Annotated in this window: 100 protein-coding genes and 3 pseudogenes (1 of these 103 running past the window's edge); 70 read left to right on the top strand and 33 right to left on the bottom strand. The window is 68.0% G+C overall.

Annotation, left to right across the window (positions count from 1 at the left end; genetic code table 11):
- Positions 1-163: 163 nt before the first annotated feature.
- The 9 genes and pseudogenes from ROA7023_RS07335 to iolB all read left to right on the top strand — a co-directional run.
- A pseudogene (locus ROA7023_RS07335) lies at positions 164-526 on the top strand (integrase core domain-containing protein); the annotation flags it as partial.
- 963 nt (positions 527-1,489) lie between these two features.
- Complete coding sequence (locus ROA7023_RS07340) at positions 1,490-2,521, top strand: CheB methylesterase domain-containing protein (protein ID WP_143535465.1); 1,032 nt, start codon at positions 1,490-1,492, stop codon at positions 2,519-2,521.
- An 11-nt stretch (positions 2,522-2,532) separates the two neighbouring features.
- On the top strand, positions 2,533-3,102 hold the full coding sequence (locus ROA7023_RS07345; protein WP_234992073.1) for a chemotaxis protein CheD: 570 nt from the start codon (positions 2,533-2,535) through the stop codon (positions 3,100-3,102).
- A 74-nt stretch (positions 3,103-3,176) separates the two neighbouring features.
- Positions 3,177-4,211 (top strand): LacI family DNA-binding transcriptional regulator, encoded by a 1,035-nt coding sequence (locus ROA7023_RS07350; protein WP_234992074.1) that lies wholly within the window; start codon positions 3,177-3,179, stop codon positions 4,209-4,211.
- A 251-nt stretch (positions 4,212-4,462) separates the two neighbouring features.
- Entirely contained in the window at positions 4,463-6,370 is a 1,908-nt protein-coding gene (locus ROA7023_RS07355; protein ID WP_085878377.1) for a bifunctional 5-dehydro-2-deoxygluconokinase/5-dehydro-2-deoxyphosphogluconate aldolase, read from the top strand.
- On the top strand, positions 6,367-8,196 hold the full coding sequence (gene iolD, locus ROA7023_RS07360; protein WP_085878378.1) for a 3D-(3,5/4)-trihydroxycyclohexane-1,2-dione acylhydrolase (decyclizing): 1,830 nt from the start codon (positions 6,367-6,369) through the stop codon (positions 8,194-8,196). Before ROA7023_RS07355 ends, iolD begins: the two co-directional genes overlap by 4 nt.
- Positions 8,193-9,086 (top strand): myo-inosose-2 dehydratase, encoded by an 894-nt coding sequence (iolE, locus tag ROA7023_RS07365; protein ID WP_085878379.1) that lies wholly within the window; start codon positions 8,193-8,195, stop codon positions 9,084-9,086. The genes iolD and iolE overlap by 4 nt, the downstream gene beginning before the upstream one ends.
- On the top strand, positions 9,083-9,301 hold the full coding sequence (locus ROA7023_RS07370; protein WP_085878380.1) for a hypothetical protein: 219 nt from the start codon (positions 9,083-9,085) through the stop codon (positions 9,299-9,301). The genes iolE and ROA7023_RS07370 overlap by 4 nt, the downstream gene beginning before the upstream one ends.
- Positions 9,298-10,104, top strand: a complete 807-nt coding sequence (gene iolB, locus ROA7023_RS07375) for a 5-deoxy-glucuronate isomerase (protein WP_085878381.1) — start codon at positions 9,298-9,300, stop codon at positions 10,102-10,104. The genes ROA7023_RS07370 and iolB overlap by 4 nt, the downstream gene beginning before the upstream one ends.
- Before the next feature lie 7 nt (positions 10,105-10,111).
- On the opposite strand, the gene ROA7023_RS07380 is transcribed toward iolB, so the two are convergent.
- The 7 genes from ROA7023_RS07380 to ROA7023_RS07410 all read right to left on the bottom strand — a co-directional run bounded on the left by ROA7023_RS07380 (position 10,112) and on the right by ROA7023_RS07410 (position 19,726).
- Complete coding sequence (locus tag ROA7023_RS07380) at positions 10,112-10,318, bottom strand: hypothetical protein (RefSeq protein ID WP_085878382.1); 207 nt, start codon at positions 10,316-10,318, stop codon at positions 10,112-10,114.
- A 122-nt stretch (positions 10,319-10,440) separates the two neighbouring features.
- Entirely contained in the window at positions 10,441-12,072 is a 1,632-nt protein-coding gene (locus tag ROA7023_RS07385) for an alpha-D-glucose phosphate-specific phosphoglucomutase (RefSeq protein WP_085878383.1), read from the bottom strand.
- A 10-nt stretch (positions 12,073-12,082) separates the two neighbouring features.
- Positions 12,083-14,170: a glycogen debranching protein GlgX gene (gene glgX, locus ROA7023_RS07390; protein ID WP_268807981.1), complete on the bottom strand. Its 2,088-nt coding sequence runs from the start codon at positions 14,168-14,170 to the stop codon at positions 12,083-12,085.
- A gap of 3 nt (positions 14,171-14,173) precedes the next feature.
- Positions 14,174-15,577 carry a glycogen synthase GlgA gene (gene glgA / locus ROA7023_RS07395; RefSeq protein WP_085878385.1) on the bottom strand — a complete coding sequence of 468 codons (1,404 nt, stop codon included), beginning with the start codon at positions 15,575-15,577 and terminating at the stop codon, positions 14,174-14,176.
- Positions 15,574-16,833, bottom strand: coding sequence for a glucose-1-phosphate adenylyltransferase (gene glgC / locus ROA7023_RS07400; protein ID WP_085878386.1), 1,260 nt, complete (start codon positions 16,831-16,833; stop codon positions 15,574-15,576). The genes glgA and glgC overlap by 4 nt, the downstream gene beginning before the upstream one ends.
- A 25-nt stretch (positions 16,834-16,858) precedes the next feature.
- A complete protein-coding gene (gene glgB / locus ROA7023_RS07405) occupies positions 16,859-19,045 on the bottom strand; it encodes a 1,4-alpha-glucan branching protein GlgB (RefSeq protein WP_085878387.1) in 2,187 nt (728 codons plus the stop codon).
- Between the two features lie 57 nt (positions 19,046-19,102).
- Positions 19,103-19,726: a nucleoside/nucleotide kinase family protein gene (locus ROA7023_RS07410; protein WP_085878388.1), complete on the bottom strand. Its 624-nt coding sequence runs from the start codon at positions 19,724-19,726 to the stop codon at positions 19,103-19,105.
- Positions 19,727-20,109: 383 nt separating this feature from the next.
- On the opposite strand from ROA7023_RS07410, the gene otsB reads away from it, so the two are divergent.
- The 7 genes from otsB (at position 20,110) to ROA7023_RS07440 (ending at position 27,008) form a co-directional block, all read left to right on the top strand.
- Positions 20,110-20,904, top strand: a complete 795-nt coding sequence (otsB, locus tag ROA7023_RS07415) for a trehalose-phosphatase (protein WP_234992076.1) — start codon at positions 20,110-20,112, stop codon at positions 20,902-20,904.
- Positions 20,905-20,907: 3 nt separating this feature from the next.
- A complete protein-coding gene (locus ROA7023_RS07420; RefSeq protein ID WP_085878389.1) occupies positions 20,908-22,275 on the top strand; it encodes an alpha,alpha-trehalose-phosphate synthase (UDP-forming) in 1,368 nt (455 codons plus the stop codon).
- 385 nt (positions 22,276-22,660) lie between these two features.
- Positions 22,661-23,512 carry a YihY/virulence factor BrkB family protein gene (locus tag ROA7023_RS07425; RefSeq protein WP_085878390.1) on the top strand — a complete coding sequence of 284 codons (852 nt, stop codon included), beginning with the start codon at positions 22,661-22,663 and terminating at the stop codon, positions 23,510-23,512.
- 369 nt (positions 23,513-23,881) lie between these two features.
- Entirely contained in the window at positions 23,882-24,505 is a 624-nt protein-coding gene (locus ROA7023_RS23720) for a hypothetical protein (protein WP_143535467.1), read from the top strand.
- A gap of 46 nt (positions 24,506-24,551) precedes the next feature.
- Positions 24,552-24,674 carry a hypothetical protein gene (locus ROA7023_RS25465; protein WP_268807982.1) on the top strand — a complete coding sequence of 41 codons (123 nt, stop codon included), beginning with the start codon at positions 24,552-24,554 and terminating at the stop codon, positions 24,672-24,674.
- 221 nt (positions 24,675-24,895) lie between these two features.
- Positions 24,896-25,585 (top strand): hypothetical protein, encoded by a 690-nt coding sequence (locus ROA7023_RS23725; RefSeq protein WP_143535468.1) that lies wholly within the window; start codon positions 24,896-24,898, stop codon positions 25,583-25,585.
- A 64-nt stretch (positions 25,586-25,649) separates the two neighbouring features.
- The gene (locus tag ROA7023_RS07440) at positions 25,650-27,008 is read left to right on the top strand and encodes a hypothetical protein (RefSeq protein WP_085878393.1); all 1,359 of its coding nucleotides are present in this window, start codon (positions 25,650-25,652) and stop codon (positions 27,006-27,008) included.
- A gap of 94 nt (positions 27,009-27,102) precedes the next feature.
- On the opposite strand, the gene ROA7023_RS07445 is transcribed toward ROA7023_RS07440, so the two are convergent.
- The 3 genes from ROA7023_RS07445 to ROA7023_RS07455 form a co-directional block, all read right to left on the bottom strand.
- On the bottom strand, positions 27,103-27,444 hold the full coding sequence (locus ROA7023_RS07445; protein WP_085878394.1) for a hypothetical protein: 342 nt from the start codon (positions 27,442-27,444) through the stop codon (positions 27,103-27,105).
- Entirely contained in the window at positions 27,441-27,791 is a 351-nt protein-coding gene (locus ROA7023_RS23730; protein WP_159458456.1) for an ElaB/YgaM/YqjD family protein, read from the bottom strand. The genes ROA7023_RS07445 and ROA7023_RS23730 overlap by 4 nt, the downstream gene beginning before the upstream one ends.
- A 149-nt stretch (positions 27,792-27,940) precedes the next feature.
- Entirely contained in the window at positions 27,941-28,753 is an 813-nt protein-coding gene (locus ROA7023_RS07455) for a response regulator (RefSeq protein WP_085878395.1), read from the bottom strand.
- Between the two features lie 133 nt (positions 28,754-28,886).
- Between ROA7023_RS07455 and ROA7023_RS24375 the strand changes: the two genes are divergently transcribed.
- The 9 genes from ROA7023_RS24375 to ROA7023_RS07500 all read left to right on the top strand — a co-directional run bounded on the left by ROA7023_RS24375 (position 28,887) and on the right by ROA7023_RS07500 (position 43,226).
- Positions 28,887-29,057, top strand: a complete 171-nt coding sequence (locus ROA7023_RS24375; protein WP_159458457.1) for a NepR family anti-sigma factor — start codon at positions 28,887-28,889, stop codon at positions 29,055-29,057.
- A 5-nt stretch (positions 29,058-29,062) separates the two neighbouring features.
- Entirely contained in the window at positions 29,063-29,629 is a 567-nt protein-coding gene (locus ROA7023_RS07460) for an RNA polymerase sigma factor (protein WP_085878396.1), read from the top strand.
- The gene (locus ROA7023_RS07465; RefSeq protein ID WP_143535470.1) at positions 29,626-31,362 is read left to right on the top strand and encodes a sensor histidine kinase; all 1,737 of its coding nucleotides are present in this window, start codon (positions 29,626-29,628) and stop codon (positions 31,360-31,362) included. The genes ROA7023_RS07460 and ROA7023_RS07465 overlap by 4 nt, the downstream gene beginning before the upstream one ends.
- A gap of 165 nt (positions 31,363-31,527) precedes the next feature.
- The gene (locus ROA7023_RS07470) at positions 31,528-34,593 is read left to right on the top strand and encodes a BapA prefix-like domain-containing protein (RefSeq protein WP_085878398.1); all 3,066 of its coding nucleotides are present in this window, start codon (positions 31,528-31,530) and stop codon (positions 34,591-34,593) included.
- Between the two features lie 76 nt (positions 34,594-34,669).
- Positions 34,670-36,100: a TolC family protein gene (locus ROA7023_RS07475; protein ID WP_085878399.1), complete on the top strand. Its 1,431-nt coding sequence runs from the start codon at positions 34,670-34,672 to the stop codon at positions 36,098-36,100.
- Positions 36,097-38,343 (top strand): ATP-binding cassette domain-containing protein, encoded by a 2,247-nt coding sequence (locus tag ROA7023_RS07485; protein ID WP_234992078.1) that lies wholly within the window; start codon positions 36,097-36,099, stop codon positions 38,341-38,343. Before ROA7023_RS07475 ends, ROA7023_RS07485 begins: the two co-directional genes overlap by 4 nt.
- Entirely contained in the window at positions 38,343-39,512 is a 1,170-nt protein-coding gene (locus tag ROA7023_RS07490; RefSeq protein ID WP_085878402.1) for a beta-barrel domain-containing protein, read from the top strand. The genes ROA7023_RS07485 and ROA7023_RS07490 overlap by 1 nt, the downstream gene beginning before the upstream one ends.
- 148 nt (positions 39,513-39,660) lie before the next feature.
- Positions 39,661-41,757 (top strand): hypothetical protein, encoded by a 2,097-nt coding sequence (locus ROA7023_RS07495; protein ID WP_085878403.1) that lies wholly within the window; start codon positions 39,661-39,663, stop codon positions 41,755-41,757.
- Between the two features lie 134 nt (positions 41,758-41,891).
- Entirely contained in the window at positions 41,892-43,226 is a 1,335-nt protein-coding gene (locus ROA7023_RS07500; protein ID WP_085878404.1) for a hypothetical protein, read from the top strand.
- Between the two features lie 16 nt (positions 43,227-43,242).
- Here ROA7023_RS07500 and pyrG read toward each other — a convergent pair whose 3' ends face one another.
- The 3 genes from pyrG to ROA7023_RS07515 form a co-directional block, all read right to left on the bottom strand.
- On the bottom strand, positions 43,243-44,886 hold the full coding sequence (pyrG, locus tag ROA7023_RS07505) for a CTP synthase (RefSeq protein WP_085878405.1): 1,644 nt from the start codon (positions 44,884-44,886) through the stop codon (positions 43,243-43,245).
- Positions 44,887-45,084: 198 nt separating this feature from the next.
- Positions 45,085-45,450 carry a preprotein translocase subunit SecG gene (gene secG, locus ROA7023_RS07510; RefSeq protein ID WP_085878406.1) on the bottom strand — a complete coding sequence of 122 codons (366 nt, stop codon included), beginning with the start codon at positions 45,448-45,450 and terminating at the stop codon, positions 45,085-45,087.
- A 75-nt stretch (positions 45,451-45,525) separates the two neighbouring features.
- Complete coding sequence (locus tag ROA7023_RS07515; protein WP_085878407.1) at positions 45,526-45,921, bottom strand: DUF6524 family protein; 396 nt, start codon at positions 45,919-45,921, stop codon at positions 45,526-45,528.
- A 139-nt stretch (positions 45,922-46,060) separates the two neighbouring features.
- On the opposite strand from ROA7023_RS07515, the gene ROA7023_RS07520 reads away from it, so the two are divergent.
- Positions 46,061-47,353 carry an adenylosuccinate synthase gene (locus ROA7023_RS07520; RefSeq protein WP_085878408.1) on the top strand — a complete coding sequence of 431 codons (1,293 nt, stop codon included), beginning with the start codon at positions 46,061-46,063 and terminating at the stop codon, positions 47,351-47,353.
- A gap of 7 nt (positions 47,354-47,360) precedes the next feature.
- Positions 47,361-47,594: a DUF2842 domain-containing protein gene (locus ROA7023_RS07525; protein WP_085878409.1), complete on the top strand. Its 234-nt coding sequence runs from the start codon at positions 47,361-47,363 to the stop codon at positions 47,592-47,594.
- A gap of 240 nt (positions 47,595-47,834) precedes the next feature.
- Here the strand turns inward: ROA7023_RS07525 and ROA7023_RS07530 are convergent, their stop codons facing one another.
- On the bottom strand, positions 47,835-50,453 hold the full coding sequence (locus ROA7023_RS07530; RefSeq protein ID WP_143535472.1) for a hypothetical protein: 2,619 nt from the start codon (positions 50,451-50,453) through the stop codon (positions 47,835-47,837).
- 140 nt (positions 50,454-50,593) lie between these two features.
- On the opposite strand from ROA7023_RS07530, the gene ROA7023_RS07535 reads away from it, so the two are divergent.
- Entirely contained in the window at positions 50,594-51,271 is a 678-nt protein-coding gene (locus tag ROA7023_RS07535) for a thiamine diphosphokinase (protein WP_234992080.1), read from the top strand.
- A 48-nt stretch (positions 51,272-51,319) separates the two neighbouring features.
- Here ROA7023_RS07535 and ROA7023_RS07540 read toward each other — a convergent pair.
- Positions 51,320-52,494: pseudogene (locus ROA7023_RS07540) on the bottom strand (BaiN/RdsA family NAD(P)/FAD-dependent oxidoreductase).
- Positions 52,495-52,789: 295 nt separating this feature from the next.
- Between ROA7023_RS07540 and ftsW the strand changes: the two are divergent.
- The 16 genes from ftsW (at position 52,790) to recN (ending at position 68,938) form a co-directional block, all read left to right on the top strand.
- Complete coding sequence (gene ftsW / locus ROA7023_RS07545) at positions 52,790-53,956, top strand: putative lipid II flippase FtsW (RefSeq protein ID WP_085878412.1); 1,167 nt, start codon at positions 52,790-52,792, stop codon at positions 53,954-53,956.
- Complete coding sequence (murG, locus tag ROA7023_RS07550; RefSeq protein WP_085878413.1) at positions 53,957-55,054, top strand: undecaprenyldiphospho-muramoylpentapeptide beta-N-acetylglucosaminyltransferase; 1,098 nt, start codon at positions 53,957-53,959, stop codon at positions 55,052-55,054.
- A gap of 1 nt (position 55,055) precedes the next feature.
- Positions 55,056-56,471 (top strand): UDP-N-acetylmuramate--L-alanine ligase, encoded by a 1,416-nt coding sequence (gene murC / locus ROA7023_RS07555; RefSeq protein ID WP_085878414.1) that lies wholly within the window; start codon positions 55,056-55,058, stop codon positions 56,469-56,471.
- A complete protein-coding gene (locus tag ROA7023_RS07560; RefSeq protein WP_085878415.1) occupies positions 56,468-56,695 on the top strand; it encodes a hypothetical protein in 228 nt (75 codons plus the stop codon). Before murC ends, ROA7023_RS07560 begins: the two co-directional genes overlap by 4 nt.
- Before the next feature lie 97 nt (positions 56,696-56,792).
- The gene (locus tag ROA7023_RS07565; protein ID WP_085878416.1) at positions 56,793-57,050 is read left to right on the top strand and encodes a DUF2484 family protein; all 258 of its coding nucleotides are present in this window, start codon (positions 56,793-56,795) and stop codon (positions 57,048-57,050) included.
- Entirely contained in the window at positions 57,047-57,304 is a 258-nt protein-coding gene (locus ROA7023_RS07570) for a DUF2484 family protein (protein ID WP_085878417.1), read from the top strand. Before ROA7023_RS07565 ends, ROA7023_RS07570 begins: the two co-directional genes overlap by 4 nt.
- A gap of 51 nt (positions 57,305-57,355) precedes the next feature.
- On the top strand, positions 57,356-58,582 hold the full coding sequence (locus ROA7023_RS24380) for a hypothetical protein (protein WP_159458458.1): 1,227 nt from the start codon (positions 57,356-57,358) through the stop codon (positions 58,580-58,582).
- Positions 58,583-58,594: 12 nt separating this feature from the next.
- Positions 58,595-58,888, top strand: a complete 294-nt coding sequence (locus ROA7023_RS07585; RefSeq protein ID WP_085878419.1) for a hypothetical protein — start codon at positions 58,595-58,597, stop codon at positions 58,886-58,888.
- Positions 58,872-59,831 (top strand): UDP-N-acetylmuramate dehydrogenase, encoded by a 960-nt coding sequence (gene murB / locus ROA7023_RS07590; RefSeq protein ID WP_085878420.1) that lies wholly within the window; start codon positions 58,872-58,874, stop codon positions 59,829-59,831. The genes ROA7023_RS07585 and murB overlap by 17 nt, the downstream gene beginning before the upstream one ends.
- Before the next feature lie 94 nt (positions 59,832-59,925).
- A complete protein-coding gene (locus ROA7023_RS07595; RefSeq protein WP_085878421.1) occupies positions 59,926-60,840 on the top strand; it encodes a D-alanine--D-alanine ligase in 915 nt (304 codons plus the stop codon).
- The gene (locus ROA7023_RS07600; protein WP_234992082.1) at positions 60,828-61,709 is read left to right on the top strand and encodes a cell division protein FtsQ/DivIB; all 882 of its coding nucleotides are present in this window, start codon (positions 60,828-60,830) and stop codon (positions 61,707-61,709) included. The genes ROA7023_RS07595 and ROA7023_RS07600 overlap by 13 nt, the downstream gene beginning before the upstream one ends.
- 25 nt (positions 61,710-61,734) lie before the next feature.
- Entirely contained in the window at positions 61,735-63,069 is a 1,335-nt protein-coding gene (gene ftsA, locus ROA7023_RS07605; RefSeq protein WP_085878422.1) for a cell division protein FtsA, read from the top strand.
- Between the two features lie 392 nt (positions 63,070-63,461).
- The gene (ftsZ, locus tag ROA7023_RS07610) at positions 63,462-65,042 is read left to right on the top strand and encodes a cell division protein FtsZ (protein ID WP_085878423.1); all 1,581 of its coding nucleotides are present in this window, start codon (positions 63,462-63,464) and stop codon (positions 65,040-65,042) included.
- Between the two features lie 280 nt (positions 65,043-65,322).
- Positions 65,323-66,237, top strand: coding sequence for a UDP-3-O-acyl-N-acetylglucosamine deacetylase (gene lpxC / locus ROA7023_RS07615; RefSeq protein WP_085878424.1), 915 nt, complete (start codon positions 65,323-65,325; stop codon positions 66,235-66,237).
- Positions 66,238-66,389: 152 nt separating this feature from the next.
- Positions 66,390-67,208: an outer membrane protein assembly factor BamD gene (locus tag ROA7023_RS07620; protein WP_234992084.1), complete on the top strand. Its 819-nt coding sequence runs from the start codon at positions 66,390-66,392 to the stop codon at positions 67,206-67,208.
- Positions 67,209-67,291: 83 nt separating this feature from the next.
- Positions 67,292-68,938 carry a DNA repair protein RecN gene (gene recN / locus ROA7023_RS07625; protein WP_085878426.1) on the top strand — a complete coding sequence of 549 codons (1,647 nt, stop codon included), beginning with the start codon at positions 67,292-67,294 and terminating at the stop codon, positions 68,936-68,938.
- Between the two features lie 9 nt (positions 68,939-68,947).
- Here the strand turns inward: recN and ROA7023_RS24385 are convergent, their stop codons facing one another.
- Together ROA7023_RS24385 and ROA7023_RS07630 are read right to left on the bottom strand one after the other, a co-directional pair.
- On the bottom strand, positions 68,948-69,106 hold the full coding sequence (locus ROA7023_RS24385) for a hypothetical protein (protein WP_159458459.1): 159 nt from the start codon (positions 69,104-69,106) through the stop codon (positions 68,948-68,950).
- A 185-nt stretch (positions 69,107-69,291) separates the two neighbouring features.
- Positions 69,292-70,665 (bottom strand): FAD-binding oxidoreductase, encoded by a 1,374-nt coding sequence (locus tag ROA7023_RS07630; protein WP_085878427.1) that lies wholly within the window; start codon positions 70,663-70,665, stop codon positions 69,292-69,294.
- Between the two features lie 75 nt (positions 70,666-70,740).
- On the opposite strand from ROA7023_RS07630, the gene ROA7023_RS07635 reads away from it, so the two are divergent.
- On the top strand, positions 70,741-72,429 hold the full coding sequence (locus ROA7023_RS07635) for a chloride channel protein (RefSeq protein WP_085878428.1): 1,689 nt from the start codon (positions 70,741-70,743) through the stop codon (positions 72,427-72,429).
- A gap of 114 nt (positions 72,430-72,543) precedes the next feature.
- Here ROA7023_RS07635 and ROA7023_RS07640 read toward each other — a convergent pair whose 3' ends face one another.
- The 4 genes from ROA7023_RS07640 to ROA7023_RS07655 all read right to left on the bottom strand — a co-directional run bounded on the left by ROA7023_RS07640 (position 72,544) and on the right by ROA7023_RS07655 (position 77,346).
- Complete coding sequence (locus tag ROA7023_RS07640; protein ID WP_085878429.1) at positions 72,544-72,885, bottom strand: DUF427 domain-containing protein; 342 nt, start codon at positions 72,883-72,885, stop codon at positions 72,544-72,546.
- Between the two features lie 103 nt (positions 72,886-72,988).
- Positions 72,989-74,788 (bottom strand): aminopeptidase P family protein, encoded by a 1,800-nt coding sequence (locus ROA7023_RS07645; protein WP_085878430.1) that lies wholly within the window; start codon positions 74,786-74,788, stop codon positions 72,989-72,991.
- A 118-nt stretch (positions 74,789-74,906) separates the two neighbouring features.
- Positions 74,907-76,787, bottom strand: coding sequence for a cobaltochelatase subunit CobT (cobT, locus tag ROA7023_RS07650; RefSeq protein WP_085878431.1), 1,881 nt, complete (start codon positions 76,785-76,787; stop codon positions 74,907-74,909).
- Between the two features lie 175 nt (positions 76,788-76,962).
- Complete coding sequence (locus tag ROA7023_RS07655) at positions 76,963-77,346, bottom strand: winged helix-turn-helix transcriptional regulator (RefSeq protein WP_085878432.1); 384 nt, start codon at positions 77,344-77,346, stop codon at positions 76,963-76,965.
- Positions 77,347-77,429: 83 nt separating this feature from the next.
- On the opposite strand from ROA7023_RS07655, the gene ROA7023_RS07660 reads away from it, so the two are divergent.
- Positions 77,430-78,032 (top strand): NADPH-dependent FMN reductase, encoded by a 603-nt coding sequence (locus ROA7023_RS07660; protein ID WP_085878433.1) that lies wholly within the window; start codon positions 77,430-77,432, stop codon positions 78,030-78,032.
- 191 nt (positions 78,033-78,223) lie between these two features.
- On the opposite strand, the gene cobS (ROA7023_RS07665) is transcribed toward ROA7023_RS07660, so the two are convergent.
- Positions 78,224-79,210, bottom strand: a complete 987-nt coding sequence (gene cobS / locus ROA7023_RS07665) for a cobaltochelatase subunit CobS (RefSeq protein WP_085878434.1) — start codon at positions 79,208-79,210, stop codon at positions 78,224-78,226.
- Between the two features lie 179 nt (positions 79,211-79,389).
- On the opposite strand from cobS (ROA7023_RS07665), the gene ROA7023_RS07670 reads away from it, so the two are divergent.
- The 5 genes from ROA7023_RS07670 (at position 79,390) to ROA7023_RS07690 (ending at position 82,818) form a co-directional block, all read left to right on the top strand.
- Positions 79,390-79,938 carry a sigma-70 family RNA polymerase sigma factor gene (locus tag ROA7023_RS07670; protein ID WP_085878435.1) on the top strand — a complete coding sequence of 183 codons (549 nt, stop codon included), beginning with the start codon at positions 79,390-79,392 and terminating at the stop codon, positions 79,936-79,938.
- Complete coding sequence (locus ROA7023_RS07675; protein WP_159458460.1) at positions 79,935-80,621, top strand: anti-sigma factor; 687 nt, start codon at positions 79,935-79,937, stop codon at positions 80,619-80,621. Before ROA7023_RS07670 ends, ROA7023_RS07675 begins: the two co-directional genes overlap by 4 nt.
- 91 nt (positions 80,622-80,712) lie before the next feature.
- Positions 80,713-81,186, top strand: a complete 474-nt coding sequence (gene msrB / locus ROA7023_RS07680) for a peptide-methionine (R)-S-oxide reductase MsrB (RefSeq protein WP_085878437.1) — start codon at positions 80,713-80,715, stop codon at positions 81,184-81,186.
- 280 nt (positions 81,187-81,466) lie between these two features.
- Positions 81,467-82,276 carry a hypothetical protein gene (locus ROA7023_RS07685; protein WP_143535474.1) on the top strand — a complete coding sequence of 270 codons (810 nt, stop codon included), beginning with the start codon at positions 81,467-81,469 and terminating at the stop codon, positions 82,274-82,276.
- A 65-nt stretch (positions 82,277-82,341) separates the two neighbouring features.
- Complete coding sequence (locus ROA7023_RS07690; protein WP_085878439.1) at positions 82,342-82,818, top strand: hypothetical protein; 477 nt, start codon at positions 82,342-82,344, stop codon at positions 82,816-82,818.
- Positions 82,819-82,926: 108 nt separating this feature from the next.
- Here the strand turns inward: ROA7023_RS07690 and ROA7023_RS07695 are convergent, their stop codons facing one another.
- Positions 82,927-83,562 carry a DnaJ domain-containing protein gene (locus tag ROA7023_RS07695; protein WP_085878440.1) on the bottom strand — a complete coding sequence of 212 codons (636 nt, stop codon included), beginning with the start codon at positions 83,560-83,562 and terminating at the stop codon, positions 82,927-82,929.
- A gap of 73 nt (positions 83,563-83,635) precedes the next feature.
- On the opposite strand from ROA7023_RS07695, the gene ROA7023_RS07700 reads away from it, so the two are divergent.
- Positions 83,636-83,890, top strand: a complete 255-nt coding sequence (locus ROA7023_RS07700; protein ID WP_085878441.1) for a BolA family protein — start codon at positions 83,636-83,638, stop codon at positions 83,888-83,890.
- A gap of 118 nt (positions 83,891-84,008) precedes the next feature.
- Here the strand turns inward: ROA7023_RS07700 and gatB are convergent, their stop codons facing one another.
- Positions 84,009-85,523 carry an Asp-tRNA(Asn)/Glu-tRNA(Gln) amidotransferase subunit GatB gene (gatB, locus tag ROA7023_RS07705; RefSeq protein WP_085878442.1) on the bottom strand — a complete coding sequence of 505 codons (1,515 nt, stop codon included), beginning with the start codon at positions 85,521-85,523 and terminating at the stop codon, positions 84,009-84,011.
- Positions 85,524-86,214: 691 nt separating this feature from the next.
- Here gatB and ROA7023_RS07710 point away from each other — a divergent pair.
- Both ROA7023_RS07710 and ROA7023_RS07715 read left to right on the top strand, forming a co-directional pair.
- Positions 86,215-86,796 carry a transglycosylase SLT domain-containing protein gene (locus ROA7023_RS07710; protein WP_085878443.1) on the top strand — a complete coding sequence of 194 codons (582 nt, stop codon included), beginning with the start codon at positions 86,215-86,217 and terminating at the stop codon, positions 86,794-86,796.
- A 155-nt stretch (positions 86,797-86,951) separates the two neighbouring features.
- The gene (locus ROA7023_RS07715) at positions 86,952-87,707 is read left to right on the top strand and encodes a transglycosylase SLT domain-containing protein (protein WP_234992086.1); all 756 of its coding nucleotides are present in this window, start codon (positions 86,952-86,954) and stop codon (positions 87,705-87,707) included.
- A 26-nt stretch (positions 87,708-87,733) separates the two neighbouring features.
- On the opposite strand, the gene ROA7023_RS07720 is transcribed toward ROA7023_RS07715, so the two are convergent.
- Both ROA7023_RS07720 and pepN read right to left on the bottom strand, forming a co-directional pair.
- Complete coding sequence (locus ROA7023_RS07720; protein ID WP_085878445.1) at positions 87,734-88,594, bottom strand: lysophospholipid acyltransferase family protein; 861 nt, start codon at positions 88,592-88,594, stop codon at positions 87,734-87,736.
- Between the two features lie 180 nt (positions 88,595-88,774).
- On the bottom strand, positions 88,775-91,354 hold the full coding sequence (gene pepN, locus ROA7023_RS07725; protein WP_085878446.1) for an aminopeptidase N: 2,580 nt from the start codon (positions 91,352-91,354) through the stop codon (positions 88,775-88,777).
- A gap of 104 nt (positions 91,355-91,458) precedes the next feature.
- On the opposite strand from pepN, the gene ROA7023_RS07730 reads away from it, so the two are divergent.
- The 4 genes and pseudogenes from ROA7023_RS07730 (at position 91,459) to ROA7023_RS07745 (ending at position 94,531) form a co-directional block, all read left to right on the top strand.
- Positions 91,459-91,659: a hypothetical protein gene (locus ROA7023_RS07730; protein WP_085878447.1), complete on the top strand. Its 201-nt coding sequence runs from the start codon at positions 91,459-91,461 to the stop codon at positions 91,657-91,659.
- A 17-nt stretch (positions 91,660-91,676) separates the two neighbouring features.
- Positions 91,677-91,835: a DUF2256 domain-containing protein gene (locus tag ROA7023_RS07735; protein ID WP_200812475.1), complete on the top strand. Its 159-nt coding sequence runs from the start codon at positions 91,677-91,679 to the stop codon at positions 91,833-91,835.
- 110 nt (positions 91,836-91,945) lie between these two features.
- Positions 91,946-94,090, top strand: coding sequence for a malate synthase G (locus ROA7023_RS07740; RefSeq protein ID WP_085878448.1), 2,145 nt, complete (start codon positions 91,946-91,948; stop codon positions 94,088-94,090).
- Between the two features lie 11 nt (positions 94,091-94,101).
- Positions 94,102-94,531 (top strand): annotated as a pseudogene (locus ROA7023_RS07745) (GlcG/HbpS family heme-binding protein).
- Between the two features lie 172 nt (positions 94,532-94,703).
- Here ROA7023_RS07745 and ROA7023_RS07750 read toward each other — a convergent pair.
- Positions 94,704-95,936 carry a YbiU family protein gene (locus ROA7023_RS07750; protein ID WP_085878449.1) on the bottom strand — a complete coding sequence of 411 codons (1,233 nt, stop codon included), beginning with the start codon at positions 95,934-95,936 and terminating at the stop codon, positions 94,704-94,706.
- A gap of 181 nt (positions 95,937-96,117) precedes the next feature.
- Between ROA7023_RS07750 and ROA7023_RS07755 the strand changes: the two genes are divergently transcribed.
- Complete coding sequence (locus ROA7023_RS07755) at positions 96,118-96,894, top strand: gamma-glutamyl-gamma-aminobutyrate hydrolase family protein (RefSeq protein ID WP_085878543.1); 777 nt, start codon at positions 96,118-96,120, stop codon at positions 96,892-96,894.
- 7 nt (positions 96,895-96,901) lie between these two features.
- Here ROA7023_RS07755 and ROA7023_RS07760 read toward each other — a convergent pair whose 3' ends face one another.
- Both ROA7023_RS07760 and ROA7023_RS07765 read right to left on the bottom strand, forming a co-directional pair.
- Positions 96,902-97,840 (bottom strand): aminotransferase class IV, encoded by a 939-nt coding sequence (locus tag ROA7023_RS07760; protein WP_085878450.1) that lies wholly within the window; start codon positions 97,838-97,840, stop codon positions 96,902-96,904.
- Positions 97,841-97,983: 143 nt separating this feature from the next.
- A complete protein-coding gene (locus ROA7023_RS07765) occupies positions 97,984-98,487 on the bottom strand; it encodes a hypothetical protein (protein WP_085878451.1) in 504 nt (167 codons plus the stop codon).
- A gap of 45 nt (positions 98,488-98,532) precedes the next feature.
- Between ROA7023_RS07765 and ROA7023_RS07770 the strand changes: the two genes are divergently transcribed.
- Together ROA7023_RS07770 and ROA7023_RS07775 are read left to right on the top strand one after the other, a co-directional pair.
- Positions 98,533-99,219, top strand: a complete 687-nt coding sequence (locus ROA7023_RS07770; protein WP_085878452.1) for a D-lyxose/D-mannose family sugar isomerase — start codon at positions 98,533-98,535, stop codon at positions 99,217-99,219.
- Between the two features lie 13 nt (positions 99,220-99,232).
- Positions 99,233-99,631 (top strand): VOC family protein, encoded by a 399-nt coding sequence (locus ROA7023_RS07775; protein ID WP_085878453.1) that lies wholly within the window; start codon positions 99,233-99,235, stop codon positions 99,629-99,631.
- Between the two features lie 5 nt (positions 99,632-99,636).
- Here ROA7023_RS07775 and kynU read toward each other — a convergent pair whose 3' ends face one another.
- The gene (kynU, locus tag ROA7023_RS07780; RefSeq protein ID WP_085878454.1) at positions 99,637-100,830 is read right to left on the bottom strand and encodes a kynureninase; all 1,194 of its coding nucleotides are present in this window, start codon (positions 100,828-100,830) and stop codon (positions 99,637-99,639) included.
- Between the two features lie 134 nt (positions 100,831-100,964).
- Here kynU and ROA7023_RS07785 point away from each other — a divergent pair, with 134 nt between their 5' ends.
- The 5 genes from ROA7023_RS07785 to ROA7023_RS07805 all read left to right on the top strand — a co-directional run bounded on the left by ROA7023_RS07785 (position 100,965) and on the right by ROA7023_RS07805 (position 105,679).
- Positions 100,965-101,426 (top strand): methyltransferase family protein, encoded by a 462-nt coding sequence (locus ROA7023_RS07785; RefSeq protein ID WP_234992087.1) that lies wholly within the window; start codon positions 100,965-100,967, stop codon positions 101,424-101,426.
- Between the two features lie 119 nt (positions 101,427-101,545).
- Entirely contained in the window at positions 101,546-103,120 is a 1,575-nt protein-coding gene (locus ROA7023_RS07790) for a Re/Si-specific NAD(P)(+) transhydrogenase subunit alpha (protein ID WP_085878545.1), read from the top strand.
- Between the two features lie 12 nt (positions 103,121-103,132).
- Positions 103,133-104,575, top strand: coding sequence for an NAD(P)(+) transhydrogenase (Re/Si-specific) subunit beta (locus tag ROA7023_RS07795; protein ID WP_085878455.1), 1,443 nt, complete (start codon positions 103,133-103,135; stop codon positions 104,573-104,575).
- A 171-nt stretch (positions 104,576-104,746) separates the two neighbouring features.
- The gene (locus tag ROA7023_RS07800) at positions 104,747-105,268 is read left to right on the top strand and encodes a hypothetical protein (protein ID WP_085878456.1); all 522 of its coding nucleotides are present in this window, start codon (positions 104,747-104,749) and stop codon (positions 105,266-105,268) included.
- A gap of 36 nt (positions 105,269-105,304) precedes the next feature.
- Positions 105,305-105,679, top strand: a complete 375-nt coding sequence (locus ROA7023_RS07805; protein ID WP_085878457.1) for a VOC family protein — start codon at positions 105,305-105,307, stop codon at positions 105,677-105,679.
- Between the two features lie 31 nt (positions 105,680-105,710).
- Here ROA7023_RS07805 and ROA7023_RS07810 read toward each other — a convergent pair whose 3' ends face one another.
- On the bottom strand, positions 105,711-107,249 hold the full coding sequence (locus ROA7023_RS07810; RefSeq protein WP_085878458.1) for a bifunctional GNAT family N-acetyltransferase/carbon-nitrogen hydrolase family protein: 1,539 nt from the start codon (positions 107,247-107,249) through the stop codon (positions 105,711-105,713).
- Positions 107,250-107,452: 203 nt separating this feature from the next.
- Between ROA7023_RS07810 and ROA7023_RS07815 the strand changes: the two genes are divergently transcribed.
- Complete coding sequence (locus ROA7023_RS07815) at positions 107,453-108,961, top strand: Do family serine endopeptidase (protein WP_234992089.1); 1,509 nt, start codon at positions 107,453-107,455, stop codon at positions 108,959-108,961.
- 127 nt (positions 108,962-109,088) lie between these two features.
- On the opposite strand, the gene ROA7023_RS07820 is transcribed toward ROA7023_RS07815, so the two are convergent.
- A complete protein-coding gene (locus ROA7023_RS07820) occupies positions 109,089-109,634 on the bottom strand; it encodes a peptidoglycan-binding protein (RefSeq protein ID WP_234992090.1) in 546 nt (181 codons plus the stop codon).
- Between the two features lie 191 nt (positions 109,635-109,825).
- On the opposite strand from ROA7023_RS07820, the gene ROA7023_RS07825 reads away from it, so the two are divergent.
- Both ROA7023_RS07825 and ROA7023_RS07830 read left to right on the top strand, forming a co-directional pair.
- Positions 109,826-110,149: a 2Fe-2S iron-sulfur cluster-binding protein gene (locus ROA7023_RS07825; RefSeq protein WP_085878460.1), complete on the top strand. Its 324-nt coding sequence runs from the start codon at positions 109,826-109,828 to the stop codon at positions 110,147-110,149.
- Positions 110,150-110,208: 59 nt separating this feature from the next.
- On the top strand, positions 110,209-110,907 hold the full coding sequence (locus ROA7023_RS07830) for an FG-GAP repeat domain-containing protein (RefSeq protein WP_306372478.1): 699 nt from the start codon (positions 110,209-110,211) through the stop codon (positions 110,905-110,907).
- 124 nt (positions 110,908-111,031) lie between these two features.
- On the opposite strand, the gene cobS (ROA7023_RS07835) is transcribed toward ROA7023_RS07830, so the two are convergent.
- Positions 111,032-111,790, bottom strand: a complete 759-nt coding sequence (gene cobS / locus ROA7023_RS07835) for an adenosylcobinamide-GDP ribazoletransferase (RefSeq protein ID WP_085878461.1) — start codon at positions 111,788-111,790, stop codon at positions 111,032-111,034.
- An 83-nt stretch (positions 111,791-111,873) separates the two neighbouring features.
- On the opposite strand from cobS (ROA7023_RS07835), the gene cobT (ROA7023_RS07840) reads away from it, so the two are divergent.
- A protein-coding gene (gene cobT, locus ROA7023_RS07840) for a nicotinate-nucleotide--dimethylbenzimidazole phosphoribosyltransferase (protein ID WP_085878462.1) crosses the window boundary here: on the top strand, positions 111,874-112,511 show its 5' portion. 379 nt of this gene lie beyond the right edge of the window; only the first 638 of its 1,017 coding nucleotides appear in the window; it begins with the start codon at positions 111,874-111,876; the stop codon falls past the right edge of the window.

Genomic DNA, 112,511 nt, shown 5'->3' on the forward strand with positions numbered 1-112,511 from the left:
AGACCAACGACGAGTGGACCGTGGCGCGGCGCTACATGTCGCTTGAAACCCTCGCCCGCGTCACAGACAATCCCACCGTCAGGCTGCCCGCCGTGGCCACCTGATCAAGCTCGAACCTCTCCGAGGGGCGGCGCTCCTACACCACCACCGGGGACACTATCACCAGGCTGTTCACGATCGCCGACCGGTCAAGGGGGCGGGGCCCGTCCACCACTCTGATCGCGGGTCGCAATTCTTGTCCATCCGCTACACCGAACGGCTGGGCGAGGCCGGCATTGAACCGTCCGTGGGCAGTGTCGGCGACAGCTCCGACAATGTCCTCGCCGAGACGATCAACGGTCCCTTCAGGGCAGAGGTCGGCCATCGGCGCGGGCCGTGGCGCACTTTCGAAGCCGTCGAACATGCCACCCTCGAATGGCTGGACTGGTTCAACAATCGCCGGCTGCCCGAGCCGATCGGAAACATCCCGCCTTCGGAAGCCGAGGCAAACTTCTACGTCGCTCTGGGAACTGAAGACATGGCTGCACAACCAACAAGAATCAGCCTCCGGCAAACCCGGTGCGGTTCAGAGGCGCAAGGATCGGAAATCCGTCAAGGCGGCATGAACTGCCCGAGTGCGGTCGGGATTTCTGGAAGCGTGTTCACAAATTGTCAGGCAGTCCGTGCGATCCCATTGGAGGATCCATGTTCTACTGCGTCAGTCCGGTCCCGTCCGTGTTGGCGCGAGCCGGGGATTATCAGGGCTGCGCGATCTTCCATCGGGGAACACGTCAAGAGATGAAACCGGAAAACCAGAAGTTTGAAACGCCGCGTATGTCGGGTCCGTCATCGACGGGCATCAATCTGGCCGCACATGGCGGCCCTGCGGCGGTCTCGCAAACCTGGGCCGGACCACGACTGCGGAGCTGTCTGATTTGAGAGTTTTCTCGATGTGCTGGAGACAAGTCGCCATGCTCTGGAGCTGCTGCAGAGGGGTCGGGTTCGGCCTGTGTACCGCGACGGACCATCCGGAAGGGGCCAGGCGGTGCCAGTCTCCGTGGCCGTTGCTCCAGTGTCTGCCAGATCGGATGATGAGAGGAGCCGCTTGCTTGGGCAAGGTGCGTCGGGTGTTGCGTGGCGATGCTTTGGGGCGGCCATCTTGCGATGGCTCCACAGGTCCGGCAGCCAAACAACAGCTGGCCACACTGCTCCGGAAGTACCCGGAGGCAGCCTTCGTCGCGCGAGGTTTGCCCGAAACAGATCGGACCAGGCGGTTCTTTCGTCCGTGGCAAGGCCATGGAATGCGGACCGGAGCGCTATGTCGGAGGTCTTGCGTCTCCGGCCAGAAACCATGGATACGCCGGCAGGCCATGACCACTCACGACGTGACGCGTGGACGTGGAGAGACAGGCAAGCAGCTGCACCAAAGCAAGCGTGACTGGCCCGACCGGATCAAGACATGTGCCCAGACAGTCGGCCATCATATCTCTGCTGATCTGGGGAGCTTCGCGTGAGACTTGTCCTTGCCCATACCTATCCTCTCCGCCGCACCCGTCGCGCCGCGGCGATGACGAAGGGCCGGGGCGTCGATCTGCTTGGCGTGGCCGCCGACCTGACCGAACTCTACACGGCCGCCGAACACCTCGTCCCCGAGACGGTGCTTTTGTCTGAAGACATGACTACCGTGCCGGAATTCGAGGTCATGCGAGCCCTGTTCTCGGCCCTCAATATCTCCTGTGTCCTGTTGCGGGAGCGTCCGGCGAACGGCGACAACCCCATGAGCCGGGGCTTGCCCGTGGTCTCACCGGTGGATGATCCGGACCGGTTCATCTCGCACGTCCGACAGGCGGCGGCGACCAAGGTCGGGCGCATGCCCGGCAAGGCAGCCGCCCCGACCGCAAAGGCCACGACACGCCCGCAGGTCGTGCGGCCGGCTGTCCGCGGACAGGTTTTCCGCGACAAGAGCCTGATCATGGTCGGGGCCTCGACGGGCGGGGTTGATGCGCTGATCTCGGTCCTCGGCGCATTTCCGAAGGATTGCCCGCCGACCCTCGTGGTCCAGCATACCGGGGGCAAATTCGCCGCCAGCCTGATCCGGCTCCTCGCCGGGCGATGTGCGGCGCAGGTCGTCGCGGCCGAAGACGGCGCGGTGCCCGACCGGGGTCATATCTACCTGATGCCGGATGGCGACGCGCATCTTGCGCTTGCGGCAGGTGCATCGCCGCGCATGACACGCGACACGGCTCCGGCGGTCGGCGGCCACCGCCCCGCGATCGACGTGCTCTTCAGATCGGGGCGACCGTTCGCGGCGCATGTCGCGGCCGCAATCCTGACCGGCATGGGGCGGGACGGGGCGGCCGGCATGCTGGAACTTTCAAGGGCCGGGGCGACGACCATCGCACAGGACGAGGCGACCTCCATCGTCTACGGCATGCCGCGCGTCGCCTGGGAAATCGGGGCCGCCGGCAAGCGGCTGCCCGTCGACAGGATCGGGCATGCCTTGCTGGCGGCCTGCACGGCCCTTCCGGCCGGGTCGCGGTAGAAGGATAAGTCATGAGGCCATTTGAAGAGACGTCCGATCGCGCGGCGGATCGTTCGATGCCCCCCGATGCCGGGGGGCGAACCATCACGGTCATCCAAGGCGATCTGGCCATTTCGGCCGACCCGAAGGTGACCATTTCGACGGTTCTCGGCTCCTGCGTGGCGGTCTGCATGTTCGAGGAAAACGTCCGGATCGGCGGCATGAACCATTTCCTGCTTCCGGGGGAGGGCGGCGGAAACGGGACCCAACGCTATGGCGTCCACCTGATGGAACTCTTGATCAACGGTTTGCTGAAGGCCGGCGCATCGCGGGCACGCCTGCGGGCCAAGATCTTCGGCGGGGCCCGCATGTCCGACAACCTGCGCGATATCGGACGCGGCAACGTGGATTTCGCGCAGAGCTTCCTGTTGCGCGAGGGAATCCCGATCCTGTCCGAACATGTCGGCGGCCGGCAGGCCCGCCGGCTGAAATTCAACCCGACGACCGGCGCAGTGCAGCAATTGCTGGTCAGCGGGATCGAGGATGTGGCGGCAGCCCCTCCGCCAAGGCCGGTCCCCAAACCCGACATCACGTTGTTCTAGGCGCTTGCCCGAAGACGGGCAGCCCTTGGCAATCGCGACAGAATAGGCATTGTTCGGATCTGCCCGGTCAGGAGGTGCCCTTGGCGAAACGGCCAACCATCGCGGACGTTGCCCGCGCCGCGGGTGTCAGCCCGGCGACGGTGGACCGTGTGCTCAACGGACGCGAGCGCGTGCGCGAAGAGACCGCCCGCCGTGTCTATGACACGGCCGTGGCCATCGGCTACCACGCATCGGGGCTGATCGCGCAGCGGATGGGGGAGGATCTGCCACGGATGCGCTTCGGCTTCGTGCTCAGCAAGGCGCGTCAGTCCTTCTATCGCACCCTGGCGGCAGAGCTGGAGGCGGTCGTCGCCCAGGCCGACGGCATCCGGGGGCAGTGCGAGATCGCCTATGCCCCCTCGCAATCGCCCGCCGACATCGCGGCAGAGATCGTCCGGATGCGGGGACGGGTGGACGCCATCGCGGCCTGCTCGGTGGCACATCCCGATTTGACCGAGCTTGTCGGCGATCTGAAACGCGACGGCATTCCCACCTTCGCGTTGATGAACGATTTCGCGCAGGGCGTCCGCCATGCCTATGTGGGTCTCAACAATCTCAAGGTAGGCCGGATCGCGGCCCAGATGTTGTCGCTGGCCAGCCGGCCGGGAAAGATCGGCATCTTCGTCGGCGGGTTCCGCTGGCACGGGCATGAGCTGCGCGAAACTGGACTTCGGTCCTATTTCCGCGAAAACGCGCCTGCCTTCAACGTGCTGGACACGTTCGTCAACCTCGAGACCCGACAGCTGACCTATGAGGCGACGCTCGATCTGTTGAACCGGCACCCGGGCATCGTAGGGATCTACTGCGCCGGCGGCGGAATGGAAGGCGCGATCGCGGCCCTGCGCGAGGCGCGAAAACCCAAGGAAGTGGCCCTCGTCGTCAACGAACTCACACCCGAAAGCCGGGCAGGGCTGACGGACGGATATGTGACCCTCGTGATCTCGACACCTGTCCCGACGCTGTGCCGGGATCTGGTGAAATTGATGCGCGAAGCCGTGCAAGAGGGCCCCTCGGACCTGACACGCCAGGTCTTCCTGCGTCCGGACCTGATCCTCGCCGAGGTCATATGATGATGGAATTTCGTCAGAGACCTTGATTGGTTTTCGGCACGGATGAGACAGTCCCGGCGCGGCCGGATTGACAACGCGGTCTCCGCCCAGCAACGCTCCTGCCCATGCGGCGCGAGCTGCTGCGAGGGTCGCCCTGGCGACCCGAGGGAGGAAATCGCAAAGAGTGCGGCCGCCGCAGGCCGGGCCCGACCGGGCCCTGGGACTGTCGATGCGGGGCTGCGACCTGGGCCCGGCAATGCGGGAAAGTTGAGATGAAGTCTCTTGATGCAATCACGATTGGCCGCTCCTCGGTCGATCTTTACGGCGGCCAGGTCGGCGGGCGGCTCGAGGACATGCGCGGTTTCGACAAGTATATCGGCGGCTCGCCCACCAATATCGCCTGCGGCACGGCGCGGCTCGGGCTGAAATCGGGGCTGATCACCCGGGTCGGCAACGAGCATATGGGTCGTTTCATCCGCGAGCAGCTCGCCCGCGAGGGGGTCGATACGCGGGGAGTGATCACGGATCCCGAGCGGCTGACCGCGCTGGTCCTGCTGGGGATCCGCGACGAAGAGCAGTTTCCGCTGATCTTCTACCGCGAGAATTGCGCCGACATGGCCCTGAGCGAGGCCGACATTGACGAGGGTCTGCTTTCGGACACTCGTTCGGTTGTCGCGACGGGCACCCATCTCAGCCATCCCCGGACCGAGGCCGCGGTGGTCAAGGCCCTGCGACTGGCGCGGGCGCACGGGGCGCTGACGGCGCTCGACATCGACTATCGCCCGAACCTTTGGGGGCTTGCCGGGCACGACGCTGGCGAGAGCCGCTTCATCGAGAGCGCGGCCGTGACCGCCAAGCTGCAATCCCACCTGCATTTCTTCGACCTCATCGTCGGCACCGAAGAGGAATTCCACATCGCCGGTGGCACCACCGACACCGTCGCGGCGCTGCGCAATGTGCGCGAGGTCTCGGGCGCGACGCTCGTCTGCAAGCGGGGGCCGATGGGAGCGGTGGCGTTCGCCGGACCGATCCCCGACAGCCTTGACGACGGCGAGGCGGGGCCCGGCTTTCCGATCGAGGTCTTCAATGTCCTGGGCGCGGGCGACGGGTTCATGTCCGGCCTGCTCAAGGGCTGGCTTGACGGTGCCGCCTGGCCGGTCGCGCTGAAATATGCCAATGCCTGCGGGGCCTTGGCGGTGTCGCGTCATGGCTGCACGCCGGCCTACCCGTCCTGGGACGAGCTGCAGTTCCTGCTGGAGCGCGGCGTCAAGGTCCCGGCGCTTCGCAAGGACGAGGCGCTTGAACAGGTGCATTGGTCAACCAATCGCAAGCCGGAGTGGGAAACCTTGCGCGTTTTCGCCTTCGATCACCGCGCTCAGCTTGAGGAAATGCCAGGAGCCGACGCCGAAAAGATCGGACGTTTCAAGGAGATGTGCCTGACCGCGCTGAACCGCGTGGCGCAGGGGCGGCCGGGATACGGGCTCTTGTGCGATGGCCGCTACGGTCGGCGGGCGCTCTACCGGGCAGCGGGGACGGGCCTCTGGATCGGGCGCCCGGTGGAATTGCCCGGCTCCCGCCCGTTGCGGTTCGAGCCGGAGATCGGGCCGGACCTCGGCGGGCTGGCGGAATGGCCGTCCGAGCATGTGGTCAAGGTCCTGTGCTTTTGTCACCCCGACGACGACGCCGAAACCTGGGCCGAGCAGGAGGCGGCGATCCTGCGGCTTTTCCGCGCCAGCCGTCGCAACCGGCTAGAACTGCTGCTGGAGGTCATCCCTTCGCAAGTCGGACAGGTGTCCGAGGGCACCGTGGCCGCCATCGTCGAGCGGATCTACGCCCTCGGCGTCCATCCCGATTGGTGGAAGCTGGAGCCGATGACCTCCGAGGCGGCCTGGCAGGCGACCTGCGCGGCGATCTCGCGCCACGATCCCCATTGCCGGGGGATCGTGCTGCTGGGGCTAGCGGCCAGCGAGGAGGCTCTTGGGGCGTCGTTCGACGCGGCCGTGTGCCATCCGATGGTCAAGGGGTTCGCCGTCGGCCGCACGATCTTCGCGGAGGCGGCAGGGGGCTACATGGCCGGAACTCTGGATGAAGCCGACGCAATCACGCAAATGTCCGAAATCTATCAGCGCCTCTGTCTCCGCTGGGACAGGGCCTGCGCAAAGGCGAGGGAAGCCGCATGACCAAAACCATTCGATTGACCGCAGCGCAGGCGATGGTCCGCTACCTTGCCGCGCAGAAGACCCCTGAAGGCGACACCTTCATCGCCGGCTGCTGGGCGATTTTCGGGCACGGCAATGTCGCGGCCCTGGGCGAGGCGCTGCACGGCGTGCGCGACGTGCTGCCGACCTACCGGGGCCACAACGAGCAAAGCATGACCCACGCGGCCATCGCGTATGGCAAGCAATTGCAGCGGCGCCGCGCCATGATGGTGACAAGCTCGATCGGCCCCGGGGCGACCAACATGGTCACCGCCGCCGCGCTGGCCCATGTGAACCGCCTGCCAGTCCTGCTGGTGCCGGGCGATGTTTTCGCCAACCGCGCCCCCGACCCCGTGCTGCAGCAGGTCGAGAGCTTCGGCGACGGTACGGTCAGCGCCAATGATTGCTTTCGCCCGGTAAGCCGTTATTTCGACAGGATTTCCCGACCCGAGCACCTGTTGACCGCGCTGCCGCGCGCGATGCGGGTGATGACCGATCCGGCGGATTGCGGGCCGGTGACGCTGGCCTTCTGCCAGGACGTGCAGGCCGAGGCCCATGACTGGCCGGTCGCGTTCTTCGCCGAACGGACCTGGACCATGCGCCGCCCCCAGCCCGACCCGGACGAGCTGGCGCAGGTGGCCGAGACCCTGCTGGCCGCGGCCCGCCCGGTGATCCTGGCCGGTGGCGGGGTGCATTATTCGGATGCGACCGACGCGCTGAAGACGTTCGCCGAGACCCACGGCATCCCCGTGGTCGAGACCCAGGCGGGCAAATCCTCGCTGCCGTGGGACCATCCGCTGAACCTCGGGCCCGTGGGTGTCACGGGCGCGAGCTCGGCCAACGACACCTGCGCCGAGGCGGATCTGGTGTTGGGCGTGGGCTCGCGGTTCCAGGATTTCACCACCGGAAGCTGGGCGCTGTTCCAGTCCGCCAAGACGCTGGTTTCGTTGAATGTGAACGCCTATGACGCGATGAAACACGGGGCGCTGCCGCTGATGGCGGACGCCAGGGCCGGGTTGACGGCGCTGTCCGCCGAACTCGGGTCCAGAAAGTGGCAGATGTCCGTTTCCGACCGAAAAGCGGCCTGGTTCGAGAAGGTTGACCCACTCACCGCCGCGCCCGGGGACGGCAACGCACTGCCCTCCGACATGCAGGTCGTGGGCGCCGTGCAGCGGTCGGCCGGCCCGGATACGGTCGTCATGTCGGCGGCCGGCACCATGCCGGGCGAATTGCACAAGCTCTGGAAGGCCGGGCGGCCCCGGTCCTATCACATGGAATACGGCTTCAGCTGCATGGGCTACGAGATCGCCGGCGCCATCGGCATCAAGCTCGCCGAGCCTGAGAGCGACGTGGTCTGCATGATCGGTGACGGCTCCTACATGATGATGAACAGCGAGCTGGCGACGGCGGCGATGATGGGCGTCAAGATCACGCTGGTCATCTCGGACAACCGCGGCTTCGGCTGCATCAACCGCCTGCAGGTCGGCACCGGCGGCGCCGAGTTCAACAACCTGCTCGACCATGCCACCCACAAGAACCCGAGCCAAATCGACTTCGTCCAGCATGCGGCCTCCATGGGGGCGGTCGCGGTCAAGGCGGGCAACATCGCCGAGCTCGAGGACGCGCTGCGCGAGGCGCGGGATGCGACCGGGCCCTTCGTCGTGGTGATCGACACCGACCCCTATCCCTCCACCCCGCACGGCGGCCATTGGTGGGAGGTCGCGGTGCCCGAGGTCTCTGTCCGGGAAGAGGTGAAAGCCGCCCGGCAAGAGTATGAAACAGCGAAGAAAAACCAGGTGACCGCATGATCCGCTATGGCACGAACCCGATCGCCTGGTCGAACGACGACGACCCCAAGCTCGGCGGCCATATCCCGCTGGAGCAATGCCTCGACGAGACCGCGCAGATCGGCTTTGACGGGATCGAGAACGGCAACAAGTTTCCGCGGGACCCTGCTGAGCTGAAGGCGGTGCTGAAGCCGCGCGGGCTGCAGTTCGTCTCCGGCTGGACCTCGCTCGACCTGCTGGAGCTGAGCGTGGATGAGCAGAAGGCCAGGATCCAGGGCGATATCGACCGGCTCAAGGCGATGGGCTGCAGCGTGGCGATCGCCTGCGAGACCTCGAACACGGTCCACGGCGCGGCCACCCCGCTCAGCCGCAAGCCGGTGCTGGCAGAGGATCAATGGGCGGAGTTTGGGGCCAAGGTCGAGGCGATCGCCGAATGGACCGGCGCCCAGGGCCTGCCGCTGGTCTACCATCCCCACATGGGCACCGTCGTCGAGACCCCGGAAGAGATCGACCGCTTCCTGCAGGTCACCGGCCCGGCCACCAGATACCTGTTCGATAGCGGACACGTGTATTTCGGCGGCGGCGATCCGGTGGCCATCCTGGACCGTCATATCGACCGTGTGGGCCATTTCCACGCCAAGAACGTCCGCCGTGAGATCATGGATCAGGTCCGGTCGGAGGATCTGTGCTTTCTCGACGGGGTGCGCCGCGGGGTCTTTACCGTGCCGGGCGATCCAGAGGGGTCGATCGACTTTGCCCCGCTGATCGCGATCCTCGCCCGCGCCCGCTATGACGGCTGGATCGTCATCGAAGCCGAGCAGGATCCGGACCTGCGGAACCCGCTGGAATACCAGACCCTTGGACTTGGAACCCTCAAGAACCTGGCTGCCGACGCGGGGCTCGCGGCATGAAGCTGATCGAGCTGCGCCACCCGTTCTTTCGGCCTCGCTGGCGACGGGTGGCGGTGACGGTGGTCTGCCTGGGCTGGTCCGTGGTGGAGTTCTCTGGCGACAACACGTTCTGGGGCATGCTGTTCGGGGCCATCGGGCTCTTGTGCCTCTACGAATTCTTCATCGTGTATGATGAGGCAAATTACACCGAGCCCGACAAGGAGGACGATCCATGACCGATCTTTTGCGCCGCCCCCGGGGCACGAGTGGCAAGGTTCACGACATCACCGCCGAGGATGCGGGCTGGGGCTATGTCGGCTTCGGCCTCCACCGTCTGGCGCCGGGCGAGACGGCGGCCGAGGCCACGGGCGACCGCGAGGTGATCCTTGTGCTGGTCGAGGGCAAGGCCCGGATCGCCGCGAACGGGCAGTCCTACGGCGAGCTCGGTGAGCGCATGAGCGTCTGGGAGGCGACCTTGCCGGCGGCGGTCTACGTCCCGGGTGGCGGCGAGTGGAGTGCGGAGGCGACCACCGACTGCACCCTGGCCGTCTGCACGGCGCCCGCGACCGGGGACCTGCCGGCCCAGGTGATCGGGCCCGAGGGCATCGACCAGGTGGTGCGCGGCAAGGGCGCCAACACCCGTTTCATCCACCCGATCGCCATGGAGGAGCGCGACGTCGCGGGCTCTCTGCTCGTGACCGAGGTCTATACGCCTGCGGGCAATTGGTCGTCCTACCCGCCGCACCGCCATGACGAGGACGATTTTCCCGACATGACCTACCTGGAAGAGACCTATTACCACCGTCTGAACCCGTCACAGGGCTATGGCCACCAGCGGGTCTTTACCGAGGACGGCAGCCTGGACGAGACGATGTCGGTGCACGATCACGACGTGGTGCTTGTGCCGAAGGGCCATCACCCCTGCGGCGCCCCCTACGGCTACGAGATGTATTACCTCAACGTCATGGCGGGGCCGCTGCGCAAATGGCGGTTCCGCAACCATCCCGACCACGACTGGATCGCCAGGCGAGACGCCTGAGCCAGAGCTAGAGAAAGCCCATGTGCCGCAGCGCCTGTTCCGCGGCGGCCTTGCGGCGCGGATCGTCGCTCAGCATGTCGGCATTCAGCGCCTGGATGATCGGTGTCAAGGTCTTTTCGGCGATCGACGTCCGCACGAAACGCGGGACCCTCTCTGCCGGAATGCGTGTTACGATGTCGGCGGCATCGTGCGCGGATGAAAGCGCGTCGTACATGGTCGCCATCCTGTCGATCTGATTCCCCACACCGAAAGCGTAGCGCCGCCCGCGCCTTTCGTCGTCAGAAAAGAATCCGGTCGCTTGAGGGCGTTGGCCGAAGGGCAGAGGCGCGGGGCCGCTCAGGTGATGACGTCGGGCCCTTCGCGGCCGGTTTCCGACCGGACGCGCGACAGCTCTTCGGCGGCGGCGATGATCGGGCCAAGCGCCTCTTGCGGGTCTCGGTCCATCCCGGCCGGGTCGATCTCCAGCCGTTCGAGGTAGACGCGGATCGTGGCGCCCTCCGTGCCCGTGCCCGACAGGCGGAACACGGCGCGGCCGCCGCCCTCGAAATAGATCCGGATGCCCTGGTTCTTCGACACGGAGCCGTCGACCGGATCGGTGTAGGAGAATTCGTCGGCCCCGGTGATCTTCAGCCCGCCGGCCGTCTGCCCGGCCATGTCGCCGAGCCGGGCGCGCATGCTGTCCACCAGGCCGTTGGCCATGTCGCTGTCCACCGCCTCGTAATCGTGGCGGGAATAGTAATTGCGCCCGTAGCGCGCCCAGTGATCGGACATCAGCCGCGCGACGGATTGCTTCGTCTCGGCCAGGACGTTGAGCCACAAAAGCACCGCCCAGAGGCCGTCCTTCTCGCGGACATGGTTGGAGCCGGTCCCCGCACTCTCTTCACCGCAGAGGGTGGCGCGGCCCGCATCCAGCAGGGTGCCGAAGAATTTCCAGCCGGTGGGCGTCTCGAAGACGTCGATGCCCATCTTCTCGGCCACGCGGTCGACGGCGGCCGAGGTCGGCATCGACCGGGCGACCCCGGCCAGCCCGTCCTTGTAGGCGGGCGCGAGATGGGCGTTGGCGGCGAGCACGGCGAGGCTGTCCGAGGGCGTGATGTAGCAGCCCTTGCCGACGATCATGTTGCGGTCGCCGTCCCCGTCCGAGGCCGCGCCGAAATCGGGCGCGTCGGGGCTCATCATCAGGTCCATCAGATCCTTGGCCCAGATCGGGTTCGGGTCGGGGTGGCCGCCGCCGAAATCGGGCAGGGGGGTCCCGTTGACGACCGATCCGGGCGCCGCGCCCAGGGTCTCTTCGAGGATCGCCTTGGCATAGGGGCCGGTCACCGCGTGCATCGCGTCGAACCGCAGGCTGAAGCCCGAGGAGAGCAGCGCCTTGATGGCGTCGAAATCGAAAAGCTCCTCCATCAGGGCCGCGTAATCCGTCACCGGGTCGATCACCTCGATGGTCATGTGGCCCAGGGTTTCGGTCCCGATGGTGCCGAGGTCGATGTCCTGTGCCTCCGAGATCATGTAGGACGTGATCTCGGTCGTGCGGGCATAGATCCGGTTGGTCACGCCCTCGGAGGCCGGCCCGCCGTTCGGACCGTTGTATTTCAGGCCGAAATCCTCGTCGGGGCCGCCGGGATTGTGGCTCGCCGACAGGATCAGCCCGCCGTCGGTGCCGCGCTTGCGGATCAGATGCGAGGCGGCCGGGGTCGACAGGATACCACTCTGGCCGACGATGGCGCGCGCCGCGCCGTTGGCTGCCATCATCCGCAGGATCACCTGGATCGCGCGCTCGTTGAAATAGCGCCCGTCGCCGCCGACCACGAGGGTCTTGCCGACCACGCCGCCGATGCCGTCGAAGATGGATTGCACATAGTTTTCAAGGAAATGCGGCCCCATGAAGACATGCGTCTTCTTGCGCAGCCCCGATGTCCCCGGCTTCTGCCCCGGGATCGGGCTGGTCTCCACCTTGATCGTGCTCATGGGGTCCTCCTCAGGCCTTCGTCAGTATCAGGGCCACGACGGAATTCGCGTGGACCTCGAGCGGTTCGGTGACCGCGAACGGCCCCAACGAAGGGTCCGCCGTATCCAGTTCGCGCATCCAGATCCAGCCGTCGCGCGGCGAGGGCAGGTTGACCGTCAGCGCGTCGCCGACATTGAAGACCGACATGATGGCGTATTCAAGCGTCGCGTATTCGGGCGTGCCCGAGGCGGTACGCATTTCGGCGATGAGATGGCGGAGGTTCGGGTCGAGCCAGTCGGCCTCGGTCATCTCCGAGCCGTCGGACTTGCGCCAGAACAGGTCCGGCACCCCGTCCACCAGCCGTTCATGGGCATGCAGGAACCGCTTTTGCCGCAGGATCGGGTGGTTCTTGCGGAAGTGTATGATCTGACGGGCGAACTTGAGGAAATTCTCGTCGTGCCCCTCCCAGTTGACCCAGCCGATCTCGTTGTCCTGGCAATAGGCGTTGTTGTTGCCGCCCTGGCTGTTGCCCAGCTCGTCCCCCGCCAGCAGCATCGGCGTGCCCTGGCTGAGCATCAGCGTGGCCAGCATGTTGCGCCGGCGCCGGGTGCGCATGTCGTTGATCGCCGGGTCCTTGGTCGGCCCTTCGATCCCGCAATTGTCGCTCGCGTTGTGGCTGTGGCCGTCGGAATTGTTCTCGGCGTTGGCCTCGTTGTGCTTGTGATTGTAGCTGACGGTGTCCATCAGCGTGAACCCGTCGTGACAGGTCAGGAAGTTGACCGAGGCCGTCGCCGCCCGCCGGTCCTGGTCGAATTTCAGCGACGAGCCCGAGATCCGCGCGGCGAGCTCCGCCACCATGCCGGCGTCGCCGCGCCAATAGCTGCGCACCTGGTCGCGGTACTTGTCGTTGTGCTCGCCCCAGGGGTTCGGGAAAGCGCCCAGCTGATAGCCGCCGGGCCCCACGTCCCACGGCTCGCCCATCAGCTTGACCCGCGACAGGACCGGGTCCTGCCGCAGCGCCTGGAAGAACGGCGCGTCCCGGTCGAAGCCCTCCGACGTCCGCCCCATCGAGGCGCCGAGATCGAAGCGGAACCCGTCGACATGGTAGGTCTCCACCCAGTGCCGCAGCGAATCCATCACCATCCGCAGCACCATCGGGTGCTCGATATTGAGCGAATTGCCGGTGCCGCTGTCGTTGATGTAGTAGCGCGCACTCTCGGCCAGCCGGTAATAGCAGAAGTTGTCGAGGCCCCGGAAGCTGAGCGTCGGGCCCAGCTGGTTGCCCTCGCCGGTGTGGTTGTAGACCACGTCGAGGATCACCTCGATGCCCGCGGCGTGGAACCGGCGGACCATCTCCTTGATCTCGGAGGTCTGCCCATTGGTCATGTACCGCGGCTCGGGCGCGAAAAAGCCGATGCTCTGATAGCCCCAGTAATTGGTGAGCCCCTTGGAGATCAGGTGCTCGTCATTCAGAAACGCGTGGATCGGCAGGATCTGGATCGCGGTGACCCCCAGACAGGTCAGGTGCTCCAGCATCGGATCCGAGGCCAGGGCCATGTAATTCCCGGGGTTTTCGACCTTCGGATGCTGCATCGTCAGGCCCTTGACGTGGGCCTCGTAGAGGATGGTCTGCTCCATCGGCGTGTCGGGCGGGGTGTCGCCCTGCCAGTCGAAATCGTCCTGGTCCACGGTCACCACGCAGCGCGGCATGTGCGGGGCGCTGTTGCGGGTGTCGAAGGTCAGGTCGCCGTGCTTGGCGCTGACGTCATAACCGAAGACCGCGCCGGTCCATTTGGGATGCCCCGTCAGGCGCCGCGCATAGGGATCGAGCAGCAGCTTGTGCGGGTTGAACCGGTGCCCCTCGTCCGGCCGGTAGGGCCCATGCGCCCGGTAGCCGTAGTGCTGGCCGGGCTGCAACCCCTCGACATAGCCGTGCCAGATATGCCCGTCGCATTCGGGAAGGACGATGTTCAGCGTCTCTTCGCCGGTTTCGTCGAAGAGGCAGAGGGTCATCTTTGTTGCGTGCTGCGAGAACACCGCAAAATTGACCCCGCCACCATCGAAGGTGGCCCCCATTGGATAGGGCCTTCCGGCCTGGACGCTGACATTTCCGCTCATGAGTCAGCCTTTTAGGCTGTCGTAGAGCGCTGCATAGGCCTTTGCGGAATTCTCCCAGCCCACGGGCTGAGACATGGCGTTTTTTTGCATTTGTGCCCATATCTTGGGCGCTTCCCACAGGTCGCAAAGTCTATCCAGGGCTCCCGACAGCGCCTCGGTCGTGGTCGGGCTGAATTGCAGGCCGGTGGCCACGCCCTTGTCCAGTGCCGCGGGCGAGGCGTTGATGACCGTATCGGCAAGCCCGCCGGTCAGCGCGACCACCGGAATCGTGCCGTAGCGCAGGCCGTAAAGCTGGGTCAGGCCGCAGGGCTCGAACCGCGAGGGCACGAGGATGGCATCCCCGCCGGCGATCAGCCGGTGGGCCAGCGCCTCGTCATAGCCGATGCGGACGGCGACGTTGCGGTCGCCCGCCGCGGCGTGGAACGCATATTCCAGCCCCGCATCGCCGGAGCCCAGCAGCGCCAGCTGCCCGCCGCGCCCCAGCAGGGTGCCCAGGGCGCCCTGCAGCAGGTCGAACCCCTTCTGCTCGGTCAGGCGGCTGACCACGACACAAAGCGGCCCGTCGGACTCGGGCAGGCCCATGGCCTTGCGCAACGCAGTCTTGTTGCGCCCCTTGCCCTTGGCGGTCTTGTAGGGCGCGATCAGCGGATCGGTCGCGGGGTTCCAGGTGTCCTTGTCGATCCCGTTCAGGACGCCGGACAGGTCCGACCGCCGCGCCCGCATCACGCCGTCGAGCCCCATGCCGAACTCGGGGCGCATCAACTCCGCCGCGTAAGTCGGTGAGACGGTTGTCAGTTTCGTGGCCCAGACCAGCCCGGCCTTCAGGGCGCTGACCTGGCCCCAGAACTCGAATCCGTCCGGTGTGAAATCGTCGAGGTCAAGCCGCATGGCCGGGACCTTGGTTGGCGGCGCGAGGCCGTGGAAGGCGATATTGTGGATCGTCAGGATCGTCGGGATGCCGCTGTCGCGCAGGTAATAGGGGACCAGCCCGGCCTGCCAGTCGTGGCAATGCACGAGATCGGGCCGCCAGCTGCCGGTCTGCGCCAGCGTGGCCGCGACCCAGGAGAGCGCCGCGAAGCGTTCGGGATTGTCCGGCCAGTCGCGCCCGTCGTGGCCCAGATAGATCGAGCCCGCCCGGTCGAACAGATGCGGCGCGTCCAGCACCAGCAGGTCGAGCGCCCCGAGCTTGCCGGCCAGCACCCGCGCGGGCCCGCCCATGAGGTCGGGCTCCTTCAGGACGGTCCGGGTCTTTCCCAGCGCCTTGATGACGGCGGGATAGCCGGGCAGCAGGGTCTTCACCTCGATCCCGAGGTCGCCAAGCGCCCCGGGAAGGGCCCCCGCCACATCCGCCAGCCCGCCGGTCTTGACCAGCGGGGCGCATTCGGAGGTGACGGAGAGGATCTTCATTGTGCGGCCGTCCACTTGTCCACCATCGGCTGGGTGATGAGGGTGACGCCGCTGTCGGAGACGCGGAAGAACTTGCCGTCCTCGGCGGGATCCTCGCCGACCACCATCCGTTCGGGGATGACGACGCCGCTGTCGATGACCACCTTGCGCAGGCGCGCGGAGCGGTTGACCACCACCCGCGGCAGCACCACCGCCTGGTCGAGCACCGCGAAGGAATTGGTGTGCACATTGGTGAACATCAACGAATTGCGAACCTCGGTGCCCGAGATGATGCAGCCGCCCGACACCATGGACGAAATCGCGATGCCGCGGCGGTCACGCTCGTCATGGATGAACTTCGCGGGCGGGACGCTCTCGGAATAGGTCCAGATCGGCCACCTGCGGTCCCAGAGGTCGAGCTCGGGGGTGAAATCGGTCAGGTCGATGTTGGCCTGCCAGAAGGCGTCGACGGTGCCCACGTCCTTCCAGTAGGCCGGGGCGCCCTCGTCGCGCACGCAGCTGTCGTCGAAGCGGTGGGCCATGGCCTTGCCGTTCTTGACGATGCCGGGGATCAGGTCGTTGCCGAAATCGTGGCTGGAATTCGGGTCCTCGCTGTCCTTCAGCAGCAGCTCGCGCAGGAATTTCCACGAGAAGACATAGATGCCCATGGACGCCAGGGCGACGCTCGGATCGTCCGGGGTTCCGGGCGGATCGGCGGGCTTTTCCAGGAAATCGGTAATCTGGCCGTTGGCATCGGTCGCCATGACGCCGAAGGCGGTCGCCTCCATCCGCGGCACCGTGAGACACCCGATGGTGACATCGGCCTTGGTCTCGACGTGCTGACGGATCATGATCTCGTAATCCATCTTGTAGATGTGGTCGCCGGCCAGGATGATGACATAGTCGACGTCATAATCGTCAACGATATCAAAGTTTTGCGTGACGGCGTCGGCGGTGCCGCGATACCATTCCTCGCCGCCCATGCGCTGTGATGCGGGCAGGATGTCAAGAAATTCGTTGCGCTCGGCCCGGAAGAAGTTCCAGCCGCGCTGACAATGGCGGATCAGGCTGTGCGCCTTGTATTGTGTCGCCAGCGCCATCTTGCGAATGCCGGAGTTCATCGCGTTCGACAGCGCGAAGTCGATGATCCGCGCCTTGCCGCCGAAATAGACCGCCGGCTTGACCCGCCGGTCCGTCAGCTCCTTGAGACGGGATCCGCGCCCTCCCGCCAGAACGAATGCCATCGAGCGCTGGGTGAGTCGTCTGCTGTCTTCCATCGTATCCTCCCTTAGTTGCCCCGTCTCAGGCGAGGCTGAACATCACCGTCGCCAGACCAGGCAGGGTGATGGAAATCGAGTGATCGCGGCCATGGGCGGGGGTGGCCGTGGCCTCGACGCCCCCGAGGTTGCCGCGATTGCCGCCACCGTAGGCCTCGGCGTCGGTGTTGAGTGTCTCGGCCCAGTGCCCGGCCGACGGCACGCCCACGCGGAAGCCCGTCCGCTCCATCGGGGTGAAGTTGCACACCACGAGGACCGGCGGATCGCCGTCCGCGCCCTTGCGCAGGAAGCTGAGCACGGATTGATCCGCATTGGCATGGTCGACCCATTCGAACCCCTCGGGCTCGCAATCCTTGGCATGCAGCGCCGGCGTCTCGCGGTAGACCCGGTTGAGATCGCGCACCAGCGACTGGACCCCCTTGTGCGGCGCCGTGTGGGCCGCCTCCCAATCCAGCTGCCGGTCATGGTTCCATTCGGCGGGCTGGCCGAACTCCGTGCCCATGAATAGCAGTTTCTTGCCCGGGTGCCCCCACATGAAGCCGTAATACGCCCGCAGATTTGCAAATTTCTGCCATTCGTCCCCGGGCATCTTTTCCAGCATGGAGCCTTTGCCATGCACCACCTCGTCATGGCTGATCGGCAGGATGAAGTTTTCGGAAAAAGCCCAGCTGATCGTGTTCGTCATCTGGTGATGGTGATACTTGCGGTGGATCGGCTCGCGGCTGATGTAGTCGAGCGTGTCGTTCATCCAGCCCATGTTCCACTTGAACCCGAAGCCCAGCCCGCCGGCATCGACCGGGGCCGAGACCCCGGGGTAGGAGGTCGATTCCTCGGCCACCGTCATGATGCCGGGCTGATCGCCGTAGACCAGCGTGTTCATCCGCTTGAACAGCTCGATCGCTTCGAGGTTCTCGCGGCCGCCGTACTTGTTGGGCACCCACTCGCCCTCGTTGCGCGAGTAATCGCGGTAGAGCATCGAGGCCACCGCATCCACGCGCAGCCCGTCCACGTGGTATTCGTCCAGCCAATAGAGGGCGTTGGCCACCAGGTAATTCGCCACCTCGCGGCGGCCGTAATTGTAGATCAGGGTGTTCCAGTCCTGGTGGAAGCCTTCGCGGGGGTCGGCATGTTCATAGAGTGCCGTGCCGTCGAACCGGCCGAGCCCGTGGGCGTCGGTGGGGAAATGTCCCGGCACCCAGTCCAGCAGAATGCCGAGCCCGGCCTTGTGCGCCGCTTCCACGAGATCGCGGAATTCATGCGGCGGGCCGAACCGGATGGTCGGGGCGAACATGCCCACCGGCTGATAGCCCCAGGACCCGTCGAAGGGGAATTCGCTGACCGGCAGGAACTCCATGTGGGTAAAGCCCATGTCCTTGACATAGGCCACCAGATCCGTCGCCAGCTCCTTGTAGGAAAACGGGCGTCCGCCCTGATCGAAGCGGCGATTCCACGAGCCCAGGTGCACTTCGTAGATCGAGATCGGCGCGGCGCGGTTGTTGGCCGCCGCCCGTGTCTCCATCCAGTCGCTGTCGTCCCAGCCATAGCCGCGGATGTCGCGGACGACGCTGGCGGTCTCGGGCGGGTGCTGTGCGCCGAAGCCGACCGGGTCGGCCTTCAGAAGGCGCTCGCCGTGGCGGGTGATGACCTCGTATTTGTAGGCCGCCGTCTCAGCCACGCCGGGCACGAAGATCTCCCAGACGCCGGTGCCGCCGCGGCGGCGCATCACGTGACGCCGGCCGTCCCAGACATTGAAGTCGCCGATGACCGACACCCGCGCCGCGTTGGGCGCCCAGACCGCGAAATGCGTGCCCTCGGCGCCCTCATGGGTCATCACATGCGCACCGAGCGCTTCCCAGATGCGGTGGTGAGAGCCTTCGCCCAGGAGGTATTCATCGAAATCCGACATCACCGGGCCGAAGCTGTAGGCATCCCGGTAGGACCATTCGGCGCCCTTGCCGTCCTCTGCGTGCAGGACGTAGGGCTCGCCCGCCGGGACCTTGCCGGCGAAGACCGGGCCGTCGACCCGTTCCAGCGGGCAGGATTTCGATCCGACCCGCGCCTCGAGCGTTGCCGCGCCGGGGTCCAGGGCGACAACCCAGGTGGCGCGGCCGTGCTTGTGGGGTCCCAGGACGGAAAACGGATCGGGGTGCCGCGCTTCTGCAAGCGCCTGGGCCGTCTCGATCGTGATCGGCAGCGAATTTGATGCGGCCATGAGCAGCGATGTCCTCCTTGGGCAATTGCCCTCATGGGAACATGTATCAACGGGGTGTCAAAGAGTAAAATCGGCCTTCAGCGGTTTCTCGATGACTCGCAGGGCGTTGGGGATGTCGTTCCGCTCGGCCCGCTGGGTCGCCGCGGTGCGGGACAGGCCGTGGCTGAGCCAGCGCTGAATGAGCCGGGCGCGCAGTTCGGGCACCGGCACGTCGATCCGCACGGCGATGTCCCACAGCGCCTCGAGCTGGGACCAGGGCCGTTCGTTGAACAGCACGTAGTTGCCTTCGACCACGATCACCTGGCATTCGGCGGGCACCACGAGGGCGCCGGCGACCGACAGGTCGCGGGCCCGGTCGAAGGTCGGCAGCACGACCTCCTGCCCGTCGCTCAGCCGGCGCATGGCGTTCAGGAAGCCCATGCCGTCGAAGGTCTCGGGCGCCCCCTTGCGCAGGCGCAGTCCCCGGGTGTCGAGCACGCCGTTGTCGAGGTGAAAGCCGTCCATCGGCACCACTTCGCAGCGCACCTTCTGCTGGCGCAGACGCCGGCCGATCTCGCCGGCGAGGGTGGATTTGCCGCTGGCCGGGGCCCCGGCAATGGCCACGAGCAGACGTGCGCGGTCCTGTCTCGCGGTGTGGATCGCCTCGGCGACCGTGTTCACGTGTGAGGTTATGTCGATCATGGTGGAAGACTCTTCTGCCCGGCCTGCCTTGCCTCCACCATAGCCCGCGACCGGGGCCGGGTGCGAGGGCAAAGCCGCCATTTCGCGGCAATTCGCCGATCCGCGGCCCCGGGGTGGCGGGGGCGCCGCGGCGGTGCGCCGCCGTTTCCTTTGCCGGCAAATTGTGGAAGCGACGCGACAGGTGGTTTAAAATCTGCGCACAATGCATAACTAATAAGGGTCGTATCGCGACCCGGGAAACCGGGCTTCGGAGGAGATGCCCTGCTTTTGGGCAGAATGCCCTCAAGGCGGTCATGTCAGATCACGATCGCCCCGGGAGCGGAACAAGCGGTATTGTCGCCGGCTTGGGTTGATGCAGACTGATGCTGCGAGGAGAGCTAGAGATGTATTACGAGATGATCGGCTTCATGGCGGAACCACATGGCGATGGTCCCTGCGAGGTGGAGCTTCCGCAGATCGACCTGGCCAACTCCGCGCTGTTTCTGGATTTCGACGGGACCCTGGTCGACATCGCGGACACGCCCGACAGCGTGTCTGTGCCCTCCGACCTGCCGGACCTTCTCAAGACGCTGAACGAGGCGACCGGCGGCAAGCTGGTCATCGTCACCGGCCGCCCGGTGGCGGATGTCTCGCGCTTTCTGGGCGGGTTCGAGGGTCACGTGATCGGGTGCCACGGCGCCGAGGATCGGGTCGATGGCGAGGTGCGGAGGCATCCGCTGGCCTATTCGGACGTGGTCAAGCGCCTTGGCGACATGGTCGAGGCCTTCGCGGCGACCCATGACGGGCTGCTGGCGGAACGAAAGCCCACAGGGGTGGTGATCCATTTCCGCCAGGTCCCCGAGCAGGAGCCCGACGCCTACACCTTCCTGCATGCGCTCGAGCAGAGCCATGAGGGTTTTGACCTGCACCATTCCAAGATGGCCTACGAGCTGCGCCCCGCCGGGATCAGCAAGGACGCCTCGATCCAGCGCGTGATGGAAAGCGAAGGCTTTGCCGGCCGCCGTCCGATCTTCTTCGGCGACGACGTCACCGACGAGCCGGCGCTGGCCTGGGTCTCGGCCCGGACCGACGGCATCGCGGTCAAGGTCGGCACCGGCGACACCTCCGCCGGATTTCGGGTCCATGACACGGCGTCCGCCCGCCAGGCGCTCAAGATCTGGGCCGGTCTCGGGAGCTGACCAATGTCTGACGGTCGCCTGGTCGTCGTCTCGAATCGCATCCCGACGGACGCGCAGCCTTCGGGGGGCCTCGTGGTCGCGTTGCACGAGGCGCTCGAAAGCCGCGGCGGGGTGTGGATCGGGTCCTCCGGAGAGATCGCCGAGGCTCCGGGGCCCCTGCACGAGATCCCGCACGACAGCTACACCAAGCTCGCCTATGACCTGACCGAGGCCGAGCACAAGGGCTTCTACCTCGGCCATGCCAATTCGGTGATCTGGCCGCTGTTTCATCACCGCGCCGACCTGATCGACGTTGATGAAGAGAACCGCTGGAAATACATGTCGGTCAACGCCCGCGTGGCCAAGCTGGTCGCCGAGGTGCTGGAGCCCGACGACGTGCTGTGGATCCACGACTACCATTTCCTGCCGCTGGCGTTCGAGTTGCGCAAGCTGGGGGTGCGCAACCGGATCGGCTTCTTCCTGCACATCACCTTCCCGAACCCCTCCGATATCGCCGCACTGCCCGACCGCAAGCAGCTGGGCACCTGGATTTCCTCCTGCGATCTCGTGGGCTTGCAGACCAAGCGCGACGTCTCCGCCTGCCTGGAATGGCTGCGGTCGGACACGGATGCCGAGTTCACCCTGCGCGGTCGGATGAAGCTCGACGACCGGCTCTTCGAGGTCCGCAGCTTTCCCATCGGGATCGACGTGGATTCCTTCGCCCGCGCGGCGGAGGCGGCCGATATCACCATCGCCGACCTGCCGGTGGACCAGAAACTGGTGCTGGGCGTCGATCGGCTGGATTATTCCAAGGGCCTGCCCAACCGGTTCGAGGCCTTCGGCAAGTATCTCAGCCAGCGCCAGCCCGACGCGCCGCGCGCGACCATGCTGCAGATCGCCCCGCCCAGCCGCGAGGACGTGGAAGCCTACCGCGACATCCGCGCCGAGCTCGAGAGCATGGCCGGCTCCGTCAACGGCGAACATGCCGAGATCGACTGGACCCCGATCCGCTATTTGCGGCGCCCGATCCCGCGCGAAATCCTCGCCGGGCTCTACCGGCGAGCGGACCTGTGCCTGGTCACGCCGCTCGCCGACGGGATGAACCTGGTGGCCAAGGAATTCGTCGCGGCCCAGGACGGCAACAACCCCGGCGTGCTGATCTTGTCGCATTTCGCAGGCGCGGCCGAACAGCTGGACGAGGCGCTGATGGTCAATCCCTATGACATCGCGGGCATGGCCAAGGCGATCGACCAGGCGCTGGCCATGTCCCTTCACGAACGCCATGCGCGGTGGCTCTCGATGATGCGGGTGATCCGCGAGACCGATATCTCGTGGTGGACGGACAGCTACCTGCGCGCCCTGCGGGGCCAGCCGGAGCTGCAAGAGGCCTGAGCGGCCCGGACCTGCACCGCGGCCGGCTCCAGGCCGGTCCGCTCGCGGCAAGTGCCTGGAATAATTGGCCAAAGCAGCGATCCACAAAATTGTCGGAAAAAAGGTCGGGGGCCGGGAACCGAAGCAGTCTTGAACCGTTATCCTCACGACACGCGCATGCGCCTCTGTCCAGATCAGCCGGCCGCGACGGATCCCTGTCCCCCGAGTCCCCTCGAACGTCGCGGCCGGCCTGGTCCATCCCCCTGACAGTCTTTCCAGAAATACAACAGCTTGCGCCCTTTCCACGGGAGAGGGTCCTGCGGCGGTTGCACCTCGTGGCCCGGGCGGCGATGAAGGGGCATTCTCCGGCGCCCTTGCGCGGCCCCGTCAGGACGAAGGCGACCTTATGGATATCATGGCCCCGTGGCGGTTTTTCACCTCTGTCAGCCACGAGATCGAACGCACCAACCTCGGCCTGATCTCGGCGGGCTGCGCGTTCTTCGGGATGGTGGCGATCTTTCCCGCGATCGCGGCGATCATCGCCATCTTCGGCCTGGTGGCCGATGTCGACGTGGTGCGCGACCAGCTGGGATTGCTGCGCGACATCATGCCAGAGCAGGCCTACCTGCTGCTGGCGCGCCAAGTGAACTCGCTTCTGAACACGCGCAGCCACACGCTGGGCTGGGCCTCGGCCGTGTCGATCCTGTTCGCCCTCTGGTCCGCCCGCGCCGGGGTCGCAGCGATCATGCGCGGCCTGAACGAGATCCACGGCACCCCCAACCGGGGCGGTCTCCGCCAGGCCCTCGTGGCCCTGCTGCTGACGGTGGCTCTGGTCAGCGTGGCGGTGGTGTCGCTGGTCGCGGTGGTGGTGGCGCCGGTCGTGCTGGCCTTCCTGCCGCTGGGGCCGGCGGCGACCTGGGCGGCGGAGGCGGTGCGCTGGGGGCTGGCGCTGGCGGTGCTGCTGATCGGCCTCGGCATCCTCTACCGATACGGGCCGAACGCGCGGGGCCACCGGCCGAAATGGCTCACCCCGGGCTCGACCTTCGCGGTCGTCACCTGGCTCGCGGCCTCTATCGGCTTTTCGATCTACCTGACGAATTTCGGCAATTACAACAAGGTCTACGGCTCCATCGGGGCCGTGATCGCGCTACTGATGTGGTTCTACATCTCGGCCTATCTGGTGCTGCTGGGGGCCGTCCTCAACGACATGATCCGCCTGCGGTCGGAACGCCGGAAACACGCCACCGCCACACGCTGAAAAAGGGACCGCGTCAGGCTGTCGCATTCCGTCCGGTGGGACCCGCCCAAGCGCCGACCTGTCGCCTACCCGGCGGCAGGTCATCGTTTCCGGGCCATTTTCAAAACGAAAAAAGCCGGCGTTTCCGCCGTTTGTCCGAGCAAGAGTCCTCGGAGTTCGATGCCAGTCGTCTCGAGGCGGATTTCTCCGCTCGCTTCGGACTTTCGTCTTCCGTTTCCCAATACGAGGCCAATCTTCTCACGCCGCAAGCTTGACCGCCCGATCCCGGGCTCGGGGTGCGAATGCCCTCACCTTCAACTGCCGCGTGAAATCTGCTTTGTGGTCGGAAAAACGACCCAAGGCGGACACTGCGGAAATCCCGAGGTGCCGATGACAGGCCTGGCCAAGTTCAATTTCAAGCTCACCCAGCGATATCCAGGCTCGGGTGATCACAGGATCATTTCATGCGGCAATCCGGATTGCCTGAACGTCGGGGTCGAGCCATCGACCGCCGATGAGCGCCGTTCCCACTGGTCTGCACATCGTCCCGAGTTCACGCAGGACCAACTGGATGTTGCCGTCAGGCATGGCGCGGGAGCCTGCAAGCTGGCCGGAGCCGACACGAAGCACCGCCGCGTGTCCCGCGTGTTCGACTATGCCGACGAGCCTCATGTCTGGCACGACCAACGGACGATTTGGTGCCAATCCCTTGCTCCGGGCGACCGCGTTTGCGACAGCGGCTTCTCGATCCTGTCTTTCGATCACCTTGACGAGGAGATCGCTCGCCTCCGAAATCACGACGGGGTTCTGGATGGACCGGCCTGCGGCGCCTGCGGCACCCGGGTCCTCGTCTGCCCCGACGAGTTCTCGCTGAAAGGCGCTTACCAGAGAACAAGGGACAGCATGGGCAGGCCGATAAGGAACATGGGTGCGCCCAAGTCGATCAGGGTCCTACACAAACCGTGCAAACGAAGGCCAGCGCGGCGCCAGGATCACCGTCACGCTTCCACATGAGAGGCAGAAGACCTGCAAGGACACCCTACGCATCCTCAACGCGCTGATGAACAGCGCGGGCCTTCTGGATGTGCGGCGCATAGTCGGAGCGACCGCGACGGGCCAGAAGATCGGCATCAGCCGCATCTACGACCGGATCTGGTGGTTCGAGCAGGTCTTCCTCGCCTAGGAGCGCGAGATGCTGAGGCGATGGCGCAGAATGGTTGAAAGATCGGGACAGAAGGTCGAGCACCGCCCTGGCCACGACGATCAGGTGCTGACGGTGAACTGGGGGACCGCGACAGACCGACGACGAGACCGTCGCGAAGGCGTTCATCGCTGCCAGGAAAGAAGAATGCCAAACAGTTCCCGCATTCGACCTATCAGGTTCCGCTCTTTCCGAAGCTCCGGGTGAAGTCGCCAACACAGGCGAGCGGCGAACTCGACAAGGTCGTCGGTTTTCCCGTGGTTGCAACGGGGCTGCGACGGCGGCAGAAGGAGCTTCCATTCGATACCGCCGATCTCGACGCAGATCTCCGGGAAGAGCTGGCCAAGCTGGTTCACAAGGCGACACTGCAACCCGCCAGCACCTTCATGAACTGGCTTCGCGAGTGCCTGAGTGCAGCGGCGCGAGCTGGCAGCGGTGGCGCCCGGGTGGGCGGCTCCTACATTCAAGGCGCGATCCTTGATCCTCGCACCCGGATCGCGTTGCTGAACATCTTCCGTGTGAGCTACATCTATTTCGAGCTGCGCCCCGGTTCATCGCCCTTTGATCGAGCTCCGAGCGACCGTGCGGATGTGCCCGGGGTCACACGCCGTCCTCTCCGTAACCCAGGGACGGACGAGCGGATAGAGATTGCGCATACGACGTGGCGGGCGCCGGACCGCAAGACATCGGCCGTGCGACACGGTATCGACGCCTTTGTTCGCCGGAAGACCGGCAAGGTCGATGTGCCCGACCGGCATCGAGTGATCTACCGGCCGTGGCTACATGCTGGCACGAAAGTCGGTGCCACGCTGTTAGCAGTTGGCGAGGAGGTGCATCCCGACAGGCGCGCACTCGCTTTTTGGCTCTCCGGGATCTCACCTACCTGCGGATAGACCACGAAGTGTTGTCTCAATCCAATCGCGAGACTACGCTTTTCCGATACCAAGGAGAGATTTCATGACGGATCGGCCGGATTTTATCGTTAGCGGGGATGAGGCAAGACTCTTTCCGATCCTCGCGGAAACCAGCAAGGAAAAACGCGTAGCCTCGATTTTCCTTGCCGTCATGACCCAGATACCCGCCCTTGCAGAAGAGACCCTTTCTACCGTGAGAATGCGCGTCGGGAAGCGCACTCGGTTCCGCGCCTTCACGGAAGTGGTGCTGAAGGAAAAGGTCGAAGACGGCTGTCGCCCGGATGGGTTGCTGCTGGTCGACACCGGACGAACCCAGTGGTCGGCGTTGATAGAGGCCAAGATCGGCCGAAATGAGCTGACAGCCGAGCAGGTCTCCAAGTATGCGGAGCTCGCAAAAGCCAACGGCATCGACGCGGTCATCACCATCTCGAACGAGTTCGTGTCGAGAGCCGACCATTCCCCCGTTTCGATCTCGAAGACGCTTCTTCGGAAAGTCGATCTGTTCCATTGGTCGTGGTCTTGGCTGGCCACCGTTTGCGAGATCCTCGAATACCAAGAGGCGGTGACGGACAGCGAGCAGGGATACCTCCTGCGGCAACTGAACCACTTCCTTGCGCACCCGGCGACCGGCGTCGAGCGGTTCACCCAGATGACGGCGAGCTGGAAGGATGTGACGCAATCGGTGCTGAACGACGAGGCCCTGAAGAAGTCAGCCCCGGAGGTCGAAGCCGTGGCGGCAAGTTGTGTGGCGGAAGAGCGTGATCTCTGCCTGCACATGTCGAGCCATGTGGGTCAGGCGGTCGCCGCCAGGATCGAGCGGAAACTCTCCGAAGATCCCGCCGCCCGGTTGAAGTCGTTGATCGATCACCTCGTTGCGCGACACACGCTGTCGTCTGTTTTCCGCGTGCCGCATTGCGCATCCGATATCGACGTCTGCGTCGATCTTGCCCGGAGGACGATCGCCGTCTCGATGTCGCTCAAGGCGCCCACCGACAAGAAATCCACCAAGGCACGGATCAACTGGCTGTTGCGAATGCTGCCCGAGGACGACGAGAGGCTTCTCGTTCGCGCACATTGGCCCGGCCGTGGCGCCCCCACGACGAAGGACGTCCGGACGCTCCGCGACGACCCGTCCGTGATCCAGAACGACAATGCCGATGCGACGCCACACTCCTTCGAGGTTCTTCTCGTAGAAAATCTCGGCAAGCGTTTCTCGGGGCGACGCACCTTCATCGAGGACATCGAACGCGTTGTTCCCAGCTTCTACGATCTCGTCGGCGTCAACCTGAAAGCATGGCAGATGCCGCCCCCAAAGCCGGTCAAGGCCCGCAACGATCCGGACCCTGGCGAGCTGATGCGGGATGATCTGGAAGAGGCCGGAGCGTTGCCCCGAGACGAATGACAAAAGCCGGACCCAAGGCCGGCTGAGGTGTTCGGGTCCCACTGCACGGAATGCGTCAGCGTCAGGCGGGACCCCATTCGGCATCACTTGGCAATTACTTGCGGGATCGGTCCTGCGCCGCCTTCGTGCCGGCGGTGAGGCCGGCCAGGAACGCCTGGATGACGTCCGGGATCTCGATCTCTTCCATCTTCTTGGCCCACTTCTGGGGCGCCCGCTTGTGCTTTACCGCGGCCGCACCGAGCAGGATGAACCCCACGCCGGTGTAGATACCGCCGATCGACAGCGCCGCCGTCATCGGGTCGGTCGCCGCGACCAGCACGATCCAGCCGGCGGTCGTTAAGAAGCCGCAGCCGACCGTTATCAGAAAGATCCCGGCCAGCCCGAGCGAGGCTTCCTCTATGGCCCGCCGCAGGCTTGCGGCCAGAAACCCCGTCATCGGCGCGACGCGAAGAGGCCCATCAGAAAGCCGAGGCCCGCGGCCGCACCCAGCGCCATGCCGGGTTGGTGCCGGACAAGATCCTCGGCCTGGTGGCCGTAGCGCTCCATATCGGTGCGCAGGTCGGCTGCGCCGTCGCGAATGCGCTCACCGGCCTGATTGGCACGGTCCTGCACGTTGTCACGGGCGTCGCGGGCCCGCGCGGAGCCGTAATTGCCCATCGCTTCGGTGAGGCTTCTGAGGTCTGCCCGCAGGATCTCCATCTCGGCCGAGATGTCCTCCAGCGACGCGTCGCCGCCGGATCCGTTGCGGGACCGTTTCTGAGCCGTACTGGTTTCCGTCGCCATCTTGGATCTCCTTTTGCTGCATTGTGCTGCGTTACGGTTTCCAACGCGGCAGCCCGGCAAATGTTCCATGCCGTCCCTAGTTTGGACGAAAATGGCCCGGCCGCGGCAGGGCGCACCCGGCACCTTGCCGTCGTGTCCGGCGCGGGCGGTCAGGTCAGCAGCGTCTCGGTCGACGAGAAGAACATCGCCTGGCTGACCGCAGAGCGGACCTGGTCCTCGCGATAGGGCTTGGAGATCAGGAACGCGGGCTCGTGCCTCTCGCCGGTCAGCAGCCGCTCGGGGAAGGCGGTGATGAAGATGACGGGCAGGGGACCCAGTTCGCCCAGGATCTCGTTCACCGCATCGATCCCGCTGGAATTGTCCGCCAGCTGGATGTCGGCCAGGATCAGGTCGGGCTGTTCGGTCCGTGCAAGCTCCACCGCGCTGCTGTGGGTGCGGGCCACGCCGGTGATCGCATGACCCATGTCGGCCACGATGGCCTGCAGGTCCATGGCGATGATGGCCTCGTCCTCGATGACCATCACCCGGCCCGAGACGCTGTCGGCCATCTCGCGCTGGGCGACATCCACCAGGTGGCGGACCTCGTCGTCGTCGACCCCCATCACAGTGGCGATCTCGGGAAGGGTCAGGTCTTCGATGGTCTGAAGCAGCAGGGCCTCGCGGGTATTCGGCGTCAGCTTGGACAGGTGCGCCTGGGCGGCCTGGGCAAGACCGGTCTCGCCGTCCTCGACCGGCATCCCGGAGCTGGTCCAGATCCCGTGGAAGACCGCAAAGAGCGCCACGCGCGGCGATGCGTCGGAGGCGAAGACCTCGCGATCCTCCAGGATCGCTTCCAACGTGGCCGCGGCATAGGCATCCCCTGACTGCTGCGAGCCGGTGAGGGCGCGTGCGTAGCGCCGCAGGTAGGGCAACTCTGCCCCGATCATTTGAGCCAGATCGGTTGCCTCGGGGGTCGCGCTCATGAAAATCTTTCCCTTTTTTCGAATTTTTACTGGAACCAAACGCGTTTCGGACAATTTGGGTTCCATAGCTCGTTGACTGTCTCCTAGTGTAGGGCCTGTCGGCGGGACCACAAGGAAGGATGGCTTGAGGTTAATGACAAAGGGACGTGAGGACAGCGGTAACATCGACGCACATCTCAAACGTGCCTTCGAGCAGATCCAGAGCGACCCGTTGCCCGAGCGGCTGCTGGGGCTTCTGGACGACCTGCGCAAACAGGACGCCGAGGGCAGGCAAAAGCCGGTTCACGACGAAAATGACGGATAACCATCATGAGCGCAGATGCGCAGAAGACCCCGAAAGAGGAGTTGGTCGACCATCTCCCCGCCCTTCGGGCATTCGCCCTGAGCCTGACCCGCAACGGGTCGGCCGCGGACGACCTTGTCCAAGACACGGTCGTCAAGGCGTGGAGCAATTTCGACAAGTTCCAGACCGGCACCAACCTGCGGGCCTGGCTTTTCACCATCCTGCGCAACACCTTCTATTCGGGGCGCCGCAAGACCAGGCGTGAGGTCGAGGATGTGGACGGCGTCTTTACCGCGTCGCTCGCAGAGAAGCCCGAGCATGACGGCAAGCTGCAGATGACGGATTTCTTCCGCGCCTTCGCCCAGCTTCCCCGGGACCAGCGCGAGGCGCTGACGCTGGTCGGAGCCCAGGGCTTCACCTATGAGGAGGCGGCAGAGATGTGCGGCGTGGCCGTCGGCACGATAAAGAGCCGGGCCAACCGGGGCCGCATCCGCCTGGCAGAGATCCTGGGCATGTCGTCGGATGAAGAGATGGAAATGACGGACGGCGCCACCATCGCCGTCCTCGGCGCGCATGGATCGAGCCATTTGTGACCGCAAAGACTGAGTCGGCAGAGGAGCAGCGAAGCTGGGGGTTGACGCTCCGGGTAATCGCCCTGCTCTCGCTTGCGCTGCTGCCACTCGGGCTGATCGCGATCATCCAGACCCAGGAATACGCCCGCGAGGCGCTGCGCCGGTCCGAACTGGCGATCCTCGCCTTGACGGAGCGGGCGGCCTCGGCCCAGTCGGAGCTGATCGAGCATGCGCTCGGCGCGACGCGGGCCATTGGCGCCATGGTGCCTGACATGCTGGCCGACGAGGCGGCCTGCAGCGCCCATATGTCCGCCATCATCGAAGCCGAGCCGCGCTTCGCCTTCGCCGGCTTCGTGCCCGCGGGCGGCGTCGTGCGCTGCTCCAGCGCGGGCGGGGTGATCGACCTGCGCGGCCTGGCGGCGTTCGAGCGGTACATGCTCGATCCCGCCAAGGTGGTTACCGCGAGCGCGAACGGGGCGGTCAGCGGCGAATGGGTCATCATCGTGCGCTCGCCGGTGTTCGATGCGGAAGGGGCGCTTCTGGGGGGCATGACGATCTCGATCCCGCACCGGCTGCTGAGCCGCACCGGGAACGAGACGATCCTGCACGACGCGCCCTCGCGGCCGCTGCAACTGCTGACGTTCAATGGCAACGGGGATGTGCTGAGCCGGCTGGCCGGCGACACCTCGGTCCAGGACGCGGAGCTTCCGCCGGGCCCGCTGGTGGACCTGGTCGGCGCCGGGCAGGGGGCCCGCGCCTTCACCACCGAGAACCGCGAGGGCGTGGTGCGCACCTATGCCATCACCCCGATCGTGCCGGGCGAGGTTTTCGGCCTCGGGGTCTGGGAAAGCGATCAGCCGCGGTTCGGCGTCCTGCCCACGGGGCTGGCCGCGGTGCTTTTCCCGGCGCTGATGTGGGGGGCGAGCCTGATCGTGGCCTCCGTCGCCATGCACAGCTTCGTGCTTGTCCACGTCCAGACCCTGCGGTTCAAGATGCGGCGCTTCGGACGCTCGCGCCGGCTGTCGGAGACCTTGCCCGCGATGGGCACGCCCACCGAATTCCGCGATATGGACGCGGAGTTCATGGCCATGGCCGAAAACGTCCTGCGCGACGAGGCGCAGCTGGAAAACGCGGTGCGCGAAAAGAACATCCTCCTGAAGGAGATCCACCACCGGGTGTCGAACAACCTTCAGCTGCTGTCGTCGATCACCTCGATGAAGCGGCGCAAGGCCGACAGCCCCGAGGCCCGCGCCGTGTTGCGCAGCCTGCAGGACCGGATCGGCAGCCTCTCGGCGATCCACCGCAACCTCTACCTCTCCAAGGACATCAGCGCGATCGAGGCCGGCCGCCTGATCGAGGACATCACCACCCAGCATGGCCTCATGTCCGCGCAGGGCACGCTCAGGCTGCAGATGGACGCGGTCCAGCTGGTCCCGCAACAGGCGGTGCCGCTGTCGCTCTTCGTGGCCGAGGCAGTGCCGACCTCGGACGCCGGTCGCACGGCGGGCGATGAGATCCCGGTGCTCATCCTGCTGGAGCAGGCGGCGGACAACATGGTCTCGCTCTCGATCGAGGTGGGGATCCCGCAGCACCAGTCCGACCTGGGCGAATCGGCCATCGGCGAGAACCTCCTCGCGGCCTTCGCCGACCAGCTTGGCGGCTCGCTGAAACGCGAGCGGCTGGACGGCGACCGGCAGCGGCTTTCGGTCCGTTTCCGGGCGATGATCACCGTGCCCGACGCGATGGATTACTGATCCGCCGCCGCCTCGGGGCGCGTGGCACGAATGGCACTGTGATCGCCCCTCGCGAATCGTGGCCAAATTCCGGCTGGATCTGGGCAAGCGAACTGGCTATCGTCCCCGTATCTATAAAGTCCCGACCGAAAAATGATGTCGGGACAATTTGAGGCGGAGCAAGATATGTCGATGATTGATTTCGTCGTTCGCACCAGTGCGGGCGATTTCCAGCGCGGTGTCATGGGTAGCGACGCGGGGCAACCCAATGTGATTCTGGCCGACGGGGCGAGCATTTCCCTGAACGTCTATCCCGGCCAGATCGTCTCTTATGTGCGGCAGGGGCAGGCATTGGTCGTCACACTCGCCAACGGCGAAGTGCTGACCATCGAAGGTTTTTTCGACACCAGCGGCGTGGCGCAAGGGGACCTTCTGGTCTCGGCGGGCGGCGAGCTCTATGCGGTCGAGCTGGTGCCCGGCGAGGGCAACATCCTCTATGCCAGCTACGATGACGCCGGGGATTTCGGCAAGTTCAACCCGGTCGACGATTTCTTCTTCCTGCGCGGGCCCGAACTCTTGGTCGACGAGGCTGCGGTCGCGGCCACCGAGGACGATGGCGGCGTGGGCATGCTGCTCAACCCGCTGATTGGCGGTCTGGGCATGATCGGCCCGCTGGGACTGGGCGCCGGCGCCGTCGGCGCAGCGGTTCTGGCCAGCACGGCCTCGCGCGGTGAAGAGGACAACGGCACCGATGCCGAACCGGAGCCCGCGGTCGAGGGATCCGAGGAAACCCGCGAAGAGGGTGAGGGCGGCACCAGCACCGACAGCAGCAGCACCGGCGGCGGCGGCAGCACCGACGGCGGCGGCAGCACGGGCGGCGGCGGCAGCACCGACGGCGGCGGCAGCACGGGCGGCGGCGGTGGCGGCCAGATCACCGATGCGCCGGTGGTCGAGATCCGCGAAGGCGTGCAAAGCGTCGGCTACGTGGTCAACGGCGAGGATATCTCCGACGGGGTGACGATCTCGGGCACCGGCACGGTCGGCGGCGCGATCACCGTCACGATCCTTGAGGTCACCGAAACGACCACCGTGGACGAGGAGGGCAACTGGACCGTGACCTTCGAGCCCGGCGCCCTTCCCGACGGCGATTACGAGACCGGCGTGGACGTGGTCATCACCAACGAGGGCGGCACCGGCACGGACACCGACGTGGTCGAGATCGACACCGAGGCCTCCGTCACCTTCAGCGAATCCACGACCGAAGGCGACGGCAATGTCAGCGCCGTCGAGGCGTCGGACGGCATCATCCTGACCGGCACGGTGGAGGCGGGCAGCACCGTCATCGTGACCGTCTACGGCAGCGAATACACCGCGACCGTCACCGGCGAGAGCTGGTCCGTCACCGTTCCCGCCAGCGACGTCACCGGCGGCACATACGATCTGGAGGTGACGGTCAACGCGACCGATTCCGTGGGCAATACGGCCAGCACCAGCGGCACCGTCCACGTCGACACCGAGACCTCGGTGACCATCAACACCGCCATCATCGGCGGCGACGGCACCGTCAACGCCGCCGAACATGGCGGAGGCACCGCTGTGACCGGCACCGCCGAGGCCGGCGCCAGCGTCGTCGTGGCCATCGGCTCGGCCAGCCACACCGTGACCGCCGGCGGCGACGGCAGCTGGTCCGCCACTTTCAGCAGCGCCGAGCTTGCCGAGGGCGATTACACCGCGACCGTCACCGCCACCGCGACCGACGCCCTGGGCAACACCGCCAGCACCAGCGGCACCTTCGAGGTCGACACCGAGGTTTCGGTCGCCTTCTCGGACGCGCCGGTCGAGGGCGACGGCATCGTCAACGCCGCCGAGGCGCAGGACGGCGTCGTGCTGTCCGGCACGACCGACCCGGGCGCTTCGGTCGATGTCACGCTGGGCGGGACCACGGTTGCGGCCAATGTCACGGCCTCCGGCGCCTGGACGGCCAGCTTTGCCGCCGGTGCGATCCCCACGGGCGAAACCTCGTTGACGGCAACCGCCACCGCGACCGACGCGGCCGGCAACAGCGCCAGCGACACGATGCCGGTCGAGGTCGACACCGTGACCTCGGTCACCGTCGAGACGGCCACCGTCGAAGGCGACGGCGTCGTCAATTTCGTCGAGCGGTCCGACGGCATCACCCTGACCGGCACCGCCGAGGCGGGGGTGCGCGTGGATGTCACCTTCAACGGGCACACCAACACCGTCACCGCCGCCGGGAACGGCAGCTGGTCCACCGATTTCGGCAGAAGCACGATCCCGCAGGGCGAAAGCGTGCAGACCGTCACGGCCAAGGCGACGGACCTTGCCGGCAACACGGCGACCGCCACCGGGCAGCTTGTGGTGGACACCGTTGTCGAACCGCTGACCGGCGCCGATGACGTGACCGCCGACAACACGCTCAACGCCGCCGAGGCCGCGGCCGGCATCACCCTGACCGGCACGGTCGAGGTCGGGGCCACCGTCGAGGTGGAATTCGAGGGCCTGCGCCGTGACGCGATCGTGGACGGGTCCGGCAACTGGTCGGTCGACTACGGGGCCCCCGAGATCCCGGCGGGCACGTACGATGCCGCCGTCCGGATCCACGCCACGGACCAGGCCGGCAACGAGCGGCTCATCACCGACACGTTCCACGTCGACACCGTCGCCCCCGATGTCCCGTTGGTCAGCTCCACCGACAGGGGCGTGGGCAGTTTGCGCTCCGTGGGCATCTCGGGCACCGACGAGGGCCTCGAGGTGACCGAGCTCGCCTCGGACGGCACGTCGCAGGATCTGGCGATCGACGCGGTCCCCGACACCCGCTTTCCCGAGACCGACCTCTACTTCGACACCGCGGTGCCCGATGGCAGCCAGCTGGTCATCAGCTCGACGGACGAGGCCGGCAACCAGAACGCCACGCTCTTCGTGCTCGACGAGGCCGGGTCCAACCTGGTCGACATCGCGCATCCCGGTCTGGGTGAATTCGACGTGGGCTCGATCGACCTCAACTTCGCGCTCGACAGCGAACTGACGCTGAGCGCGGCCGACCTCGAAGGCCTGTCGGCCAATGACAACAGCCTGACGATCCACGGCGGATCCGACGACACGGTGACCATGTCCGGGGCCGCGGCCACCGGCGACACCGAGGAGATCGGCGGCCGGACCTACGACGTCTACACCCTCGGGGACGAAGGCGGCCGGGTCATCGTCGACGAGGACATCACCATCGTCACCTGAGCGAACCGACGCGGCGTGGGCCGCACCCGGCCCACCCGAAAAAGAAGAAACGACAGGGGCGGATCTCTTGGTGGAAATGGGACAGAAGACGACATTGACGGCGGTGCTCCTCGGGGCGCTGGTCGTGTCGGGCTGCGCCGATTTCCGGGCCGGTCGGCCGGGGCAGGGCGGCGCGGATGCCGTGACCGCCCCGCAGGCCCGGCGCGGGCCGCTGGCCGCCGCGGGCGACGGGCTTGCGGCCATGGGCAGCGGGCTGGTCGAGACCACGCGCGGCGCCTTCGGCTTTCTCGACCGCGACGAGGCGCCGGATGCCGCCCCTCCCGCCCGGACCCTGGATCCGACGATGCAGGACGGCACCGCCTCCGAGATCATCTCGACCCTTCTCACCCGGCGTTCGGTGCTGGAGCCGGGCCCCCTGCGGGACGTGGCCAGCGCCGTGCTGGCCGCAAACAGCCGCACCGCCGAGGCGGAGTTGCGCGCCGCCCGGCTGCGCTCGGCGGCGGCGGAGCGCAACTGGCTGCCCAGTATCGGCCCGCAGATCAGCCTGTCCTCGCTGGGGGATGTGGTCAGCTCGCTGGTGGTCGATGCCGTGCTCTATGACAACGGCGCCAAGATCGCCGAACGCGACTATGCCCGCGCCGATGTCGAGGTCGCCGCCGTGGCGCTGGCCGAGAACACCAACGAGCGGGTGATGACCGCACTCGACCTCTATCTCGATGCCGAGGCCTCGCGCGCCCGGGCCGCCGTGACCCAGGCCGCGCTGGCCCGGATGGAGCGGTTCGACTACGTCATGGCCGAACGGATGCGGGCCGGGGTCGCCGACCGCGCCGACCGGCAGCTGGTCGCGCAGCGGCTGTCGCAGATGCGCTCCGATCTCAGCTCCGACCGCGAGGCGGCCGCGACCGCGCGGGCCGAGCTGGCGGCGATGACGGCCTATCCGATCGACGATGTCAGCGGCGTCTCGGACGTGGCCGCACCTGACCCGGGCGCCGAGCCGCTGTCGGTGATGAAGGCCCGCGCCGAGGCCGACCGCAGCGTGGCCGAGGCCACCGTCGCCCGCGCGGCGCAGCTTCCCGGCCTCAGCGCGACCGGCTCCATCGTCGATGGCGAAAGCTCCGGCGGGCTGGTGGCCGGCGGCACCGGCATCGGCTTCGGCACGCCCGCGGCGCTGCGCGCGATCGAGGCGCAGCGCGAGGCCGCGTCGTTCCAGGTGGCCGACGCCCGCGAGGCCGCGGACCGGCGTCTGCGCCAGCTGTCGGGGCAGCTTGCCTCGGCCCAGCGGCAGGCGCGTGAGGCGCAGGGGATCGCGGCCCAGGCGGCCGAGACCTATGCCCTGCAGGAGGCCCAGCTCAGCACCGGCCGGGTCAGCGTCAACGACGTGGTCGGCGCGTTCGAGACCAAGGTCCGCGCCGAACGCACCGCCGCGACCCTGGTCTATGAGGCGACCGCCCTGCGGCTGCGCCTCGCCGAGGCCGCGGGCCTGCTCGTGAACGGAGACCAGATGTGAGCGGACCAGTCATCGCCTTCGACGTGAACGCCAGCCGGAGCGCCGCCACGGCGCCCGTCGTCGACGCCTCCCGGCCGCCGGAGCCGCGACAGCCGCCGGCCCCCGAAACAGCCGCCCCAGCCCCCGCCGAGGCGCGGCATTCCGAGCGCACCCGCCATCGCGCCGACCTGGGCGCGACCTTCGCCGCCTGGCTCGGCGTGGCTGTCGTTCGCTCGGACCTGCTGGAACGGATGGGCCTCGGCCCCGACCAGGATGCCGGGCCCGCCGATCTGGCGCACGCGCTTTCGGGCGCGGGGCTCACGGCCCGGCTGAAGCGGGGGCAGACCCCCGCGCCCGCGCTCTGGCCCGCGCTGGCCGAGATGACCAGCGGCCAGCTGCTGCTGGTTCTGGCGCAACAGGACGACACGCTGCTGGTCTATGACACGACCTGCAAGGGCAACCAGGCCGAGGTGCCGTTGGCCGACTTTGCGCCGCATTTCACCGGGACGCTGGTCTGTGCCGATCTCGACGCCGCCGAGCTGGCCCGGCGCCACGGCGGCGCACGCAAGGCGCCGCACTGGTTCTGGGGCGAGATGAAGGGCCTTCGGCGGCACCTGGGCGAGGTGGCTCTCGGCTCCTTCGTGGCCAACCTTCTGGCCGTGGCTGTCGCGCTCTTTTCGCTGCAGATCTACGACCGGGTGATCCCGCACCAGTCGATCTCGACGCTTTGGGTGCTGGCCATCGGCGCCGGCCTTGCGCTGATGCTCGAGGCCGCGTTGCGCATCGCGCGCTCGCGGCTGATGGACGGGGCCGGGCGCAAGATAGAGCTGCGCATCCAGTCCCTGCTGATGGAGCGGTTGCTGGGCATGCGGCGGGGGATCGAGGGGCAATCCGCCTCGGGGACCTTCTCGGCGGTGCGCGAGTTCGGCGCGATCCGCGAGTTCTTCACCGCCTCGACCATCGGCAGCCTGACCGACCTGCCGTTCATCTTCCTGTTTCTCGCCCTCGTGGCCTCCATCGGGGGGCCGGTTGTCTGGGTGCTCGTCGCGGGCGGCGTGCTGATGGTGCTGCCGTCGTTCCTGGTGCGGCGCCGGATGATGCGGCTGACCAAGGAGACGCAGGGCGCAAGCTCGCGCACCAACCGGCTGCTGCACGAGGTGATCTACGAGGCCGACACGATCAAGGCCCACCGGGGCGAGGATCGCTTCCGCCAGGTCTGGTCCGAGGTCACCGCGCTCAACACGATCGCCACGTCCGAACAGCGCAAGCTGGCCGCGAACCTGACCTTCTGGGCGCAGGGCGTTCAGCAGGCGACCTATGTCTCGGCGGTGGTGGCGGGGACCTATCTGGTCTTCGCGGGCGACTTCACGGTCGGGACCATCATTGCCGTCGGCATCCTCACCTCGCGCACCCTCGGCCCGCTCACACAGCTTGCCGGGACGCTGGCGCGGTGGTCCAACGTCCGCGCCGCGCTCGAGGCGCTGGACGCGGTCGCGATGGCGCCGCAGGACCACCAGGACGGCCGGGCCTACCTGCGCCGCGAAAGCCTGACCGGCGCCTACGAGCTGCGCGAGGTCGGCTTCCAGTATGACGAGGACAGCGGCCAGTCGCTCGACCTGCCGGGGCTGCGCATCCTGCCCGGTCAGCGGGTCGCGGTGCTGGGGCCCAACGGGTCGGGCAAGTCCACGCTGCTGAAGCTGCTGTCGGGCCTCTATCGGCCCGGGCGGGGGCGGGTGCTGATCGACGGGGTCGACATGGGGCAGGTGATGCCGCGCGACCTGCGCCGGGGTATCGGCTATCTCGGCCAGGACGTGCGCCTGTTCGCCGGCACCCTGCGCGAGAACCTCAACCTGACTCTGCTGGAACGCGACGACGACCGGCTGATGGCCGCGCTCGACTTCGCCGGCCTCGGCGCGTTCGTGCGCACCCACCCCAAGGGGCTCGACCTGATGATCCGCGACGGCGGCGAGGGGCTGTCGAACGGCCAGCGTCAGTCCATCGGCTGGGCGCGTCTGTGGCTGCAGGACCCCGCCGTCTGCCTGCTGGACGAACCGACCGCCGCGCTGGACCAGACGCTGGAGGCGACGCTGGTCGCGCGGCTCGATGCCTGGCTCGAGGGGCGCACCGCGGTGATCGCCACCCACCGCGTGCCGATCCTGTCGCTCTGCGGCCGCACGATCATCCTGCAACAGGGCCGGCTGGCCGTGGACGGCCCGCGCGAAGAGGTGCTGGCCCATCTCAAGGCACGAAAAGGGGGCGCCTGATGGCAACCGTCGAGGCAGAGCTGGAAGGCCGCACCCGTGGCGCGTCGCTGATCATCTGGCTGGTCTGCGCGGCGGTGGTGACCTTTCTTGTCTGGGCCCGCTACGCGCCGCTGGACGAGATCGTGCGCGGCCCCGGAGAGGTCGTCTCTGCCGCCCGCCCGCAGATCGTGCAGAACCTCGAAGGCGGAATCCTGGCAGAGCTTCATGTCCACGAGGGCGATATGGTCGAGGCCGGCCAGATGCTGGCCCGCCTCCGCGGCACCCAGTTTTCCAGCCGCGTGGACGACCTCTCCGACCAGATCACCGCCGCCGACATCCGCCGCCTTCGGCTGGAGGCCGAGATCGCGGGCCAGTTCGACTTTGCCGTGCCGGAGGATTATGCCGAACGCTCGCCCGAGATCGTCGCCTCCGAGCGGGCGCTGCTGAACGCACGGCAATCCGACTACGTCAGCCGGACCGACGGAGCCCGCGCCCTGGTCGAGGAGACGCGCCGCGAGCTCGACGTGCTCGAGGACCTCTACGCCCGCGAGATCGCGGCCCTGTTCGAGGTGACCGATGCCCGCAAGGCGCATGCCGACGCGCAGAACCGCCTCAACGAGGTCGTCACCGCCGCCGAGCTGGAACGCGCCAGCGCCTATTCCGACACGCTGGTCGAGCTGAACGCGCTGCGCCAGGAACAGCGGGCCGCCGAGGATCGCCTCAGCCGGACGATCATCACCTCGCCCATGGCCGGGATCGTCAATTCTGTCGGCGTCAGCACCATTGGCGGCGTGATCCAGCCCGGCCAGGAGATCTTCGAGATCATTCCGGCCGGCGACATGCTGTCGGTCGTGGCGCGGGTCGCGCCCAAGGATATCGCCAATGTCGTGCCGGGCCAGCAGGCCACGATCAAGCTCACGGCCTATGACTACACGATCTACGGGGCGCTGACCGGCCGGGTCGAGGTGGTCTCGGCCGATACCTTCCGCGACGAGCGCCGCCCCGAGAGCGAGGCGCATTACCGCGTGACCGTCGCCATCGACCAATCCTCCTTCACCGAGCGCCAGGCGGGCGTCGAGATGCGGCCGGGCATGATGGCCACGGTCGAGCTGCACACCGGCTCCAAGACGGTGCTGCACTACCTGACCAAGCCGCTCTACCGCTCGCGCGAGGCCCTGCGGGAGCCCTGATCGCCTGCGGCCCCGCGCCTCCGTTTCACGCAGCCTTCATGAAACTGTCAAGCCGCCGTCACCGCCCCGCGTCATGCCCAAGCCTGGGCGCGGCCGGGACACATCCCCCGACGCCCCCGAACAGAGTTTCAACCGGAGGACGTCCCCCATGACGCTGCAAGTCCTGAAAAGCCTGACCGTCGGGTCCGCGCTGCTGCTGAGCACCGCGCTTCCCGTCGCCGCCCAGGTGCGCAACATCGGCGCGGTCGATGCGCTCATCGCCGAGGCCAGCACCGCGACCGCCCCGTCCGAACTGGTCGACGGCCAAAGCGGCAACACCGACTTTCCGTTCCTGTCGGGCGCAAAGCCGCTCGCCACCGTGGGCGAGGTGGACCCCGAGACCGGCCTGGTGCTGACCGGCTATCCCGACGGCCACGCGGGCTGGCTTCTGGACGCGGAGACCGTGCGCCTCGCCTACCAGTCGGAATCCTACGGCCAGCTCTCCTCCGAGACCTATCCCTGGGAAATGGAGAGCGGTGCGACCTTCACCGGCTCTCATATCCATACGATCGACTACGACCGGGCGGGGCTGGCCGCGTTTCTGGACACCGACGGGCCGGCCAGCGAGTTGGTCGAGGGCTCGGGGCTTCTGTTCTCGACCGTCTACAACGTCTTCGGCGACGAGGTCCTGCCCCGTGACCAGGGCGGCGTCTGGGGCAACCAGGCCCTTCCGGACGGCACGCTGGTGGATTTCGCACCCGATTATCGGCTGCAAGGGGCGGACTTCTTCTTTCACTCCTTCTGCGGCGCCTATTACGAGCCGGCCAACAAGTATGGCGAGGGCGTGGGCTTTGCCGACGACATCTGGCTGACCGCCGAGGAATGGAACATCCAGGACGCCTTCGACGTGACCGACGGCGAAGGCACGCTGGTGGAGCGTGTGGTGGATACCGACGACACCATGGGCCTGGCGTCCATCGTCGTCGATATCGCCTCGGGCACCGGCTATACCGTCCCGGCCCTGGGCCAGACCGGGTATGAAAAGATCATGCCGGTCAATCCGCAGAACCCCGACTACGTGGTTCTCGTGCTGGCGGGCTACAACCACGACCTGGAGCCCGCGCCACTGAAGATCTACGTCGGCCTCAAGGGCGCCGATGTCGACGGCACGCCTGTCGCCGAGGACGCCCCCGAGCGGGACCGGTTCCTGGCCCGCAACGGCCTGCTGCACGGCCGGATCTACGGCATGGCCGTCGCGAACGAGACCTTCGCCGAGCTCGGCATCGACAGCATCGACCTGCAGGCCAAGATGCTCGACGCCTACATCACCAACCCCGACGCAGCCCAGAGCTTCGACGTGGCCTTCGTGCCGAGCTCCTACACCTGGGGCGGCTGGGACGCGCCCGTGGCCGTGGGCGAGACCGAGATGACCCTGTGGCAGGACCCGGCCGAGCAGCCCGAGGGCCACACCTACCTGGTCGGCGACAGCAAGACAGAGCATCCGGCCGCCGCCCCCGACATCACCCGCACCCGCTGGGTCCAGAACCTGACCCAGGAGGGCGGCATCCTGTCGGTCGAGCTGGGCGCCATCGCGGCCGAGCTCGACGCGGCCGACGGCGCCCTGCCCGCCATGCTGACCGGGACCGCCGGCCGCACGCTGGGGGCCTACGACGGCGCGCTGACGCTCAACGTGGCGGATGCCGGGATCAAGCACGGCGGCGCGGGCACCCACGCCACCTGGGAAGACGGCACCGCCCGCGCGGTGTCGCCGGACGGGCTGCAGTGGATCCAGGCCTCCGACGCAGCCGTGCTGATCGTGGACGAGGATTCGGGCAATGACTTCGGCGAGCGCAAATACGCCATCGTCATCGACCCGCGGACCCTGCAGCCGACCGAAGCGGGCACCGGCTACTTTCTTGCCATGGCCGGCGGTGCGGACAATCCGCGCGCCGCGGCGGGCGCGTCGGCCTATGGCGGCACGGTGTCCGCGGCGACCTCGTCGGAGTTTTCGGGCACCTGGAACCTGACCGCGCTGCTTGCCCGGAAGGACGACGGCAGCTTCTACACCATGCAGGAGATCGCCGGCACCGGCCAGCAGGAGATCATCGGCACCGTCCCCCTGAACGAGCAAACGCTCATGGGCGTCGTCCAGCACCGTTCCGAAAGCGGCGGCGCGGTCGCGGAGGGCCGGGCCGACAACGGTGGCCAGATCTTCATGTTCTCGCTGCAATTGCCCGAACAGGCCTACAGCACCGCGAGGCGCTAGGCGCACGCCCCCCGAAGGCAGCACAGGGCCGCGGCACCCCCGCGGCCCTTTCGCTGTCACCGGGCCCGCCATGCCGATTGAGCCGCCCGCGCCGCTGGCGTAGTCTGGCCGCATCCCGGCAGAGCGGAGCCCCCATGCCCCACCCGATCCGACGACCGGCCGCCCTGGCCCGCATGTTGACCCTCGCCGCGTGCCTCGCGCTGCCCGCGGCGCCCGCGCCCGCGCAGGGGATCGAGACCGCGCTGAAGCTGGGCAGCTTCATCCTCGACCTGCGCCGGCAATCGCGCGAGGAGGACGCGGCCGAAGAGGCCGCCGACCGGCTCGACGCGCGACTGGGCGAGGTGATCGAGGCTCAGATTTCCCGGCCGGACCTCTCGGGCCTGCTCGACGCGCGGCTCGATGCCTTGGAGCTGCGGCGCCTGCACCGCACCGTGCAGGGGGCCGTGCTGCGGCTGGACAATTGCGCGGCGGCCCCCGCGCTCTGCGCCGACGACCTGCCCGAGATCGACCGCATCCTGCGGCAGGTCGCCTCCGAGATCGCGGCCTCTCCGGCGAGCGACATCACGCTGGGCCTGCTGGAACGTGCGCGCAGCGCCCATCTGCGCCTCGCCCGTCTGCAGGACGCCGACCCCGCGCGGATCGGCTTTCTGCAGGACAGCTACGCGCGCTATTTCGGCACGCTCGCCTCGACGGCCAACCGGTCGGCCTATGATACCGCCCGCCAGGACCTGCTGCGGCCGCTCGCCGCGCTGATCGACGTGCCGCAGACCGCGCTGGAGCTGTCGGCCCAGACCGATCTGCAGACGGCGCTGGCCGAGCTGGTGTCCGAGCAGGGCTCGCCGATCCTGCTCAGCGGCCTGCGGCGGTATTTCGACGGCAACGTCCGGTTCATGGATGCGACGACGGGGGCGGGCAGCCACGTGGTTCGCTTCAACTGCCGGCTGAACCGCAGCCGGCTGGCGTTTCTGGACGGCCGCGTCGCGCCGCGGCTGCACATGGCCAAGCTGCGCGACCTTGTAGAGGACGAGGACGACCGGGTCGTGTCAGGCGCCCCGGCCCCGGGCGACCCCTACGAGCTGATCTGGCTGGCCGTCGGGCTGAGCCTGACCGACGGCGGTGCGCGGATCGAGGCGGCCGAGCAGGCGCTGGTCGACGATGCCGCGGGCACCTTCACGCTGCCCTACGGCGGCGAGTTCTACACCTTCGGCAGCCGCACGGAACCGGCGTCGGTTCCGGTCATGGGGGCGGCCATCGACGCGCAGATCCTCGACCGGCTCGGCGTGTTTCCCTGGACGGGCAGGGGGCCCTGCCTGCTGACCGACGGTCTGGTGCTGGAAGACCCGCGCGACGGTCTGTCGGAGCTGGAGGCCGCGCTGCAGGCGCATTTCGAGAAGGCCGAGACCATCGTCGCCGCGCTGGTGCAGCTGGAAAACCTGCGCCGCCTCGCGGGGGCGCTGGCCGAAGGCTGACCCGGGGGGCGGCCCCTCAGACCAGGCGCGAGGTCTCGACCGCGGCGCGCACGAAATCGGCGAACAGCGGATGCGGCGCGAAGGGTTTCGATTTCAGCTCGGGGTGGAACTGCACGCCGATGAACCAGGGATGATCGGCCCATTCGACGATCTCGGGCAACCGACCATCCGGGCTCATGCCGGAAAACTTCAGCCCGGCATCCTCCAGCTTTTCGCGATACTTGATGTCGACCTCGTAGCGGTGCCGGTGCCGTTCCTCGATGGCCGTCCCGCCGTAGATGCCGGCAACCCGCGATCCCCCGGCGAGCGTCGCGTCATAGGCGCCCAGGCGCATGGTGCCGCCCTTGTCGTCATCGCTCCTGCGCTCGACCCGGTGGTTGCCCTGGATCCATTCCTTGAGGTGATAGACCACCGGCTCGAACCGCTTCTTGCCGGCCTCGTGGTCGAATTCCTCGGACCCGGCGGTGGCGACGCCGGCCACGTTGCGCGCCGCCTCGATCACCGCCATCTGCATCCCCAGGCAGATGCCCAGGTAGGGGATCTTGCGCTCGCGGGCAAAGCGGGCGGCGCTGATCTTGCCTTCGGTGCCGCGCTCGCCGAAGCCGCCGGGGACCAGGATCGCGTGGAAACCTTCCAGGTGCGGCGAGGGGTCCTCGCGCTCGAAAAGCTCGGCATCCACCCATTCCACCGCGACCTTCACGCGGTTGGCCATGCCGCCATGGGTCAGCGCCTCGCGGATCGACTTGTAGGCGTCCTCCAGCTGCACGTATTTGCCGACGATGGCGATCTTGACCTCGCCCTCGGGGTTCTCGATCCGGTCGGCCACGTCATACCAGCGGTCGAGGTTGGGCTTGGGCGCCGGAGAGATGTTGAAGGCGTCGAGCACCGCCTGGTCCAGCCCCTCGCGGTGATAGGCCAGGGGCGCCTCGTAGATCGACTTCAGGTCGTAGGCCGGCACCACGGCGTCCTTGCGCACGTTGCAGAACAGCGCGATCTTCTCGCGCTCCTTCTGCGGGATCGGATGCTCGGACCGGCAGACGAGGATGTCGGGCGCGATCCCGATGCTCTGCAATTCCTTGACCGAGTGCTGCGTCGGCTTGGTCTTCAGCTCGCCCGAGGCGGCAAGGTAGGGCAGCAGGGTCAGGTGCATGAAGATGCACTGCCCGCGCGGCTGGTCGTGGCTGAACTGTCGGATCGCCTCGAAGAAGGGCAAGCCCTCGATGTCGCCCACCGTGCCGCCGATCTCGCAGAGCATGAAATCGACCTCGTCCTCGCCGATCGAGATGAAGTCCTTGATCTCGTTGGTGACGTGCGGAATGACCTGGATCGTCTTGCCGAGGTAGTCGCCGCGGCGCTCCTTCTCCAGCACGTTGGAATAGATCCGCCCGGACGAGACGGAATCGGTCCTGCGGGCGGCCACGCCGGTGAAGCGCTCGTAATGGCCGAGGTCGAGGTCGGTCTCGGCCCCGTCGTCGGTCACGAAGACCTCGCCATGCTCGAACGGCGACATCGTGCCGGGATCGACGTTGAGGTAGGGGTCAAGCTTGCGCAGCCGGACGGTGAAGCCCCGCGCCTGCAACAGCGCCCCCAGCGCCGCGGATGCCAGCCCCTTGCCAAGCGAAGAGACCACACCGCCGGTGATGAAGACGAAACGCGCCATAGAGGGCTTCTCCCGTGAACCTGCCTGCCTGTCGGGCACCGCGAATGCGGGCCGGCCAATAAGAGCGCCGGGCGGGCCCGGTACGCTGTATCACGGGATTAGAGAATAACAGCATTCGTCCCGCCCCCGCAACCGCCGACGCAACATGATGTGAACCTTGCGGCTGGGGCGCCCAGCATCTCGTGGGCGCGAAGACCGTCAGTCGGCCTGCGGCACCAGGCCGCCATCGGCGCCTCCGCCGGGCGGCAGAAGGCCGGTTCCGTCCGAGCCCGGCAGGGCCGGAGCCTCCCCCTCGGTGGGGACCGGCTGCGCCGAGATCCGGTCGAGGACCGAACCGCCCGTGCTGTTGGTGGCCGCGATGATCGTCAGCGCGATCGAGGTGCAGATGAACGCGATCGCCAGCCCCCATGTGACCTTGCCCAGGGCCGTGCCGGCCGAGCGGCCCGACATCGTGCCGCCGCCGCCGCCCATGCCCAGGCCGCCGCCTTCGGAGCGCTGCATCAGCACGACACCGATCAGCGTCAGCGCGAGAAGAAGATGGACGACAAGGACGACGGTTTCCATGGAGGGATCCTGCTCTTTCCGGAACGGGGCGTATCTAGAGCCTGCGCGGCCCCGCTGCAACCCCCAGCGGCCGGGTCATTCGTCCACGTCGTCCATGTCGATCTGGCCCGACAGCCGCTTGCGGATGATCGACCACGACAGCCCGATCCCCAGCACCAGGCTCAGGGCAAAGAGGCCGATCCAGGTGTTGGCGGTCGGGTTCTGGAAACTGATCCAGCCAAGATCCCAGACCACCCAAAGGATCGCGGCCACGAAGGCGATCACCAGCACCATGCCGAACAGGCCGATCGACCGCAGTGTGGCGCGCACATAGATGATGTAGCCCACCATCAGCACAAGCCCCAGCAGCACCGCGATGGAGGCATTCGTCTGCCAGTTCGCCCCCGCCCAGCGGATGAAATTCCACGGCGTGGGGTTGTAGGTCACGGCAAGCAGGACGAAGGCGAAAAGCCAGCGTAGAACGAAACTCATGGGGCAGGCTCCTGTCAGTTGCCCTCGCTTTGGCCGATCCGGGGGCGCCCTGTCCAGACCTGAGGCCGGAAATAGCGGTTTCGCCGGCAAATCCTCTCGGATATAGCGAGCCGCGTTTGACAAGAGCAAAGGACCGGACATGGCCAATGTCGTCGTCGTGGGCGCCCAGTGGGGCGACGAGGGAAAGGGCAAGATCGTCGATTGGCTCTCAGAGCGGGCCGACGTGATCGCGCGGTTTCAGGGCGGGCACAATGCCGGCCACACGCTGGTGATCGACGGCAAGGTCTACAAGCTGCACGCCCTGCCCTCGGGCGTGGTGCGCGGCGGCAAGATGTCGGTGATCGGCAACGGCGTGGTGCTTGACCCCTGGCACCTTGTCCAGGAGATAGAGACCGTGCGGGCGCAGGGCGTCGAGATCAGCCCCGAGACGCTGATGATCGCCGAGAACACGCCCCTGATCCTGCCGTTCCACGGAGAGCTCGACCGCGCCCGCGAGGGGCAGAATTCCGTCGCCAAGATCGGCACCACCGGCCGCGGCATCGGCCCCGCCTACGAGGACAAGGTCGGCCGCCGGGTGATCCGCGTGGCGGACCTGGCCGACGCGGCGACGCTGGAGCTTCGGGTGGACCGCGCACTCGTGCATCACAACGCCCTGCGCGCGGGGCTGGGGCTGGAGCCGGTGGACCGCGCCGACCTGCTGGCCAGGCTGCGGGCGGTGGCGGCCGAGATCCTGCCCTATGCCAAACCCGTCTGGAAGCTGATGAACGAGGCCCGCAAGGCTGGCAAGCGCATCCTCTTCGAAGGCGCGCAGGGGGCGCTGCTCGACATCGATTTCGGCACCTACCCCTACGTGACTTCGTCCAACGTGATCGCCGGCCAGGCCGCGACCGGCACCGGGATCGGACCGGGCAGCATTGATTTCGTGCTGGGCATCGTCAAGGCCTACACCACCCGCGTCGGCGAGGGCCCGTTCCCTACGGAATTGTTCGATGACGACGGCGAGACCCTGGGCCAGCGCGGCCACGAATTCGGCACCACCACGGGCCGCAAGCGCCGCTGTGGCTGGTTCGATGCCTGTCTGGTGCGCCAGACCTGCGCGATCTCGGGCATGTCCGGCATCGCGCTGACAAAGCTCGACGTGCTGGACGGGTTCGAGACGCTCAAGATCTGCGTCGGCTACGACCTCGACGGCGCCCGGCTGGACTACCTGCCCACCGCCGCCGATCAGCAGGCCCGGGTCGTCCCGGTCTACGAAACCATCGACGGCTGGTCCGAAAGCACCGCCGGCGCCCGCTCCTGGGCCGAGCTTCCCGCGCAGGCGATCAAATACGTCCGCCGCATCGAAGAACTGATCCAGTGCCCGGTGACGCTCGTATCCACCTCACCCGAGCGCGAGGACACGATCCTCGTCACCGACCCGTTCCAGGACTGATTCCCCCATGGCCCTCACGCAGAAGCAGAAGAAACGCTGGTCTCTCGTGATCCTGCTGGTCGGGATGCCTGTCTACGTGGTGGTTGCGGTCACCATCCTCAACCTTCTGGGCCGTCCGCCGATCTGGGTGGAGCTTCTGGTCTACCTGGTGCTCGGCCTGCTCTGGGCGGTTCCGTTCAAGTCGGTCTTCATGGGCGTGGGCCGGGGCGATCCTGACGAAGAGATCGACGACCGGGGCTGACGCCGCGCCTCCGGCGCTCGGCCCGGTATCGGCCCATTATTGGCCCAGTATCGGTCCGGTCTCAGCCCGGTATCGGCCCGAGAAGGTGCCCAGCTTCGGGACGCCACGCTCAAGGTCGCGCGGCCACGATGTAGCGGCGCCGCGGACATCGGGCCGGGCAATTCGGCGCAGACTGCGAAGAGGGGCGGCGACGCGCCGGTCGCCGCCCTTGCGGGGCAGATGCTGCCGGCGGACATGGGTTCAGGTGCCCGAAGCGGCCTGCTGGGGCTTGAAGCGGGTCTGCGGCGAGACCTGGAACCTGCCGTTGCGCACTTTCTGGATGCGGCCCTGGCGCAGCAGGGTGCCAAAGGCGCGCAGCCCGTCCTCGCGGCTGAAGGCCTGGGGCAGGATCGACTGCACCATCTTCATGATCTGCGGGCGCGAGACGTCGCCCTCGTGTTCGACGAAGGCGGCATAGGCGGCCGCCGCTTCGAGCATGTCGCTCAGGCCCACGGCGCCGGTGTCGGCGGCGAACCGGGCGAAACGCTCCGAAAGGTCGGTCTCGTTTTCCTGCCGCGGCTCGGCGGCGCCGGTCTGGACGCGGCGCGGCATGACGGGCCGGACCGGCGTGCTTTCACGGGCGGTCTCGGCAGGCGGCACATCGACCCTTTGCGAGGCCACCAGCTTGAGTGGCGCGGGACGCGGCCGGTCGGAGCGGACCACGGGCCGCGCGGTCCGCCGGGGGCGCACGACCTGCTCCAGATCCTCGCGGAACATGTTCTCCTCATCCTCGGTGCCGTCGTCCTCGCCCAGCTGGCGGGCCGCCTCGGTCGCGGCGACCGCGGCCTTGAGGTGGGCGATCGCCTCGCGGCGGCGGTTGCCCTCGGGCTCCTGCAACTGGGCGTCGGTCTCGGTAAGGATGCGCGACATCCCGGCCTCGTCCGCCTCGGGCGCGCCGGCGAGCAGGGCGGCGCGGTTGCGGCGGCGTATGGCGGGATCGTCCTCGGCGTGGGCCTCCTCTGCGGCGTCCGCCCCCGCTTCGGGCCGGGTGGCCTCGGCGACCCGGGCCTCGTCCTCGTCGTCGTCATCGATCGTGGCGGCCCCCGCACCCGTGGCGCCGTCGGCGGTGTTCAGGCGCTCGACCTCGGCCAACTCCTCCATCAGGTCGGCCTCGTCATCCTCCGACAGGGTGGACCCGGGTGCGTCCTGCTCCTGGCCGGCGACAACATGGTCTTCGAGGTCGTCGATCCCGTCGAGCCGGGCGAGATCGGTCTGGTCGGCCTCGTCGTCCGTCTCCAGCAGCGGCTCGGCCACGTCGGTGGTCCCTAGCTCTTGTGCGTCCTGTTCTGCCTCGGCGGCCTGCTGCGCTTCGAACTCGCTGCGCTTCATCCGCACGACGCGGGCCCGGATCGGGGCGGCCGAGGACGATTCCTCGGGCGTTTCCTGCGCTTCGGGCTCGGCCGGGGCGGTGTCGGCGGTCCCGGATGCCTCTTCGGCGTGATCGTCCTCCGCGGCGGTTGCCGGCTCTTCGGACAGCATGTCGTTCTGGGCCAGGATCGAGTCCAGCACAGCGTTGCGGGGCATCTCCGCCGCGGGCGGTGCGTTGTCCTCGTCCTCGTCGTCGTCGATATCCGCCGCGGCGGGGGCGTTGCGGCCGACGACCGCACGGATTCGGGCCAGTTTCGAGGCCACGGAGTCGTGTTCGTCCTCGGCCGTGGGCATTGGCATGACGGAGGCTGCGGCCTCCTTCGCAGGTTCGGCCGGCTCGGCGGGCTGGTCGGTCGCTTCCTCGCGGGTGGGCTCGTCCCGAGCGGCAGCCTCTTCACGGGCCGCGGCCCGTTGGGCCCGGCGCAGGCGGCGGCGCTCGCGCCGCTCGGCGAGGGACAGTTCGGACCAGGGCCGCTTGTCGGCCTCGGCAGCGGCGCTCTCCGCCGCTCCGGCCTCGGTTGTCCCGGCAGCCGTCTCGTCCTCGTCCTGATCGGCAGCGGTCTGAGCGTACTCTGCCTCGGTGGCATCCGCGCCGGTTTCGTCGGTGTCGCCGGTGTCGTCCGACAAGGCCGGATCCTCGGCATCGGAGCCGCCAAGGGCCTCGTCGACCTCGTCCGCAGGCTCCGTCTCGGCGGCTTCCTTCGGTGCTTCCTCGGCGACCACGGACTCGTCCGCCTCGGCAGTCTCCCGCGGGGCGGCGTCTTCCGCAGCCTCGCTCTCGGTGACCTCGGCTGCTTGCTCGGGTTCGGGCTGTTCCGCGATCTCGGTGTCGTCAGCTTCCGCAGGTGCGGTGTCCTCGGATGTCTCGGGCGCGGTCTGGGTCTCGGTTTCGGTCGCGTCGGCAGGCTCGTCGGCCTCGTCGGTTTCCGTGGGCCTGTCGTCCTCTGCGGATTCCGCCTCGGCCTCGGCGCCGGGCATGGCGGCGGCGATTGCGGAGGCCATGGCCTCGGTGTCGGGATCCGTGCCGTCCGCGTCGGCCTCGGCCGAGGGGTCAGCGGTCCCGTCAGCCTCTGCCCCGGGTGCGGTGGGGACCGGGGTGGAGGCGACATCCTCGTCCTGCGCTTCCGGCGATTGCGGTGCGGCAGGGGATAGGGGGCTTTCGGCCGTGGCGGTGCCGGTGGCCCCGGTGGCGGCAAGGGCTGCCGGGCGCAGGACGTATCCGCCCCGCTCCATCCGCGCTTCGACGCGCCGCTCTATGTCGCGCTCGGCGATCCGGGCGAGCATCTCGGGGTCGGGCGTCGGCGGTTCTGCCCCGAAGTAGCGATCGTCCGCGGCCAGATCCCGGAAATACTCCGCGATCGCCTTCATCGTGTCGAAGGCATCGTCGAATCCTTCCAGGGTGCACGAGAAGGTGCCGTATGAAACTGTAAGAATCTTACTCGGCTCAGCCATTCTGGTACTCGCTTTCTCTCTCACCCAGCGACACTCTGTCTAACATGAACTGGTTCCAAATACGGAACAGGATGAAGTTTAAGGCGGGATTATTTCGTGACCACATTGAGGAATGTTGCCCCAATTGGAGTAAATTTGCAGTGAATGGCGCGATTGTTCTGTCAGATGCGCCGGTGACGCTGATCGGCGGGGGCGTGACCGGGCCGGAGGATCTTGCGCTGGCGCGGGCCCATGCACCGCGCCTTGTGGCGGCCGATGGCGGCGGGGACAGCGCCCTTGCGGCGGGCTGCCGACCCGAGGCCGTCATCGGCGACATGGATTCCCTGTCGCCCGCCGGCCGGGACGCGCTGGCGGAGGTGCTGCATCCGGTTTCCGAGCAGGAGACGACGGATTTCGACAAGGCCCTCTGCGCCATCGACGCGCCGCTGGTGCTGGCCGTGGGGATGACGGGGGGGCGGATCGACCACGATCTCGCGGCGTTCAACGTGCTGGTGCGCCGGGCGGCGCGGCGCTGCGTGGTGATCGGTGCCGAGAGCCTGGTGTTTCTCGCCCCGCCGGTGCTGGAACTGGACGTGCCGGTGGGCTCTCTGGTGTCGCTCTTTCCCATGGGGCCGGTGACGGGGCGCTCGGAGGGGCTGGAATGGCCGATCGACGGGCTGGGCTTCGCCCCCTGGGGGCGGAGCGGGACGTCGAACGCGGCCAGCGGTCCGGTGCGGCTGGAATTCTCGGATCCGCGGATGCTGGTCATCCTGCCGCGGGAGGCGCTGGCCGACGTGGTGGAGGCGCTGGGGGCGCAGGGGAGCGGCTGGCCGGGGTGACGCCCCGGCAGCGTCGGACCGGTTGGGGCGCGGACCGGGGCGGGGGTGTCAGGCGCGGGAGGCGATCTCTGTCCCCGCGGCATGGGCGGAGGCCCAGGCCCATTGGAAGTTGTAGCCCCCCAGCCAGCCGGTCACGTCCACGCATTCGCCGATGAAGAACAGCCCCGGCAGGGCCTTGGCCTCCATCGTCCGGGAGGAGAGGGCCCCGGTCGACACGCCGCCCAGGGTGACCTCGGCGGTGCGATAGCCCTCGGTCCCCGAGGGGCGCAGGGTCCAGCGGTGCAGGTGCTCGGCGATGGCGTCGATCCGGGCGCTGGCCAGTTCGGCGAGCCGGGTGGTCGCGGGCAGGTCGGGGGCGAGGCTCTCGGCCAGGCGTTTGGGAAGCTGGCGGGTGAGCCAGGTGCCCAGCTGCGACTTTCCGGCCTGGCGCTTGGCCTCGGCGAGGGCCTGCGCCGCGTCGGTGCCGGGCAGAAGATCGAGCGTGATGTCCTGCCCCTCCTGCCAGTAGGAGGAGATCTGCAGCATCGCCGGGCCCGAGAGGCCGCGGTGGGTGAAGAGCATGGCCTCTTCGAAGGCGGTGCCGTTCGCCGCGGCCCGGACCGGCAGCGACAGGCCGGAAAGGGGCGCGAAGCGTCCGTCGGCGAACGTGAAGGGGACGAGGCCGGCCCGGGTCTCGGTCACCGGCAGGCCGAACTGGCCGGCGAGGGCATAGGCGCGGCCGGTGGCGCCCATCTTCGGGATCGACTTGCCGCCGGTCGCGACCACGAGATGGCGGGCAAGGACGGTCACCGGCTTGCCGTGGCGGGTCAGTTCCACCCGGTAGTGGGTTCCGTCATGGGCGACCGCGCCGACCTCGGTCTCGAGCCAGAGGTCGGCGTCCCGGGCGAGGCCCAGCAGCATCGCGATGATCTCGCGGGCCGAGCTGTCGCAGAAGAGCTGGCCGAGGGTCTTTTCGTGGTAGGCGATGCCGTGGCCCTCGACCAGCGCCAGGAAATCCTGCGGCGTGTAGCGGGCCAGGGCCGACTTGGCGAAATGCGGGTTTTCCGAGAGGAAGGCCCGGGCGGTGGTGCGCAGGTTGGTGAAGTTGCAGCGGCCGCCACCCGAGATCCGGACCTTTCGGCAGGCGCCTTCGCGTGGTCGACCACCAGCGTGCCCGGCCCCGCGTGGGCAGCGCAGAAGAGGCCGGCCGCGCCGGCGCCGAGGATGAGCGTGGTGACCTGCATCGCCATCAGGTGCCTTCATTCGGACCCGCGCACAAGGGGGCGGCGGGTCTGCCCTGGTGCAAAGGGGGGCGGATCTGGCCCCGCGTGTCGGGGCCGCGGGTCCGACGTGGTCCGGCTGCGGCGCCTTTTGCGGCCGTGGGCGCCTCCGGCGGGAGTTTTCTGGCCAAGATGAATGGGGAGGGCCGGGGGTATGGCAGCGATTCGCTTTGGTCTGGCCTGACGGGGCGAAACAGGGTAGGCTGGCGGTCAGACCCGGGAATAACCCGGGCGGGCAGAGGCAATCGGCAGAGATCCCATGACGGAAATGGTGCATGGAACGATCCCCGTCGCGGCGGGCGATCCTGTTCTTCCGCGGTGGTGGCGGACAATCGACAAATGGACGATGTCCTGCATCCTGATCCTGTTCGGGATCGGGCTGCTGCTGGGCTTTGCCGCATCGCCGCCGCTGGCGGCGCGCAACAATCTCGCGCCGTTCTATTATGTCAGCAAGCAGTTCAGCTTCGGCATGGTGGCGATCGCGGTCATGCTGGCCTTCTCGATGATGTCGCCGGTCATGGTCCGCCGGCTTGCGGTGGTCGGCTTCGTGCTGGCCTTCGTGGCGCTGGTCTTGTTGCCGGTGATCGGAACCGACCATGGCAAGGGCGCGGTGCGCTGGCATTCCATCGGCGGGTTTTCGTTTCAGCCGTCGGAATTCCTCAAGCCCGGGTTCGTGGTCGTCGCGGCCTGGTTCATGGCCGCGAGCCAGGAGCTGGGCGGGCCGCCGGGGCGCAGCTATTCGCTCGCGCTGACCATCGTGATCGTCGCCTTCCTCGCCATGCAGCCGGATTTCGGCCAGGCCTGTCTTGTGCTTTTTGCCTGGGGCGTGATGTATTTCGTCGCCGGCGCCCCGCTGGCCCTGCTTATGGGGCTGGCCGGCGCGGCGATCGGCGCGGGTGCCGTCGCCTATGACCAGTCCGAGCATTTCGCCCGCCGGATCGACGGGTTCCTGAGCCCCGATGTCGATCCGCGCACCCAGCTCGGCTATGCCTCCAACGCGATCCGGGAGGGCGGCTTTTTCGGCACCGGCGTGGGCGAGGGGACGGTGAAGCTGTCGCTGCCCGATGCGCATACGGATTTCATCATCGCCGTCGCGGCCGAGGAATACGGCCTGATCCTCGTGCTGATCATCATCGCGCTCTATGTCATGGTGGTCGTGCGCTCGCTCGCGCGGCTGATGCGGGAGCGCGATCCGTTCATCCGCTTTGCCGGCACAGGCCTTGCCTGCGTCTTCGGCGTGCAGGCGATGATCAACATGGGGGTTGCCGTGCGGCTGTTGCCGGCCAAGGGGATGACGCTGCCGTTCGTGTCCTACGGTGGCTCGTCCGTGATCGCCTCGGGGATTGCGGTGGGGATGCTTTTGGCGTTTACGCGCACCCGCCCGCAGGGCGAGCTTGGGGACATTCTGATGCGAAAGGGCCGGTAGATGGCGGCGCCTCTGTTGATCATCGCCGCGGGCGGCACCGGCGGGCACATGTTCCCCGCGCAGGCGCTGGCCGAGACGATGCTGGCACGAGGCTGGCGGGTGAAGCTGTCGACGGATGCGCGCGGGGCGCGCTATTCGGGCGGCTTTCCCGAGGCCGTGGCGCAGGAGGTGATCTCTTCGGCCACCTTCGCGCGGGGCGGGCCGCTGGCCAAGCTCTCGGTGCCGTTCCGGGTGCTGGGCGGCGCGATCTCGGCCCGGCGGTCCATGCGGCGGGACCGGCCGGCGGTCGTCGCAGGCTTCGGCGGCTATCCGACGATCCCCGCGCTGTCGGCGGCGCTGACCCTCGGCGTGCCGACCATGATCCACGAGCAGAACGGCGTGCTGGGCAAGGTCAACAAGCTCTTCGCCAAGCGGGTCACCAAGGTGGCCTGCGGCACCTGGCCCACGGTCCTGCCCGAGGGGGTGGAGGCCGAGCATGTGGGCAACCCCGTGCGCTCGGCGATCCTGGACCGGGCGAGCGCCGGCTACATCGCGCCCGGCGACTACCCGATGTCAGTGCTGGTGATCGGCGGCTCGCAAGGCGCCCGGATCCTGAGCGACATCGTCCCGCCCGCGCTGTCGTCGCTGCCGCGCGAGATCCGCCGCCATGTCCGGGTCAGCCACCAGGCCCGCGAGGAAGACGTGGAGCGGGTGGCGAAATACTACTACGAGGAAGGCATCAACGCCGATGTGGAGACCTTCTTTACCGACATCCCCGAGCGGATGACCGAGGCGCAACTGGTGATCGCGCGGGCCGGGGCCTCGACCATCGCCGATCTGTCGGTGATCGGCCGGCCGGCGATCCTGATCCCCTATCCCCATGCCGCCGAGGACCACCAGACCGCCAACGCCCGGGGGCTGGTGCAGGCGGGCGCCGCGATCCTGATCCCCGAGAGCCGGCTGGAGGTCGACGCCCTGGCCGAGCAGGTGGCGCTGATCCTGGGCGACCCGGACGGCGCCGCGCAGATGTCGCGGGCGGCCCAGGCCTTCGGCAAGCCGGACGCGACAGAGCATCTGGCCGCCATCGTCGAGGGGCTGGCAGACGAGAGAGGACAGTAACATGGACGGAAGCCTGAAGATGAACGCAGCAACCAAGCTCCCCCTGGATGTGGGGCCGATCCATTTCGTGGGGATCGGCGGGATCGGCATGTCGGGGATCGCGGAGGTTCTGCTCAACCATGGCTATACCGTGCAGGGATCGGACCTGAAGGCCACGCCGATCACGGAACGGCTGAAAAGCCTCGGCGCCCTCGTCTTCGAGGGCCAGCGGCCCGAGAACCTCGAAGGGGCGGAGGTTGTCGTCATCTCCTCGGCGATCAAGCCCGGCAACCCGGAGCTGGACGAGGCCCGGCGGCGCGGCCTGCCGGTGGTCCGGCGGGCCGAGATGCTGGCCGAGCTCATGAGGCTGAAATCCAACGTCGCGGTCGCGGGCACCCACGGCAAGACCACGACCACCACCATGGTCGCAGCCCTTCTGGATGCCGGCGGGTTCGACCCCACGGTCATCAATGGCGGGATCATCCACAATTACGGCTCGAACGCCCGGGTGGGCGAAGGCGAGTGGATGGTGGTCGAGGCCGACGAAAGTGACGGCACCTTCAACCGCCTGCCCGCCACCATCGCCATCGTCACAAATATCGACCCCGAGCACATGGAGCACTGGGGCACCGAAGAGGCGCTGCACAAGGGGTTCGAGGATTTCGTGTCCAACATCCCGTTCTATGGCGTGGCGGTCTGCTGCACCGACCATCCCCAGGTGCAGAAGCTGGTCGCCCGGATCTCGGACCGGCGCGTGGTGACCTTCGGCTTCAACGCCCAGGCCGATGTGCGCGCCGTCAACCTGACCTATGCCGGCGGGGTCGCCCATTTCGATGTCGCCCTGCAGGCCGAGGGCCAGGTGATCGAGGGTTGCAGCCTGCCGATGCCCGGCGACCACAACGTCTCGAACGCGCTGTCGGCGGTGGCCGTGGCCCGGCACCTGGGGATGAAGCGCGACGAGATCCGCGCTGCGCTCGCGGCCTTCGGCGGGGTCAACCGGCGCTTCACCAAGGTGGGCGAGGTCAATGGCGTAACCATCATCGACGATTACGGCCACCACCCGGTGGAGATCGCGGCCGTGCTCAAGGCCGCCCGCCAGGCCAGCGACGGGCGCGTCATCGCGGTGCACCAGCCGCACCGCTACTCCCGCCTGCACTCCCTGTTCGAGGAGTTCTGCAACTGCTTCAACGAGGCCGACGTGGTCGGCATCGGCGCGGTCTATGCGGCGGGCGAGGCCCCGATCGAGGGCGCCTCGCGCGACGACCTGGTCGCCGGGCTGATCCGCGCGGGCCACCGCGACGCACGGGCGGTAGAGACCGAGGACGACCTGGAACGGCTGGTGCGCGAAGAGGCGGCCCCCGGCGACATCGTCGTCTGCCTCGGCGCGGGCACGATCAGCGCCTGGGCCAACAACCTGCCCGCGCGGCTCGCCCGGTGAGCTGGGCCGCGATCATCGCCGGGGCCGTGGCCCTGGCCCTCGCCGCGACCCTGTCGCGGCTGGTCGCGCGGCTGCTGGGGGCCTTCGCCCTGGCGGCGGGGGTGCTGCTGGCCCTGCACGCCCGCACCGATCCGGCCGAGGCGGTGGCCGGCCTCGCGGCCCTGGGCGGCGCCTTCGCCCTGCGCCGGCCCCTGCGGCGGCTGCTGACCGGGGGGCTGGTGTGACCGCCCCGGCCCGCCGTTGCCCCGGCCCCGGCGCGATGCCTGGCCCCCGCGCGATGCCCGGGACGGCCCGGCCCGTCGCCGGCGGAGGGCCCGGGACATGAGCGCCTCCGCCCTCGCCGGCATCCTCTGGGTGCTGGCCGCCACCGCGACCGCCTTCCTGCCGATGCGGCGGCAATACGTGCCGGGGCTGACCCTGCTGGCGCTGGCGCCGGTGCTGATCGGCTGGCTCACCTGGCAGCATGGCTGGTGGATAGGGGGCTTCGCGCTCTTCGCCTTCCTGTCGATGTTCCGCAACCCGCTGCGCTACCTGATCCGCCGGGCGCTCGGCCTGACCGTGGAGGCGCCGCCGCAATGAGCCTGTCGCTGATCCTCGCGTTCCTCTGGCTGGTCGCGGCCAACGTGCTGGCGATGATCCCGTCGCGCGACCACCACTGGCGCCGCGCCTACGTGCTGATCGCGCTTGGCATCCCGCTGCTGGGGTGGGTGACCTACGAGAACGGGCCCTGGATCGGCCTTCTGTGCCTGGCCGCGGGCGCGTCCGTCCTGCGCTGGCCGGTCTATCACCTCGGCCGCCGGATCAGGCGCCTGTTGGGCCGCGCCGACGCCTGAGCCTTGTCCCGCAGGGGCCGGACGTGCAGTCTGCGGGCGCGGGGGTGCGGTATGGTCGAGATTGCGGACGTTGATGACAGGGACAGCCTCAGGGACTGGCTGCAAGAGACCGGCCAGAGCCGCGAGGCCTGCGTCTGGCTTGCAAGCCGCGCGGCCCTGTGGGTGCTGCCGATCGCCTGGGCCGAGGCGTCTTCACGTCTTGATTTGACACCACTTCCCATTTTGCGGGCAAATCTGATTGCAGGGGTTGCGCCGGTGTGTCCAACCCCCGCAATCAAGAGCGCCGCCGCCGCCGCCTACGCCGCCGCCGACGCCGCCATCACCGCCGCCGCCTACGCCGCCGCCGACCGCGCCGCCAGCGACGCCGCCTACGCCGCCATCACCGCCGCCGCCTACGCCGCCGCCGACCGCGCCGCCAGCGACGCCGCCTACGCCGCCATCACCGCCGCCGCCTACGCCGCCTTCTCCGCTGCCGTCACCGCCGCCGCCGCCACCGACGCCACCGCCGACCTTGCGGTCTGGGAGGCGTCGAGACGGGACATGGGAATCCTGCAAGACGGCGATTTTCTCGGCAAGGGGCTCAGGCTGTGGCCGGCCGGTGGTAACCCGCTCGAAGACGCCTGGCGCGAGGTGAAGCGCGGTCTGGCTCAGGGCGATCCCGCCAGCGCCCGCGGGGTCGGCACCGGTCTCGACTGGTCGTTCTGGCTCGACTGGTATCAGGACGCGCTGGACGGCAAGACCCCCGACTGGGACGTGCTGGAAGAGATCGCCCTCAGCGGCCTGGCCAGAGACGGCGACTACCAGCGCGAGGACTTCAACCCCTTCTGGGAAGGCACCGACGCCGAGGTTCTGGCGCGGATCAATGAGATCGTCGAACGGCATGCCCTGTTGGCAGAAATTCGAAAACTCAAGGCCGAGAGAGATAGCTTGCGGGCGGCGGCAAGTGCGTCCGCCGCCCACCGGTCCCACAATAATCCGCCGGAATTGGTCGAAGAGCAGGCGCAGCAAGAGGTTACGATTGTTTGGGCATATCTTGATGACATCGAGGTCGAACTGAAAAAGCCCGATATTGATCACGGGCGTCTGCGCCGTTTGGGACAACGGCTTGTCAGTCAAGCCAGAGAGGTTTTGTCGTTGGCTGGCAAGGACACAAAGAAAGACATGGCCATGGCGATCAGGCTCGCAGTCTATGGTGGCGGCGGACTCGCGTTGATGGCCAGGATCGTGGAGTTCGGAGAATGGCTTGGGCGATTTGTCGGGCCAAGCTTGGGTTTTTAAGGAGGCTGACCCATGATCTACCTCATCCCTTCCATCGGGTTTCTGATCGGCGTTCTGCCCGGGTTCTTTCTTGCGCGGCAGGGCAAGGTCTGGGTCGTGGCGATCTTTGCGCTCGCGCTTGCGGTAGCCGGGGTCTGGGCGATCATCGTAGGGCGCAGCCAGACTGGATTCGATGGCATGGGCTACGTGATCATCGCGGTCCTGATGTTGGCGCCGACGGTGGTCGGCATGGTGGCCGGCGGGCTCGCGGGGCTTTACCGGCGGGCCAAAGAGGGGCAGACAGCGCCCCATGACAAAGACGCCTGAGACCGCCGCGCCCGCGATCCGCCTTCCCGAGGTGCGCGGGGTCCTCACCCCCGAGCGGCCGCTGGCCGAGCTTACGTGGATGCGGGTGGGCGGGCCTGCGGACTGGCTCTTTCAGCCCGCCGACCGCGCGGATCTGGCCGCCTTCCTGGCCGCGCTGCCGGCCGAGGTGCCGGTGATGGCCATGGGCGTCGGCTCCAACCTCATCGTGCGCGACGGCGGGGTGCGCGGGGTGGTGATCCGGCTGGGGCGCGGCTTCAACGGGATCGAGACCGGCGACGGGCTGGTCCGGGCGGGCGCAGCGGCGCTCGACGCGCACGTGGCGCGCAAGGCGGCCGAGGCCGGGCTCGACCTGACCTTTCTGCGCACCATTCCCGGCGCGGTGGGCGGTGCGGTGCGGATGAACGCGGGCTGCTACGGCGCCTATGTCGCCGATCACCTGGTCGAGGTCACGGCGATCCTGCGCGACGGCGCGACGGTGACCCTGCCGGCGCACGACCTGGGGCTGGGCTATCGGACGTCGAAGTTGCCCGAGGGCGCGGTGATCGTCGAGGCGGTGTTCCGCACATGGGCCGGCGACCCTGAAGAGCTTGCCGCGAAGATGGCCGACCAGCTGGCCCGCCGCGACGCGAGCCAGCCGACGAAGGACCGCACCGCGGGCTCCACCTTTCGCAACCCGGCCGGCTATTCCTCGACCGGGCTCGCGGACGACAGCCACGAGCTCAAGGCCTGGACGCTGATCGACGAGGCGGGCATGCGCGGCGCCCGGATCGGCGGGGCGGTGATGAACGAGAAACACTCGAACTTCCTCACCAATGCGGGCGGCGCCACGGCCACGGATCTCGAATCGCTGGGCGAAGCGGTCCGGAAAAGGGTTTACGAGGTGCGCGGGCTGACGCTAGAGTGGGAAATCATGAGGGTCGGCGAACCGGCCCCGGACGACTGAGCAGCAGGTCGGCATCCCCGGGCAGGGATGCGCGGCACTCAATATGAAGATCAAGTTTGACGGGCCGCGCGAACGGCCCGCGTGAGGCAGTGAAATGTCGGGCGGGCAGACCCCCCACGTTGCAGTCCTGTTGGGCGGCCCGTCGGCCGAGCGCGAAGTCTCTTTGTCTTCGGGCCGGGAATGCGCGGCCGCGCTGCGCACCGCCGGCTACCGCGTGAGCGAACTGGACGCCGGTCCGGATCTGGCCCTGCGTCTGACGGAGCTGAAGCCGGACGTCTGTTTCAACGCCCTGCACGGCCGCTGGGGCGAGGACGGCTGCGTCCAGGGGATCCTGGAATGGATGCGACTGCCCTATACCCATTCGGGCGTGCTGGCCTCGGCCATGGCGATGGACAAGGAGCGGACCAAGGCGATCTACCGCGCCAGCGGCCTGCCCGTGGTGGACAGCGTGCTGGCCCGCAAGGCAGAGGTCGAGGCGGATCATGTCATGGCGCCGCCCTACGTGGTGAAACCCTACAACGAAGGCTCCTCGGTGGGTGTCTACTTCGTGCACGGCGGCGCGAACGGCCCGCCGAAGCTTGCCGCCACAATGCCCGATGTGGTGATGGTCGAGGCCTTCGTGCCGGGGCGGGAGCTGACCACCGCGGCGATGGACGGGCGGACGCTGGGCGTCACCGACATCCTGACCGACGGCTGGTACGATTACGACGCGAAATACAGCGCGGGCGGGTCGCGCCACGTGATCCCCGCCGATATCCCGGCCGAGATCTTCGACGCCTGCGAGGCCTACGCCCTGCGGGCCCACAACGCGCTTGGCTGTCGCGGGATCAGCCGCACGGATTTTCGCTGGGACGAGGGCCGCGGCCTCGCCGGCCTGATCCTGCTGGAGACCAATACCCAGCCGGGGATGACGCCGACCTCGCTGGTGCCCGAACAGGCGGCCCTGAAGGGGATCGAGTTTCCCGCGCTCTGCGCCTGGCTGGTGGAGGATGCCTCTTGCGACAGGTAGCCCGCGACAAGGACAACGCCCGCATCCCGCGCGACCCGGCGCCGTCGCGCTGGCGCTATCGCTACCAGCGGCTGATGCTGACGCCGGGGTTCCGCAAGCTGTTGCGGATCGGCGCCCCGCTGGCGCTGATCGCCGGGATCGCGGGGGCCTGGTTCGGCCAGGAGGCGAACCGGATGGCGGTGCAGGCGACCTGGATCGAGCTGCGCGACGAATTCCAGTCGCGCCCGGAATTCATGGTCAGCGCGATGGACATCATCGGCGCAGACGGCGATCTGTCGGGCCAGATCCGCGATGTGCTCCCGCTGAACTTCCCAGTGACCTCGTTCGATCTCGAACTCGAGGACATGCGCGAACTGGTGGCTGCGCTGAACGCGGTCGAAAGCGCCCGCCTGCGGGTGCGCCCCGGTGGCATCCTCGAGGTGGCGGTGGTCCAGCGCGAGCCGGTCGCGGTCTGGCGCACGGCACAGGGCCTCAAGCTGATCGACGCGGGCGGGCACTTCGTCAGCCCGCTGCAGGCCAGGGCCGACCGGCCCGACTTGCCGCTGATCGCCGGGATGGGGGCGGACGCGGCGCTCGACGAGGCGCTGCGGCTTTACGCGGTAGCCGAGCCGCTGACGGAAAAGCTGCGCGGCCTGGTGCGGCTGGGCGACCGGCGCTGGGACGTGGTGCTGGAGGGCGGGCAGAAGATCCTGCTGCCCTCCGACAACCCGGTCCGGGCGCTCGAAAGGGTGATGGCGCTGGATTCGGCGCAGGACATGCTCGACCGCGACATCGCGCTGGTGGACATGCGCAACGCGGCCCGCCCCACGATACGGCTCAACCCGCCCGCGGCGGCGGCATTCCGGCGCACGTCGGGCAAACTTCAATAACAAGAAACACTGAAGGGCAGGCACGATGAGGGAGCTATACGAGAGCCAGCGGGCGATGCGGAACATGCGCAAGGTCGCGATGCAACGGGGCGTGATCGCGATCCTCGACGTCGGCACCTCGAAGATCGCCTGCCTGATCCTGCGCTTCGACGGACCCGAACGGTTCCGCGAGAACGACGGCGTGGGCTCCATGGCCGGCCAGTCGGCGTTCCGAGTGATCGGCGCGGCGACGACCCGGTCGCGCGGCGTCCGCTTCGGCGAGATCGACGCCATGGCCGAGACCGAACGCGCGATCCGCACCGCGCTTCAGGCGGCGCAGAAGATGGCGCAGGTCCGCGTCGATCACGTGATCGCCTCGTTCTCGGGCGCGCGGCCCCGGTCCTACGGGCTGGATGGGGCGATCGACGTCACCGGCGCCCAGGTCGAAGAGGGCGATATCGGCCGCGTGCTGGCCGCCTGCGACGTGCCCGATTACGGCGCAGGTCGCCACGTGCTGCACGCCCAGCCGGTGAACTTCGCGCTGGACCACCGCTCCGGCCTCGCCGATCCGCGCGGCCAGATCGGCAACAAGCTGACCTGCGACATGCACCTGCTGACGGTCGAGGAGATGGCCGTCCAGAACCTGATCCACGCGGTCAAGCGCTGCGACCTCGAGATCGCGGGCCTGGCCTCCTCGGCCTATGCCTCGGGCATATCGAGCCTCGTGGAGGACGAGCAGGAGCTGGGCGCCGCCTGCATCGACCTGGGCGGTGGCGCCACCGGCCTGTCGATCTTCATGAAAAAGCACATGATCTATGCCGACAGCGTGCGGCTGGGCGGCGACCACGTGACCGGCGACATCTCCATGGGGCTGCAGGTCTCGATGTCCGTGGCCGAGCGGATCAAGACCTTCTACGGCGGGCTCGTGGCGACCGGCATGGACGACCGCGAGCAGATCGAGATCGGCGGCGACACCGGCGACTGGGAACACGACCGGCGCCAGGCCAGCCGGGCCGAGTTGATCGGCATCATGCGGCCGCGCGTCGAGGAGATCCTCGAAGAGGTCCGCGCCCGGCTCGACGCGGCGGGGTTCGAACATCTGCCCTCGCAGCAGATCGTGCTGACGGGCGGCGGCTCGCAGATCCCGGGGCTCGACGCGCTGGCCTCGCGGATCCTGGGCCAGCAGGTGCGGCTCGGCCGGCCGCTGCGGGTGCAGGGCCTGCCGCAGGCCGCCACCGGCGCCTCCTTCGCGAGCGCGGTGGGCCTGGCGCTGTTCGCGGCCAACCCGCAGGACGAATGGTGGGATTTCGAGATCCCGGCCGAGCGTTACCCCGCCCGCTCGTTCAAGCGGGCGGTGAAATGGTTCAAGGACAATTGGTAGGCGCGGCAGTCGAGATTTTTGGCCCCGTGGGCGTCAGACCCCGTGACGGCACCGCCCCGGTCTGCTAAAAACATCCACAGAGTCGCCCACAGAGGCGCCCACATCAGGCCGACCGAGCAGTCGCCCCGAGAGTCCAAATGAACCGCACGACGTCGCATCCCGATTTGCGACAACCGGAGACGTGACTTCAATATCTCGTGGTGGCCGGGTCGCGATTGCCTAGAATTGGAATGACCGGCAGGATATTGCCGGATTCCGTCAATTCGACCGCTTATTTTGTGTTTTTTTCGAGGAATTGGCGTGACGTGCAGCCCAGAGGCAGTTAGAGTCAATCAATACAGGTGCAAGCGCCCGGTGGGACGGGCGGGAGAACAAACAGGCGGACAGCAACCATGACACTGAATCTATCCCTCCCCGGGCACGACGAGCTGAAGCCCCGTATCACCGTTTTCGGTGTCGGCGGTGCCGGCGGCAACGCGGTCAACAACATGATCGAGAAGCAACTCGACGGGGTTGAGTTCGTGGTTGCCAATACCGACGCGCAGGCCCTGCAGCAGTCGATGGCCCCGGCCAAGATCCAGATGGGCGTGAAGGTCACCGAAGGGCTGGGCGCAGGCGCCCGGGCCACCGTGGGGGCCGCCGCTGCCGAGGAGTCGATCGAGCAGATCGTCGATCACCTCGCGGGCGCGCACATGTGCTTCATCACCGCGGGCATGGGTGGAGGCACCGGCACCGGCGCCGCCCCGATCATCGCCCAAGCCGCCCGCGAGCTGGGCGTGCTGACCGTGGGCGTCGTCACCAAACCGTTCCAGTTCGAGGGCGGCAAGCGCATGAAGCAGGCCGACGACGGCCTCGAGGCGCTGCAGAAGGTCGTCGACACGCTGATCATCATTCCCAACCAGAACCTGTTCCGGCTGGCGAACGAGAACACGACCTTCACCGAGGCCTTCGCGCTGGCCGACGACGTGCTCTACCAGGGCGTCAAGGGTGTCACCGACCTGATGGTTCGGCCCGGCCTGATCAACCTCGACTTCGCCGACGTCCGCGCGGTGATGGACGAGATGGGCAAGGCGATGATGGGCACCGGCGAAGCCGAGGGCGACAACCGCGCCGTGCAGGCCGCCGAGAAGGCCATAGCGAACCCGCTGCTCGACGAAATCAGCCTCGAAGGCGCGAAGGGTGTGCTGATCAACATCACCGGCGGCTACGACCTGACCCTGTTCGAACTGGACGAGGCGGCGAACAAGATCCGCGAGAAGGTCGATCCGGAGGCGAACATCATCGTGGGCTCGACCCTCGACACCGAGATGGAGGGCCGCATGCGCGTCAGCGTCGTGGCCACCGGGATCGACGCCGTGGCCAAGACCGGCGACATGCCGGCGCCGCGCCGCTCCATGGCGGCACCTCTGCAGCAGCCCGCCGCCGCGGCCCGGTCGGCCGCTCCCACGCCGGCCCCCGCGCCGGTGCGTGAAGAGCCCGCCCGCCAACCCGAGGTGGCCGCCCGCGCCCCCGAGCCGGAAGAGCCCACGTTCTTCGACGACGAGACCGACGAGGTCCGGGACGAGCCGATGTACGAGGAGGACATGGCCGAGGAGGATCTGCCCGCGCCGGCCTATCGCCCGCGGCCCGAGCCCGCGGTCGACGCGGAACCGGCAAGCTTCGTCGCGCCCCGCGCCCCGACCCCCGGCCAGCCCTCGCCCGAGGCGCTGGCGCGTCTGAAGGCCGCGGCCGGGAAGTCTCCGTCCGCGCGGCCCGCGGCACCGGCCCATGGGTCCGAGCACCGCGGCGAGGAAGAGCGTCCGCGCTTCGGCATCAACTCGCTGATCAACCGGATGACCGGCCATGCCGAGCAGCCGAACCCGCAGCGCCGCCAGCCTCAGGTCAGCGCCCTGCGCCAGGACGAAGAGGCCGAGGCGGATCCCGAGCAGGAACGCATCGAGATCCCGGCCTTCCTGCGGCGTCAGGCGAACTGAGCCCGGACCGAAACGACAACGCGACATCAACCGCCGACACGCAGCCCGTGTCGGCGGTTTTCCTTTGCCCTCCGCCCGCGTCCGCCCGTGCGGTCAGCATGTTGCAACAGGGGCCGGCGGATTGATGGAAGCCGCCGCGCACATCCGCCGAAATATAATGGAAATCAATGCCTTACCACACCTGCCTGAGGATGTTTCAGTCGGTTGCAAAGAGTGAGTTGAGAGCCGGGGACAGGGCGACTAGGTCAGAGGCTAACAAACGTTAACAGGACAGCTCCGCGTGCAATCCACACTTTCCCGATCCGTGCAATTCGACGGCGTGGGCCTCCATTCGGGCGCCCCGGTCTCGATGCATGTGCTGCCGGGTCAGGTGGGGCAGGGCATCGTCTTCGTTCGCCAGGATCTTGGCGGCGCCCGGATCGCCGCCCGCTGGGACCATGTGGAACAATCGCCCCTGATGACGCGGCTGGTCGCCCCCGGCGGCGCCAGCGTCTCGACTGTCGAGCATGTGATGGCGGCGCTCGCGGGGTGCGGCATCCACAACGCGACGGTCGTGCTCGACGGGCCGGAGGCGCCGATCGCCGACGGATCCTCGGCCCCCTTCGTGCGGGCTTTCCTCGATGCCGGGCTCACGCACCAGGCCGCCCCGCTGACGGCGATCCGGGTCCGCCGCAGCGTCGAGGTCCGGCGCGGGCTGGCGATGGCGCGGCTTTCGCCGGCACAGGCGCTCACCATGGATTTCGCGATCGAGTTCGACGACGCCGCGATCGGGCGTCAGCGCCTGGGGCTCGACATGGCCAACGGCGCCTTCGTGCGCGAGCTTTGCGACGCCCGGACCTTCTGCCGGAGCGCGGATATCGATGCCATGCGCGCCGAGGGCCGGGCCCTGGGCGGCACGCTGGAAAATGCGGTCGTCGTTGACGGCGACAAGGTCCTGACCCCGGGCGGCCTGCGCCACCCGGACGAGGCCGTGCGGCACAAGATGCTGGACGCGCTCGGCGATCTGGCCCTGGCCGGGGCGCCGATCCTGGGGGCCTATGTCGGCCTGCGCGCCGGGCACGCCATGACCAACGACCTGCTGCGCAAGCTCTTTTCCGATCCCGCCAATTATGAACGGGTGCACTGCCCGCCGCATATCGCGGCCCGTCTGCCGGGCGCGGGGATCCATGCCGAAGACCTGCGGGCGGTGGCCTGACGCCACCTCGGGCCCCTCGCCGCGCCACGGGCGAAAAGAGCGTTTTGCCCCGGAATCATCTATGCTAGACCTGTCTCAAACCGGCGGATGTCCGGAAACATGAGGACGGCATGAGCAGGGGGCGGGGAATGTCGGCACGACGGGCGAAAATCATGGCTGTTGCGGCATTGGCCGCAGGCCTGACGCTGGCGGGCTGCGACACGTTCGATCCGCGCCAACCGGGCGTGCTGGAGGCCTATTCGGCCCAGCAGATCTTCGAACGCGGCGAATTCGAGCTGGATCGCAACCGCGCAGATGACGCGGCCTATTACTTCGGCGAGATCGAGCGGCTTTATCCCTATTCGGAATGGGCGAAGCGGGCGCTGATCATGCAGGCCGCGGCCTATCACCAGGATCGCGACTATCCCAACGCCCGGTCCGCCGCCCAACGCTTCATCGACTTCTACCCCGCCGATACCGACGCAGCCTATGCGCAATACCTGCTGGCGCTCAGCTATTACGACCAGATCGACGAGATCGGCCGCGACCAGGGTCTGACATTCCAGGCCCTGCAGGCCCTGCGCGCCGTGATCGAGATCTATCCCGACAGCGAATATGCCGAACCCGCGATCCTGAAGTTCGACCTGGCCTTCGATCACCTCGCCGCGAAAGAGATGGAGGTCGGACGCTACTACCTGAAGGGCGGGCATTACGCGGCGGCGGTCAACCGGTTCCGGGTCGTGGTCGAGGATTTCCAGACCACCGCCCACACGGCCGAGGCGTTGCACCGGCTGGTCGAGGCCTACCTGTCGCTGGGCCTCACCGAGGAGGCCCAGACCGCGGGCGCGATCCTGGGCTACAATTACCGCTCCACGCCGTGGTATCAGGACAGCTATGCCCTGCTGACCGGACAGGGGCTGAACGTCGAGGCCACGGGCGACAACTGGCTGGCCTCGATCTACCGTCAGGTTGTGCGGGGCGAATGGCTTTAGGGGCTGGTGCGCAATGACCGCGCACCCTACCCAAGCCGAAAGGCTGCGCCTCTGCCGCGCAGCGATGTGAGGCCGTCAGGCGAATGCTGCGAACGCTCGATATTCGGGACATGCTTATCATCGACCGGCTGGAGCTTGAGTTTCAGCCCGGTCTGAACGTGCTGACCGGCGAGACCGGGGCCGGCAAGTCGATCCTGCTGGATGCGCTAGGCTTTGTGCTGGGCTGGCGGGGGCGGGCGGAACTGGTGCGCAGCGGTGCTGAGCAGGGCGAGGTGACGGCGGTGTTCGATCTCGCGCCCGGCCATGGCTGCGAGGCGGTGCTGGCCGAGGCCGGGATCGGCGCGGAGGATGGCGAGCTGATCCTGCGGCGCGTCAACGCCCGGGACGGGCGCAAGACGGCCTGGGTCAACGGCACCCGGGTCTCCGGAGAGGTGCTGCGGCAATTGTCCGACAGGCTGGTGGAGTTGCACGGCCAGCACGACGATCGTGGCCTGCTGAACCCGCGGGGCCACCGCGCGTTGCTCGATGCTTTCGCGGGCGCGGATACGGGCGCTGTGCGCGGCGTCTGGACCGCGCGGCGCAAGGCGCAGGCCGCGCTGGCCGAGGCGCGGGAGGCGGCCGAGACCCTGCGCTCCGAAGAGGAATTCCTGCGCCACGCGGTGGCCGAGTTCGACGACCTCTCGCCCGAGGAGGGCGAGGAGGAGCTGCTCGACCGGCAGCGGCGGACGATGCAATCGGCGGAACGGATCCGCGCGGACATCGCCAAGGCCCACGGCGCGTTGACGGGGCAGGGGGCCGAGGGTCTGATGACCGACGCGATCCGCTGGCTTGACGGCGCGGCCGAGGCCGCCGAGGGGCGGCTCGACGCGCCGCTGGAGGCGCTCGGACGGGCGATGGATGCACTGGGTGAGGCGGAACAGGGGGTGGCGGACTGCCTCGATGCGCTGGATTTCGACGGGCTGGCGCTGGAGCGGGTGGAGGAGCGTCTGTTCGCGATCCGGGCACTGGCGCGCAAGCACGGCGTCCTGCCCGATCAACTGCCCGCCTTCGACGGAGAGCTGCGCCATAGGCTGGAGGCGCTCGACGCCTCCGACGGGGATCTCAAGCGGCTGGAGGCGGAGGCCGCGGCCGCCGAGACGGCCTATGCCACCGCCGCCGCTGCCCTGTCGGAGGAAAGGACCGTCGCCGCGCGCCAGCTGGAGGTCGCGATGGGCGCCGAGCTTGCCCCGCTCAAGATGGAGCGGGCCGAGTTCCGTGTCCAGATCGAGGACGGAGAGCCCGGCCCCGAGGGGTGGGACGCGGTGACCTTTCTGGTGGCCACCAACCCCGGTGCGCCGGCGGGCGCGTTGAACCGTATCGCCTCGGGCGGGGAATTGTCGCGTTTCCTGCTGGCCCTGAAGGTCTGCCTGACCCGCGAGGCGCAAGGGCTGACCATGATCTTCGACGAGATCGACCGCGGCGTCGGCGGCGCGACCGCTGCGGCCGTTGGCCGGCGGCTGGCGCGGCTGGCCGGGGATGGCCAGGTTCTGGTCGTCACCCATTCGCCGCAGGTGGCGGCCCTCGGCGGCCATCACTGGCGGGTCGAGAAACGACAGGGCGCGGATGAGACGATCTCGACCGTGGTGCCGCTGGACGCGGAGGCGCGGGTGGACGAGATCGCGCGGATGCTGTCGGGCGATACCCTGACGGACGCGGCACGCCAGGCCGCGCGGGCGCTGATTGACGGCTGAGCCGCTGGCCTAGTCCGTCGTCTCCTCGAGCGGCCGTTTTCGGATCCGCCTGGGCAATTTCACGCAGCCCATATCGACCCTCTCGAGCCGTTCGTGCAGGGAATCGATGCTGTGATCGATCTCCTTCAGATATTGCTCGAGCTCGGCCCGTTTTTCATAGGCTCGCATCAGCGCCTGTGTTGTCCTTTGAGGCAATCATCAATCCCCCGCAATGGCGAACAATGGTATGTATCGACACCGATCCCCCTCGGATGGCTGACGATCATTCTAGGACGAAATACCGATCGTATACAACCTTAGGTTATTGACAGTCATTGTCGGGTGATGTGCGCACGCACCACGCGTGTGCCGTTTCAGGATCCTTGCGGAACGAGTTTTCCGGGGTTCATGAGGTTTTGCGGATCAAGGGCCCGCTTGATCGCGCCCATGATCTGCCAGGCGGCGCCATGCTCTGCGGCCATGTGTTTGAGCTTGCCCAGGCCCACGCCATGCTCGCCCGTCGCGGTGCCGCCCATGGCGAGCGCCCGGTCGATCATCGCCGCCGAGACCTCTTCGGCGGCGCGCCGCTCCGCCTCGGATCCGTCGAGCAGAAGGATCGCGTGAAAGTTGCCGTCGCCCACATGGCCCAGGATCGGGGCCTGCAGACCGGCTTGCGCAATATCGGCCTGGGTCTGCTCAACAGCTTGGGATAACATGGAAATCGGCACGCAGACATCGGACACGATGGCCCGGCTTCCGGGGCGCGATGCGAGGATCGCCCAATAGGCATGGTGGCGCATCCGCCACAGCCGGGTCCGGTCCTCAGGCCGGGTCGCGCCCTCGAATCCGGTGCAGCCGTGATCGCGGGCGATCTCGTGGAACTGTTCGGTCTCGGCGGCGACGGCCGCCTCGGTGCCGTGAAACTCCACGAAGAGATGCGGCATCAGGGGAAAGTCCGCGTCCGAATAGCCGTTCACCGCCGCCACGCTCGCCGCGTCCAGGATCTCTATCCGGGCCATGGGGATGCCGGTCTGGATCGTCTCGACGACCGCATCGACGGCCTGGTTGAAGCCGGGAAAGGCGCAAGTGGCCGCGGCAATCGCGGCCGGCTGGCCTTGCAACCACAAGGTGAGTTCAGTGACAAGGCCGAGCGTGCCTTCCGACCCCACCATCAGCCCGGTCAGATCGTAGCCGGAGGCGGATTTGGCCGTCGTCCCGCCGGTGCGAATCACGCGGCCGTCCGCGGTCACCACCTCCAGGGCGGCCACGTTGTCGCGCATCGTGCCATAGCGGACGGCGGTGGTGCCCGAGGCGCGGGTCATCGCCATGCCGCCCAGGGTGGCATTGGCGCCGGGGTCGACCGGAAAGAACAGGCCGGTGGCGCGCAGCTCTTCGTTCAGGCGTTCGCGGGTGATGCCGGGCTGGACGCGGGCGACCCTGTCCTCGGCCCGCACCTCGAGCACTGCGTCCATCCGGGTGAAGTCCACCACGAGACCGCCCTGCACCGCGAGCCCGTGCCCCTCCAGCGAGGTGCCGGCCCCCCAGCCGATCATCGGACAGCCGTGATCCACGCAGATCCGCACGATGCCTGCCACCTCGTCGGTCGACGCCGGATAGGCCACCGCATCGGGCGGCGTCAGGGGGAAATGGCTTTCGGAGCGGCCGTGCGCCTCCAAATCGGTCTTGGACCGCGACAGGCGATCCCCTAGGAGTGAGGTCAACGCCTCAAGGGCGGCTTCGGCGATCATGGCAGGTCTTCCTTCGCTCCTGGTCCGGCCTGACGCAGCATAGGGGCAGGCGCGGGGCGCGGAAAGGCGGCAGGGATGGCTGCGGGGGTTGGCACATTCGTGAAGGAGAGCCTCGCCGAAGGCTGGCGGGCACTCGGTCGGGGCCTGGGCGTCATCCGCCGCAAGGGGCCGTCCAAGATCCAGTTCTGGCTGATCGCCCTCGTGATCGGGATCGGCGCGGGCTTCGCGGCCCTGGGTTTTCGCCTCGGGATCGAGGCGCTTCAGCATGCGCTCTACCGGACCGAGGATCCCCACCTTCTGCATACCGCCGCGGCGGGGCTCGACTGGTATTGGGTGCTGCTGGTGCCGGTCGCGGGCGGGCTTGCGGTGGGGCTGTTGCTGGACCGTTTCACCGACGACGGGCGGGTGCGCGCCGTGGCCGACGTGATCGAGGGCGCGGCGCTGGACAACGGCCGGGTCGAGGTCCGGCGGGGGGCGGTTTCGGCGCTGGCCTCGTGGATCACCCTGTCGACCGGCGGCTCATCGGGGCGCGAGGGGCCGGTCGTCCACGTGGCGGCCGTGATCTCGACCCTGATCTGCAGGGTGCTGCGCGCCGACGGGATCACCGGGCGCGACCTGCTGGGCTGCGCCGTAGCGGCGGCCGTTTCGGCCAGCTTCAACGCGCCGATCGCGGGGGCCCTCTTTGCGCTGGAGGTGGTGCTGCGCCATTTCGCCGTCCATGCCTTCGCGCCCATCGTCATCGCCAGCGTGGCGGGCACGGTCATCAACCGGCTGGCCTATGGCGGGCTGACGGAATTCGTGCTGCCGAACCAGAACGCCCTGGAATTCTACGTGGAATTGCCGGCCTTCCTGCTGCTGGGCCTGGTCTGCGGGATCGTTGCCGTGGTGCTGATGCGGGGGATCTTCTGGGCCGACGACCTCGGCAACGAGATCCAGGCCCGGACCGGGCTGCCCCGCTGGGCCCGACCCGCCGTCGCGGGGCTGCTGCTTGGGGGGCTCGCCGTGTTCTGGCCCCACATCATCGGCGTCGGCTACGAGACGACGTCGCGCGCCCTCACCGGCGATCTGCTGTTCCGCGAGGCGGTGGTCTTTGCCGTGCTCAAGGTGGCGGCGGTTGCGATCACCGTAGGCGGCCGGATGGGGGGCGGGGTGTTTTCGCCCTCGCTCATGGTGGGGGCCCTGACCGGGCTCGCGTTCGGGACGGTCGGCACGGCAGTGTTCCCGGACGTTTCGGGCGAGGGGACGCTCTATGCGCTGGCGGGAATGGGGGCGGTCGCCGCGGCGGTGCTGGGGGCGCCGATCTCCACGACGTTGATCGTATTCGAGCTGACCGGGGATTGGCAGACCGGCCTTGCGGTCATGGTGTCGGTGTCGATCTCGACCGCGCTGGCCTCGAACCTGGTCGACCGGTCGTTCTTCCTGACCCAGCTGGAGCGGCGCGGGGTGCGGCTGGCGGCGGGCCCGCAGGCCTATCTGCTGTCGACCTTCTCCGCGGGCGCGGTGATGCGCACCAGAACGGCACCAAGAGCGGCCCCCGAGGACAGCTGCTGGGAGATGGTCGAAGCGGGCACCTACCTCGACGTGGGGGCCACGCTGGAACAGGCGATGCCGATATTCGAGAAGGCGAACCCGCTATTCATCCCGGTGGTGCGCCTGTCGGGCTCGGACGAGCCGCCCGAATTGCTGGGCGCATTGTTCCAGGTCGACGCGCTGCGGGCCTACAACCGCGCCCTCGCGGCGACGGCGGCCGAAGAGCATTCCTGAGCAAGGACCGCGTGGCCGCCCCCGGCGGGCGGGGCGGGCGCGGGACCCTCGGGGAGGGTCGCCGGCCCGTGGCCTGATGGCGGCCGGAAAGGGGGGCGGGCTATCACCCCGCCGTCAGACCTGCTCGACCGCAACGGTCGAGGTGTAGAACGCCACATATCCCGCGATTTCCTCGAGCCCGGCATTCGGGCTTTCGAAGGACCACGCGGCGTTATTCAGGGGGCCGCTCTTGATCTGGATCGTGAAATACCGCGCCTCGCCCATGTGCGGATGGGTCGAGACCGAGTCGGAGCGGTCCAGGAACGCCATCGCGATGTCGTCGCGCGGAAAATAGATCACCGGGGCATAATCGCCCTCGGTCAGTTCGAGGGCGTTGTCGGTCTCGCCGATCACGGCGCCCCCTGTGCGCACCACCCATGTACCCTCGGCGGGTCTGATCTTGATGTGGTCGGCCATGGCCCCTCCCCAACTACTGTCGTTGTCATGTCCGGTCGTCCCGGTCCGTTGTCCGGCAAGGCTGCCTCAGGCGAGGCAACACCAAAGAGCCCCTGCCGCCCGGTCAGAGCGGGGCACAGGCGGTCTCGAGCCAGTCCAGCACCGGCCCGTCCACGAGCGGACCGATCTTTCGCAACGTATCCGCATGGTAGCCGTCTATCCAGCCCCTCTCGTCGTCCGACAGCATCCGCGTGTCGATCAGCCGCCGGTCGAGCGGCACGCAGGTCAGCGTCTCGAAGTCGAGCATCTTGCGGTCATCCGCCCCCGGCAACTCCGGCGCGGGCCGCACGACCACAAGGTTCTCGATCCGGATCCCGAAGGCGCCCTCGCGGTAATAGCCGGGCTCGTTCGAGAGGATCATCCCGGCTTCCAGCGGCACGGTCGAGCGGCGCGAGATCCCCTGCGGGCCCTCATGAACGCTGAGGTAGACCCCGACGCCGTGCCCTGTCCCGTGGTCATAGTCGAGCCCCCTGGTCCAGAGCGGGAACCGCGCCAGCGCATCGAGGTCGCGGCCGGTGATGCCGACGGGAAAGCGGGCGCGGGACACGGCGATCATGCCCTGCAGGACGGCGGTGTAGCAGCGCCGATGCTCCTCTGTCGCAGGGCCCACGATCACAGTGCGGGTGATGTCGGTGGTGCCGTCCATGTATTGCCCGCCGCTGTCCACCAGCAGCAGCTCTCCGGGCTTGACGGCCCGGTTGGTGTCGGTGGTCACGCGGTAGTGGATGATCGCGCCATGGGGGCCGGCGCCGGAGATGGTCTCGAAGCTGATGTCGCGCAGGACGTTCGTGCCCCGGCGGAACCCCTCGAGCGCGGTCACCACGTCGATCTCTGTGAGCCCGCCGCCCGGCGCCTCGGCATCGAGCCAGGCTAGAAAGCGGGTCATCGCGGCGCCGTCGCGCAGATGCGCGGCGCGGCTGCCGTCGAGCTCCGCCGCGGTCTTGCGGGCCTTGGGCAGCAGGCAGGGGTCGTCGCCGTGCACCGGGTCGATCCCCTTGGCCGCGAGCGTGTCGGCGACGATCTGCGGGGTGCTTTTGGGGGCGATCAGAACCGTTCCCGAGAGGCTTTCGAGGCTGGACAGCAAACTGGAACGGTCCCGGATCGTGACATCGGGGCCGAGGTGGTCGGCGACGGGATCGGCTTGCCCGGGGGCACAGAACAGGTCCACGCGGGCGTCGGCATGCAGGATCGCGAAGGCGAGCGGTACGGGGTTGCACTCGACATCCGCGCCCCGGATGTTGAGCAGCCAGGCGATGCTGTCGGGCAGGGTCAGGACCACGCTGTCCTGACCGGCCTTGCCCATTCCAGCGGCCAGGCGCTGCCGCTTCTCGGCGGAGGTCGCCCCGGCAAGATCGTCGGGGTAGGCGAAAAACGGGGCATTGGGCGGAGCGGGGCGGTCGTTCCAGATCCGGTCCACGAGGTTCGGCCCGGCAGAGAGCGTGATCCCGGCCACGCTCAGCCGCTCCTGCAGCCCCTCGATCTCGGCCACGGTGTGCAGCCAGGGGTCGAACATGACCTTTTCGGCGCGGCCCAGGCGAGCGAGCAGCCAGTCGGCGAGCTGCGTCTCGGGCCAATCGACCGGGGTGAAGACCGGCGCGGCCTGCTGCCTGACCTGGACCCTGTAGCGGCCATCGACAAAGAGCCCGGCCTCTTCCGCGAGCACCGCGCAGAAACCGGCGGAGCCGGTGAACCCGGTCAGCCAGGACAGCCGTTCATCCGAGGCCGGCACGTATTCGCCCTGATGAGCGTCGGCCCGGGGGACGATGAAGGCGTCCACCCCGGCGTCCGCCATCTCGCTGCGCAATGCGGCCAGCCGCGGCACGCCCTGATCCGGTGCGCTGGTGACTTCAAACGTCTGGAACATCCTGTCGCCTCTTTCTGACTGCTGAGAACCGTCCTTCGCCGTCCAGCGCCCGCACGGTTTTGAAGGGCCAAGATTATTCGCGAATAATCCTGCCGATTATTCGCGAATAATCGGGGGATCAGGCGACCCGGCGCATTCCCAGGACGCGGGCGCGCTTGCGGGGATCCTGGTCGAAGAGACCGGCGAGCTGCTCGGTCATCGCTCCGGCCAGTTGTTCGACATCCGTGATCGTGACTGCGCGCTGGTAATATCGGGTCACGTCATGGCCGATGCCGATCGCGATAAGCTCCACCGCGCGGCGCCGCTCGACCATGGCGATCACGTCGCGCAGATGTTTCTCGAGGTAGTTCGCCGGATTCACCGACAGGGTCGAATCGTCCACCGGCGCCCCGTCCGAGATCACCATCATGATCTTGCGCTGTTCCGGCCGAACAAGCATGCGGCGGTGGGCCCATTCCAGCGCCTCGCCGTCGATGTTCTCCTTCAGAAGGCCCTCTTTCATCATCAGCCCGAGGTTCGACCGGGTGCGCCGCCACGGCGCGTCGGCCGATTTGTAGATGATATGGCGCAGGTCGTTCAGCCGCCCCGGGGTCGCGGGCCGCCCCTGTGCCAGCCATTCCTCGCGGGCCTTGCCGCCTTTCCAGGCGCGGGTTGTGAAGCCCAGGATCTCGACCTTGACGTCGCAGCGCTCCAGCGTTCGCGCCAGCACATCGGCGCAGATCGCCGCGATCGAGATCGGCCGCCCCCGCATGGAGCCGGAATTGTCCAACAGCAGCGTCACCGTCGTGTCGCGGAACTCCATGTCCTTCTCGACCTTGAAGCTCAGCGGTGTCGTCGGGTTCGCCACGACGCGCGCCAGCCGGCCCGCATCGAGGATGCCTTCCTCGCGGTCGAATTCCCACGATCGGCTCTGCTTGGCCTGCAGGCGCCGCTGCAACTTGTTGGCCAGGCGCGACACCGCGCCCTTCAGAGGGTCCAGCTGCTGGTCGAGATAGGCGCGCAGCCGTTCCAGCTCGATCGGCTCTGCCAGGTCCTCTGCGCCGATCTCCTCGTCGTGCCCCCTGGAGAAGATCTCGTAATTCGGGTCGGCCTCCGAGGCGGGCGGCGGGGGCGGGGGCTCCATCGGCGCCTCGCCCTCGGGCATCTCGGTTTCCTCCGCGAACTCGGCATCGGCCAGCTCGTCGAGATCGACCTGGGCCTGGCTCGCGTCCTGCTGCTGATCCTGGGCGCTCTCGGGCGAGGCGTCCATGTCCTCGCTCTCGTCGCTCTCGTCCTCGCCGGCCTCTTCGGGGCTGTCCTCGTCTTCGTCCGAGCTCTCGGCGGTCTCGTCCTCGTCATCGTCGGGCGCGTCGGGGTCGTCGCCCAGCTGGTCGCCGTAGCCCATGTCCTCGATCAGCCGCCGGGCCAGCCGGGCAAAGGCCCGCTGGTCGTCGAGCGTGCCGTCGAGCGCGTCGAGCGTCCCGCTGCAATTCTCCTCGATGAAGCCGCGCCACAGGTCCATCACGTTGTCCGCGCCCTCGGGCAGGGCCCGGCCGGTGGCAAGGTGGCGGATCAGGTAGCCGGCTGCGGTGGACAGCGGCGCCTCGGCCTTGTCGCGGATCTGGGCGTAGCCTTTGCGCCGCGCTTCTGCGGCGATCTTGGCGTCGATGTTGCCGGCGGTGCCGGGCATCCGCTGGGCGCCGACGGCCTCGACCCGCGCGCTCTCCATCGCCTCATAGAGATCCCGCGCCATCTGGCCCTCGGGCATGTAGCGGGCCGCGAGCCTTGGGTCGTGGTAGCGGTGCCGCAGCGCGTAGGCGTCGGCGGTCCCGCGCGCCAGCATCACCTCGTCCCGGGTCATCCGGCGAGAGATCTGCGGCAGGCGCACGGAATCGGAGGTCTGACCGGGCGGGTCGACGGAATAGGAGACCGCGAGTTCGGAATCGTCCGCCAGAACCTTGGTGGCTTCGGCGAGCGCCTTCTTGAACGGGTCGGCGGGGTTGTCGGAGTTCTGGGCCATGTGGACTACATCGCGCCGGGAGCGGGTCTTGGCAAGAGCCGGGCTGCGCGAACCTAGCGGATTTCACCGTGTTCGCGGGCCGCGCAGGGCCGCGACCGGTCAGAGGTGCGCGGACCGTGCAGGCCCGCGGCGGACCTGTCAGCGGACCTGGCGGCGGACAGGAGGGTCTGCGCTGCTATCCGACGCTTGCACGATCCTGCAGCAGATCGAACGCCGCGCGGGCGGACTCCATCCTGCGGTGGTTCGCACCGGCCCAGTGCGCCAGCGCACCAAGCGGCTCGTTCAGCTCTTTTCCGAAGTCGGTCAGGCCGTAGTCGACGCGGGGCGGGCGCAGCGGCGTGACCGTGCGCGAAACAAAGCCGTCCCGCTCCAGCCCGCGCAGTGTCGTGGTCAGCATCTTCTTGGAAATGTTTCCAATTTCGCGCTGAAGTTCGCTGAAGCGCATTGGCCCGGCTGCCAGTTTCACGATGACCAGAACCGACCATTTGTCGCCGATCCGGCTCAGCACATCGCTGATGGCGATGCAGGGCCCGGTTTCCTGGTGGATAACAGGTTTCAAAAAGGTGCCTCCTTGCACAGATCGGCGCGATCGTTAGATGGCATCGGGAACGAACAGTAACCATTGCCCGAAAGGAGACTATCATGTCCCGCCCCCGTATTGCCATCGTCATCGGCCACTCCCGTCCGACCCGTTTCGCGGACAAGCCGGCCGCGTGGCTGCTTGAAAAGGCCGAAGGCCATGGCGAGGTCGACGCCGAGATCGTGGACCTGCGCGACTTCGACCTGCCGTTCTTCGACGCGCCGGCCTCTGACCTGTGGATGGAGACCACCGACCCGAAGGCGAAGGCCTGGCAGGACAAGATGGCCGAATTCGACGGCTATGTCTTCATGGTCGCCGAATACAACCACTCGATCACCGGCGAGCTGAAGAACGCGCTGGACTGGGCCTACATGCCCTTCGTGCGCAAGCCCTTCTCGGCCTTCGGTTACGGCGGCGTCGGCGCGGCCCGCGCGGTCGAGCACCTGCGCACCATCGGCGTGGAGCTGCAGATGGCCCCGATCCGCAATGCCGTTCATCTCGGCGGCGGCGAGATGCTGAAAGTCCATCCGATGGGCCAGAATGGCGACATGTCCGAGGTTGACGCGGTGCTCGCGCCCTCCGCCAAGCAGATGTTCGACGATCTGGCCTGGTGGGCGCGCACCCTGAAATCCGCCCGCGCGGAAGAGCGCGCCGAGGCCGCCTGAGACCGCCGGGCCCCGATCTGACGCCCCCCGCAATCGGTCACACCGGAGCCGACGAAAAGGGATCCGAGGAAGGGACCCGGGCGGCAAGGCTCCGGTAACAAAGCAAAAGGCGAGGGGGGCTTTCGCACCTCTCGCCTTTCTTGTCCGTTCACCGCTGCGTCCCCGAGCGTCGCGCGGGGGCGACGCGGACCTCAGCCCAGTGACAGGGACGCCGCGCTCTCGGGCAGCTCCATGTCAAAGCAGCGCTGGAAGAACTCCGCCACGGTCTGACGCTCCAGCTCGTCGCACTTGTTCAGAAAGGACAGCCGGAAAGCATAGCCCACGTCCTTGAAGATCCGCGCGTTCTCGGCCCAGGCGATGACCGTCCGGGGCGACATGACGGTGGAGAGCTCGCCGTTCATGAAGGCGGTGCGCGTCAGGTCGGCGACGGTGACCATCTGGCTGACCGTCTTGCGCCCCTCGGCGGTGTTGTAATGCGGCGCCTTGGCCAGCACGATCGCCGCCTCGGCGTCGTGGGACAGGTAGTTCAGCGTCGCCACCATGGACCAGCGGTCCATCTGCGCCTGGTTGATCTGCTGGGTGCCGTGATAAAGCCCCGTGGTGTCGCCAAGGCCGACGGTGTTGGCGGTGGCGAACAGGCGGAACGACGGGTGCGGGGTGATGATCTCGTTCTGGTCCATCAGCGTGAGCTTGCCGTCATGCTCCAGCACCCGCTGGATCACGAACATGACGTCCGCGCGGCCGGCGTCGTATTCGTCGAAGACGATCGCGACGGGGTTGCGCAGGGCCCAGGGCAGGATCCCCTCGTGGAACTCGGTCACCTGCTTGCCGTCGCGCAGCTTGATCGCATCCTTGCCGATCAGGTCGATCCGGCTGATGTGGCTGTCGAGGTTCACCCGCACGGCGGGCCATTTCAGCCGGGCGGCCACCTGTTCGATATGGGTCGACTTGCCGGTGCCGTGATAGCCCTGGATCATCACCCGCCGGTTGTAGCCGAAGCCCGCCAGGATCGCGAGCGTGGTGTCGGGGTCGAACTTGTAGGTGGAATCGATCTCGGGCACCCGGTCCGACGTGTCGGCGAAGCCTTTCACATGCATGTCGCTGTCGATCCCGAAGACATCGCGCACCGAGACTTCCTCGGTCGGTCTTGCGGTCGGGTCAATCATGCCATCAGCCATGGTCGTCTGCCTTTATGTCAACGGGGCGCTCGGGGTCCGGGGATGCAACATATCGCCCGCGCCCGCAAGGGGAAGGGGCGCACACCGAAGCAGTCTTTGCCGCGGTGCCCGCCTGCGTCGCGGCGTCTTGCATCCCGGCGGCTTTCTGCCACTCTCGCCCGCGTCAACCAAGAGGGCGCATGAGCACGACGGGCCGCCAGGACATCGAAGCGATGATCGCCCGGGTCAGCCTCGGCGACCGCAAGGCGTTTGCCGCGCTTTATTCGGCGACCTCGGCGAAACTGTTCGGCGTGGCCTTGCGTGTCTTGAACGACCGCGCCGAGGCGGAGGAATGCACGCAGGAGGTTTTCATCCGCATCTGGGATGCGGCGGGCCGATACCAGTCGAACGGGCTGAGCCCGATGACATGGCTCATCACCATCGCCCGCAACAGGGCCATCGACAGGTTGCGCACGCGCAAGACGCGGCCCGGGGATCTGGGCGAGGCGGCCGAGGTGCCGTCCGCCGGGCCGGGCCCCGAGGCGCTGGCGATCGCCGCGAGCGACCGCGAGCGGATCGTCGCCTGCATGGGCACGCTGCCGCAGGACCGGGCAGAGGCGATCCGGCGGGTCTACCTTGAAGGCGAGACCTACCAGGAACTGGCGGACCGCTTTTCGATGCCGTTGAATACCATAAGGACATGGCTGCGCCGCGGCCTTCAGAAATTGAGAGAGTGCCTGACAGAATGACCGACTCCACGGGACCAGACGACGACGGGATCGGCCTCGCGGCCGAATACGTCCTTGGTCTGCTCTCGACCGAGGAGCGGGCGGCCTGTGACACGCGTCTCGAAACCGACCCGGTGTTCCGCGCCGAGGTGGCGTTCTGGGCCGAGCAGCTGGCGACGCTGGCCGTGGCCGAGGTGCAGCCCGTCGCGCCGCCCGCGCGCCTTCAGGCCCGGATCGAACGGGCGCTTTTCCCGGACATGGCGCGGGCCTGGTGGCGGCGCCTTGGCATCGTGCCCTCCTTCGTGGGCGCGGCCGCGGCGGCGGGGCTGGTCTGGCTGTCGCTCAGCCTGGGCTGGATCGGCGGGCCGCAGGTGCCGGCCGTCCCGACCTACCAGGCGGAGCTTGCCGCCGAGGACGGCAGCCTCGTCGTGCGCGCCTCGGTCACGCCCGAGGCCGTGGCCGTGAACGTGACCGCGGGCGGGGCCCGCACCGGCCGCGCACTGGAGCTGTGGCTGATCGCGGGCGAGGCGGCCCCGGTGTCGCTCGGCCTGCTGCCCGAGGCCGAGACCGCGCTCTTCTCCCTGCCCGAGGGCCTGGACATCGCCGGCGCCCTTCTGGCCGTTTCCGACGAGCCGCCGGGCGGCTCGCCGACCGGGGCGCCCACCGGCGATGTGCTTGCCGCGGGGCCGATCACCGCCTTGTGACGCCGCGTGCTGAAACTCTGCGCCCTGCTCCTGCGTGAGTCCGGTCAGACAGTCGCGCAACCCTGTGCGACCTGGAACAGGAGGATGAACCATGAAACGCCGCACATTTCTAAGCCTTGCCGGGGCCACCGGCCTTGCGGGCACGTCGCTGCCGGCGCTGCTGGCCGCGCAGGAACAATTCGAGGTCGCGCGGACCGAGACCGAATGGCGCGCGATGCTGACCGATGCCGAATACCGGGTGATGCGCGAGGAGGGCACCGAGCGTGCCGGGTCCTCGCCGCTGGACAAGGTCTATGAGCCCGGGACCTATCATTGCAAGGGCTGCGACCAGGCGCTCTATTCGTCCGAGGCCAAGTATGACAGCGGGACCGGCTGGCCGTCGTTCTTCCGCGCCCTGCCGAACGCGGTGGAGACCAAGCCCGACCGCAGCTTCTTCACCACCCGGACCGAGGTCCATTGCGACCGCTGCGGCAGCCACCTTGGCCACATCTTCGACGATGGCCCGCAGCCCACGGGCAAGCGGCATTGTCTCAACGGTGTCAGCCTGAGCTTCGTGCCGGCCTGACCTTCGCGCCGGCCTGACCTTGTCGCCGGCCTGACCCTTCGCCAGGAAGGCGCGATCTTCACAGGGCGGTCCTTCGGGGCCGCCCTGTTCGCTTTCCCGGGCGGGTCCGCGCCCCGCGCCGCCCGGGTTCGGCCACAGTCCGGAATCGCTGGCCGGAATCGCTGGCCGGCAACGCCGGAAAAACAAGGTTAGCGCCATGCTAATCGTACCGGTTCGGCCATGTTCTTGCCACCTTCGGACAGCAGATAACGGTCAGCAACAGTAAGAACGGGGCTGATGCATGGCGTGGCTGACGGATGGAATGACGCGGGCGACGGATGGAGAGCGGGGGCGGGCGCTGGCCTACCTCATCGTGGTCCTGTTCGGCGCCGGTCTGACCTTCGTGATCGTCGCCCAGCTGGAGAACAGCGGCCGGCGGCCTTTCGATCCGCTCACCCTCTATGAATGCTGGGTCATCCTGGCGGGCGGCATAGGCGCGGCCGGCGGACTCTACCTGACCGGAGAGCTGATGGGCACGCCCGGCAGCTCCGGCTGGCCGCGGGCCTTGCGCGGTGTGCTGATCCTCAGTTTTGCCGGCTCGGTGATCACGGGCACCCTGGCCCTGCCGATTTACGGGACCATGTTCGGGCCGTTCTCTCTTTTCATGAAACTGGCCAGCTCGCCGCTGCTTGCGGTGCTTTGGTTCAGCTGCCTCTTCGCGGCGCATTTCCTGATGGTCCGCTGGCGGCAAGAGCGCGATTCGATCTTCGTTCCCATCGCCGATCTGCCGCGCAGCCCGAGGGCGCCGTCGACCTCGCCCCTGCGCAAGCGGCCGGGGACGGCCCCGGAAAAGGGCCTGCTCGACGACGAAGACGCGGCCCGGCGCGCACTGGAGACCGCGGCGCAGGAGCGTGAGGCCCGGGTCACCCCCGAATCGCAGGCGGTGCCTGATCCGTCCGAGCGGCGCGAGCCGCTTCGGCAGGCCGCGGCGGCAAGCCCGCTGCGCATCAGCAAGGCGCGGCCGCCGGCGCCAGCGGGACGATTGCGGCGCATCCGTCCGCGAAGACCGGTGCGAAGCAAGCGCGTCGAAGAGACCTCCGGCCAGGCCTGACCCTTGCGCGATCGGCGAAGCGGTTCTATCGCGAAGTGTCGCGATCACGATCGGGGGGGGGGCATATGGCTCCGCGAGGCTTTGCGCCATGGCGCCTCGTCATCTTTGTTCTGCTGGGGCTTCTGGCCGGCGGCGCCGTAGCACAGCAGGCGCCCGACGTGCCGGAACTGCAGCCCGGCACAGTGCTCGCGCTCGGCCACCGGCCGGACGATCCGCGCAAGTTCATCCTCTACCGGGTGACGCCCGACAAGGGGCTGACCGGCGTCGTGACCCTGCGCCGGATCGGGGAATCCGGGGATGCGGGCATCGTCGCCGGCACCAAGGTGCTGGGCAACGAGCCGGGCCGCGCCGGTCTGGGCGGCCTTCTGGCGGTGCGCAAGGGGCCGGACGGCGAGGTGCAGACCTTGTGTTTCGGCCCGGTCCGCGACGGCCCGGTCTATGTGGAGATCTACACCGAGGACAACGCGACCGGGGCCTGGGACCTGACCTACGACGAGGTGGTGCCGGGGCTCGGCCCCTGCGAGGCCCTGCCCCTGTCCTGAGCGGCAGCGGTGGCGGCGGCTGTGTCGCCCCTGTCTGCCCCTTTGGCCCGATGTCAGATGCCTGCGTCCGATGCCCCGGCCCGACAGCCGACGACGGGGGCGGGCGGATCAGTCCTTGAAGGACCGGGAGGTCTTGATCTGGTCCCAGGCCCAGACGACTTCGGTCAACTGTTCCTCGTGGCTGCGGTCGCCGCCGTTCATGTCCGGGTGCAGCACCTTGATCAGCGCCTTGTAGGCCTTGCGGATCTCGGTCTTGGTCCAGCTGTCGTTGGCGTCGAGGATCTCGATCGCCTTGCGTTCGGTCGGGGGCAGGCGACGGCTGCCGTTGCCGCTGGTCTTGCCGGGGTTGCGCGTCGCGTTGTCCCCCAGGACCTGATGCGGGTCCTCGATGCCGAGGCGCGCCCAGGCGCGCTCTTCGGCGGAGCGTTTGAAAGGCTTGGTCTGACGCTCCCACACGCGGTCGCGCTGGACCTGGTCGAGGTAGTCCTTTTCCGACCCGGTCTCAAAGAAGTTCCACTTGAGGTTGTATTCTCGCACATGCTCCTTGCAGAACCAGAAATAATCGTCGAGCACGTCGGGAGACTTGGGGGCACGGTATTTGCCGGCCTCCTTGCAGCCCTCGTGGTCGCATTCGCGGGTAGAGGTTTCAATCGCGCCGGACATCCCCCGCCTGCCGCGGGGGTTCTTCTTCTTGGAGGCCGACACGGACATGTTGAAACCGAAGGGGTCTGGCTTGTCGGGCATGATGCCTCCTTTGCTCGTCGGACGGGGGAGTTTAAACCTTGGACCGCGAGAGGGAAGGGGGAGATTGGAGAAAATGGGACTTGAATCTGAAATTCACGACCGGCTGGAGGCAGCGTTCGCGCCGCGAACGCTGGTCGTCGAGAACGAGAGCCACCGCCACGCGGGCCACGCGGGCGACGATGGCAGCGGGGAAAGCCACTGGAAGGTGACGATCGAGGCGGAGGCCTTCGCCGGCATGTCCCGCATCGCCCGCCACCGCGCGGTGCACGGGGCGCTCGGACCCGGGATCATGGGGCGGATCCACGCGCTTTCGCTCGATCTGAGCTAGGGGGAGGGGCCGGTGGACGACGCTCGGCTGCGCCATCGCCCCGCCCACCGTCCCCTGGCCGGCTCTGGGTGTCCGGCAGGTCCGTGGTTGGGCCGGGGGCCGGCGTCGAGACCGGGGGCTAGAGCCCCAGTTTCTGCGTGACCAGCTCGTTCACCGCCTTCGGATTGGCCTTGCCGCCCGTTGCCTTCATAACCTGGCCCACGAACCAGCCCGCGAGCTTGGGGTTCTGTTGCGCCTTCTCGACCTGGCCGGGGTTGGCGGCGATGACCTCGTCCACCGCGGCCTCGATGGCGCCGGTGTCGGTGACCTGCTTGAGGCCCTCGGTCTCGACGATCTCGGCCGGGTCGCGGTCCTCGGAATAGGCCTTCTCGAAGACGTCCTTGGCGATCTTGCCCGAGATTGCGTCCGAGGCGATGAGGTCGATGATCTGGCCCAGCCGCGCGGGCGGCAGGGGCGAGGCGGCAAGGTCCAGGTCGTCCCGCTTGAGGCGGCCGAAGAGCTCGTTGATGACCCAGTTCGCGGCCATCTTGCCGTCGCGGCCCGTTGCCACGGCCTCGAAATAGGTGGCGGTTTCGACCTCGGCTGTCAGCACCGAGGCGTCGTATTCGGTCAGGCCGAAATCCGTGACGTAGCGGGCCTTTCGCGCGTCCGGCAGCTCGGGCAGGGAGGCTGCGATATCGTCGACCCAGGCCTGCTCGATCTCCAGCGGCAGCAGGTCGGGGCAGGGGAAGTAGCGGTAGTCATGCGCCTCTTCCTTGGACCGCTGGGTCCGCGTCTCGCCCTTGTCGGGGTCGAAGCCTCGGGTCTCCTGGTCGACCGTGCCGCCGTCCTCGAGGATGGCGATCTGGCGCCGCGCCTCGACCTCGATCGCCTGCTGGATGAAGCGGGTGGAGTTCATGTTCTTGATTTCGCACCGGGTTCCCAGGTGCGAGAAATCGCCGCTTTCCTGATATCTCTCGTAGTCGCCGGGCCGGCAGACCGACACGTTGACGTCCGCCCGCAGGTTGCCGTTCTGCATGTCGCCATCGCAGGTGCCGAGGTAGCGCAGGATCTGGCGCAGCTTGAGGATATAGGCCGCCGCTTCTTCGGGGCCGCGGATGTCGGGGCGGCTGACGATCTCCATCAGGGCGACGCCGGTGCGGTTGAGGTCGACGAAGGACATGGTCGGATCCATGTCGTGGATCGACTTGCCGGCGTCCTGTTCCAGGTGGATGCGCTCGATCCGCACGAGCCGCGCGATGCCCGGCCCCATGTCGACGATCACCTCGCCCTCGCCCACGATAGGGTGGTAGAGCTGGCTGATCTGGTAGCCCTGCGGCAGGTCGGGATAGAAGTAGTTCTTGCGGTCGAAGGCGGAGCGCAGGTTGATCGCGGCATTGAGGCCGAGGCCGGTCTTGACCGCCAGCGCCACGCAGCCCTCGTTGATGACGGGCAGCATCCCGGGCATGCCGGCATCCACGAAGGCGACGTTGGAATTGGGCTCGGCGCCGAAGAGGGTCGAGGCGCCGGAGAAGAGCTTGGCGCGGCTGGCCACCTGGGCATGCACCTCCAGGCCGATCACAAGCTCCCAATCGCCGGTCGCGCCGGCAATGACCTTGGGTTTCGGTTCCTCGTACGTCAGATGATCGAGCATGGTATGCGGCCCCTTCTCGTGCTGCCCCGTTCTCTAGGCGAGGCGCGCGAAGGCTACAAGTCCGCGATGGCGTTCAGCGCGGCTCCGGGCGGCGTGAGCAGGGTGCCGGGACTCGGCCGGGTGCGGGGGGGAAGAGGGCGGCAAATGCGCGGTGGCCCGCCCGCGTTGGCCTGCCGCGCCCTGCCCCCCGGGGGGCCTCAGGTCCAGGCAGAGGCCCCCGGGGGGGGGGCAGGGCGCGGCATCCCGGCCAAGGGGAACAAGCCCGAGACCCTCGGCGATCCGCTCGGCGTCGCGACCCTCGGCCGCGGAAGGGGGGGCGCCGCGGGGCATCGATTCGCAGGGGCTTCGCCGTCGCCTTCCGGTCCCTTGCAGGCGCGGAAACCGACCGTTCCGGGGGCCCCGAGCCGGGACGGACCGCGGTCCGGCGGGCGGCCAGGGACCGGTCCGGGATCGGGGGCGTGGTCGCTCCGGCCGGGCATCGGATTTTCTGAGCCCAGTCATGGGCTTGAGGGGGCGGAGTGACGGCCGCCGAATGCGCGGCGGAGCATGCATTTTTCCGGGGTCGCCAGGCGGAAAACCCCTTGCATTGGCGAGGTCTTGCCGAAAGCCGCCCGCCGGATTCGACTCGCCCCGCGATTCGCGCAAGACGGTGACCGCCGGACAAGGGTTCGGTGTCACCCGGAGTTTCCAGATGCGATTGTCGCTGAGTGCGCTCGCGCTAGCCGCCATGACCACCCTGACTGCCTGCGCCGCGATGGCGCCGGAGCCAACACCCGAGCCTGTCGTCGCCACAATGCGTTGGGACCACCGGCCCGAAGCGTCCGAATGGACCCAGGCATCCTTCGCAGCGCTGCAGACAGACAGCGCGCCGCTGGTGGATATCGTGCCCGGCGATATCGAGACCTGGTGCCCGAAATACCTGGAAGGCTCGCGCACCGAACGGGCCGCGTTCTGGACCGGGCTGATGTCGGCGCTGGCGAAGCACGAAAGCACCTGGAACCCCGAGGCCGTCGGCGGCGGCGGTCGCTGGTTCGGCCTGGTCCAGATCGATCCCAGCACGGCGCGCGGTTATGGCTGCGAGGCCCGGACCGGCTCGGCGCTGCGGGACGGTGCATCGAACCTGACCTGCGCGTTCCGCATCGCCTCCAGCCAGGTGGCCCGCTACGGCACCGTCAGCCGCGGCATGCGCGACTGGGGCCCGTTCCATTCCGCCTCCAAGCGGCAGGACATGCGCGACTGGGTCAGCAACCAGCCCTATTGCTCCGCCGAGTGATCCACCCCTTCGCGGCGGAATTGTTTGGACGGGGTCGGCGCCGCACGGCATGATGCGGCATGTCTGCCCTACGCTCCCTGATTCTCGGGGGGACACTGTTGTGCCTCGCATTCACAGCTGCCGCTGAATCCGGGCCGGAGGCCACCGCAGAGCCGGTGACCGTCGAACTGCGTCCCCTGTCCCGGTCCGATGCGCTGGCTGCCGAAGCCGCCGCGCGGCGAGAGCACCTGTCGTCGGTGCGCCCCGTGGCGCGACCGGCGCACATGCTGCGCTATCCCGTGCGGGTGATCGAGGGGCCGCCGCCGGTGCGCCCGCCCGCGCGGATCGACTGGGTGCCGCCGGCCCGCTGGGATTTCCATTCCGACGGCGAGCGCTGGACCCGGGCCGCGATGTCGGCGATCCGCTCTCACGGCGGCGGGCTGGAGGACATCGTGCCACGGGACATCGCGACCTGGTGCCCGGCCTACCGGCAGAATTCGGCGCTGCAGCGGCGGGCCTTCTGGGTCGGGATGATGTCGGCGCTGGCCAAGCACGAAAGCACCTGGCGGCCCGGCGCGGTGGGCGGAAACGGGCGCTGGTTCGGGCTGTTGCAGATCTTCCCGGACACGGCGCGGCGCTATGGCTGCCGGGCGCGGACCGGGGCCGCCCTGACCGATCCCGAGGACAACCTGTCCTGCGCGGTGCGGATAATGGGGGTCACGGTGCGCCGTGACAACGCGATCGCCCTGCGCGACGGGCGCTGGCGCGGGGTCGCCGCCGACTGGGGGCCGATGACAAACCGCCGCAAGATCGCCGAAATGGCGGCCTGGACGCGGGAGCAATCCTATTGCCAGCCCAACCTCGCGGTCATGGCGAGCCTGCGGCCGCAGATGCGCCCGGTGGTCGAAACCGTCTCGACGATGGGAGAGTAGGAGGGCCGCGCCCGGCGTCGGTTCCGCTAGAAACGGACCATCGGCCTGCGGGTCGCCCGCACCAGGCTGACGGTCGGAGCGTCCGCCCCCCCGAGCGCCAGGGTAGCCTTGCGCAGCATCTCTATCCCGTCTTCGGATTTCTCCGGCAGGGCACTGGGCGAAATCGGCTCTCCGACGGTGATCCGGTAAGGCTGGCGATCCTTGTTCAACGCCTCGTGAAACAGGGTGATATCGCGCAAGGTCGGGTGGATCAGGTCGAAAAGGTAGAACAACACGGAATTGCGCGCCCGGATGTTCACCGGAATGACCGGAAGCTCGAACTTGCGGGCCAGCATCGCGGCGGAGGCCATCCAAGGACGCTCGTAAAGACGCAGGCCGCGGCGCTTGGCCAGCCGACCGGACGGAAAGATCACCCCGAGCCGCCCGTCGTTCACCGCGCGGCGGGTGAAGGCCATGGTCTCGCGCGTCTTGCCGTGAGACCTCCTGTCCTTGCGCCATTCCACGGGGGCGATGAAGTTTTCCATCTGCGGCAAGACCCGCAGGATGTCGCGGTTGGCGAAGAAGTAGGTGTCGTCGCGGACGGTGCGGATCAGGTGCTGCAGGATGATCCCGTCGGCGATGCCGGTTGGGTGATTGGCCACGATCAGCGCCGGGCCGACCCTTGGAATGTTGGTCAGGCCATGCGCCTCGACATCTTGGCTCAGCAGGTTGCCGAGGGTGCCCATCACCTCGTCGGTGGGGCTGTCCTTGAACCCGTTCGCGATCCGGATCGTCTTGTCATACGACAGCGCCTTGTTCAGAGCCGCACGAACGAACCGCGTGCCCGGGCGGGCGCGGTACAGCCAAGGCGCACGCTCGGCAATCAGAGGATCTATACGGTCTTTCATGGCCCTGCATTCACCACGAATTTGTAACGGACGCATTGTGAAGGCGCACGTCCGCGGTTGAACATAAACCCGCCATGGGCGGATTGGTTCCCAGCGTCATAGTGACTTCTGGGCGTCTTGGAAAGCTTTGGCGTCGCGCGGCCCGCTCTCTGGCGGGCGGGTGCCGGCCGCGCAAGGGGCCTAGTCGCCCAGCATCCGCTCGACCATTTCGCCCGTGTCGCGGCTGAGGCCGGGGGTGTCGCGGATCCTGCGGATCGTGTCGCGGATCCGCTCCTGCCGGGCGGGGTCGTAGCGACGCCAGGTCTCGAAGGCGGTCGACATGCGGGCGGCGGTCTGAGGGTTGATCGGGTCGAGCTTCAGCACCCAGTCGGCGAACAGCGTGTAGGCCGCGCCCGAGGCATGGTGAAAACCCGCCGCGTTGCCGGCCAGCGAGCCGATCACCGCGCGGAACCGGTTCGGCGTCTTCCAGGTGAAGGCGGGATGTTCGGTCAGGCCGCGGGCGACGTCGGCGGCCTTGTCGGGCGCCGCGCACATGACCTGGAGCGCGAACCACTTGTCCATCACGAGACGGTCGCCGGACCAGCGGGCCTCGAACGTGGAGAGCTCTTCGGCGCCTCGGCCGATGTTCAGCAGGGCCGACAGCGCGGCGAGGCTCTGGGTCATGTTGTCGGCCTCGGCGAACTGCGCGGCCGCGCGGGCGCCGTCGTCGGTCCGGCTGAGCAGCGAGAGCGTGGCGTTGGCGAGGCCCCGGCGCCCGGCCTGATCCGCGTCGGGGCAGTAGCGACCGGGCGTGGCATTGGCCGCATGGGTTTCGGCCAGAAGATCGCCCAGGGCTTCCGCGGTGCGCCGACGCTGGATTTCGGCCGCGTCGTGGATCGCGGCGGGGTCGGGGGTGGTGCCGGCATCGAACAGGCTCTGGGCGAGGTCGTCCTCGGACGGCAGCGCCAGCACCAGCGCCTTGAACGCCGGGTCGAGCGCCGGGTCGGACAGGACCGCGCGGAGACCGTCCAGGTAGGCCGCGTCGTCGAAGTCGGTGCCCGTTGCGCGGGCCATCAGAACCTCGCGCGCCAGACCGCGGCCCGCCTCCCACCGGTTGAACGGATCGGTGTCATGGGCCAGCAGAAAGGCCCTGTCCTCGGTCGTCAGGGGCCGGTCGAGGATCACCGGCGCAGAGAAGTCGCGCAGCAGCGAGGGCACCGGCCGCGCGACCGGCTTGCCCTGCTTGGCGCAAAGCGCGGCGCCGTCGAAGTCGACCGTCTGGGTTGCCTCGGTCACCTCGATGGTGGTGCTGGGCATCAGCTCGCTGCCATCGGGGTGCAGCAGGCCCATGGTCAGCGGGATCACCTGGGGGCCCTTGTCGGGCTGGCCCGGGGTGGGGGGCGTCACCTGGACGAAGGTCAGGCGCAGGGTCTCGCCGTCCCAGGCCTCGGTCACCGACAGCCGCGGGGTGCCGGCCTGGGAATACCAGCGCTGGAATTGCGACAGGTCGCGCCCGGTCACGTCGGCGAAGGCCCTGAGCCAATCCTCGATCGTGACGGCCTGCCCGTCATGCCGCTCGAAATAGAGGTCGCAGCCCGCCCGCCAGGCATTGTCGCCGATCAGCCGCTTGAGCATCGAGACGACCTCGGCCCCCTTGTCATAGACCGTGGTGGTGTAGAAATTGTTGATCTCCACGAATTCCTCGGGCCGGACCGGATGCGCCAGCGGGCCGCCATCCTCGCGGAACTGGCGCGAGCGCATCATCAGCGCGTCCTCGATCCGCTTGACCGGGGCAGAGCGCATGTCCGAGGTGAACTGCTGGTCGCGAAAGACCGTCAGCCCCTCCTTGAGGCAGAGCTGGAACCAGTCGCGGCAGGTCACGCGGTTGCCGGTCCAGTTGTGGAAATACTCGTGGGCGATCACCGCCTCGATCCGTTCGTAGTCCCGGTCGGTCGCTGTCTCCGGAGAGGCCAGAACGAGGGCGGAGTTGAAAATGTTCAATCCCTTGTTCTCCATCGCCCCTGCATTGAAGTCGTCGACAGCTACGATGTTGAAAATGTCCAAGTCGTATTCGCGGCCATAGGTTTCTTCATCCCACGTCATCGAGGCCTTGAGAGAGGTCAGCGCCCAGTCGCACTTGCCCTCGTCCCCCGGCCGGACCCAGATCGCGAGGTCCACCTCGCGGCCCGCGCGGGTCACGAACCGGTCGCGCACCGCCACCAGGTCGCCGGCCACCAGCGCGAAGAGATAGGCCGGTTTCGGCCAGGGATCGTCCCACTCGGCCCAACCGTCGCCCCGGCCGGTCTGGTTCCCGTTGGACAGCAGCACCGGCGCGGCGCTCTCGATCCGCACGCGGAACGGCGCCATCACGTCGGGGCGGTCGGGGTAATAGGTGATCTTGCGAAAGCCCTCGGCCTCGCACTGGGTGCTGTAGATCCCGCCGGACATGTAGAGCCCTTCGAGCGCGGTGTTGCTCTCGGGCGCGATCTCGACCTCGGCCTCCCACAGGAAGGCGCGGTCGGGGACATCGCAGGTCAGCCCTTCGGGCGTGATCCGGGGCGCGACGGGGGTGCCGTCGATCGCCGCCGAGATCAGGCGCAGGTCCTCGCCATGCAGAAAGAACGGGCCGTCGCCCGCCTCCGGGTTCGGGCGATAGGCGACGCGGGCCAGCACCCGGGTCGTCGTCGGCGAGAGGCGAAACGTGAGGTCGACGCGGTCCACGATCCAGGGAAAAGGCGCGTAGTCTTTCAGGTGGATTGTCTGCGGCGCGGCATCTTTCATGACAGGACCTTGCTGATTGTTCGGGGAACCCTAGGCTTCTTTCAGTAGTTAAACTTGCGACGCGAGCGCCACAAGCGCTCGCCCCCAACACTCAGGAGACGAACATGTCTGCACCCGAAACGAACCTCGAGAAACAGGAAAAGAATCATCGCCCGGCCCTGCGCGGCATCATCGTCTCTGTGGGGTTCGCCGCGGTGCTGTTGGTGGCGTTGCTTGTATGGCTGTTCGCAACCGGCAATGAGCCCGATACGCCCGAAACCCGGATCGATGGCCGCACCGGCGGCGAGATCGGCGCCGACGGCTGACGTCCGGCTGGTCCGCCATGCCCGCCATGCGACGCAAGGGCGACCTGCCCAGCAAGACATGCGCGACCTGCGGGCGCCCCTTTGCGTGGCGCCGCAAATGGGCGCGGGTCTGGGACGAGGTCCGCTATTGTTCCGATAGGTGCCGACGCGAAAAGCGGCAGACGACCTCGATCTGACCGCCGATCATGTTTCCCAAGCTCGTCGCGTGTTGCCGATAGGAAACAAGTGAGTTACCCCCCTCCCGCGGCCATCAGATGGCCGATGCAGGACGAACAAGGAGACAGGGATGGCTGAACGGGTCGAGCGTGACGGGTTGCAGGTCGCAGATGTTCTGGCGCAGTTCATCGAGAGGCAGGCCTTGCCGGGAACCGGCGTGGCGAAGGATGATTTCTGGGCCGGCTTTTCCGCGCTGGTGCATGAGTTCGCGCTCCGCAACCGGGAGCTTCTGGCCCGGCGGGCCGAGATCCAGTCCCGCGTGGACGATTGGCATCTGACCCACGCAGGCCAGCCCTTCGATGCGGATGCCTACGCCGCATTCCTCAAGTCCATCGGATATCTCGTCGAGGAAAAAGGCGATTTCACCGTCGATACCGGCAATGTCGATCCCGAGATCGCCAGCATCGCCGGCCCGCAGCTGGTGGTCCCGATCACCAATGCAAGGTTCGCGCTGAACGCCGCCAATGCGCGGTGGGGGTCTCTCTACGATGCGCTTTACGGCACCGATGCCATGGGGGACCTGCCCGCGGGCAAGGAGTATGATCCCGAGCGCGGGGCGCGGGTGATCGCCTGGGCCAAGGCGTTCCTCGACGAGGCGGCGCCGCTCGCCTCCGGCAGCCACGCGGACGCCGTCGCCTATGGCGTGGCGGACGGCGCCCTGGTCGCCACCATCGACGGCTCGACCGTGGCGCTGGCCGATCCCGGGCAATTCGCGGGCCATGTGGGCGACGAGAAATTCCTGCTCGGGCACAACGGCTTGCTGATCGAGGTGGTGATCGACAAGACCTCTGTCATCGGCGGTTCGGACCCGGCGGGGGTGTCGGACATCCGGCTGGAATCCGCGATCTCCACCATCATGGATTGCGAGGATTCCGTCGCCTGCGTCGATGCCGAGGACAAGGTGCTGGCCTATGGCAACTGGCTGGGCCTGATGCAGGGCACGCTGGAGGAGACGTTCTCCAAGGGCGGGCGCGAGATGACGCGCCGGCTCAACCCGGACGCCGTCTATACCACCCCCTCGGGCGGCACGCGAAGCGCGAAGGGCCGGTCGCTGATGCTGATCCGGAACGTGGGGCATCTGATGACCAACCCCGCGATCCTCGACCGCGAGGGGCGCGAGATCCCCGAGGGGCTGATGGATGCGATGGTCACCACGCTGATCGCGATGCATGACCTGAAGAAGACCGACGGCCTGCGCAATACCGTCCACGGCTCTGTCTACGTTGTGAAACCCAAGATGCACGGGCCCGAAGAGGTCGCCTTCGCCTGCGAGACCTTCGACCGCGTCGAGGCGGTGCTGGGCCTGCCCGCGAACACGGTCAAGATCGGGATCATGGACGAGGAGCGCCGCACCAGCGCCAACCTCAAGGAATGCATCCGCGCGGCGAAATCGAGGGTCGCCTTCATCAACACCGGCTTTCTTGACCGCACGGGGGACGAGATCCACACCTCGATGGAGGCCGGACCCATGGTGCCCAAGGGCGAGATGAAGGACAGCGCCTGGATCCAGTCCTATGAGGATCGCAACGTCGACATCGGGCTGGCCTGCGGGCTGCGCGGCAAGGCGCAGATCGGCAAGGGCATGTGGGCCATGCCCGACCTGATGGAAGCGATGCTGGAGGCGAAGATCGGCCATCCGAAATCGGGCGCCAATTGCGCCTGGGTGCCGTCGCCCACCGCCGCCACCCTGCACGCGACCCATTATCACAAGGTCAACGTGTTCGAGGTGCAGGACCGGATCGCCGCGGGTGGGGCGCGGGGCACGCTGGACGATCTGCTGAACATCCCCGTCGCCACCGGCCGCAACTTCTCGGAAGAGGAGATCAGCCGCGAGGTCGAGAACAACGCGCAAGGCATCCTCGGCTATGTGGTGCGCTGGATCGACCAGGGGGTCGGCTGCTCCAAGGTGCCCGACATCAACGACGTGGGCCTGATGGAGGATCGCGCGACCTGTCGGATCTCCAGCCAGGCCCTGGCCAACTGGCTCCACCACGAGGTGGTGAGCGAGGAACAGGTGATGGCCGCGATGCGCAAGATGGCCGCCGTGGTCGACCGGCAGAACGAGGGCGATCCGGCCTACGAGGCCATGGCGCCGGGCTTCGACGGGATCGCCTTCCAGGCGGCCTGCGACCTGGTGTTCCGCGGCCGGGTCCAGCCGTCGGGCTATACCGAGCCGGTGCTCCACGCCCGGCGCCTGGAAAAGAAAGCATCCTGAAGGGGGACGACATGCCAGAGATCTCAATGAACCGCGCCCGCACGATCATCCGCAAGGCGCTGGCCTATGGCCGCGAGAACGGGCTGAAGCCGCTGTCCGTGGCGGTGCTGGATTCGGGCGGCAACCTGAAGGCGTTCGAGCGTGACGACGGCGCTGGCCCCGGGCCGCTATGCCATCGCGCAGGGCAAGGCCTACGGCGCCGTGATGCTCGGGATGCCGGGCAGCGCCCAGATGGCCCGGGCCGAGAGCCAGGCCTATTTCATCGCCTGCGCCAACGGGGCGCTGGGCGGCCAGATGATCCCGGTGCCGGGCGGGGTGCTGATCAAGGACAAGAAGGGCGCCGTCATGGGCGCCGTGGGCGTCACCGGCGACAGCTCGGACAACGACGCGGCCGCCGCGATGGCCGGGGTCGAGGCGACCGGGCTGACCGGCGAGGCCTGAGCCCGCGCGGGGCGGGACGCACCCGGGTAGGGGCGCCCCCGTTGCCGCAAGAATGGTCGGGGCGGCCCCGTGCCGCAATGATGCGAGGCTCTGGCCCGGCCCGAGGCCTGCCCGCCCGGCGGGCCGGTGCCAGACCGCGCGGCGACCCGAACGATTTTCGCTGCCTTGATGCCTAGGCGAGGCCCATCTGCCGGCGGCCCAGCGGCGTGAGGTCGTCCAGCGTGGCCCGGCCCTCGAAATCCACCTCGTAATCCTCGGGCGCGAAATCGGGCGAGGACTTGCCCGCAAGAAAGGCCTGGGCCTGCCGCGCGGCAAAGGCGCGGTTCTTCCTGCAATCGGGCGAGGCGCCTATGTAGATCACGTTCGCCCAGCTCTCGCTGGTGTTGGCGCCCTCGACCGCGTGGATCACGTCGGTGTGCCACCAGACCGTGTCGCCGGGATTGACGGTGGGGATCGTGACCAGCCCCTCCAGCAACTCGGCGTGGTATTCGGGGCCGGCCCCAAGCGCACGGCCCGGCGCGGCGCCGCAGAGGTCATCCCCGGCCACGTCGTCCTGCAGGGCCCGCAACAGCATCCACGGCATCGACAGCGTCGTCGGCACAAGCTGCAAGGTGCCGCCGCCCGGCCCCTGTTCGGTCAGCCCGGTCCAGCCCTGAAACGTCCGGAACATGGAGCCGACCGCCGGGCTCTCGTATTCGCGGACCTGGGTGCGGAAGGTGGCCTTCCATGGATCGTAGTCTTCCCAGGCGCCCTCGAACACGGGCGCATAGACCGCCTGATAGGCCGGGTCGAGCCAGCGCTCGTAGGATCCGGCGTCCATGTGCGGCGACAGCCCCAGCGTCGTGTCGCCGGGCCGCCTGCGGCGGGTGCGGTCGGCATAGACCAGGTCGAGGTCGGGGTCGAACTCCGGCCCCATCGGCCCGTCGATGGACCAGAGCCGGTTGAGGAACCGCTTGGTCTCGGCCATCGCCGGGTCCTGGCGGGCGTCGATCTGGGGCCGCGACCAGTAGAGGCCGAAGATCTGCGGCACCGCGTCCTCGAGCTGCGAGAAATACTTGTCGAGCCCGGCCTTCTGCTTGGCTTTGGTGAAATAGTCGTTGGCCTCGATATAGGCGCCCATCTCGGCGTCCCAGCGCTCGGCCCGGGCCCGGCCGAAGACGCCGCGCACGATCACGCAGCCCTTGCGCCGGATCTCGTCGACCGCGCCGGCGGACACGCTGGCCGAGGCGATGTCGGCGTGGCGCAGCTCTGGGATGGCGCTGCCGCCGCGGGCGATCTCTTCGTGCAGATCCCCGATCGCCGCCCGGGTCGCGGCGCGAAGCCGCGCGAAGGACGCGGCCACGTCCGACCGGGCCCGCAGCCGCGCCTTTGTGGCCGAGATATAGGGTTTGGGGTCAAACACCATGGCGCAGTCTCCTCCCTGATCCCGCTGCGGGAAACCGGAGCATTGTTGCCGCCACGGGTCAAATGGTATCGTCCTGCCCGTCATTGCGGCATGTGCGTCAGCCGCGCCCGCACCCTGCGCCCGGTTCCCTTTTCACCAGGCGCCCGGCAGGCTATCTGACGACAAAGGATTGGATATCTACATGGCTCGCCCGGTTATCGGCATTGTCGGCAACTTCTTCCTGATCAACGACCGCTACGCGACCCATTCGGCGGGGCGGATGAACAGCGACGCGATCGCCGAGGTCTCCGACTGCATCCCGCTCATCATCCCGTCGGATCCGCGGCTGGCTTCGGTCGAGGAGCTGCTGGAGGTCTGCGACGGCATCCTGCTGACCGGGGGGCGCGCCAACGTCCATCCCGAGGAATACGGCGAGGAGCCGACCGAGGCGCACGGCACCTTCGACCGCGAGCGCGACGCGGTTGCCCTGTCGCTCGTCCGGGGCTGTGTCGCCCGGGGCCAGCCATTCCTGGGCGTCTGCCGCGGCTTTCAGGAGGTGAACGTGGCCATGGGCGGGTCGCTCTATCCCGAGATCCGCGACCTGCCGGGGCGGATGAACCACCGGATGCCGCCCGAGGGCACGCTCGAAGAGCAATTCGCCATCCGCCACCGGGTCACCGTGGGCGAGGGCGGGCCCTTCCACCGCATCTTCGGCGCGACCGAGGTGATGACGAACACCCTGCACGGGCAGGGGATCAAGGCGCCCGGACCGCGGGTGGTCATCGACGGGCATGCCGACGACGGCACCCCGGAGGCGCTTTTTATCGAGGGTGCGCCGGGCTTTGCCCTCGCGGTCCAATGGCATCCGGAATGGCAGGCCGCCATGGATCCGGTGTCGCAGCCCCTCTTTCGGGCGTTCGGCGATGCCGCGCGGGCCTGGGCCGGCCGCGGCCGGGAAACCCTGCGGGCGGCGGGCTAGGCCCGCGTCAGCGCCCGGCCTGGGCGGCGATGTCCCGCGCGATCAGATCCTTGTAGAGGGCGCGGATCCTTTCCGTGACGGGCCGGGCCCTGTCGTCGACGGGTTTGCCGTCGATCGAGGCGACAGGAGTCTGGGCGCCGAAGGTGCCGGTCAGGAAGGCCTCGTCCGCGCCGTAGGCCTCATAGAGCGAGAAGTTCTTTTCGAATACCGGAATGCCGTTGTCGCGGCAGAGCTGGATGACCTTGGCCCGGGTCACCCCGTTCATGCAGTAATCGCCGGTGGAGGTCCAAACCTCGCCCCTGCGGACGATGAAGAAATTGCAGGCGTTGGTCGTGTTCACGAAGCCCAGGGGGTCGAGCATCAGCCCCTCGTCCGCCCCGGCCTGTTCGGCCTGCAGGCAGGCGATGACGCAATTGAGCTTGGAATGGCTGTTGAACTTGGGGTCCTGGCTTGTGGGCAGGCCGCGCACCTGCGGCACCGTGGCCAGCCGGATGCCCTTGGCCTGGAGCGTCGCGACCGGGCGCGAATGCTCGAGGATGATGACCAGGGTCGGGCCCGAGCGGCTGAGAGCCGGGTGCTGGAACGGCTTGGACTTGATCCCGCGGGTCAGCATCAGCCGGCAATGCACGTCGGTGACCATGCCGTTGGCCTCGGCGGTGCGGGTGAGCGCGTCGAGGATGCCGGCGCGGTCCATCCCGACCTCCAGGCTGACCGCCTTGCAGGAGTCGAAGAACCGATCCATGTGGTCGTCGAAGAAGGCCCAGTGGCCATCGTGGAGCCGCATCCCCTCCCACATGCCGTCGCCGAGCAGGAAGCCGCTGTCGTAGACCGAGACCTTTGCCTCGTCGCGGTGGACGATCTCGCCATTCACGTAGATCCGGATATCGCGGTTGCGCGGATCGTCGTCCGCGTCGTGGGTCGTGGGGGCGGCGTCGGCTGAATGCATCTGTGTCGGCTCTTGTTGCTGGGACGTGCGCCCCGGGGGGCGCTGCCCCCCCTTGGCCCTGGCGGGCCAATTCCCCCCCGGGATATTGCCGAGGCAATGAAGGTGCGGGCTGGGGGGGGGGCTGCGCCTGTCAGACCCGGGGCTTAGCCGCCGCCGAAGACGGTCGACAGGATCGAATCGGGTTCTGTGGGCGTCGGCACGTCGATCGGCGGATCGACCCCGCCGAATTGCGAGGCGGCGCTTCCGGGCAGGGCGGAGAGATAGACGTTCACCGCGTCGAGGACGGTCGCGACCGGCGTGCCCTGGCAGAAATCCACGATGTAGCCGGCGACCTCGGGGGCGTCGGCCGGCGTGGGGTGGGCGACCTGGGGGTTGTCGTCGACGAAATCCTCCCATTTCCCGAAGGCCCAGCGGGTCGCCTCGTAGATCGGTCCGGTCGAGGCGGTCTGGACGATCGTCGTGCAGCGGATGTTGCCGCCGTTTCCGGGCGGCGAATAGGCCGGGTCGGGCGTGTCGTAGCCTTGTGCGGCCGGGTCGAGCACCAGCGGCAGCAGTGCCGGGGCGTTGGACGAGGGCACGCCGTCCGAACAGGCCGCGAGAAGGGCGGCGGTCAGCGACAGGGAGACGATGGGTATTGCTCTTCGCATTGGGCTGGGGCCATTGTTGCTTCGGAATTTTCCGGAAGGTGCCCCATGAAACGCTCCAAGATCAATCAGATCATGGCCGAAGCCGACGAGATGATCCGAGGGCACGGCTTTGCGCTGCCCCCGTTCGCCTATTGGTCCCCGGATGCCTTCCTGGCCCAGGCGGCCGCCGCGCGGCATGTGATCGACGCCCGCTGCGGCTGGGACATCACCGATTACGGCGCCGGGCGTTATGACGAGATGGGCCTGTTCCTGTTCACCCTGCGCAACGGGCGGCTGGACGATCTGCTGCGCGGGCAGGGCATGTGCTATGCCGAGAAGCTGTTGATTTCAAAGCAGGATCAGCTGTCGCCCATGCATACTCACGTGATCAAGGCCGAGGACATCATCAACCGCGGCGGGGCCACGCTGGTGATCGAGCTTTTCGGGTCCGACGACGACGGCAACTTTGCCACGGACCGGGGCGGCCGGGTGATGTGCGACGGGGTCGAGCGGGCCTATGCCCCCGGCGAAAAGCTGCGGTTTGCCCCGGGCGAAAGTGTGACATTGATGCCGGGAGACTGGCACGCGTTCTGGGGCGATGGCGGCGACGTGCTGATCGGCGAGGTCTCGACCGTCAACGACGACGAGACCGACAACTTTTTCCGCGAGCCGATCGGCCGCTTTTCGCAGATCGAGGAGGACGAGCCGCCGACTCACCTGCTGGTCAGCGACTACGCGACCTGGCTGGGCTGATGGGGCTGGGCTGATGGGGCTGGGCCTGATCACCCTGGTGGTGCCGGATTACGACCCTGCGATCGACTACTTCACCCGTGCGCTGGGGTTCGAGCTGGTCGAGGATTCGCCGGCCGTCAGCTCTCGGGATCCCGGCCGCGAGAAGCGCTGGGTCGTGGTCAGGCCGCCCGGTGCGGGGGCCGCGCTGCTGCTGGCGCGGGCCGACAGCAAGGCCGAGCGCGCCCGGATCGGCGACCAGACCGGCGGGCGCGTGGGCTTTTTCATGGAAACTGACGATTTCGCCCGGGATCACGCGCATATGCTGGCCGAGGGCGTCGCCTTCCTGGAGGAGCCGCGGGTGGCGCCGTATGGCACGGTGGCCGTGTTCCGCGACATCTGCGGCAACCTCTGGGACCTGATCGAGCGGCGCTGACCGGTTCAGGTGACGGCCGCGCGTTGGCGGAAGGCCGGCGTGTCCCACAGGGATGTCTCCATGATCTCGCCCAGCACCGCCACCGCGCGGTCGATGTCGCCCTCGTCGAGATAGAGCGGCGTGATGCCGAATCGCATGATGTCGGGGGCGCGGAAATCGCCGACCACCCCGCGCGAGATCGCGGCCTGCATCGCGGCGTAGCCCTCGGCGAACCGGAACGACACCTGGCTGCCGCGCTGGGCGGGGTCGCGGGGCGAGGCGAGCGTCAGGGCGGGGCAGGCGGCCTCCACCCCCGCGATGAAGCGGTCGGACAGCTGGATGGAGCGGGCCCGGACCTCGGCCATCGTGACCATGTCGTAGATGTCGAGGGCGGCGTCGAGCGCGGCGAGCTGGATGATCGGGGGCGTGCCCACGCGCATGCGCTCGATTCCCGCGCCGGGCCGGTAGCCCAGGTCGAAATCGAACGGCGCCGCGTGCCCCAGCCAGCCCGAAAGCGCCGGCACCGCCTGGTTGGCGAAGCGGGGGGCCACGTGGATGAAGGCCGGCGCCCCCGGCCCGCCGTTGAGATACTTGTAAGTGCAGCCCACCGCGAAATCGGCGTCGCCCGCGGTCACGTCGACCTCGAGTGCGCCGGCCGAATGGGCGAGATCCCAGATCGCCAGCGCGCCGGCCGCATGGGCACGGGCGGTCAGGGCGGGCATGTCGTGCCGGCGGCCGGTGCGGTAATCCACCTCGGTCAGCATGAGCACGGCGACCTCTTCGGTGATCGCCCCGGCGACGTCCTCGGGGGGGACCACCCGCAATTCCAGGCCCTGGCCGAGCATCTTGACCAGCCCTTCGGCCATGTAGAGATCGGAGGGGAAGTTGCCGCTGTCGGACAGGATCACCTTTCGGTCCGGCCGCAGCGCCAGCGCCGAGGCCAACGCCTGGTAGACCTTGACCGACAGCGTGTCGCCGAGGACCGTGGTGCCGGGCGGCGCCCCGATCAGCCGGCCGATCCGGTCGCCGATGCGCAGGGGCGAGGCCATCCAGCCGGCGCGATTCCAGCCGGTGATGACCAGTTCGCCCCATTCCTCGCTCAGCATCGATTCGACCCGTCGGGGCACGGATTTCGGCAGGGGCCCCAGTGAGTTGCCGTCGAGATAGGTGATCGCATCGGGCAGGTGAAACAGCGCCTTGGTGGCGGCGAAATCGGTCATGGGGGGCTCCTTGAGGTCGGGGGCGACCCTATTTCCCCGGACGCCGGGCGCAAGGGGGTCGCCCGGACGCCGGGCGCAAGGGGGTCGACAGCCGCGGGGCCGCGTGGTTCGGTCGGCACGCGAAGGAGCTGCCTATGCCGAAGATGCCGCTTTGGAAATGGATCGACATACCGCCGGTCTGGCTGCTGGCGCATCTGTTGGGCGCCTGGCAGATCCGGCAGTTGTCGCTGCCGGGTTTCGGTGGGCCATGGGCGGATTTCGCGGGCGGGCTGCTGGTCGGCGGCGGGCTGATCCTGATGGGGCTCGCGCTGATCGAGCTGCGCAAGGGACAGACGACTCCGATCCCGCACCAGCAGGCCGACCACCTGGTGCAGACAGGTATCTACCGTCGCAGCCGCAATCCGATCTACCTCGGCGACGCGCTGCTGCTGACGGGGGTGATCCTCTACTGGGGCGTCGCCCCGGCGCTGTTGCTGGTGCCGCTATTCGTTACGATCATCACGCGGCGCTTCATCCTGCCCGAGGAAGACGCGCTGCGGCGCAAGTTCCGCAAGGAGTTCTTTCGCTACACCCAGCGCACCAGGCGCTGGATCTGAGGGGCGATCCGGCTGTCAAGTCACGCACATAGGTTGTGCAATCGTTCGCACAGCCCTTGTGAAACATTCTGTCGCACTATACTCCGTTCTGACGTCTAGAAGATGTGAGGGGGATGACCGTGAAAATCGGCGCACCGAAGGAAATCATGCCTGGCGAAGCGCGGGTGGCCATGACGCCAGCCTCGGCCAAGGAACTTCAGAAGCTCGGACATGAATGCATGATCGAGGCGGGCGCGGGGATGCGCGCCGGCTTTACCGACACGGCCTATTCCGAGGCCGGGGTCGAGGTCGTGGACAGCGCCGATTCGCTCTGGTCCGCCGCGGAGGTGGTCGCCAAGGTGCGCCCGCCCACGGATGAAGAGGCCGCGAAGCTGCGCGAGGGCCAGCTTCTGATCTCGTTCTTCTGGCCCGCCCAGAACGAAGCGCTGATGGAAAAGGCCAAGGACGCCGGCGCGTCGGTCATCGCCATGGACATGGTGCCGCGCATCAGCCGCGCCCAGAAGATGGACGCGCTGTCGTCGATGGCCAATATCGCGGGCTACCGCGCCGTCATCGAGGCCGGCAACAACTTCGGCCGGTTCTTCACCGGCCAGGTCACCGCCGCGGGCAAGGTTCCGCCGGCCACGGTGCTGATCGTGGGCGCGGGTGTCGCCGGCCTTGCCGCGATCGGCACCTCGACCTCGCTGGGCGCGATTACCTATGCCTTCGACGTACGCCCCGAAGTGGCCGAGCAGATCGAGAGCATGGGCGCCGAATTCGTCTTTCTCGACTTCGATGAGAGCTCGCAAGACGGCTCCGCCACCGGCGGCTATGCCGCGCCTTCAAGCCCCGAATTTCAGGAAAAACAGCTTGAGAAGTTCCGAGAGCTTGCCCCGGACATCGACATCGTCATCACCACGGCCCTGATCCCGGGCCGGCCTGCGCCCAAGCTCTGGACCAAGGACATGGTCGAGATGATGAAGCCGGGCTCGGTCGTCATCGACCTTGCGGCCGAGCGCGGCGGCAATTGCGAGCTGACCGTGATGGACGAGAAGATCGTCAGCGAGAACGGCGTGACCATCGTCGGCTACACCGATTTCCCCAGCCGGATGTCGACGCAGAGCTCCACGCTCTATGCCACCAACATCCGCCACATGATGACCGACCTCACGCCGGACAAGGACGGCGTCATCAACCAGAACATGGAAGATGACGTGATCCGCGGCGCCACGGTCGTCCATGCCCGAGAGATCACTTTCCCGCCGCCGCCACCCAAGGTGAAGGCGATCGCGGCGGCCCCGAAGAAGGACAAGCCCAAGGAGCTGACGCCGGAAGAGAAACGCGCCCAGGAAGTGGCCGCGTTCAAGGCGCAGACCCGAAGCCAGGTGACATTGCTGGCTGTCGGCGGGGCGTTGCTGCTGTTGCTTGGGCTCTACGCGCCCGCCAGCTTCATGCAGCATTTCATCGTCTTCGTGCTGGCGATCTTCGTGGGGTTCCAGGTGATCTGGGGCGTCGCCCATTCACTGCACACGCCGCTCATGGCCGTGACCAACGGTATCTCGTCGATCATCATCGTCGGCGCCCTGATGCAGATCGGATCGGGCAGCTGGCTGGTGGTCCTGCTGGCAGCGCTCAGCGTTTTCATGGCCGGGATCAACATCTTCGGCGGTTTCCTCGTGACACGGCGCATGCTTGCCATGTTCCAGAAATCCTAAGGGGCAGGGCTTATGGACTACGGATTCACCACCGCGGCCTATGTTGTCGCCGCCGTTCTCTTCATCCTGTCGCTGGGCGGGTTGTCCAACCAGGAAAGCGCCAAGCGAGCCGTCTGGTACGGGATCGCCGGCATGGCGCTGGCCGTCGTCGCCACGCTGGCGGGACCCGGCTCGGGCTTCTGGCTGCTGTCCCTGATCCTGATCGCGGGGGGCGCCGTCATCGGCGTCACGCTGGCGCGGCGGGTTGAAATGACCCAGATGCCCGAACTCGTGGCGGGCATGCATGCGCTGGTCGGTCTTGCGGCGGTCTTCGTCGGTTTCAACGCCGACCTCATGATCGACCGCGCCCATCTGGCGAACGAGGCCGGGCCCGACGCGGTCGCCGCGCTCGGCGTGTTCGGACAGCTTGTCGCCAAGAAGACCATGGTCGAGATCAACATCCTGCGGGTCGAGCTCTTCCTCGGCGTCTTCATCGGGGCCGTGACCTTTACCGGTTCGGTGATCGCCTACGGCAAGCTGTCGGGGCGCGTCAGCTCGGCCGCCACCAAGCTGCCGGGCGGGCATTTGCTGAATGCGGCGGCTGCCGCGGCGGCGGTGCTCTGCCTCATCTGGTACATGGCCTCGGGCGGCACTCTCCCGCTGGTCCTGATGACGCTGGTTGCGCTCTTCATCGGCTACCACCTCATCATGGGGATCGGCGGTGCGGACATGCCCGTCGTGGTCTCGATGCTGAACAGCTATTCCGGCTGGGCCGCGGCGGCGATCGGCTTTTCGCTCGGCAATGACCTTCTCATCGTGGTCGGCGCGCTGGTGGGCTCTTCGGGTGCGATCCTCAGCTACATCATGTGCAAGGCGATGAACCGGTCGTTCGTCTCGGTGATCCTCGGCGGCTTCGGCAGTGCCGGCGGCCCCGCGCAGGAGATCGACGGCGAACAGATCGCCATCGACGCCGACGGCGTGGCCGGTGCGCTCGACGAGGCGGACAGCGTCATCATCATCCCGGGCTACGGCATGGCCGTCGCCCAGGCGCAGCAGAACGTGGCCGAGCTGACCCGGCGTCTGCGGGCCAAGGGCAAGCAGGTGCGCTTTGCCATCCACCCCGTCGCGGGCCGTCTGCCCGGGCACATGAACGTGCTGCTGGCCGAGGCGAAGGTCCCCTATGACATCGTCCTCGAGATGGACGAGATCAACGATGACTTCCCCGACACCGACGTGGCCATCGTCATCGGCTCCAACGACATCGTGAACCCGGCGGCGCAGGAGGATCCAAATTCCCCCATCGCCGGGATGCCGGTGCTGGAGTGCTGGAAGGCCAAGCAGGTGTTCGTCTCCAAGCGGGGGCAGGGCACCGGCTATTCCGGGATCGAGAACCCGCTGTTCTTCAAGGAGAACACCCGAATGTTCTACGGCGACGCGAAATCCTCGCTGCAGGAGCTTCTGAACCGGATCACCTGAGCCGCAGTCCACGCGGCAATCGTCCAACGCCCGCCCTTCGGCGGGCGTTGTGCGTTCCGGCCATGGGCGGGACCGTGCCGATTCCCTCGCCTCGCGCCAAAAGTTATCCACAGGCGCGTCCGGTGGGGTTAGGCTGTAGGGACAGGCAAACCGGACAAGAAGAGGCACATCATGCGCGCAGTCCTACTCTCCTCGATATTCACGCTCACCTTTCCGGCCGGCATGGCCCTGGCCCAGGACGATTCCGGCTGGGAGCTTCGGGCCGGGCTGACCCGGGCCTCGGCCTCGGTCTGCAGCACCGGCGGCGCCTGTTTCGGCGTGACCTGCGCCGGTGCTGCGGGCTGGACACCCGCCTGGTTCGTCGAGGTCGAGGCGATCTCGGACGCGCCGCCCGCCGACCCGATCCTGGCGATCCGCACCGAAGGCACCGCCAGCGAGCGCTTTGCGCTGACCTCGCTGAGCGAGGCGGCCGGCGGGGACGCGGTCATCAAGCGCTACGAGGGCCGGATCGTGTCGGACGACGACGCCTTGCTCTCGGCGCTTCAGTCGGGCGAGGGCGTCGTGGTCGATCCGGGCCGGGATTTCGCCCTGGCCGAGTTTTCCCTGCGCGGCTCGCGCTGGGCGGTCAGCGCGGCGCTGGATCTGTGCGACGAGGGCGGACCGGACGCGGCGCAGGCGGCCCCCGCGGAATAGGTCGCCGCGGGGCGCGGGCCTTGCTAGGATAGGGCCATGGAAAAAGTGACAGGCATTGGCGGCGTCTTCTTTCGGGCCGCCGCCCCGGCCACGCTCGCCGCGTGGTATCGGGATCATCTGGGCGTCGATCCGGTGTCCGAAACCGGCGCCTGGACGCAGACGGCCGGGCCGACCGTCTTTGCGCCGTTTTCGCAAGACACCACCTATTTCGGCGACCCGGCACAGGCCTTCATGATCAACTTTCGCGTGGCCGACCTTGCCGCGATGATCGCCCAGCTGGAGGCGGCCGGTATCACCGTCGAGACCCGCGCGGATTGGGACAGCCCCGAGATCGGCCGCTTCGCCCGCATCCACGACCCCGAAGGCAACCCGATCGAATTGTGGGAGCCCGCGGCCGGCGCCGGCGCCTAGCCCGCGCCATGCGCCGATTGAGTGTGGCGGGTCAGCCGCCGTCGTACCACCGCGTCCGGTAAAGGTCGAACCGCCGGTCGCGCAGGTTGCGGACAGAGCCCTGCGCCCGCGCCCAGCTGACGGTAGCCAGGTTCAGGTCGGCGACGATCAGCATCTCCACATTCTCCGACGCCTCGGCCGCGATGCCGTCACGGGCGAAGGGAAAGTCGCAGGGCGTCAGGATCGCCGCCTTGGAATACTGGATGTCGATGTTCGACACATTGTCCAGATTGCCGGTCATGCCGGAGGTCACCACATAGCACTGGTTCTCGATCGCGCGGGCCTGGCTGCAATAGCGCACCCGCAGGTGGCCGTGCACGGTGTCGGTATTCTGTGGCACGAAGAGGATCCGCGCCCCTTCGTCCGAAAGCCGGCGGGCAAGTTCCGGGAACTCGGCGTCATAGCAGACCATCACGCCGATCGGCCCGCAATCGGTGGGGATCACGTCGACCACGTCCCCGCCCTTGATGTTGAACGAGGCCCGTTCGTCCGGGGTGGGGTGGATCTTGTCCTGGGTGTGCACCGTGCCGTCGCGCAGGAAGACGTGGCAGACGTTGTAGATGTCGTCGCCGCGCTTCACCGGGTGGCTGCCGGCCACGATGTTGATGGCGCGGGCGATGGCCATGTCGCGCAGGCGGCTGATGAATTCCTCGGTGAAGGTGGTGGCCCGATCGATCGCCTCCAGCGGCGGCAGCTCGACCCCGTCGCAGGACAGAAGCTGCAGCGAGAAATACTCCGGCAGCAGCACGAAATCGGCCCCGTATTCCGAGGCGATGTTCACGAAGTAGTCGACGTTGCGGTAGAAATCCTCCGGGTCGGACAGCGTCGCGGCCTTCAGCTGGACCGAGGCCACCCGCACCTGTTCCGGATCGCGCCGGGTCAGGGGCTGGTCGTCGGCCCAGTCGCCCGCATGCGGGTTGCGCCAGACCATCAGCACCGCGTGCCCGCCCGAGGCCAGGTCCTCGGGGGCATAGTTCCTGAGCAGCAGCAGCGGCTCGAATCCCGCCTTGGCCTGGAACGACAGCACCGGGTCGCGCAGGTCGCCGTCGCGCACCGCCTCGAAATAGCTTTGCGGGTCGGGATGGGCCTTGCGCTGCCGGCGATAGCCCGGGATCCGGCCGCCGAAGGCAATGCCCTTCAACCCGCGCTCCAGGCAGAGCCGTTCGCGCGCCTGATAGAGCCGCTTGCCGATCCGCAGCCGGCGATGGTCGGGCGAGACCATGACCTCCATCCCGTAAAGCCAGTCGCCGCCCGCGAAGAACTGCGAGCCGTAGCCGCCGCCGGAGATCTCGTCCCACGTGTGCTGGCTCAGCGCCGTGCGCTCGCGCACCAGGGTCGAGGCGGCATAGCCCACGACGGTGCCGCCGTAGGTCGCAACGAACACGCCGTCGGGGAAGGCGTGGATCTGGCCCAGGATCTGGCCCCGGGTATAGGGCGGCTCTTCGGGATAGACCCGGGCAGACAGCGCGACGATACCGTCCACGTGGCTGAGGTCGGCGGCGATCACGTCAAGGCGGGGTTTTTGCTGCAAGAGCCTTCCTTTCCGGCGGTTTACCCCTTCTTTGCCATGAGATGGCAGGATGCAAGGGCGGGCTCGGGGGATCGCGGCGCTGTCACGGTCCGGTGACGGCGCGTGCGTTTTGTTTGAGTTGCACTCATTTCGTCATAGATACAGTGTCGATACACGGGCCGGGGTCGATCCCGACCAATCCATCAGAACCAGGAGACCCATCCGTGAAACCACAGGCGATTGCTCTTGCGACCACACGTGAAACCAGGGCGGCACGTGTGCGTGTCGCGCTGACCGGGCTGGCGATCGGCGCGGCCGTTGCGCTGACGCAGGCTCTTCCGGCCGAGGCGCAGGACCGGCCGATGTCCTTTGCCGACCTTGCCGAAATGGTCAGCCCCTCGGTGGTCAACATTACCACCTCCACCATGGTCTCGGGCCGGACCGGGCCCCAGGGCATCGTGCCCGAGGGGTCGCCGTTCGAGGATTTCTTCAACAACATGCCCGATGGCGACAGCCCGCGCCGGTCCTCGGCGCTTGGGTCCGGCTTCGTGATCTCGGCCGACGGTTATATCGTGACGAACAACCACGTGATCGAAGGCGCCGACGAGATCCTGATCGAGTTCTTCGACCGTGACACCGAGTGGCCGGCGGAGGTCGTCGGCACCGATCCCAACACCGACATCGCCCTGCTGAAGGTCGAAGTCCCCGAGGGCGAGACACTGTCCTTCGTCCAGTTCGGCGACAGCGACGGCGAGACCGCCGAAGTCGGCGACTGGGTCATGGCCATGGGCAACCCGCTGGGCCAGGGCTTCTCGGTCTCGGCCGGGATCATCTCGGCCCGCAACCGGGCGCTCTCGGGCACCTATGACGACTACATCCAGACCGATGCCGCGATCAACCGGGGCAATTCCGGCGGGCCGCTCTTCGACATGGACGGCGACGTGATCGGGGTGAACACCGCGATCCTGTCGCCCACCGGCGGCTCCATCGGGATCGGCTTCGCGATGTCCTCGGGCGTGGTGAACAACGTGGTCGAGCAGCTGGCCGAATTCGGCGAGACCCGCCGCGGTTGGCTCGGCGTGCGGATCCAGGACGTGACCCCGGACATGGTCGACGCGATCGACGGGCTGGCCGATGCCCAGGGCGCCCTCGTCACCGACGTGCCCCCGGGCCCGGCCGAGGATGCCGGAATGCTCTCGGGCGACGTGATCGTGGTGTTCGATGGCCAGGACGTGGCCGACACCCGCGAGTTGGTGCGCATCGTCGGCAACTCCCCCGTCGGAAAGGAGGTCGCCGTCGACGTCCTGCGCGAGGGCGAGATGACCGAATTGACGGTCGTTCTGGGCCGCCGCGAGACCGCAGAGGCCTCTATGCCCGCGCCGCAGGAGTCGCCGGAAGAGGCGATGCCGGAGGAAAGCGTCGTGCTCGGCCTGACCCTGTCGGAATCGAGCGATGAGCTGATGGAGCAATACGGGCTCGAGATCGAAGAGGGTCTTGTGATCACCGATATCGACCCGATGAGCGAAGCGGCGTCCAAGGGCCTTCTGCCCGGCGATGTCATCACCGAGGCCGGCCAGCAGCAGGTCGCCTCCGTGGACCAGTTCCGCGACCGGATCGACGAGGCGCGGGACGCCGGCCGCAAGTCGCTTCTGCTTCTGGTGCGCCGGGGCGGGGATCCGCGGTTCGTCGCCCTGTCGCTGGTCGAAGAGACGCCTGAGGCCGACGACGAGTAGGCCCCGGGGCTTGTTGGACGACAGAAGGGGCGCCTTGCGGCGCCCCTTTTATTGATTGGGGCTGCGATGCCGCAGCACCTTTTTCATTGGGCTGCGATGCGGCGGCCCGTGCCCCGGGGGGGACGTGTCAGTCTTCGGACAGGGCCGAAATCTCGTCCCGGCGCAGCGCCGCGAGGCCCAGGAGCACCGCCGTCGTGCGCGCCAGGACCGGGCTGTCGGGCCCGCCCTCCGCAGCCTGGTAGGCCTGGAGCGCCTGCCGGGTCGGCCCGTCGAAACGGGAGGTGACCGGCCCGTCATAGGCCTCGCGCACGGCCAGGGCGCGCTGGACCGAGGCCGCGAAGTCCGGGGTCAGCGCCTCGGGGCAGAGCGCCTCGAACGCCTGTTCGCGCCGTTCGCGCAGGATCCTCTGGCGGGTGACCGTGCGAAAGCTGGCCGGCGACAGCAGCTCCCCGTCGGGGGCAAGCTGGGCGGGCTGGACCAGCACCTGCTCGGTCACGGTCTCGATCACCGCGGGCGTGGTGGTGCGGCCATAGCACAGCCCCTCGGGGCCCCGCGCGATCTGCAGCCGGTCGGCATCGGGCGCGATGCGGCCCGGCCCGCCGCCGTCGGACCCGGGGCCCGCACCGCAGCCCGCCATCGCGAAGAGGCCCAGAAGGGCAATTGGTTTGATCACGGCTCGCTCCGCAGGGTCTTTGCGCCCCGTCGCGGCAAACCCTAGCCGAGACCGCCCGCGGCGCAAAGTCCGCGCGTGACACCCGTTGGGGATACGACCCGGCCTGTGCGTATTTGGCACTGGCCGCGCGGGGACGGTCGGATTAAGGAGGGCGTCGAATTGGGAAAACTCGGCGAGAGGACAGACAGCAGATGGCACGGATCACCTATATCGAACACGGCGGCACCGAGCATGTCGTCGAGGTCGCCAACGGCATGACCGTCATGGAAGGGGCCCGCGACAACGGCATTCCGGGGATCGAGGCCGATTGCGGCGGGGCCTGCGCCTGTTCGACCTGCCATGTCTACGTGGCCCCCGACTGGGTGGCCAAGCTGCCCGAGCGCGACGCCATGGAGGAGGACATGCTGGATTTCGCCTATGAGCCCAATCCGGAGCGGTCCCGCCTGACCTGCCAGCTCAAGGTCACGGATGCCCTGGACGGGCTCGTCGTCCAGATGCCGAAAAAGCAGATCTGACCCTGCTCGGCCGGATCCGGGGGCTGCGCCGTCTGCAGGGATGTGCCGCGGCGGGGGCGGTGCTGTTGGCCGGGCTCATGCCCGCGGGCGCGGCGCTGGCCGAGAGCCCGATCTTGGCGGCGGCCTATGCCGCGCCGACGACGCGCTATCCGCATGGTGTGCTGGGCGATGCGGTGGAATGGGGGGCCTTGGACCTGACCCTCGCGGACGGGCAGCGGGTGAAGATCGTGTTGCCCGAAGACCGGGTCTTCGAGGACGTCGCCCCGCGTCTGATCGACGTGGACCTGGATGGCGATGCCGAAGTGGTGGTGGTCGAAAGCGACCAGGGCCGTGGCGCCCGGCTGGCGATCCACGACGCCCGCGGGCTGGTCGCGGCAACGCCCTTCATTGGGCAACGGTTCCGCTGGCTCGCGCCGGTCGGCGGGGCTGACCTGGACGGCGACGGCGCGGTCGAGATCGCCTTTGTGGACCGTCCCCACCTGGCACGGGTCCTGCGGGTCTGGCGGTTCCGGCCCGATGGGGCGGGCGGCGGCCGGCTCGAAGAGGTTGCCGCAGCGGCGGGACTGACCAACCACCGGATCGGAGAACCCGACATCGCCGGCGGCCTGCGGCGCTGCGGCGGCCGGATCGAGATGGTCACCGCCGATGCGGGCTGGGCGCGGATCGTCGCCACCCGGCTGGAAGACGGCCAGCTTCTGAGCCGCGACCTCGGGGCGCACCGGGGGCGCGAGAGCTTTCGCGCCGCCATGGCCTGCTGACCGCGGCGCGGTCAGCCCGGGGCAGGGGTGACCTTGCGGTGCGCGTCCGCGCACTCTTCTTTCAGCACCTTGAGGGGTGACGCCCAGATGGCGGGCCGGGGCTGGCTTGCCCCGTTGCGTGGCGTCAGGTCAGGACGGCGGCGTAGGCCAGCAGGGCGGTGAGCTCTGTCAGCTGCTGGGTGGCGCCGAGGATATCGCCGGTCTGGCCGCCGAGGCGGGCCATCGCCAGTCGCGCCACCGTCAGGCCCGACAGCAGGGCGACCAATGCCAGCGCCGGGAGCGTGGCCGGCGCCAGGGCAAGGCAAGCCAGCGCCGCCAGACCCGCGGCGGCGGCGGCGGTGCGCGGCGCCGGGCGTCCGGTCAGCCGGGCCAGCCCGTCGGCGCGGGCATGGGGCAGCGCCGCCATCACCGCCGCCATCGTCGCGCGGCTGGCAGCCCCGGCCAGCGGCAGGGCGACCCAGTGGGCCTTCGCCGCGACCAGCCCCTCCAGCGCGGTCCATTGCAGCAGCAGCACCAGCGCGATCGCCAGAACACCGTAGCTGCCGACCCGGCTGTCGCGCATGATCTCCAGCCGGCGCGCCCGGTCGCGCCCGCCCCAGAGCCCGTCGGCGCTGTCGGCCAGCCCATCCTGGTGCAGCCCGCCGGTGAGCCCCGCCAGCAAGGCGAGCGCGAGGGCCGCGGCCGCACCTGCGGGCAGGCCGAGCGCCAGCGCGATCTGCACCCCCAGGGCGGCGAGTGCCCCCAGCAGCAGCCCGACCAGCGGCCAGGCCCAGGCCGCAGACGCCCCCCTGGCGTGATCGGCGCCGGGGGCGGGCAGCCGTGTCAGCAGGGCCATCGCTGCCCCGAGGTCTCCGGCAGAAAAAAGCCTGTCTTTGTCGCGCATCCGCGCCTCCAGCCCGCGCCGGGGTCTTTTCCCCGCCGTCCCATCCGATAAGGAGGGGCAAACGGCAATGCAATGAGGCCCGCATGACTGACCGCCCCGCCACGCTTCAGGAATTCCGGGACATGCTCGTGGACCTGCCCGCCGCGTCCGCCGGTGTAATCGCGGCGGCGGAGGCCAGGGACGCCCAGTTGACCAAGCCCCCCGGGGCGCTCGGGCGGCTGGAGGAACTGGCGATCTGGTACGCCGGGTGGCGCGGCACGGCGCGCCCGACGATCGAGGCCCCGCAGATCGTCATCTTCGCGGGCAATCACGGGGTGGCCGCGCGGGGAGTGTCGGCGTTTCCGCCCGAGGTGACGGTGCAGATGGTGGCCAATTTCGAGGCCGGCGGCGCGGCGATCAACCAGCTGGCCCGGGCCTTCGGCGCGAGCATGGCGGTCGTCGCCCTCGATCTGGAGAGGCCCACGGCGGATTTCACCGACGCGCCGGCGATGACCGAGGCCGAGGTGCTCGCGGCTCTGCAGGCGGGGTGGTCGGCGGTGGCGGAGGATGCGGATGTCTTCATCGCCGGAGAGATGGGCATCGGCAACACCACCTCGGCGGCGGCGCTGGCGGCCGCGCTTCTTGGCGGCACAGGCGCGGATTGGGCGGGCCGGGGCACCGGGCTCGACACCGCCGGCGTGGCGCTGAAGGCCGGTGTGGTCGATGCGGGCCTGGCGCACCA

The organism is Roseisalinus antarcticus, from assembly GCF_900172355.1.
In the GTDB taxonomy this organism is placed as follows: Bacteria; Pseudomonadota; Alphaproteobacteria; order Rhodobacterales; family Rhodobacteraceae; genus Oceanicola; species Oceanicola antarcticus_A.

What these genes read in the sequence shown, in the direction of transcription:
- ROA7023_RS23720 (WP_143535467.1), top strand. Translation starts at nt 23,882, where the DNA reads ATGACAGGCCTGGCCAAGTTCAATTTCAAGCTCACCCAGCGATATCCA.
- ROA7023_RS07620 (WP_234992084.1), top strand. Translation starts at nt 66,390, where the DNA reads ATGGCTGTTGCGGCATTGGCCGCAGGCCTGACGCTGGCGGGCTGCGAC.
- ROA7023_RS07385 (WP_085878383.1), bottom strand. Translation starts at nt 12,072, where the DNA reads ATGAGCACGATCAAGGTGGAGACCAGCCCGATCCCGGGGCAGAAGCCG.
- glgB (WP_085878387.1), bottom strand. Translation starts at nt 19,045, where the DNA reads ATGGCCGCATCAAATTCGCTGCCGATCACGATCGAGACGGCCCAGGCG.
- recN (WP_085878426.1), top strand. Translation starts at nt 67,292, where the DNA reads ATGCTGCGAACGCTCGATATTCGGGACATGCTTATCATCGACCGGCTG.
- ROA7023_RS07750 (WP_085878449.1), bottom strand. Translation starts at nt 95,936, where the DNA reads ATGGTGTTTGACCCCAAACCCTATATCTCGGCCACAAAGGCGCGGCTG.
- glgC (WP_085878386.1), bottom strand. Translation starts at nt 16,833, where the DNA reads ATGGAAGACAGCAGACGACTCACCCAGCGCTCGATGGCATTCGTTCTG.
- msrB (WP_085878437.1), top strand. Translation starts at nt 80,713, where the DNA reads ATGAAACGCCGCACATTTCTAAGCCTTGCCGGGGCCACCGGCCTTGCG.
- ROA7023_RS07645 (WP_085878430.1), bottom strand. Translation starts at nt 74,788, where the DNA reads ATGTTCCAGACGTTTGAAGTCACCAGCGCACCGGATCAGGGCGTGCCG.
- ROA7023_RS07355 (WP_085878377.1), top strand. Translation starts at nt 4,463, where the DNA reads ATGAAGTCTCTTGATGCAATCACGATTGGCCGCTCCTCGGTCGATCTT.
- ROA7023_RS07675 (WP_159458460.1), top strand. Translation starts at nt 79,935, where the DNA reads ATGACCGACTCCACGGGACCAGACGACGACGGGATCGGCCTCGCGGCC.
- iolD (WP_085878378.1), top strand. Translation starts at nt 6,367, where the DNA reads ATGACCAAAACCATTCGATTGACCGCAGCGCAGGCGATGGTCCGCTAC.
- ROA7023_RS07570 (WP_085878417.1), top strand. Translation starts at nt 57,047, where the DNA reads ATGAGCCTGTCGCTGATCCTCGCGTTCCTCTGGCTGGTCGCGGCCAAC.
- ROA7023_RS07515 (WP_085878407.1), bottom strand. Translation starts at nt 45,921, where the DNA reads ATGAGTTTCGTTCTACGCTGGCTTTTCGCCTTCGTCCTGCTTGCCGTG.
- otsB (WP_234992076.1), top strand. Translation starts at nt 20,110, where the DNA reads ATGTATTACGAGATGATCGGCTTCATGGCGGAACCACATGGCGATGGT.
- ROA7023_RS07345 (WP_234992073.1), top strand. Translation starts at nt 2,533, where the DNA reads ATGAGGCCATTTGAAGAGACGTCCGATCGCGCGGCGGATCGTTCGATG.
- ROA7023_RS24375 (WP_159458457.1), top strand. Translation starts at nt 28,887, where the DNA reads ATGACAAAGGGACGTGAGGACAGCGGTAACATCGACGCACATCTCAAA.
- pyrG (WP_085878405.1), bottom strand. Translation starts at nt 44,886, where the DNA reads ATGGCGCGTTTCGTCTTCATCACCGGCGGTGTGGTCTCTTCGCTTGGC.
- ROA7023_RS07795 (WP_085878455.1), top strand. Translation starts at nt 103,133, where the DNA reads ATGGACTACGGATTCACCACCGCGGCCTATGTTGTCGCCGCCGTTCTC.
- ROA7023_RS07720 (WP_085878445.1), bottom strand. Translation starts at nt 88,594, where the DNA reads ATGAAAGACCGTATAGATCCTCTGATTGCCGAGCGTGCGCCTTGGCTG.
- ROA7023_RS07765 (WP_085878451.1), bottom strand. Translation starts at nt 98,487, where the DNA reads ATGCGAAGAGCAATACCCATCGTCTCCCTGTCGCTGACCGCCGCCCTT.
- kynU (WP_085878454.1), bottom strand. Translation starts at nt 100,830, where the DNA reads ATGACCGATTTCGCCGCCACCAAGGCGCTGTTTCACCTGCCCGATGCG.
- ROA7023_RS07495 (WP_085878403.1), top strand. Translation starts at nt 39,661, where the DNA reads ATGACGCTGCAAGTCCTGAAAAGCCTGACCGTCGGGTCCGCGCTGCTG.
- ROA7023_RS23730 (WP_159458456.1), bottom strand. Translation starts at nt 27,791, where the DNA reads ATGGCGACGGAAACCAGTACGGCTCAGAAACGGTCCCGCAACGGATCC.
- ROA7023_RS07800 (WP_085878456.1), top strand. Translation starts at nt 104,747, where the DNA reads ATGCGCGCAGTCCTACTCTCCTCGATATTCACGCTCACCTTTCCGGCC.
- ROA7023_RS07670 (WP_085878435.1), top strand. Translation starts at nt 79,390, where the DNA reads ATGAGCACGACGGGCCGCCAGGACATCGAAGCGATGATCGCCCGGGTC.
- glgA (WP_085878385.1), bottom strand. Translation starts at nt 15,577, where the DNA reads ATGAAGATCCTCTCCGTCACCTCCGAATGCGCCCCGCTGGTCAAGACC.
- ROA7023_RS07470 (WP_085878398.1), top strand. Translation starts at nt 31,528, where the DNA reads ATGTCGATGATTGATTTCGTCGTTCGCACCAGTGCGGGCGATTTCCAG.
- ROA7023_RS07420 (WP_085878389.1), top strand. Translation starts at nt 20,908, where the DNA reads ATGTCTGACGGTCGCCTGGTCGTCGTCTCGAATCGCATCCCGACGGAC.
- ROA7023_RS07635 (WP_085878428.1), top strand. Translation starts at nt 70,741, where the DNA reads ATGGCTGCGGGGGTTGGCACATTCGTGAAGGAGAGCCTCGCCGAAGGC.
- ROA7023_RS07455 (WP_085878395.1), bottom strand. Translation starts at nt 28,753, where the DNA reads ATGAGCGCGACCCCCGAGGCAACCGATCTGGCTCAAATGATCGGGGCA.
- ROA7023_RS07690 (WP_085878439.1), top strand. Translation starts at nt 82,342, where the DNA reads ATGGCTCCGCGAGGCTTTGCGCCATGGCGCCTCGTCATCTTTGTTCTG.
- ROA7023_RS07565 (WP_085878416.1), top strand. Translation starts at nt 56,793, where the DNA reads ATGAGCGCCTCCGCCCTCGCCGGCATCCTCTGGGTGCTGGCCGCCACC.
- ROA7023_RS07370 (WP_085878380.1), top strand. Translation starts at nt 9,083, where the DNA reads ATGAAGCTGATCGAGCTGCGCCACCCGTTCTTTCGGCCTCGCTGGCGA.
- ROA7023_RS07775 (WP_085878453.1), top strand. Translation starts at nt 99,233, where the DNA reads ATGGGGCTGGGCCTGATCACCCTGGTGGTGCCGGATTACGACCCTGCG.
- ROA7023_RS07805 (WP_085878457.1), top strand. Translation starts at nt 105,305, where the DNA reads ATGGAAAAAGTGACAGGCATTGGCGGCGTCTTCTTTCGGGCCGCCGCC.
- ROA7023_RS07440 (WP_085878393.1), top strand. Translation starts at nt 25,650, where the DNA reads ATGACGGATCGGCCGGATTTTATCGTTAGCGGGGATGAGGCAAGACTC.
- glgX (WP_268807981.1), bottom strand. Translation starts at nt 14,170, where the DNA reads ATGAGCGGAAATGTCAGCGTCCAGGCCGGAAGGCCCTATCCAATGGGG.
- ROA7023_RS07425 (WP_085878390.1), top strand. Translation starts at nt 22,661, where the DNA reads ATGGATATCATGGCCCCGTGGCGGTTTTTCACCTCTGTCAGCCACGAG.
- ROA7023_RS07695 (WP_085878440.1), bottom strand. Translation starts at nt 83,562, where the DNA reads ATGCCCGACAAGCCAGACCCCTTCGGTTTCAACATGTCCGTGTCGGCC.
- ROA7023_RS07770 (WP_085878452.1), top strand. Translation starts at nt 98,533, where the DNA reads ATGAAACGCTCCAAGATCAATCAGATCATGGCCGAAGCCGACGAGATG.
- ftsZ (WP_085878423.1), top strand. Translation starts at nt 63,462, where the DNA reads ATGACACTGAATCTATCCCTCCCCGGGCACGACGAGCTGAAGCCCCGT.
- ROA7023_RS07730 (WP_085878447.1), top strand. Translation starts at nt 91,459, where the DNA reads ATGTCTGCACCCGAAACGAACCTCGAGAAACAGGAAAAGAATCATCGC.
- cobS (WP_085878461.1), bottom strand. Translation starts at nt 111,790, where the DNA reads ATGCGCGACAAAGACAGGCTTTTTTCTGCCGGAGACCTCGGGGCAGCG.
- ROA7023_RS25465 (WP_268807982.1), top strand. Translation starts at nt 24,552, where the DNA reads ATGAACAGCGCGGGCCTTCTGGATGTGCGGCGCATAGTCGGAGCGACC.
- ROA7023_RS07630 (WP_085878427.1), bottom strand. Translation starts at nt 70,665, where the DNA reads ATGATCGCCGAAGCCGCCCTTGAGGCGTTGACCTCACTCCTAGGGGAT.
- ROA7023_RS07685 (WP_143535474.1), top strand. Translation starts at nt 81,467, where the DNA reads ATGGCGTGGCTGACGGATGGAATGACGCGGGCGACGGATGGAGAGCGG.
- ROA7023_RS07710 (WP_085878443.1), top strand. Translation starts at nt 86,215, where the DNA reads ATGCGATTGTCGCTGAGTGCGCTCGCGCTAGCCGCCATGACCACCCTG.
- ROA7023_RS07520 (WP_085878408.1), top strand. Translation starts at nt 46,061, where the DNA reads ATGGCCAATGTCGTCGTCGTGGGCGCCCAGTGGGGCGACGAGGGAAAG.
- cobS (WP_085878434.1), bottom strand. Translation starts at nt 79,210, where the DNA reads ATGGCTGATGGCATGATTGACCCGACCGCAAGACCGACCGAGGAAGTC.
- ftsW (WP_085878412.1), top strand. Translation starts at nt 52,790, where the DNA reads ATGACGGAAATGGTGCATGGAACGATCCCCGTCGCGGCGGGCGATCCT.
- ROA7023_RS07740 (WP_085878448.1), top strand. Translation starts at nt 91,946, where the DNA reads ATGGCTGAACGGGTCGAGCGTGACGGGTTGCAGGTCGCAGATGTTCTG.
- ROA7023_RS07595 (WP_085878421.1), top strand. Translation starts at nt 59,926, where the DNA reads ATGTCGGGCGGGCAGACCCCCCACGTTGCAGTCCTGTTGGGCGGCCCG.
- secG (WP_085878406.1), bottom strand. Translation starts at nt 45,450, where the DNA reads ATGGAAACCGTCGTCCTTGTCGTCCATCTTCTTCTCGCGCTGACGCTG.
- ROA7023_RS07755 (WP_085878543.1), top strand. Translation starts at nt 96,118, where the DNA reads ATGGCTCGCCCGGTTATCGGCATTGTCGGCAACTTCTTCCTGATCAAC.
- ROA7023_RS07760 (WP_085878450.1), bottom strand. Translation starts at nt 97,840, where the DNA reads ATGCATTCAGCCGACGCCGCCCCCACGACCCACGACGCGGACGACGAT.
- ROA7023_RS07785 (WP_234992087.1), top strand. Translation starts at nt 100,965, where the DNA reads ATGCCGAAGATGCCGCTTTGGAAATGGATCGACATACCGCCGGTCTGG.
- ROA7023_RS07445 (WP_085878394.1), bottom strand. Translation starts at nt 27,444, where the DNA reads ATGACGGGGTTTCTGGCCGCAAGCCTGCGGCGGGCCATAGAGGAAGCC.
- murG (WP_085878413.1), top strand. Translation starts at nt 53,957, where the DNA reads ATGGCGGCGCCTCTGTTGATCATCGCCGCGGGCGGCACCGGCGGGCAC.
- ROA7023_RS07500 (WP_085878404.1), top strand. Translation starts at nt 41,892, where the DNA reads ATGCCCCACCCGATCCGACGACCGGCCGCCCTGGCCCGCATGTTGACC.
- ROA7023_RS07585 (WP_085878419.1), top strand. Translation starts at nt 58,595, where the DNA reads ATGATCTACCTCATCCCTTCCATCGGGTTTCTGATCGGCGTTCTGCCC.
- ROA7023_RS24385 (WP_159458459.1), bottom strand. Translation starts at nt 69,106, where the DNA reads ATGCGAGCCTATGAAAAACGGGCCGAGCTCGAGCAATATCTGAAGGAG.
- pepN (WP_085878446.1), bottom strand. Translation starts at nt 91,354, where the DNA reads ATGAAAGATGCCGCGCCGCAGACAATCCACCTGAAAGACTACGCGCCT.
- ROA7023_RS07735 (WP_200812475.1), top strand. Translation starts at nt 91,677, where the DNA reads ATGCCCGCCATGCGACGCAAGGGCGACCTGCCCAGCAAGACATGCGCG.
- murC (WP_085878414.1), top strand. Translation starts at nt 55,056, where the DNA reads ATGGACGGAAGCCTGAAGATGAACGCAGCAACCAAGCTCCCCCTGGAT.
- iolB (WP_085878381.1), top strand. Translation starts at nt 9,298, where the DNA reads ATGACCGATCTTTTGCGCCGCCCCCGGGGCACGAGTGGCAAGGTTCAC.
- ROA7023_RS07660 (WP_085878433.1), top strand. Translation starts at nt 77,430, where the DNA reads ATGTCCCGCCCCCGTATTGCCATCGTCATCGGCCACTCCCGTCCGACC.
- ROA7023_RS07380 (WP_085878382.1), bottom strand. Translation starts at nt 10,318, where the DNA reads ATGTACGACGCGCTTTCATCCGCGCACGATGCCGCCGACATCGTAACA.
- ftsA (WP_085878422.1), top strand. Translation starts at nt 61,735, where the DNA reads ATGAGGGAGCTATACGAGAGCCAGCGGGCGATGCGGAACATGCGCAAG.
- ROA7023_RS07490 (WP_085878402.1), top strand. Translation starts at nt 38,343, where the DNA reads ATGGCAACCGTCGAGGCAGAGCTGGAAGGCCGCACCCGTGGCGCGTCG.
- ROA7023_RS07410 (WP_085878388.1), bottom strand. Translation starts at nt 19,726, where the DNA reads ATGATCGACATAACCTCACACGTGAACACGGTCGCCGAGGCGATCCAC.
- ROA7023_RS07475 (WP_085878399.1), top strand. Translation starts at nt 34,670, where the DNA reads ATGGGACAGAAGACGACATTGACGGCGGTGCTCCTCGGGGCGCTGGTC.
- ROA7023_RS24380 (WP_159458458.1), top strand. Translation starts at nt 57,356, where the DNA reads ATGGTCGAGATTGCGGACGTTGATGACAGGGACAGCCTCAGGGACTGG.
- murB (WP_085878420.1), top strand. Translation starts at nt 58,872, where the DNA reads ATGACAAAGACGCCTGAGACCGCCGCGCCCGCGATCCGCCTTCCCGAG.
- gatB (WP_085878442.1), bottom strand. Translation starts at nt 85,523, where the DNA reads ATGCTCGATCATCTGACGTACGAGGAACCGAAACCCAAGGTCATTGCC.
- ROA7023_RS07825 (WP_085878460.1), top strand. Translation starts at nt 109,826, where the DNA reads ATGGCACGGATCACCTATATCGAACACGGCGGCACCGAGCATGTCGTC.
- ROA7023_RS07640 (WP_085878429.1), bottom strand. Translation starts at nt 72,885, where the DNA reads ATGGCCGACCACATCAAGATCAGACCCGCCGAGGGTACATGGGTGGTG.
- iolE (WP_085878379.1), top strand. Translation starts at nt 8,193, where the DNA reads ATGATCCGCTATGGCACGAACCCGATCGCCTGGTCGAACGACGACGAC.
- ROA7023_RS07700 (WP_085878441.1), top strand. Translation starts at nt 83,636, where the DNA reads ATGGGACTTGAATCTGAAATTCACGACCGGCTGGAGGCAGCGTTCGCG.
- ROA7023_RS07525 (WP_085878409.1), top strand. Translation starts at nt 47,361, where the DNA reads ATGGCCCTCACGCAGAAGCAGAAGAAACGCTGGTCTCTCGTGATCCTG.
- cobT (WP_085878431.1), bottom strand. Translation starts at nt 76,787, where the DNA reads ATGGCCCAGAACTCCGACAACCCCGCCGACCCGTTCAAGAAGGCGCTC.
- ROA7023_RS07460 (WP_085878396.1), top strand. Translation starts at nt 29,063, where the DNA reads ATGAGCGCAGATGCGCAGAAGACCCCGAAAGAGGAGTTGGTCGACCAT.
- ROA7023_RS07530 (WP_143535472.1), bottom strand. Translation starts at nt 50,453, where the DNA reads ATGGCTGAGCCGAGTAAGATTCTTACAGTTTCATACGGCACCTTCTCG.